This window comes from Achromobacter sp. 77 (assembly GCF_020541125.1).
Classification (GTDB): Bacteria; Pseudomonadota; Gammaproteobacteria; order Burkholderiales; family Burkholderiaceae_B; genus Achromobacter; species Achromobacter mucicolens.
The window spans coordinates 5,093,862-5,209,204 of sequence record NZ_CP059848.1; the positions used below are offsets into that span (position 1 = coordinate 5,093,862).

Genomic DNA, 115,343 nt, shown 5'->3' on the forward strand with positions numbered 1-115,343 from the left:
GTCCATGCGGGCCTGGATCTCGGCCTTGGACTGGCCCTGCACCTCGCACGGCAGATGCAGGTTTTCCTCGACCGTCATGGTCGGGAAGATGACACGGTCCTCGGGCGCGTAGCCCACCTTCATGGCGGCGCGTTTGTGCCCGGGCAGCGACGTCAGGTCGGTGCCGTCGAACGCGATCTTGCCGGAACGAATGCGCGTCAGGCCCATGATGGTGCGCAGGAGCGTGGTCTTGCCCGCGCCGTTGCGGCCCACGATGCCGATGGTGCGGGACGCTTCAAAGTTGGCGCTGACGTCGCGCAGGATGCGATTGCCCGCCAGGTCGACGTTGATGGCCGATAGGTTCAACATGGTTCAGGCCCCCAGCACTTCGCTTCTGATCTGCGGATTGTTCAAGACGTCCTCGGGCGAGCCGTCCGCGGCCACCTTGCCCGCGATCCAGGCCGCCACGCGGGTGGCGTAGCGCGACACGATGTCCACGTCGTGCTCGACGAACCAGCTGGTGACGCGGCGCTCGTCCAGCGCGTGCATGACGGTTTCCATCAGCGCGAACTTGTCTTCCGATGCAACGCCGCTGGTGGGTTCGTCCATGATCAGCAACTTGGGCTGCAACGCCAGCGCCATCGCCACGTCCAGCAGCTTGCGCTTGCCTTCGGGCAGCTCGATGCAGGCTTCGTCGGCATCGGGCAAGAGGCCCACCAAGTCCAGCGTCGCGTCCACCTCGCGGGCGTCGATGGTGCTTTCCAGCGACCGGAACCAGCTCAGTTCCTTGTTGCGCCGGGCGGCCGCGATCTGCACGCACTGACGCACGGTGTGTTCGGTAAAAAGCTGCGGAAGCTGGAACGAGCGCCCCATGCCCAGCCGCACGATCTTGCGCGGGGCCATCGCCGTGACGTCCTTGCCGTCGAAATAGACCTTGCCCTTCGATGGCGTGAGGTAGCCGGTGCAGATGTTGATGAAGGTCGTCTTGCCCGCGCCGTTCTGGCCGATCACGGCCAGCCGTTCGCCTTCGTGCAGTTCGAAGTTGATGTTGTCGGCGGCCACCACGCCGCCGAAGGCCAGATAGAGGTCGGTGGTTTGAATGAGCGGTTTCATCGTCAGTTCCTTGCCGCGGCCTGCAGGGGCGCCTGCGCGCGGCGCTGGGCGCGTTCCCGCGACCGGATGCGCTTGGTGATCTGGCCGACGAAGCCGGTGGGGAACATGAAGATGACCAGGATCAGCGTCAGGCCCAGCAGGAATTGCCACAGGCCGGGGAAGTAGGCGGCGGACACGAGCTTGACGGTTTCGAAGCCCACCGCGCCCAGGAACGCGCCGGCGGCATGGCCCGCGCCGCCCAGGATGGTGATGAAGACGAACTCGCCGGAACGTAGCCACGAGCCGATTTCCGGCGTGACCAGCCCCTGCATCAGCGCCAGGATCGCGCCCGAGAAACCGACCACCACGGCAGACAGCAGGTAGCCCTTCCACATAATGAAGTAGGCGGAAAAGCCCAGGTATTCGATGCGGGTTTCGTTGGTCTTGATGGCCGACAGCGCCTGGCCGCTGCCCGAGCGGAAGTAACGCTGCACCCACCAGGCCAGCACCAGCGACAGGACCAGCGTCAGCACCAGCAACGCGCGTTCGAAGGATTCGCGCTCCATCACGATGCCGGCCAAGGTCGGGCGCACGATGCGCATGCCGTCCGAGCCGCCGGTCAGCGTGTAGAGCTTGCCCAGAAGCGCGAACAGCACCATGCTGAGCGCCAGGTTCAACATGCCGAAGAAGATGCCGCGGTAACGCACGACGAACAGGCCGATGACGACGGCGGCGACAAAGCTGGCGACGACGCCGGCCAGGATCAGGACGAGCGCGTCCAGCCCGGGCATGGCTTTGGCCAGGAACGCCACCGTATACGCCGAGATGCAGGCAAACATGGCGTGGCCGAACGAGATCTGGCCGGCGCGCGCCATCACCGACACGCCCAGCGCCGCGATGGCGTAGGTCAGGCCGATGACGATGGGCGTGATGGTCCAGGAATAGGTGTAGCCAAGAAACAGCGTGAACAGCGCGGCCAGCACGCTCAGGACAGGGACTTTCATCAGATCGTCCTCGCTTGGGCAACGGTGAACAGGCCGTGCGGTCGGATGATCAGCACCAGCACCATGATGATGTAGGGCACGGCGACTTCCAGTTCCGGCGCCGCGTACACGGCGATGGCGCGGATGATGCCGATGAGCAGCGCGGCGATCAGCGCGCCGGTGATCTGGCCGAGGCCCGCGGTAGCGACCACGGCAAAGGACAGCACGGTCATGTCGGTGCCCGCCCCCGGCACCAGCGAGGTGGTGGGCGAGGCCAGCGCGCCGCCCAGCGCGCCCAGGATGGTCGCGATCACGAAGGTGACGTAGCCGATCTTCTTGGCGTTGATGCCGAGCGACGTGGCGACTTCGCGGTTGTGCGTGGTGGCCACCGTCTGCTTGCCCAGCTTGGTGTGACGCAGGAAGAATTCCAGGCACACGTAGGCCAGCAGCGCCGTGACCGGCACGACCACAAGCTGGTAGGTGGTATAGGTGATGTCGCCGATCTCGATGTTGCCCAGGCGGTTGACGACTTCGCTGGCGCTATAGGGCTGCGCGCCCCACAGCATGCGCTGGATGTCTTCCAGCATCAGGAAGGCGCCGAAGGTGAGCAGCAGCTTGAGAATGGGGTCGTAGTTCTGTGCGCGGCGGATCAGGACGAATTCCATGATGCTGCCAAGCAGTAGCCCGATGGCGATGGCGGCCACGAACAAGGCCGCGAACAGGAGGATGGGCGAGTCGGTCTTGGGCGCCAGGAACATGACGAGGCTGGCCGCGGCATAGCCGCCAAAGGCGTAGAACGCGCCGTGCGCGACGTTCAGGATGCCCATCACCCCGAACACCAGGGTTAACCCCATCGATACCAGGAACAGCAGACTGGCGTATGCCACGCCATCCACCAAGGCGAGAGGCAATAGATCCAAGGTCAAGCGTCTTCTCCCAATACGCTGAGCACGGCGGCGGCGATTTCAACATGCCACGCGCGGCGTGCGGGCTTGCGCCCGGGCGCGCCCGGCGCGCCCTTGTCTCGTTATCAACCTTTCCGTGCTGATTGGCGCACAGCGCCAGCCGCCGGGAGGCCCTTTTATTGCAGGCTGGAGGCCCGCCCCGCTACGGCGTGGGCACGTCCGCCTGTGTATGTGTGCGAAGTATAGGTAGGGGTGAATCGGCCTGCTATTTATCTTTGTGCAAGGCGGGTTTAACAAGCGATGGAGTGGGTGTGGATTGCCCCAACGCCGCCAGCGGCGCCCGTGTTTGATAGTCCGGGATAATCCGGATCTGCGCCTCGTCCGGCAGGCGTACATAACGGCCTAGTCCATCCGGCGCAAGCGCGCCGACGTCCAGCTGTGCAAGCCTCGCGCCCGCGGCATCGCGCACATCGATGCGCAACTGCGGCGGTGTAAGCCCATACGTTTCGCCGTCCTCGGGCGTGAGCGTGCGGTCGCTGCGCGCCTGCGAAAACAGCGCCACAAAGCCCGCCGCATCAAAGCCTGCCGCCGTGCCCTCCGGGGATGCGACCCAGCCCTGCGCCTGCCGTGTCAGGCGGACCGAGCCTCCCGGACCGTCCAGGGTGACCAGCGCGGCCTTGTCGGCCTCCCATGCGTAGAGCCTGGCAGGCTTGCCGCTGTCGTCATGCAGATGGGTATGGCCGTGATGATGCGCCGGGGCATGCGCGGCTTCTTGCCATTGCCATGCCGACAGGGCGATGCCGGCCGCGAGCAGCCCGGGCCACAGCAGGCGCCCGGCCTTCAACGGCGCCTCCACCACAGCAGCAGTCCCGTCAGCAGCGCAAGCAGCGGCAGGGCCACCGTGCTGGTCCAGAACACGGCGCGCATCTGGCGGTTGGTCAGTTCCACGCGGCGGTTCTCGTAATGGCGGGGCCGGATCGTCAGCAGCGCGTCGTCACCCGCCAGCAGCGTGACGGCGTTGGTGAACAGGGCGCCATTGCCCAGCGTGGCGAAATGCCGGTTGATGGCGAAGTCGCTGTCGCCCGCCACCAGCAGCGTGGGATGGGCCGCGCCTTCCGCGCTGGCGGCCTGCGCGTTGCGCGTGGCCAGCGCCATCAGCGTGTAGCGCGAGGCAGGCTGCCCCGGGGGATGCGCTGCGGCTGACGTCTGCGCCAGCGGCGTGACCACCACGCCTGGCGGCAAGGCGTCTGCCGCCGGCTCAAGTCCCGCCGCGCCGGGAAAGAAGCTGAGCGGCAGGCCGCGCGTCATCTTGTGGCGCGTGTAGTCGCTGACCGCGGGACTGCCGGGATCGTTGCGGTAGTGGCTGCCCGGATCGGCCAGCGCGCCCGGCGCGAGCGAGATGCCGAAGTCCGCCAGCAGGCCGTCCAACCCGTGCCGCGTGTCGGGTTCCAGCAGCAACAGCGTCTTGCCGCCCGCGCCGGTCCAGCGGCGCAGCGCTTGCGCATCGTCGTCGCCGAACGGCGTGCGCGGACCGGCCGCCACCAGCACGGCGCAGCCCGGCAAGGCTTGCGCCAGGCTGCCCGCGCCCACCGCGCGCGTGGAAAACCCCAGCGTCTGCAGGGCGTTGCGCGCCATCGCCATGCCGTGCTGTTCGTGCACCTCGACGCGCGCCACCAGGTTTTCGTCGCTGCTGTGATCTTCCAGGTCGTCCAGCGACGTCAGGCTGTCGAGCGTCGCCTCGCGGTGGCCCTGCGTGAAGCAGACCGTCTGCGCCCCATTCTGGCTGATGCGGATGAGCGCATTGGTGAAGTCCGTTTCGGTGCCGCCGTTGATCGTGGTGCGCCGCGCGCCCGAGGCCAGCACCGCACTGCCCGCGAACTGGATGCCGGCGGCGCGCGCCTCGGCGGGCCGCAGCGCGGGGTCCACGCCGCGCACGCGGATCAGCGGATTCTGGCGCTCGTACTGCCGCAGGAGTTCCAACGCGTCGACCATGCTCTTGTTGCGCAGGTCGTAAAACCATGTCACCTCGACAGGCTGACGGATCTGCCGCGCGACCTCAAGGCTTTCCGGGGCCAGGCTGTAGACCCGCTGCGCGGTCAGGTCGATGCGTCCCAGATTGCGCGACGCCCACAAGTTCAGCGCCAGCAGCAGCGCGGCCACGGCCAGCACCGGCAGCCACAGCGACAACCGCCGCCCGGCACGGCGCAGGGCGGGGGTCATCGCAGCCTCCAGCGCTTCAGGTTGACCGAGGCCACCATCAGGGCCAGCACGGTGACGCTGGCCAGGGTCACCGTGGCCGGCCCGGGCAGCACGCCCCGGATGAAGTCCACATGCTGGGCCGACAGCGACAACGCTTGAAAGAACGGCGACAGCGCCGGAAACGCGTCCAGCGCGGCGGGATAGTCGATGAACCACAACAGCACCAGGATGCCCCACGTGGCGCTGGCGGCCACGATCTGGTTCGAGCAGGCGCTGGACACGGCAATGCCGATCGCCAGGAACAGCGCGCCGTACAGGAACACGCCGATGTAGCCGCCCACGATGGGGCCGTAATCCGGCTCGCCGTACCAGGCCAGCGGCAACACCGCCGACATGGTGCCCGCCAGCATCAGCGCCAGCATGGTCAGCCCCGCCGCATACTTGGCCGCCACCAGCGTGAAGTCCGACAGCGGCAGCGTCAGCAGCAATTCCAGCGTGCCCTGCCGCGCCTCTTCCGCGAAGGCGCGCATGCTGACCAGCGGCATCACCAGCATCAGCAGGATGGTCATGTTGTGAAACGCCGTCACCATCTGCCCGGTGCTCACAAAGAACAGGTTGAAGCTGAACAGATAGCCCGACAGAGCCCAGAACACCGCCACCACGGCCAGCGCCACGGGCGAACCGAAGTCGGTGCGCAGTTCCTTGCGGTACAAGGCCGCGAAACCCTTCATGCGCGTCTCCGTAATGGGGGATCGTTGGGCGCCAGCGCCGCCAGCAGGCGGGCCTCGACCGCTTCCTGCGCGGGTAGCACGGCGCGCAGTTCCGCGTGCGCCAGCGCGGTGCGCATGACTGCGTCGCAGGCAGCGGCGTTGGTGGTCGCGTTGGAAGTCGCGCTTGCTCCCGGCGGGTCCCACGTAACCCGCCACTTGCTGGCGCCGGCATCCAGCGGCGTGATGTCCACCGCCTTCACGCCCGGGCACGCGCACAACGCTGCGTGCAAGGCGGCATGCCCGGCCGCGGGCAGGGACAGCTGCATTTGCAGCGCCGCCTGCGATTCGCCCAGCGGCTGGTCCTGGACCAGCCGGCCCTGCCGCAGGATCGCGATGCGCGAACACAGCGCCTCGACTTCCTGCATCAAATGGCTGCTGAACACCACCGCGCGGCCTTCGGCGCAGCGCCGGATCATGGCGCGGGCTTCCACGATCTGCACGGGATCCAGGCCGTTGGTGGCTTCGTCCAGCAGCAGCACCGGCGGGTCGTTCAGCACGGCCTGCGCCAGCCCCACGCGCTGGCGCTGCCCCTTGGACAGCCGCCCGATCACCGAGCGCGCCACGCCTTGCAGGTCAAAGCCGTCGATGGCGCGTTCGATGGCCTGGCGGCGCGCGCGGGCGCCGCCCTGCACCTTCACGCCGGCGCCGAACTCCAGATACTGGGTGACCGTCAGCGCGTCATAAAGGGGCGCGCGCTCGGGCAGATAGCCGATGTCGGCGTTGCCGCGTCCCGGCACGGGCTCGCGGCCCCGGATGGCGATGCGCCCGCTGTCGGGCGTGTAAAAACCCGCCATCAGGCGCAGCGTGGTGGTCTTGCCGCTGCCGTTCGGTCCCAGAAGGCCCAGGATTTCCCCGGGCCTGACGGACAGGCTCAGGGATTCCAGGACCTGACGGGACCCGAACGACTTGCTGACCTGATGCAAGGCGACGGCGGGCTCCATGGGGGGCCTTCAGTCGAAGACTTTGGTCTTGGCGTTCTGCGCGTGCTGCGCCGCGTCGTGGCTGTACCAGAGTTGGCCCTGGCGCGCGTCGCGGATCTGCTTGAGCCGGTCGATGGCCTGCATGGACGCGGCCGTGTTCCAGGTGATGCCGGGAATGACGCCGGCCTCGTTTTCACCCGTGTAGATGGCGTCCGCGGCCAGCAGCACCGTGCCGGTCTTGGGCAGCTTGACCTGCAGCGACTGGTGGCCCTGCGTGTGGCCCTTGGTGTCCAGCAATACGATGGTGCCGTCGCCGAACAGGTCGAAGTCGCCCTCCACCTGGATGAAGTCGTAGTCGCGCGTGGTGTCGAAGTCTTTCATGACATAGGCGGCGCGCTGGAATTTTTCTGGCCACCAGGCGGCGCGCAGCTCGGCCTTCTGCACGACGTGCTTGGCCTTGGGGAACATCTTGATGTTGCCGGCGTGGTCCAGATGGAAGTGCGAGTACACGACGTACTTGACGTCGCTGACGTCAAAGCCGGCGGCCTTGAGCTGGCGGTCGATGACCTCGTCGCGGCCCTGGATGGAATTGAAGGCGCCGCACAGCCCCTGCCCCCAGTAATTGGCGCAGTTGCCATCGGCCGTGGCCTGGTTCATGCCGGTGTCGAACAGCACCAGGCCGCGCGGGTGCTGGATCACATAGGCCGGCACCGGAATCTTGATCTTGGTGCCCACGTCCACCATGGCGGTCATGAAGCCCTTGTCCAGCTCGATCTTGCCCACCGACAGCTGCATCAGCTTCACGTCCACCGGCGGCGCGTCGGCGGCGTGTGCCCATCCGCCCGCCATGACCGCCACCGCCCCAACCATTGCCTTCCAGCTCTTGCGCATTGTTGTCTCCTCGGACCAACAGGGGAAGCCGCAGCCTGGACGGCGCGGCCGATCAGCAAGCTCCCGGTGTGTCCCGGGTTGACATCGTCGACAGGTGTTTTCCGTGCGAAGGCGCCTTGCGGCGGGGCCACGAGCAGCGCGTGGCCGGAAACGGCATCTGGCGGCCGTTTTCTCTGTTGCGCACTCTGACGCAGCCCGGATTGGCTGCCAATTAAGGATTTGTGAAGCTGGGCTTCGCGGCGGGCGAAGTGGGGGGGAACCCTAGTACCGCGCCTGCAGCTCGGCAAACGACACCAGCTCGCCGGCCAGCGCGCTGGCCATGACGGTGGGCGGACTGGCCAGCCAGACGCTGCCGGGGCCCGAGCGGCCGGGGAAATTCCGGTTGATGGCGCTGATCGTGACCTGCGAGTCGTCGGTGGATGACCCCGGTCCGCAGTTGGCGCACGCGCCGCAGGACGGCTGCAGGATGCGCGCGCCCACGGCGGCAAAGGTTTTGTCGTAGCCCCGCGCCACGCAGTAGTCGCGCACGGCCGTGGTGCCGTATTGCAGATAAAGCGTCACGCCGTCCGGCAGCCGCACGCCGCGCGCCACCGCCCACGCCAGCACCTGATGGTAGTAATCGAAATCCTCGCGCTTGCCGGCCGTGCAGGAGCCGCCATACGCGATGTCGATGCGCGGGCGCGCCGTCAGGCTGGACAGCGGCACGCCATTGCCCGGATCGCCCGGCGCGGCCACCAGGGGCGACAGCGCCGCGCAGTCCACGCGCAGGGTGGCCGCGTAGACCGCGCCCGGGTCGCTGCGCATCCACGGCGCGATGCCGGCATCCACGCCGCGGCGTTCACGCAGGAAGCGGGCGGTCTCGGCATCGGGCGCGACGATGCCCGTCAGGCCGCCCAGTTCGGCGGTCATGTTGGTCAGCGTGGCGCGTTCGTCGATGGACAGGGCCGCGACGGCCTGGCCGGCAAACTCGAACACCTTGCCCACGCCCGCGCCCGCCCGGATCTCGGGCAGCGCCAAAAGATGCAGCACGATGTCCTTGGCCGTGACGCCGGCCGGCAGCGCGCCGTCCAGCTCGACGCGCAGGGACGCGGGCAGCGTCAGCCGCACCGCGCCGGTGATGAACGCGTTGGCCATGTCGGTGGTTCCCACGCCGAAGGCCACGCAGCCCAGCGCGCCGCTGTGCGGCGTGTGCGAGTCGGTGCCCACGACGACCTGCCCCGGCAGCACGTAGTGTTCGGCCATCATGGCGTGCGAGATGCCCGCCACGTTGACGCCGGTGTCGCGCGCCGCCTCGGCTTCGGTCAGCGTCCGGTGCTGGCGCAGGCCGTAGGCGTCGGCGAAGTCGCGCTGCGCCTGGCACATGGCGCGCACGTTGGGCACGATGCCGGCGCGCACATGATTGGGGCTTTCCTCGACGTAGGACGTGTGGTCCTCGAACACCACGATGCGATCCGGATCCACCAAACGCAGGGGCCGGCCAAACCGCGCATGCAGCATATGGGCCGCCATGCCGGTGTAGTACTCATGGATGAAGCGCCAGTCCGCGCGCAGGAAGACGCCGTCGCCTTGCCGGGGGTCGGCGGCGGTCGCGGGCGTTCGCAGCAGATGGCGCAGGATGATCTTTTCAAACAGGGTGCGCGGCGGCCCGACGTCCGGCGCGGCGGGATCGGCCGCGGGATGCCCGGCAACCGGGCCGGCCGCCTCCGACACATCGCGCAACTGCGCCTGGCCGAATGCCAGCAGACCGCCCGCCTTGACGATGGCCGCAGCCAGCGCGTCGCGACCAGTCACGATCTCGTCGACCGTGATGCATTCGCCCGCCTGCAGGCGCGCCACCAGCCCCATGTCGGTGCTGGTGTAGAGCCCGATGTTGTCGGCGTTCTGGCGGTAGATGCGTTCAAAGCTCTCGGCGATCACCAGCCGCACGCAGGCGGACTTTTCGGCCATCGGGCTGTGCTCGCGCGACGAGCCCTTGCCATACCGCTTGCCCGCGACCACGACGTTGATGCCTGACTGCCGGATCGCGTCGATGCCGATGGGCTGGGAGTCGCCCGCCCGAAATCCCGTGTACGGATACCGGCCCAGTTTCTCGTCGAAGTGCGTCAGGATCGGCACCGGCGTGATTTCGTCGGTGGAAATGTCGTCGCGCAGCGGAGCAGCCTCGGGCAGGGTCAGCGCCGCGCCGCCCAGTTGCGCGGCCACCCGGATGGGGTCCTGCGTCAGAAACAGCAGGCGGGCCGGGGCGTCGAGTACAGATACGGCAGTCATGGCAATCCGGTCATTCGATGGTGACGCCCGCCGCCTTGACGAGCGTCTGGCTCTTGGTGATCTCGGCGGCCAGCGTCTGCGCCGCCTGCTCCGACGTGGTGCCCTGCGCCACAAAGCCCTGAGGTGACAGCGCCTTGAGCACCGCCGGCTGCTGCATGGTCTTGCGCGTGGCGGCTTGCAGCTTCTGCACGACATCGGCGGGCAGCCCCGCCGGCCCGATCAGCGAGATCCAGGCATCGTACGAATAGCCCTTCACGCCGGCCTCGTCCAGCGTGGGCACGTTGGGCAGGACGGCCAGGCGCTCGGGCGTGCTGACGGCGAGCGCGCGCAGCTTGCCCGCCTGCACCTGCGCCAGCACGGACGGGGTGGCCAGGAACGCGACCTGGATCTGTCCCGACATGACGTCGGTGATCAGCGCGTTGCCGCCCTTGTACGGGATGTGCATCATGTCCACGCCCGCCTTGGACTTGAGCAGCTCGCCGGCCAGATGCAGCACGCTGCCCGTGCCGGACGAGCGGTAGTTGATCTTGCCGGGCTGTTCCTTTGCGGCCTTGAGCAGGTCGCCCATCGTCCTATACGGCGAGTTCTCGGCCACCACGACCACCAGCGGCGTCGTGCCGATGACGGAAATCGGCGTGATGTCCTTGACCGTGTCGTAGGGCAGGCTCTTGTACAGGCTGGGATTGATGGCGTGGTTGGACGACACGATGCCCAGGGTGTAGCCGTCGGGCTTGGCCGACACCAGCTGGCGCGTGCCCGGAATGCCGGCCGCGCCGGCCAGGTTCTCCACGATCATGGGCTGGGCCAGTGTTTTGCCCAGGTTCTCGGCCACGACGCGCGCCACCACGTCGGCCGTGGAGCCGGGCGACGTGGGCACGATCAGACGGATGGGATAGTCGGGGTATCCGGCGGCCGACGCGGCAGGCGCCGCGCCAAGGACGCCAAGCGCAAGCGCACAGCTCGCGAGCAATCTGGTGGGGGTCATGATGTCTCCGTATGGGACGCAGCGGGGTCTGGATGCCCCGTACCGGCGATGAACGCGCCTTGACTATACGAAGGCCGCCGGCAACGGCGAAGTGTCATCTCGGCAGCCCCGCCATCGCGAATGGCGAGGGCGGATTCCGACGGCGGGTTCCGACGGCGGGTTCCGACGGTGCGGCCCGTCAGCCCTGCTGCGACAGAAACCGGACCAGCTTCCCGGCGGTGGCCGACAGCTGCGCCTGGTTGGGAAACACGATGCAAAGCTGGCGCCGGGCCCAATCGTCCGACAGGGGACGCACCACCACGTCCAACGCCTGCAGGTAGAGCTCGGCCACCTGCTGGGGCATCACGGCAATGCCCAGGCCCGCGTGCGTCATGCGGCACAGCGCATCCAGGCTGGCCACCCGGATCTTCACCGATAGCGTCTTGCCCAGTTCGGCGGCCCGCGCCGCCAGCAGCTGCGTCAATGCGCTGTTCTCGCGCAGGCCGACAAAGGTCTCGTCGGCGATGTCCTGCAGGCTGAGCTGCCGCGCCGCCGCCTTGGGGTGCCCGGACGGCAGCATCACCGCCAGCCGGTCGCGGCGGTAATCCAGCTGTTCCAGCCCGTCCGCGCCAGCGATCCGGTTGCAGATGCCGAAGTCCGCCGCGCGGTCTCGCACCATGCGCAGCACGTCGGGGCTGTGCTGCTCTTCCAGGTCGATATCCACGTCGGGAAACAGGCGCTGAAACGCCGCCACGTCCTCGGGCAGGAACTGCACGATGGCCGACAGGTTGGCCACCACGCGCACGTGCCCTTTCACGCCTTCATAAAAGCGCGACAGCTCCGCCCCCATCGCCTCGACATCGCCGATGATCTGGCGCGCGTGGCGCAGGACGGTCTGTCCGGCGGGCGTCACCGAGACGCCGCGCGTATGGCGCGCGATGAGCGGCAGGCCGATCAGCGCTTCCATGTCCGCAATGCGGCGGCTGACGGCGGACGGCGCGATGAATTCGCGCTCGGCCGCCCGCGCGATGCTGTTCTCCTGGCACACCGCCACAAAAAGGCGCAGTGAGGTCAGGTCGAGTTTGCGTAGGATGCTTTCCATGGCGGATCGGACGAGAGCGGCGGGGACGGCCCCCGCATCGACCGGGGGATCGTACACCACGCCCCTCGCGGTATGGGACGGGAGGTCCCGCCGCGTAAACGGAGGCCATCCGCGCCGCCGGCGCCCGGCGTCGCGCTCAGGCCGCCAGCCGGTCCGCGCCGCCGCCGCGATACCGCTCCCACAGCCCGGCCTGCCGGACGCGAGCCTGCTCGACGCTCTTTTCCTTCACATGCCCATACCCCCGGATCGCATCCGGCACGTTGGCCAGTTCCAGCGCCACATCGCGATTGCCGGCGTCCAGCGTGCGGGCAAATTCGTCCGCCAGCGCCAGATAGTCAGCCGCGAGCTGGCGTTCCATGCGGCGCTCGGCCGTTCTGCCGAACACGTCCAGCCACGTGCCGCGCACGCGCTTCAAGGGCGCAAGCAGCCGGAATGCCGATTCCATCCAGGCGCCGTACGCGCGCTTCTGCAGCCGCCCGCGCGCATCGCGGCGCGCCAGGATGGGCGGCGCAAGGTAGTAACGCAGCGTGTAGTCGCGGCCCGGCTCGCCCTCGAACTGCGCGCGCAGCCGGTCCTTGAATGCCGGATCGGCATGCAGCCGCGCCACCTCGTATTCGTCCTTGTACGTCATGAGCTTGGCAAGATTGCGCGCCACCGCGCGCGTCACGTCCTGCCGCTTGTCGCCCAGCGCGGCTTCACGCACGCGTACGGACTCTACCGCCGTCAGGAAGCGACGCGCATAGGCCTCGTCCTGATAATCACGCACGTGCGCCGCCAGGCGCTTGACCAGCGCGTCCAGCGATTCCGGCATGGCCACCACCCGCTCGGCCGCCGCGGGGCGCAGCGCGTCCACGCCGCGATGCGCGGCCTGGCGGCCCAGTTCGAAGGCGGCCAGATTCTTGTCCACCGACACGCCGTTGATCTGGATCGCGCGGCGCAAGCTGTCCAGCGACAGCGGCAGTCCGCCCTTTTGCCACGCGTATCCCAACAGCAGCGGATTGGCGTAGATGCTGTCGCCCAGCATGGCCTCGGCCAGCGGGCCGGCCTCCAGGAAGTCGCAATTGCCGCCCGTGCTTTGTGTCAGCGCGGCCTGCGCCTGCGCCCCCGGGAAACGCCACGTGGGCTGCGACAGAAACGCGGCCGTCGGCGCGGCGCTGCTGTTGACCACCGCACGGCCATGATCGGGCCGCAGGCGCGACAGCACCTCGGGCGACGCCGACACCAGGGCATCGCAGCCAATCACAAGGTCGGCCTCGCCCAGCGCGACGCGCGTGGCGTGCAGGTCCTCGGGCCGGTTGGCCAGCTGCACGTGGCTGAGCACCGCCCCGCCCTTTTGCGCCAGCCCGGCCATGTCCAGCACGGTCACGCCCTTGCCTTCGATGTGCGCGGCCGCGCCGATCAGCGCGCCCACCGTCACCACGCCCGTGCCGCCAACGCCGGCCACGACCACGCGATACGCCGCGCCCGGTGCAATCAGAGCCTGGCCGGGCAGCGGGACCTCAGCCAGCGACGGCGCGCCGCCTTGCTTGCCGGGCTTGCGCGGCGTGGCGCCTTCGGCCGTCACGAAGCTGGGACAAAATCCCTCCACGCACGAAAAATCCTTGTTGCACGACGACTGGTTGATGCGCCGCTTCGTGCCCAGTGGCGTATCCAGCGGTTCCACCGACAGGCAGTTCGACTGCACCGAGCAATCGCCGCAGCCTTCGCAGACCGCTTCGTTGATGAAGGCGCGCCGGGGCGGATCGGGATACTCGCCGCGCTTTCTGCGGCGGCGCTTCTCGGTCGCGCAGGTCTGGTCGTAGATCAGCACGGTGGCGCCATCGATTTCGCGCAGCGTGCGTTGCACGTCGTCCAGCGCCTTGCGGTGGTGCACCTCCACCCCCGCGGGCAAGGCCTGCGCGCCCGTGTACTTGTCGGGCTCGTCCGTGACGACCACCGTCTTGACGACGCCTTCGGCCAGCATCTGCGCCGCGATCTGCGGCACGGTCAGGATGCCGTCCACCGGCTGCCCGCCGGTCATGGCGACGGCGTCGTTGTAGAGGATCTTGTAGGTGATGCGCGCGCGCGCCGCGATGGCCGCGCGAATGGCGAGCAGGCCCGAATGAAAATACGTGCCGTCGCCCAAATTGGCAAAGATATGGCGCTCGGACGTGAAGTCCTTCTGGCCCAGCCACGCCACGCCCTCGCCGCCCATCTGGCTGAAGGTGTCGGTATTGCGGTCCATCCACATCGCCATGTAATGGCAGCCGATGCCCGCGACCGCGCGCGATCCTTCCGGCACGCGCGTGGAGGTGTTGTGCGGACAGCCCGAACAGAACCAGGGCTTGCGCTCTTCGACCAGCGTGGGGCGGCTGGCCTCGCGCTCTTTCGCGTCGATGACGGCCAGGCGCGCCGCAATGCGCGCGCGCAACGCGTCGGACAGGTTGGCTTTTTCGAGGCGGGCGGCAATGGCGCGGGCGATCAGCGCGGGCGACAGCTCATACCGCGCCGGCAGCAGCCAGCCGCCGCGCGGCGTGGACCATTCGCCGCCGCCGTTCTCGCGCTCGTCGAACTTGCCAAAGACGCGCGGCCGCACGTCGTCGCGCCAGTTGTACAGCTCTTCCTTGAGCGCGTATTCCAGGATCTGGCGCTTTTCCTCGACGACCAGGATCTCCTTCAGACCCGTGGCGAATTCGCGCGCGTCCTGCGCGTCCAGCGGCCAGATGCAGCCCACCTTCAGCACGCGGATGCCCGCCTGCGCACAGGCCGCGTCGTCCAGCCCCAGGTCGTTCAGCGCCTGGCGCACGTCCAGATACGCCTTGCCGGCCGTCATGATGCCGAAGTGCGCGTTAGGCGAGTCCAGCACCACGCGGTTCAGCTTGTTGGCGCGCACATAGGCCAGCGCCGCATACCATTTGTGGTCCAGCAGCCGCGCCTCCTGCGCCAGCGGCGAGTCCGGCCAGCGAATGTTCAGCCCGCCTGGCGGCAGGCTGTCTTCGGGCAGCACGATCCGCACGCGTGACGGGTCAACGTCCACCGAGGCGCTGGACTCCACCACGTCCGTCACGCATTTCATCGCCACCCACAGACCCGTGTGGCGGCTCATGGCCCAGCCATGCAGGCCGTAATCCAGATACTCCTGCACGTTGGACGGGTACAGCACCGGAATGCCGCTGGCGATCAGCACATGTTCGGACTGGTGCGCCACTGACGAGGACTTGGCGGCGTGGTCGTCGCCCGCCAGCATCAGCACCCCGCCATGCGCGGACGTGCCGGCCGAGTTGGCGTGCTTGAGCACGTCCACCGACCGGTCCACCCCCGGCCCCTTGCCGTACCACATGCCAAACACGCCATCGCGCTGCGCGCCGGGAAACAGATTGAGCTGCTGCGATCCCCAGACGGCGGTCGCGGCCAGATCCTCGTTCAGGCCGGGCTGGAACACGACATCGTTGTCTTTCAAATGACGCTTGGCCTTCCAGAGCGCCTGGTCCAGGCCGCCCAGCGGCGATCCCCGGTAGCCCGACACATAGCCGGCGGTGTTCAGGCCGGCCGCCTGGTCGCGCTGCTTTTGCATCAGGGGCAGGCGCACCAACGCCTGCGTGCCGCTCAGGTAGACGCGGCCGGTGGGCTGCGCGTATTTGTCGTCCAGCGACAGGCCATGGGTGTCGGCCACGCCAGGGGGTAGAGGGGCGTTCATGGGGGTTGTCTCCTGCAATCTGCGGTGCGGGCATTTACGTGTTTTCCGCAGTGTAGGAACGCGAGGAGCCATCGTATATTCATATATTCGACTAGCTGGTATGTGAAAAACACATGGCTAATGACGTCACCCTTCGCCAACTTCGGTACTTTGCCGCCGCCGCCCGCACAGGGCGGTTTTCCATGGCGGCGGCCGACGAACACGTGTCCCAATCGGCGGTCACCAACGCCGTGCTGGCGCTGGAGGCACAACTGGGCGTGCGCCTGTTCGACCGCCATGCGCACGGCGTGACGTTGACGCCCGAGGGCCACAACTTCCACCAGCGCGCCCGCGACGTGCTCGACTCCCTGGACGACGCGCTGCGCGAGCCCGGGTTTCAGCGGTATGCGCTGCGCGGCTCGGTGCGGATCGCGGCGTCCTACACGGTGCTGGGGTACTTTCTGCCCGACCTGCTGGCGCGGTTCCGGCGGCGCTATCCGGACGTCGTGCTGGACCTGGTGGATCTGGACCGCCCGCAGATCGAACAGGCCGTGGCAAGCGGCGACGTGGAGCTGGGCGTGGCGTTGCTGTCCAACGTGGACAAGCGCGAGCGCTTCGGCCACCACGTGCTGGTGCGGTCGCGGCGCCAGCTCTGGACCGCGGCCGGGCATCCGCTGACGCAGGCGGCGGCGCCCGCGCTCGCCGACATCGCGCGCTATCCCTACATCCTGCTGGAAATGGACGAGGGCGAACGATCCACGCTGGGTTATTGGCGCGGTCACGGCCTGCAGCCCGACATCGCCTTTCGCACACGGTCAATGGAGGCGCTGCGCGGCCTGGTCGCGCATGGCTTTGGCGTCACGATGCTGTCGGACATGGTTTACCGGCCCTGGTCGCTGGAGGGACGCAAAATCGAAGCCGTGCCCATCACCGACGCCGTGCCGCCCATGGAGGCCGGCCTGCTGTGGCATCCGCGCGCGGCCATGGCCAAGCCGGCCGAGGCCTTCCGGCAGTTCATGATTTATGCGTGCGGCGGATGACGCCAGCCGGCGCCGCAGGCTGACCGGCCCTACACCAGCACCGCACCCTTGCGCCGCGTGAACTGCGCCAGCGACCGCAGTGCCAGCGCGTGCATGGCGGCGACCGACGGCAGCAACGTCTCGTCCTTGCGCGTCAGCACACCGACGATGCGTTCGACCACGGGTTCGGCCAGCGGCACAAACGCCAGCCCGCTGCCGGCCGCGGGCCGCGCCAGCACCGGCAGCACCGTCACGCCCAGGCCGCCCACCACGCTGGCCAATAGCGAAGCCCGGTTGGATACCACGATCGCCGGGTCGTCGATGCCGCTGCCCAATTGACGGTTCTTCAGCGTTTCAAAGGTGGCGTTGCCGATCAGCCGCTCATCGGCCAGCGCCGCCCAGGACACCGGGCCGCGCCGCCGCGCAAGCGGGTGGCTTTTCTTGCAGACCAGCCCGAAGGCGTCCCGCGCCACGGGTGTGAATGCCACCTCGTCCGTGCGCGGGGCCTGCCCGGCCACGCCCACCTGCACCTCGCCTGCCAGCACCAGCCGGTGCACTTCGGGCGAGGTTTCGTCCAACGCGCGGATCCGCACGTCAGGATGGGTACGCGCAAAGCGCGCGAGCAGCCGCGGCAGCCACTCGTCGGCCAGCGACGGCATGACGGCCATCGCCACCGGCCCCTGGCTGCCCGTGCCGAACTGCCGCGCCGCGTCCAGCACCCGGTCATGCGTGGCCAGCAATTCGCGAAACAGCGGCGCCACCGCCTGGCCCAACGCCGTCAGCTGGGCGCGCTTGCCGGGTTCAAAGAGCGGCGCGCCCAGCTGTTGCTCCAGGTCCTGCATGGCGGCCGACACCGCCGCCTGCGACCGGAACGTGCCCTGCGCGGCGACGCGAAAACTGCCGTGGTCGGCGGCCAGCAGGAACTGGCGCAGGTGCTGAATCTTCAGGGAAGTAGGCATGGGAAAAGCCGCCTTGAATTCGGATTTTCTGAAATTAGCTCACGTTAATTTGGATTGTCAAAATCGCACGCAGCGTCGAACAATGGGTTCGTCATTCATCCCCACGATTTCGGAGCAAGTGCATGTCGCTGCAAGTGCGCAAGGTAGTCAGTTACGTCGAGAAAACCCTCATTGAAGGCGGCCGCGCGGCCGAGCGTCCGCTGGTGATGATCGTGGCTGCCGCCGTGATCCGCAATCCGTGGGCTGGCCTGCCGTTTCAGGAGGACCTGCGGCCCGGCATCCTGGAAGCCGCGCCGCCATTGGGCGAACTGCTGGTCGGCGAGATCCTGCGCCAGGCCGGTTCGGCGGACAACATCGAGGCCTACGGCAAGGCCGCCGTCGTCGGCACCGCGGGCGAAGTCGAACATGCGTCCGCGCTGATCCACACGCTGCGTTTCGGCAACTTCTACCGCAACGCAGTGGGCGGCACCAGCTATCTCAGCTTCACCAACATGCGCGGCGGACCGGGCTGCGTTATCTCCGTGCCGCTGATGCACAAGCTGGACGAAGGCCTGCGCTCGCACTACCTGACGGTGCAGACCACCATCAACGACGCGCCGGCGCCCGACGAGATCGTGATCGCGCTGGGCGCGGCCACCTCGGGCCGTCCGCATCACCGCATCGGCAATCGCTATTCAGACATGAAGGAACTGGAGCAGGAAGCACAGGAGGCGCGCGCAAAATGACCATGCAACGGCGGCGCACCGGCCGCGGCGAACCTCTGGTCCTCTTGCACGGCGTCGGCCTGGACCACACGCTGTGGGACGACCTGGCTCCCTTGCTTGAGCCGGACTTCGACGTGCTGCGATATGACCTGCTGGGCCACGGCGCCGCGCCCGCGCTGCGCGGCCCGGCGGACATCCAGGACTTCATCGCGCAACTGGATGCCGAACTGGACCGCGCGGGCTGGCAACACGCGACCGTGCTGGGCTATTCCATGGGCGGCCTGATCGCGGGCGCCTACGCGGCGGCCCGCCCCGAACGCGTCAGCCGGCTGGTGCTGCTGAACACGGTGTTCCGGCGCACGGACGAAGAAGCCGCCGCCGTGCGCGCCCGGCTGGATGCCGCGGCCACGCAAGACCCCGAAGCTGCCGCCAAGGTGTCGCTGACGCGTTGGTTCACGCCGGCCTTTCAAGCCGCGCACCCCGCGCGCGTGGCGCAGATCGAACAGCGCCTGCTCGGCAACGACCGCCAGAGCTTTCTGTCCGCGTACGCGCTGTTCGCGTTGGGCGACCCGCTGCTGGCGCAGGCCGCGCCAGACATTGCCTGCCCCGTGCTGGTCATGACCGGCGAGCATGACGTCGGCTCCAACCCGCGGATGACGCGAGACCTGGCGCGCGCCCTGCCCCGCGCCTGCGCCCGCGTCGCCCCCGGCCAGCGTCATATGCTGCCGGTGGAGGAACCGGGCACGGTGGCCGCCGCGCTTCGCAGCTTCGTGTCGGCGCCTCCGGTGGTGGCCAATCCCGCGCAGACGTCCTCGACGCAGGCGCATGCCGCAAAGGCCTAGCCGACGCCATCGCCACACTGATTTCCCCCGAACCCTGACATCGTCCGCCGACAGAGACGATGCGCGACAACCCCGCCACGACGCGGGGACGGAGACAAGACACATGGACCGCAGAACCCTCATCAAGACCCTGGCGGCAATGTCGCTGGCCCCGCTGGGCGCCGCCGCCCCGCGGCTGGCCGCCGCGCGCGAAGCGCCCCTGCGCGTGATCGTGCCGTTCCCGCCGGGCGGCGGCACCGACGTGCTAGGCCGCGTCATCGCCGCCTCGCTGGAAGGCGCGATGGATCGTCCCGTGGTCGTGGAAAACAAACCCGGCGCCAGCGGCATGCTGGGCGCGGACTACACGGCCAATGGCGCGAAAGACGGCAGCATGCTGCTGTTTGCCGGCCTGGTGCCGTCGGTGCGCTACTACGCCCGCCCGCCCGAAGACGTGCTCAAGCAGCTGACGCCCGTCTGCCCCATTGCGCGCTCGCCCTACATGGTGGCGGTCAATAGCGACCTGCCCGCCAAGACGCTGGCCGAACTGGTCGCGCAGGCGCGGCGCGAGCCCAAGGCGCTGACCTTTGGCACGCCCGGCAACGCCACGCCCCAGCACCTGGCCACCGAACTGCTGCAAGCCGCCTGCGGCATCGAGATGCTGCACGTGCCATATCGCGGCACCGGCCCGATGATGACCGACCTGCTGGGCGGCCAGATCCAGGTCGTGGTGGCCACGGTGGCCGCGGTCGAACCGTATCTGAAGAGCGGCCGCCTGCGCGTGCTGGCCGTGACCAGTCCGCAGCGCCTGCCGAAATATCCGGATATTCCCACCGTGGCCGAAAGCGGCTTTGCGGGATTTTCGGCGCAGATCCAATTCGGCACGTACTGCGCGGCGGGCACGCCCGAGGCCACCATCGCGGCGCTGAACCAGGGCATCAACCGCGCCCTGAAAACCGAATCCGTCCACACCAAGCTGGCCGAACAGGGGTTTGAGCCCACGGGCGGCACGCCGGCGCAACTGCAAGAAGCGCTGCTGGCGGAAATCCGGGACGTGGCCGGATTGGTGAAGGCGGGCAAGGTGCGGGTCGACCTCTGAGGTGATGGCCGCCTGGGCAGGCGGCCCTGAACCGGCCGGGCCCGCGCCCTGCCCGGCGCCCACTCCCCGGGACCGGGGGGCCGCTTGCACCCGCGCCCTTGCCGGGAGTAAATTGTTGACAATTCAGCGCGTCAATCGCGCTTTCTTCCGAAAATACCCCCTTTAACGGAACGAATTGTCAACACCATGAGCAAAGTGCTCACCTTGGCGGGCGCGCAGGCGGCCGATGGCGCCCCCGCTGGCGAACCCATCGGCGAAACCCTGTCGGACCACATCTTCCGCAAGATCCAGTCGGCCATCGTCAAGGGCGAGATCGCCCCGGGCAGCAAGATCTCCGAGCCCGAGCTGGCGCGCATCCACGGCGTCAGCCGCGGCCCGCTGCGCGAGGCCCTGCACCGGCTGGAGGGCCAGAAGCTGCTGGTGCGCGTGCCGCACGCCGGCGCGCGCGTCGTGTCCCTGTCGATCCAGGAATTGATCGAACTCTACGAAATCCGTGAATCGCTGGAAGGCACCGCCTGCCGCCTGGCCGCCGAACGCATGCCGCCGTCGGAAATCGACGAGCTGCGCGGCGTGCTGGAAGCGCACGAACGCGACGAAGCCTTCCAGGCCGGCCTGGGCTATTACCAGCAGGAAGGGGATTACGATTTCCACTACCGCATCGTCAAGGGCAGCGGCAACCAGATGCTGTTTCGCATGCTGTGCGACGAGCTTTATCAGCTGGCGCGCATGTACCGCATCCAGTATTCGACGACGCCCAATCGCCCGCGGCAGGCCTACGCCGAGCACCACCGCATTCTGGACGCCATCGCCGACGGCGACGGCGAGCTGGCCGAACTCCTGATGCGCCGGCACATCCGCGCATCCCGCATCAACATCGAACAACAGATCGCGCAAAGCACCCAACAGCGCACGGAGGCATGATGAACAAGTCGTACCGCAAGAACCTGCCCGGCACCCGCCTGGACTACTTCGACGCCCGCGCGGCCGTGGAGGCCATTGCGCCCGGCGCGTATGACGGCCTGCCCTACACGTCCCGCGTCCTGGCCGAAAACCTGGTGCGCCGCTGCGATCCCGCGCTCTTGACCGACGCGCTCAAGCAGCTGATCGAACGCCGCCGCGATCTGGACTTTCCGTGGTTTCCGGCGCGCGTGGTCTGTCATGACATCCTGGGCCAGACCGCGCTGGTGGACCTGGCGGGCCTGCGCGACGCCATTGCCGACAAGGGCGGCGACCCGGCCAAGGTCAATCCCGTGGTGCCGGTGCAGCTGATCGTGGACCACTCGCTGGCCGTCGAATACGACGGCAACGACCCGGACGCCTTTGCCAAGAACCGCGCGGTCGAAGACCGCCGCAACGAAGACCGCTTCCATTTCATCGACTGGACCAAGCAGGCCTTCGAAAACATCGAAGTCGTGCCGCCGGGCAACGGCATCATGCACCAGATCAACCTGGAGCGGATGTCGCCCGTCATCTACACGCAGGACGGCGTGGCCTTCCCCGACACGCTGGTCGGCACCGACAGCCACACGCCGCACGTGGACGCACTGGGCGTCATCGCCATCGGCGTGGGCGGCCTGGAAGCTGAAAACGTCATGCTGGGCCGCGCGTCGTGGATGCGCCTGCCCGACATCGTCGGCGTCGAACTGTCCGGCCGCGCGCAGCCCGGCATCACCGCCACCGACATCGTGCTGACGCTGACCGAATTCCTGCGCAAGGAAAAGGTGGTGGGCGCCTATCTTGAGTTCTACGGCGAAGGCGCCTCCAGCCTGACGCTGGGCGACCGCGCCACCATCTCGAACATGGCGCCCGAATACGGCGCCACCGCGGCGATGTTCTCCATCGACCAGCAGACCATCGACTACCTGCGCCTGACCGGCCGCGAGGACGAGCAGATCGCGCTGGTGGAAAACTACGCCAAGACCGCCGGCCTGTGGTCCGACAGCCTGAAGACCGCGCAGTACGAGCGCGTGCTGCGCTTTGACCTGTCTACCGTCGTGCGCACGCTGGCCGGCCCGTCCAACCCGCACCGCCGCCTGCCGGTGTCCGACCTGGCCGAGCGCGGCATCGCCGGCGTGGTCGAGAACCAGCCCGGCCTGATGCCCGACGGCGCCGTCATCATCGCCGCCATCACCAGCTGCACCAACACCAGCAACCCGCGCAACGTGATCGCCGCGGGCCTCTTGGCGCGCAACGCCAACCGCGCGGGCCTGGCGCGCAAACCCTGGGTCAAGAGCTCGCTGGCGCCCGGCTCCAAGGCCGTCCAGCTTTATCTGGAAGAAGCCGGCCTCACGCACGAACTGGAACAACTGGGCTTTGGCGTCGTGGCGTTTGCCTGTACCACGTGCAACGGCATGTCAGGCGCGCTGGACCCGAAGATCCAGCAGGAAATCATCGACCGCGACCTCTATGCCACCGCCGTGCTGTCCGGCAACCGCAACTTCGATGGCCGCATCCACCCGTACGCCAAGCAGGCCTTCCTGGCCTCGCCGCCGCTGGTCGTGGCCTATGCGATTGCCGGCACCATCCGTTTCGACATCGAACGCGACGTGCTGGGCGTGGCCGCCGATGGCCGCGAGATCCGTCTGAAGGACATCTGGCCCAGCGACGAAGAAATCGACGCGATGGTCAAGTCGGCGGTCAAGCCCGAGCAGTTCCGCAAGGTCTACGCTCCCATGTTCGGCATCAAGGACGACCGCCAGACCGCCGTCAGCCCGCTGTACGACTGGCGTCCGCAAAGCACGTATATCCGCCGTCCGCCGTACTGGGAAGGCGCGCTGGCCGGCGAACGCACGCTGCGCGGCATGCTGCCGCTGGCCGTGCTGGGCGACAACATCACCACCGACCACCTGTCGCCGTCCAACGCCATCCTGATGGACAGCGCCGCGGGCGAATACCTGCACAAGATGGGTCTGCCCGAAGAGGACTTCAACTCGTACGCCACGCACCGCGGCGACCACCTGACCGCGCAGCGCGCCACCTTCGCCAACCCGAAGCTCTTCAACGAAATGGTGAAGAACGCCGACGGCACCGTGAAGCAAGGCTCGCTGGCGCGCGTGGAGCCGGAAGGCCAGGTCATGCGCATGTGGGAAGCCATCGAGACCTACATGGACCGCAAGCAGCCGCTCATCATCGTGGCCGGCGCCGATTACGGCCAGGGCTCGTCGCGGGACTGGGCCGCCAAGGGCGTGCGCCTGGCCGGCGTGGAAGCCATCGTGGCCGAAGGCTTCGAGCGCATCCACCGCACCAACCTCATCGGCATGGGCGTGCTGCCGCTGGAATTCAAGCCGGGCGTGAACCGCAAGACGCTGGCGCTGGACGGCACCGAAAGTTACGACGTCATTGGCGAGCGCAAGCCGCGCGCCGACCTGACGCTGGTCATCCACCGCCGCAACGGCAGCACCGAACAGGTGCCCGTGACCTGCCGGCTGGACACCGCCGAAGAAGTGTCCATCTACGAAGCCGGCGGCGTGCTGCAGCGCTTTGCCCAGGATTTCCTGGAAGCCGCTTCCGCGTCGGACGCCGGCAAGCTGGCCTGACCCGCGCCGTAAAGACCGGCGGGCGGTTGCATCGCCCGCCGCCCTACTCCGATACTTCAGGATCGTTTCATGTCACATGCTCCCCAAACCAAGATCGCCGCCACCTACATGCGCGGCGGCACCAGCAAAGGCGTGTTCTTCAAGCTGGACGACCTGCCCGAATCGGCCCGCGTGCCGGGCGCGGCGCGCGACGCGCTGCTGCTGCGCGTGATCGGCAGCCCCGACCCCTACGGCAAGCAGATCGACGGCATGGGCGCGGCCACCTCCAGCACCAGCAAGACCGTCATCGTCGCCAAAAGCACGCGCCCCGGCCATGACGTGGATTACCTGTTCGGCCAGGTCTCCATCGACCAGCCCTTCGTGGACTGGAGCGGCAACTGCGGCAACCTGTCCGCGGCGGTCGGGCCCTTTGCCATCACCAACGGTCTGGTCGACGCCGCCCGCATCCCGCAGGACGGGATTGCCATCGTGCGCATCTGGCAGGCCAACATCCAGAAGACCATCGTCGCGCACGTGCCCATCACCGGCGGCGCGGTGCAGGAAACCGGCGATTTCGAACTGGACGGCGTGACCTTCCCGGCCGCCGAAGTGCGCCTGGAATTCATGGACCCGGCCGAGGAAGGCGATGGCGGCTCCATGTTCCCCACGGGCAACCTGGTGGACAACCTGGAAGTCCCGGGCGTGGGCACGTTCAAGGCAACGATGATCAACTCTGGCATTCCCACCATCTTCCTGGAAGCCGACGCGCTGGGCTACAGCGGCACGGAACTGCAGGACGCCATCAACGGCGATGCCGCCGCGCTGGCGCGCTTCGAGACCATCCGCGCGCACGGCGCCGTTCGCATGGGACTGATCAAGGACATCGCCGAGGCGGCCAGCCGCCAGCACACGCCCAAGGTGGCCTTTGTTGCCTCCCCGAAGGAATACGTGTCCTCCAGCGGCAAGAAGATCGGCACGGGCGACATCGACGTGCTGGTGCGCGCCCTGTCGATGGGCAAGCTGCACCACGCCATGATGGGCACCGCGTCCGTGGCCATCGCCACCGCAGCCGCGGTGCCCGGCACGCTGGTGAACCTGGCGGCGGGCGGCGGCGAGCGCGACAACGTCTGCTTCGGCCACCCGTCGGGCACGCTGCGTGTCGGCGCGCAGGCGCAACTGGTCGATGGCGAATGGAAAGTGACCAAGGCCATCATGAGCCGCAGCGCGCGGGTGCTGATGGAAGGTCGGGTGCACGTGCCGCGCGAGGGGTTCTGACCCCGCTTTCTTCGTGTTTGAAGCGCAAACGGGGCAGATTCTGCCCCGTTTTCTTTTGGTGCTGAAAGCCTCGGGTTCTGGCGCGGTCCCCTAAAGTCGTCCCCTGCATCTGCCGTTAGCGGGTTGCGGCCGGGGGTTTCCTGGCCGACTTGCAACCCGCCGGCCTTCCCCGCCGGCGTATCCAGTACACGAGCATGAAGATAACGTCGCTGCGCAACCGCATTTTGCTTATTACCTGTTTTACGGTGGTGGGAGCCCTCACGCTTTCTGGCCTCATCACCTACCAGATCGTGCGCGACAACATGATGTCCACCATCGCCGCCACGTTGGACGCCGTGGCCTCGGGCAACGCCAGCGCCATCGAGCGCTGGTCGGCTGACAAGGCGCAGGCGGTCGACGCCACCGCGAAAGTGGTCGAAAAGGGCGATCCCCGCGGCCTGACCCAGCTGATGGGCCAGACCAATGGCTTTCCCATCACCACCATCGGCTGGTCGGACAAGACCTTCTTTTCCACCACCAAGACCGCGGCGGATTACGATCCGACCGCCCGGCCCTGGTACAAGAGCGCCGTCGCCGCCGGCAAGCTGACGGTCACCAAGCCTTATGGCGATTCCTCCACCGGCGTGCTGTACGTCGCATTCACCGCGCCGATGATCCGCAACGGCCAGACGGCGGGCGTGCTGAGCGGCGCGGTGCCGCTCGATGGCGTGAAGGACATCATCAAGGCCATCCACCCCACGCCATCCAGCAGCGCCTTCGTGGTGGCGACCGACGGCCAGGTGATTTCGCACCTGAACGACAAGCTGGCGCTCAAGCCGTCGACCGACATTTCCCCGGCATTGACGGCCGATGTCGTGGCATCTCTGGCCCGCGACGGCGCCGCCCCCGCCGACATCATGCTGGATGGCGCGCAAAAGCTGCTGAAGGCGCGCCGCGTTCCCGGCACCGACTGGTATCTGGTCGTAGCGCTGGACAAGGCCGAAGCCACGGTCGGCCTGACGCAGGTGCTGCACGCAACCCTGATCTCGCTGGTCGTCCTGACGCTGATCGCCGTGACCATCGCCAGCGTGATCACGTCGCGGGCGTTCAAGCGCCTGTCCGCCGTGCGCGACGCCATGGACACCATCGGCTCGGGCGACGGCGACATGACGCACCGCCTGGCCGTGGTCGGCCACGACGAGGTCGCGCAGATCTCGGCCTCGTTCAACGCGTTCGTGGAAAAGATCACCCACGTCATGCGCGAAGTGCGCAGCGGCGTGCATTCGATGAGCGCCGCCACGCGGGAGATCGACATGGGCAACCGTGATCTCTCGCAGCGCACGGAAACGTCGGCCGCCTCGCTCGAGGAAACCTCTTCGGCGCTGACCGAACTGGCGTCCAGCGTGCGCCAGACCGAGGAAACCGCCGAGCACGCGACGCGCCTGGCCGACGAAGCCAGCGCTGTCGCCGCCCGCGGCGGCCAGGTGGTCAACGACGCGGTCAGCACGATGGACGAGATCTCGAAGTCGTCGCAGCGCATTACCGAGATCATTCGCGTGATCGACGGCATCGCGTTCCAGACCAACATCCTGGCGCTGAACGCGGCGGTCGAAGCCGCCCGCGCGGGCGAACAAGGCCGCGGCTTCGCGGTGGTGGCCGGCGAAGTGCGCACGCTGGCGCAGCGCAGCGCCGCGTCCGCGCAGGAGATCAAGACGCTGATCGAGGCGTCCGTCCAGAACGTCAAGAGCGGCACGCAGCGCGTGCAGGCCGCGGGTTCGACCATGACCGAGATCGTCGACGGCATCAACCGCGTGCAGCGGATGGTGAGCGAGATCCACGGCGCGATGGCCGAACAGAGCACGGGATTGGGTCAGATCGACCGCTCGGTCGCCGACATGGACCAGGCCACGCAGCAGAATGCCGCGCTGGTCGAGCAGTCCACGGCGGCATCCGGCATGCTGAGCGACCAGGCGCGCGTGCTGGCCGATGCGGTGGCGCGGTTCAAGCTGCGCGAGGAAGAATCGGCGGGTTCGGCCAGGCTGATCGCGCTGCCCGCCTGATCGCGGGCGGGCTTGGCGGGGTCCGGGGCGGGGTTTACTTCGCCGCGGGATCGCCCGCCGCGGGAACGCCCGCCGCGGGAACGCCCGCCGCGGGAACGCCCGCCGCGGGAGCGCCCGCCGCCGCTGTCCCCACCTGCTTGAGCACGGCAACGGCCGTCGCAACGACCTGGCCGTCCGTGCTCAGCTCTCCTTGCATGAACACCAGCGAGGACGTCGCCCGCGCCACGCGGCCGCGCACTTCCAGAAATTGCCCCTCGCGCGCCGCCGCCAGAAAATGCGTGTCCAGCTGCACGGTCACGCAGGCGCGCCGGCCCAGCGCTTCCCACGCGATCGCGCTGATGCCGTGATCCAGCAACGCCGTCAGCAATCCGCCATGCACCACGCCAGCCGGATTCAGATGATCGGCGGTGGCCAGGAGGCCATACGCCCAGCCCTCGTCCTCCTTGCGCACCCACAACGGCCCGATCAGGCCCGCAAAGCCCGCAAGCCCTCTTTTGCGCCACCCTTGCGGCACGGGCGGTTCGACATCCGGTTGCGTGGTCATGCGCTCAGCTCCTGGCGGCCATCAGTTGCGACAACGCGCGCGACTCGTCCTGGAGCGCGCGCGCCAGCGATTCGACGCGCGCCGCGTCAAGCTGTTCGGCCAATCCCGCGGCCACCAGCGCATGCGTCAGGCGCTGGTGGCTGTCGAAGACGGGCACCGCGATCACGACGACGCCGTTGATGTAGTTGTTGCGGTCCACGCTGTAGCCTTGTCGGCGCACCGCGTCCACGTCGGCTTTCCAGGCCGAAAACTCGGGCGCCTGATCCCAGCGCAAGGCCTTGAAGCGCCGCTCCAGTTCCTTTTCCGACAAATCCGCAAAGGCCGCGACGAGCCGGCCGGTTGCGCTGATCAGCGCGGGAAAGCGGCTGCCCACGTCCACGTGCAGCCGGAACGGCGCATTGGACCGCGACAACGCCAGCACGACCATGTGATCGCTGCCTGACACCTCGACGCCGATCGCGGTGACGCTGGCCGCGTTGGCGATCCGGTCCAGCACGGGTTGGGCCAGCGCGGGAAACGGATTGCTCTCGATCACGCTGCGCGCCAGCGTCAGCATGCCCACACCCAGGCTGTAGCGCTTGGCGCCGGGATCGACCTTGACCAGGCCTTCTTCCACCAGGACGCGAAGAATGTGCAGGCAGGTGCTGGTCACCATGCCCAATTCCTGCGAGATGGCCTTGAGCGTCATGGGCTCGCCGCCCCGCCCGAGCAGGCGCAGGATCGCAATCGATCGCGTCACGGCCGGAACGGGCCGCACGCGCGGGCCGGCGGCGGCAGGGTCCGGGGTACTGGTTTCACTCATCGGCTTCTCCGTTTTTTATTGCGGCAAGCATACCGTGCGGCGACCACGTCGCGGGTCCGCCCCAACGCATCATAATTGTATATATACAATTAATGAACTCCATTGACAATTTATTTGGCGGCGCGCATAGTGAGTTCCACAGGTTGCCGACCCACACAGGTACGACGAAATGACCAAGCTGACCGATACCCTTTCCTATGCGGACGCCCAGGCGCTTTGCGCCCCCGACAAGCTCTGGGAGCTTTTCGACGGCAACCGCGAGCACATGAACATCGCGCACGAATGCATCGATCGGCACGCGGACAAGGCCGAGCCGGCGATCATCCTGGTGCGTGCGGCGGGCGGGGACGAAACCTACTCGTTCCGCCAGATCGCCGAGCAATCCTCGCGTTTTGCGCACTACCTGACCGAACAGGGCATCCGCCCCGGCGACCGCGTGGCCGTCATGCTGGAACCGTCGCTGCCGTTCTACGTGGCCATGTTCGGCGCCATGAAGATGGGCGCGATCGCCGTGCCGCTGTTCACGCTGTTCGGCCCCGACGGCATCCGGCTGCGCGTGCAGGACTGCCAGCCGCGCATGCTGGTGACCAACGCGGAAAAAGCGCCGCTGGCCGCGGGCGGCGAGGACATGCGCGTCGTCATCGCCGACGAGGCGTTTCTCGGCACGCTGGCCGCCTATCCGTCGCACTACGAATGCCGCACGCGCGCCGACGATCTGGCCATCTTCCAGTACACGTCCGGCACGACCCGCGAGCTGCCCGACGCCGTCAAGCACACGCACCGCGCCCTGGTGACGCTGATGCTGGCCGCGCTGTACGGCACCGGCATCCGCCCCGGCGACCGCTACATGTGCCCGTCGTCGCCCGCCTGGGGACATGGGCTGTGGCACGGCACGCTGGCGCCGCTGGCCCTGGGCGTAACCATCGGCGCGTATGCCGGCAAGTTCAACGCCGAGCGCCTGCTGCAGGCCTTGCAGGAACACCGCTTCAACAACATATCGGCTGCCGCCACCCATTACCGGATGATGCGCAACAGCGGCGCGGCCGGGCGCTACCGCTATCACCTGGACAAGGTGTCCTTCACCGGCGAACCCATCGACAGCGAGACCGCCGCCTTCGTGGAAGCGACCTTCGGCCGGCCGGTCTGCAGCATGTACGGCACGACCGAGATCGGGGTGTGCCTGGTCAATTACCCCGGCGCGCCGGACTTCACCGTCAAGGCCGGCTCGCTGGGCAAGCCCGTGCCGGGATTGCGCGTCGAGGTCCAGGACGCCAACGGCCAGCCCTGCGCGCCCGGCGAAACCGGCGAGCTCAAGCTCTGGCGCCGCGACGCATGGGTCGCCACCAAGGACCTGGGCCGCGTGGACGAAGACGGCTACTTCTGGCACGGCGGCCGCGCCGACGACGTCATCATCTCGGCCGGCTGGACCATGAGCGCCGTCGAGATCGAAGACGCCATCCTCAAGCACCGCGACGTGGCCGAGGCCGCCGCCATCGGCGTGCCCGACCCGCTGCGCGGCCAGGTCGTCAAGGCCTTCGTGGTGTCGGCGCGCCAGGGCGACGACACCTTCGTGGAAGAAATCCAGGACGCCGTGCGCAGCCGCCTCGCGCAGCACGAGTATCCGCGCCAGGTGGTGTTCGTGGCCGAACTGCCCAAGACGCCCGCCGGAAAGATCCATCGCAAGAAATTGCGGGAGCAAGAGCTTGCGACCGCCCACACCACGCCCGCCGGGGCCGCCCACGCCTAGGGCAGTCCGGCACAGGCCATCTTCAAAACCAGGAGACATCATGCTGACCCAGACCAAGACCGAACGCAGCTTTCCCAAGATCACCGAACGCGGGCTGGACGAGCTGCGCGAACGCATCGGCGTGAAGATCGGCGCCACCGCCGAACCGTGGTGCTACGAGGCCACGCGCGACAACATCCGCCACTACGCCCACGGCATCGGCGATGACAACCCCCTGTGGTCGGACCCGGAATACGCGGCCAAGACCCAGCACGGCGGCATCATCGCGCTGCCCAGCTTTCTCTTTGCCACCAGCCGCATCGTGTCGGGGTACGTGGGCGGGCTGCCCGGCGTGCACGCCATGTGGTCGGGCGCGGACTGGACCTGGCACAAGACCGTCAAGCGCAACGACACCATCTCCACCGAAGCGCACCTGAAGAACCTGATCGAGCACCAGACCCGCTTTGCCGGCCGCGCCGTGCAGCAGATCTATCACGTGGACTTCTTCAACCAGGACGGCGACAAGGTCGCCGAGGCCGACAGCTGGTGCTTTCGCACCGAACGCGACCACGCGCGCGAACAGGGCAGCAAGTACGCGGAAGTCCGCGCACGCGAGCCGCGCCGCTACAGCCCCGAGGAAATCAAGGAAGCCTACAAGCTCTACGCCCAGGAAGAAGTCCGCGGCGCCACGCCGCGCTACTGGGAAGACGTGAAGGAAGGCGACGAACTGCCCGTGATGTTCAAGGGCCCGATGACGGTGACCGGCTTCATCGCCTTCGCGCAAGGCTGGGGCGGCCTGTACATCCGCGCCAACAAGCTGGCGTGGCAGCTCATCGACGCGCATCCGGGCGTGGGGATCACCAACCGCTTCGGCATTCCCGACGTGCCCGAGCGCGTCCACTGGGAAGAAGACTTCGCGCTGGAAGTCGGCGCGCCCGGCGCCTACGACTACGGTCCCGAGCGCAACTCGTGGCTGACCCATCACCTCACCAACTGGATGGGCGACGCGGGGTTCCTGCGCAAGTCCACGTGCAAGATCCGCCGCCACAATCCCGAGGGCGACATGCTGTTCTTCAAGGGCAAGGTCGTGCGCAAGTACGTCGAAGACGGCCGGCACCTGGTGGAAATCGAACAGGAAGCGCGCAACCAGGACGACGAGCTGTCCGTACTGGGCTCCGGTGTGGTCGAATTGCCTACCCGCGCCTGACCGGCGGCAACCCCCAGACGAGGTGGGCGATGTCTGATTCATCGGAACAAGCTGCACCCAGCCCCGCGCCGCGCGCGCGGGGCGCGTTGGACGGCCTGCGCGTCATCGACCTGTCGCGCGTCCTGGCCGGCCCGCTGTGCTCGCAAATGCTGGCGGACCAGGGCGCAGACGTCATCAAGATCGAGCCGCCCGGCGGCGACGAGACCCGCAGCCTGGGGCCGCCAGTCAACGAAGCGGGCGATGCGGCCTACTTCACCGCCGTCAATCGCGGCAAACGGGCCATCGGGCTGGACCTGTCCCGGCCCGCCGGCCGCGACGTGCTGTTTGCGCTGCTGGCCGATGCCGATGTCCTGATCGAAAACTTCATCCCCGGCACGATGGCCAAATGGGGGCTGGACTACGAGGCGGACCTCAAACCCCGCTTTCCCCAGCTGATCTACTGCGCCATCACGGGCTTTGGCGACGACGGCCCGCTGGGCGGCCTGCCCGGCTACGACGCCGTGCTGCAGGCCATGTGCGGCCTGATGAGCATCAACGGCGAACCGGCCAGCGGCCCGACCCGCATCGGCGTACCCATCGTCGACCACCTGACCGGCTACACCGCGCAGTCCGGCATCCTGCTGGCGCTCTACCACCGGGCGCGCACCGGCCTGGGCCAGCGGGTCGAGGTCACGCTGTTCGACACCGCGCTCAGCCTGCTGGTGCCGCACGCCGCCAACTGGATGCACACGCAGCAAACGCCCGGCCTCTTGGGCAGCGCGCATCCCAACATTGCGCCGTACGACCGCTATGCCTGCCGCGATGGCGAGATCTTCCTGGGCGTGGTGAACGACCGCCAATTCCGCCGCTTCTGCGACTACGCCGGCCTGACGGCATTGCCCGACGACCCGCGCTTTGCCACCAACCGGTCGAGGCTGGCGCACCGCGACGCCTTGCGCGACGCCATCGAACACGCGCTGGCGACGCGTTCACGGGACGCGCTATGCGCCGAGCTGATGCAGCTGGGCGTACCGGCGGGCCCGGTCAACAGCGTGCCCGAAGCCTTTGCGCAGGCGCACACCGCGCATCGCGGCATGCGCGTGGATCGCGATGGCTATCACGGCATCGGTCCGGCAGTCCGGCTGTCGCAGGCGCCCGCGCGCGTCAAGCGCCCGCCGCCCGCCTATGCGCAACACACCGTCGAGGTCCTGCGGGAGGCCGGCTTCGACGACTCACAAATCGCGGCGTTGCAGGAACAGGGCATCCTGCCGCGATGGCCGCCTCCCAAGCCCTAGCCGCACCCGCATGCAGCACACCATAAAAAACGAGGAGACCACCATGAAGACCATACGCCTCATCGCCGCGCTCGCGGCGCCGCTGCTGTTCGCGCAACCTGCCTGGGCCGCCGACAGCTATCCCTCCAAACCCGTCAAGATCATCGTCCCCTACCAGGCCGGCCAAGGCACCGACGTCGCCGCCCGCTACCTGGCCGAATACCTGGCCCGTGACCTGGGCCAGCCGTTCATCGTGGAAAACCGCCCGGGCGCTGGCGGCAACATCGGCGCCTCCGAGGTCGCGCGCGCCGCCCCGGACGGCTACACGCTGCTGATGGGCACCAACGGCACGCATGTGCTGAACCAGTACATGTACGCGTCCACTAACTTTGACCCGGAGAAAGACTTCACGCCGGTCATGCTGGTCAGCTCGTTTCCCATGGTGCTGCTGACCACGCCGTCCTCGCCCTACGCCAGCCTGGCCGACCTGCGCAACGCGTCCAAGGCCAAGCCCGACAGCGTCAACGTGGGCATGCCCAGCACCACCGCGCGCCTCGTCTACGAACTGCTCAAGCAGCAGGGCGTCAACAGCATCCGGGGCATTCCCTACAAGGGTTCGGCCACCGCCACCACCGATCTGATGGGCGGTCAGGTGCAGCTCGGCATCGACACCGTCAGCGCCGCGCGCTCGTTCATCACCAGCGGCAAGTTGCGTCCGCTGGCGGTGACCTCGTTGAAGGAGTCGGCCCTGCTGCCCGGCGTGCCTTCCGTGGCGGCGCAGGGGCTGGACGGCTTTCAGGTGATCGCCTGGAACGGCCTGTATGCGCCCAAGGGCACGCCGCCCGCGGCCGTGAAGCGGCTGAACGACGACCTGACCAAGATCCTGGCGCGTCCGGAAGTCCGGCAGAAGCTGCTGGACCTGGGCCACGAACCGGGCGGCGGCACGCCCGACGAACTGGCGGCCTTCGCCCGCAGCGAACGGCTGAAGTGGCAGCCGCTGATCGTGCAGGCGGGCTTGAAGGCGGAATGATGCGCTGACGGCCGGCGGCGGGCGGCCCTGTCCGGACTGCGTTACGGCTGGACGGCGGCAAGCCGCTTGCTGCTTGCCGCGACGGCGGCCATCGCCAGCCCGCACAGCACGGCGGCCAAGACAAACGTCGCGCGCAGCCCGGCCGCCAGCGCGGCGGGCGGCGCATCGGCCAATGACGCGGCCCCGGCGCCCGCGGCGAACACCGCGCCCATTGCCGAGGCGCCCGTGATCAGGCCCAGGTTGCGCGAAAGATTCAGCATGCCCGACACGGCGCCGCGCTCGCTGCCGCCTGCGGCCGCCATCACCGCCGTGTTGTTGGCTGCCTGGAACAGCGCGTACCCCGCCGTCATCGCGGCAAGCGCCGCGACGTAACCCGTCACGCCGAATGCCAGCGCGGCGGCCGGCAGCGCGGCGCAGGCGCCGCCCACCGCGCCCAGCGAAAGCAACGTCATCGGCCGGCTGCCGAAGCGATCCACGCAGCGGCCCGCCGGCACGCCGGCCAGCGCCGCCACCAGCGGACCGCAGGACATCGCCAGCCCGACCTGCACGGCGCTCAACCCCAATGCTCCCGACAGATAGAACGGCCCCACCACCAAGGTCGCCATCATCACCGTGGCGACCAGCGCATTGGCCGCAAAGCCGCCCGCCAGCAATGGGTTGCCGATCATGGCCGGCCGCACCAGCGGCTGCGCCGTTCGCGCCTGCGCCCACATGAACAGGCCTGCGCCGCCCGCCGCCGCAGTCAGCAGAATGACATTGAGCCCCCCAAAACTGCCACGCCCAAGCGTCATGGACAGCGCATAGGCGGCCAGCGTCAGCGCCAGCAGCACGCTGCCCGGCCAGTCGAAGCGAACCGGTTGATGCGCGGCACGCTGCGCATCGCGAGGCAGGTGCCGCCAGGCCAGCCAGAACGCCAGCAGCCCCAGCGGCAGATTCACCAGGAAGATCGCCCGCCAACCCACCCCGGCGATCAGGGCGCCGCCCAGCGTCGGCCCGAGCGCGGTGCCGGCCGCCGACATCGTGCCCAGCAGACCCATGGCGCTGCCGGCCCGCCCCTTCGGCGCCGCCTCGCCCGCAAAGGCCATGGCGAGCGTCATCAACACGGCCGCGCCCATGCCCTGCGCGGCGCGCGCGGCCACCAGCGTCCACAGGCCGGGCGCCACCCCGCACAACACCGACGCGGCGGTAAACCACGCCAGCCCGGCCAGCATCAGTCGCCGCCGGCCGATCAGGTCGCCCAGCCGCCCGGCGCTGACGACCGCAATCGTGATGGCCAGCAGATAAGCCAGCACGACCCACTGCACCGACTGGAAGGGCGCGCCGAATGCCTGCGTGAATACCGGCAGGCCGACATTGGCGATGCTGGTGCCCAGCGAAGACAGCAGCATCGCCAGCGACAGGCAGCCCAGTAGCGCCAGACGGGGCTGGGATGGCGAGGGATCGGAAATCGGCATGATGGCGTCCTGAATGAAAGAGACAGGACACCAGCGTAGGCCGCAATATCACCTGGCGGAAGGCGCAGCATTTGCAGCTAATACCTGCACGCGGCGCCATGCCAAATGTCAGCGCGCCGGCCGCCGGCGTGCTACGTTTGCCGCATGTCCACGCCCGACCTGAACCTTCTCATCACCCTGGACGCGCTGCTCGCGGAAGGCAGCGTGGCCGGCGCCGCCCGCCGGTTGCGCCTGAGTCCCTCCGCCATGAGCCGCGCGCTGGCGCGGCTGCGCGACGTCACGGGCGATCCGCTGCTGGTGCGCGCCGGGCGCGGATTGGTGCCCACGCCCCGTGCGCTGGCGCTGCGCGAGCAGGTCGGCGGGCTCGTCCGGGACGCGCAGGCCGTGCTGCGCCCCACCGAAACGCTGGATCCCGCGGCCCTTGTGCGCACCTTCACCCTGCGCGTCACCGACGGCTTCGTGGAGAACTTCGGCGCGCGCCTATTGGCCCGCATCGACACGCAAGCGCCGGGCGTGCGGCTGCGCTTCCTGCAGAAACTGGACAAGGACAGCGCGCCGCTGCGCGACGGCGCCGTGGACCTGGAGACCGGCGTGGTGGGCCAGTCAGCCAGTCCCGAGTTGCGCACGCGCGCGCTTTTCCAGGATCGTTTTATCGGGGTCATGCGCGCGGGCCATCCGCTGGCCCGCGGCAACGTCACGCTGACGCGCTACGTGAACGCCCGCCACATTCTGGTGTCGCGCCGCGGGCGCGAATCCGGCCCGATCGACGAGGCGCTTTCGCAAGCCGGCCGCGCGCGGCAGGTCGCCACGATTGCCAGCGGTTTTTCCACGGCGCTTGCGCTAGTGCGCGACACCGATCTGATCGCCACGGTGCCGGACAGGCACACTGCCGCGCTACGCGCGGGCATGCGCAGCTTTGCGTTGCCCTTCTCGATGACGCCCTTCACGGTGTCGATGTTGTGGCACCCCAGGATGGACGGGGATGCCGCCCATCGCTGGCTGCGCGGCTGCGTGCTGCAGGCCTGCGGGGGAGACGGGGCCGCCTAGGTGGAGCCGCCTAGGGTGACGGCCCCAGGCGCGTTTCACCCGCCGCTACGGCTTCGGTGCGCTGGCCACCAGCGCGTCGAACTGCTTGTCCAGTTCCGCCAGCGAATCGCGGATGTGCGCGCGGCGCGCCTTGATCCACTTGTCCTGCGAAGCCAACTGCTCGCGCGCCTCCTGGATCATGCGGTCCATCTCCTTGGGCTGCGGGCCGCCGCTGGTGGCGCGGTTCTTCACGATGGCCACGGGATCCAGCGTCGCGCGGAACTCGGCTTCGCTCATCGGCAGGTCCGTGCCGTACTTGGAATCCTTCATGGCGTCCGCATAGATGCGGCGCGCCTGTTCGTACGGAAAATCCAGCGGCTTGATGTTGTTGGCCTTGGCGTACGACACCACCTCGGACGCAAAATGATGGCCCGCGCGGAATGGCAGCTTGTATTTGTGCATCAGCACGTCCGCCAGTTCCTGCGAGGCCGTCCAGTCGCTGTTCAGCTCTTCCAGCGCGCGGTCCGGGCTGATGACCATCGCCTTGAGCACGCGGTCCCAGCGCTTGAGCGCAGAGATCGCGCTGTCGACCATCGCGGAATTCTGCTTCACGTCCTTGGGATCGCTCATGCCCGGCGTGATGTTGTGCGTCTGCAGCACGGGTCCCATCGCCAGCGTCACCGCGGTGGAGGCGTCGCTGCGCGTGTCGTTGAGCAGGCCCGGATTGCGCTTTTGCGGCATGGCGCTGGACACGTAGGTATTGCCGCCGCCTTCCTGCAGCAGGATCCACGGACGCGACTGCGCATACTGCGTCATCACGTCTTCGACGAAATTGCCGGTACGCAGCGCGATGCTGGTGACGATGGACGCGACCTCGACCGGCTGGTCCATGGACGAGATCTGCGAGGCGTCGTAGGCGTTGTCGACCAGCGCCTCGAAGCCCAGGTATTGCGCCATGCGCTTGCGGTCCAGCGGCCAGCTCGTGCCGTTCAGCACGGTTGTGCCCATGGGCGAGCGGTCGATGCGCACGTAGGCCTCGCGGATGCGCTGCGCATCGCGCGCCAGGCCTGCCGCCTGACCCAGCAGGTAGTGTCCGTAACTGTTGGGCTGCGCGGCCACGCCATTGGTGTAGTTGGGAACGATGGTGCCCGCATGCTTGGCGGCCAGCTCGACCAGCGTGGTCGACGTCGCGTTCAACTGGTCGGCCAGTTCCAGCAGCTTGTCGCGCAGGATCGCGCTGCGATAGGTGGCGTGCATGTCCTGGCTGGAACGGCCCGCGTGCAGCAGGGTCACATCCTCGCCCGCGGCCTTGATCAGCAGAGGCTCGAAGGTGATGACCGTGGCGGGCCGCTTCGCACCGGGCTGATTGCCGTCGCTGATGACCCTGGCCACGCCGGCGGCAATCCGCGGCGCCATGGACTTGTCGAGCAGGCCTTCGTCGGTATTGATCACCGCGGTGGCCTTGTTGATTTCTCCCAACCAGAAGAAGGGGTCGCGGGGCGGATTTTGCTGCGCGGCGGCGGCGTTCGCGGCCAGCGATAGCACCAGGGCGGCGCCCAGGGTCGGAAGCATCTGTCTCATGGCGTTCTCGTTATAGGGGTGGCCAGACAGTGTATCGAAGCGCGATGCCGCCGGACACCCGGTATTGCACCGAGGCGCGGGCGCCTGACACCTTGCTGGGCGAAGACGGGCCCCGCACGAAAAAAGGCCGGCCTCCAAGAGGCCGGCCTTCGCATCCGATCAGAATCGAATCGCCTTAGAAGCGCCAGCTCACGTTGACCGTGCCGGTGTTCTGGCGGTTGCCGTCGCCGAACTGGCCCGAGTACGCCAGACCCAGCGTGGCGTTCTTGCTCATCGCCAGATCCACGCCCACTTCCATGACCGCCGCGTCACGCGCCAGCGGGTTGCCCGCGACGGTGAACGGCTGGCTGCCGTCGAACGACATCGTGGCTTCCGGGTTGAGGTCGCCGTAAGCATGGCGCCAGCCCAGCATGCCGCGCAGGCGGCCCGCGTTGTCCTTCACGTCGAACGTCGTCTGTGCGCGCAGGCCCAGCGTGGTGGTGCCCACGTTGTTCGTGCTGCGCTTGCCGCTCAGCGCGGCGTCACCGCCCGATTCCGAGAAGCCGCGGGTGCGCAGGTCGCTGAAGTCCGCGCCAAAGAACGGCTCAAGCGTGACGCGGTCGTTCAGCGGGATGGCGTAGCCCACGTCGGTGAAGACCTGGCCCGTGCTGGCGCTGTAGTCGGCCTTCAGCTCCTGGTACTGGCCCGCCGCGTTGATGTTGCGCTTGCTGTCGATGTCGTGCCACGTGTAGGCCACGCCAGCCGTGAAGTTGATCTTGCCCGAGCCGGCTTCGAACGACTTGCCGCCGTATAGGATCGCGCTGTAGCTGTTCACGTCGGACTTGGCCGAGCGGTCGTCCACCGTGATGCGGCTATCGGTGTAACCGAACGCGCCACCCAGACGCCAGCCGTTGCCCACGCCATGATCGCCACCGACGAAGATGCCGACGTCGCGTTCACGGGACTTGGCGACGTCGCCGTTGCCGTCCATCGTGCGCCAGTTGCCGAAGGCCTGCGCCCACAGCGGCTGCGCGTTCGAGCGCGGCAGCATGGAGGCATCGCCACGGCCGACCTGCGCCGTGGGGGGGCCGGCCACGAAACCGGCATTCATGTTGGCGCGCAGCTGTGCCGTGGGCAGGCTGGCGACGTTGTTGCTGACGTTCTGCATCGCCGACACGCTGCTGCCGAACGATTCGCCGGACAGGTCGGCAAACACGCCGGCCGGGGCGCCGTTGGGCAGGTTCAGGACCCGCGTGTACAGCGAGCTGGTCGTGGGCAGGCTTTGCAACGCGTTCGCGGCCGCACGCTGGTTGCCGGTCACGGCCAGGTCGGCGAATTCGATCGGGCGGGTGCCGCCGTTGCCGATGGGCGTGGGGGCCGGTTGGGTCGGCGTGGGAGCCGGCTCGGTCGGCGTGGGGGCCGGTTCGGTCGGCGTGGGAGTCGGCTCGGTCGGCGTGGGCGCCGGTTCGGTCGGCGTGGGAGTCGGCTCGGTCGGCTTGGGATCCGGGTCGGTCGGCACTTGCTTCTTGTCGAGCGTCAGCACGACCTGGTTGCCTTGATGGCTGAGCGACGGTTGCAGGAAGGCCATGTCGCTGGTCGCGCTGTCGAAGTGGCCGTTCAGGGTGTTGGCCGACAGGATGGTGTAGGCCGTCGATTCGGCGTACGTGCCGCCCGAACCCACGTGCACCACGGAGCCCGCCAGATTGGCCGTGCCGGTGACCTTGACGCGGTCGCTCTTGCCCTCGGCGGTGGCGTCGACGCGATAGGTCGAGCCCGGCTTGAAGGTCAGGTCGCCATTCACCGTGATGGTGCCGATCGGCGACGGCGGGGTGACGACGACCGGCGACATCGACATCATGAAGATGTGGTTCGACTGCGCCGCGGCGTTGGGCGACAGGGTCGAACCCGACTCCAAGGTCGTCGGGCCGACTTCGCCGGAACCCGCCAGCGTGCCCTTCACGTTCACCAGGCCCTTCATGGTGTTGCCGTTCAGCGTCAGCGTCGCGGCCGGCGCGACGTTGATCTGGCCGACGCTGATCTTGGAGGTTGCCCCGAAGTCGCCATTGATGTTCATGATGGCGTCGGGGCCCACGACGCCGCCCGTAATGGTGCCGCCGGTGATGTCCAGGGTGGACGTGCCAAGCATCACGTCGCCGGCGATCGTGCCGCCGTTGACGATCGTCATGGGCGCGGTGGCGCCGGCGACGTCAAGTGCAATGCCATCCATCTTGGCATTGATGACGCCGTTGTTGACGATGCCGCCGGCGACCGTGCCGTCCGAGACAACGATGCCCGCGTCGATGCTTCCGTTGTTGATGATCTTGCCCAGGACCGTGCCCGAGGTGATCACTTCGATACCGACGCCCGAACTGTACTCGCCCGAAATCCGATATTCGTTGATGATGTCGCCCTTGACCATGGCGCCGGCCGAGATGCTGATGCCGGCGCGATTGCTGGTCAGTTGCCGGGCGGCCTGGTTGATGATCGAGCCGTTGACGGTCGATCCCTGCACCTTGATGCCGCCATTGGGGCTGAAGCGCATCGGCCACATCAAGCCATCGTTCACGACGTCGCCGTCCACGATCGTGCCGCCGACCAGGCTGATCGAGGTGTAATCCCCAACGTTGACAACGGTGGGCGCATTACCCGCATGGAGGATGTAGTCGGTGGGCTGTGCAAGCGCCGACGGGGCGGAAAACGGCAGGCTCAGGCTAAGCAAAGCGGCGAGGCGAGTAAGCGGAAAGCGGCGAGACATTTTGTAGTGACCATGTAAATTTCGTGTCTGAAATGTACCGATCATTGCAAAACGGAATCTGAGCGAATCTGAGCAACTTGTAATAGCTGCAGCCGTTTCCCATGGAATAGGCGCAAATAGGCCCAAAAGACGGCGCTTTTCCCCCATTTGAACCGTGGGCGGCGCACGAAGGCTGGCGCGGAATGGATGCATTTACGCAACAATTGCCGCGCACTTCGCAATAGCCGCAGCGGTGCCGCCTTCAGTCGGCTCGCGGGAGAGGCAACGTAATGCAAAAGCGCACGGGCTCGACGCCCCCGGCCGCTTCCAGTGCCACCGACCCACCCAGCCGGGCTGCAATGGAACTGACCAGATAGAGCCCCAGCCCCGCCCCGGGATGCCGGGTGGCATTCTGCCCCCGATAGTATTTCTGGAACAGCCGTTCTTGCTCTCCGGCCGGAATGGCGCTGCCGGGATTGGAAACCGCAATGCGCAGCTGGTCCCCGTCCTCGCGCACCGACACGCTGACCGTCCCGCCCTCGGCGCAATGCCGGTCGGCATTGGCCAGCAGGTTGCGCAGCGCGATCCGCAGCAGGCCCGCGTCGCAGTCGAGCGTCCGGGTCTGCGTTTCGTAGGCGCACTGCACCCTGCCCGGCGGATACTCGCCTGCCAGATCCTGCAGCAGCGCGGGCAGGTCGCACCGGGTCAAGCGCAGTTCGGCGCGCGGCTCGCGCATGCGGTCATCGGTCAGGTATTCGTCCACCAGCGCCAACAGGCGCATGGCCGCATCGCGAATGTTGGCGCAGCGCGCCAGGCTTTTTTCCAGCGGCGCGGCAAGGTTGCGGCCCAATTGCTGGGCCGACGTCGTGATGATCGCCAGCGGGGTGCGGAACTCGTGCGACACCATCGCCACGAATTCGCGCTGCTCGGTGAACATCTGCCGTTCCTTTTCCAGCGAGGTGCGCAGTTCGCCTTCCAGCGCGACCCGGCGTTCGATCTCGCCCTGCATTTCTGCCGTGCGCAGGGCCACTTCGCGCTCCAGCCAATGACTGTGCTGGCGCGCCAGATCGGCCGCCAGATTGGCCTGCTGCAATTCCCGGACGCGGCGCCGGCGCTCGTAGCGTCCCACGATGAACAGGCTGAGCAGCAGCATGTGCAGCATCGTGCCCAGCGTGGACACGTACTCGGTGAAGGCGTTGACCGGGAACACCCCCAGGTTGCGCAGGAAGGCGATCAGCACGCCCACGTAGAACACGCCAAACGCCAACGCGAAAAAGCGCGCCGGCCGCCAGCCCCGCTTGAGCAGGTACGCGCCCAGGACGATGAACGCGATGATCACCAGCAGCCCCAGCGTCTGGATAGGCAGCATGCCGGCGCCATAATGCCCCGTCACGATCAGCGCCGAGCACACGGCGGCAATGCCCCAGAACAGCCAGTACAGGCCGCGCACGGCTCGCGGATATAGCGCTTCCAGATTCAACTGGCGGAACGCGACGCGCAGCGCCACCGGCAGGCTGACGGCAATGCCCACGCCAAGCAGGCGGTCGCTCCAGGCCACGGGCAAGCCCGTCAACTGCTGCACCAACCCCAGCGACAGCACCTCGTTGAAGACGCAATTGCCGATGTAGGCCAGGAACAGGCCGCTCATGGGCGCGCGCGTCACCAGCCAGAACGCGGCGTGCGCGCAGATCAGGAGCAGGTAAAAGCCGAAGTACAGCCCGAACAGCAAGCCTTCTCGCCGCGACTGGTTGTCGAACGCCAGCCGCTGCCAGACTTCGAGCCGCGTCGCCAGCGCGTTCTTGCTTTGAAGCCGCACCAGGATGACGTAGGCGCCGGGTTTCGACGGATTGAACTGGATCACGGGGCTGCGATAGTCCACCGGCCACTTGCGCCGCGCCAGATCCTCGCCGCTGCGCCCCAGCATCGTCCAGCCGCCGGCGTGGCCCACATAGATGCGCACGTCGTCCAGCAGCGAATTGCTCAGGCGCAGCATCCAGCCGCCGTGCATGACCTTGTCCACCTGCACGGGCAGGCGCAGCCAGATCGTCGCGGGCGTGAACCCCGCGCTCAGGCTGCCCGGCAGCGCCGTCCAGCCGTCCGCGGCGGCCGCGTGCGCGACATCAAGCCCGCCATCGGGATCGATCAGCCGCTCAAGATGGCCGCTTGCATCCTGCACGCGCTCCTGGCCATCCAGGCGCAGCGGCTCGGCGCGCGCCGGCCCGGCCGCGGCCACAAGACCCGCGAAGAGGCAGGCCAGCAGCGCCAGCCACAGCGTGGCCCTGGAGTAACATTCCCGTTTCATCAATCGCAATTTACGCAGCATTCCCGTGCAACCCGGCAGATTACACCAGCCCTTCACGCTGCATTCCGCGGGCGCGCCATGCCCGACGTGATCCTGCTCGAAGACGAACCCGTGCTGCGCCAGGAGCTCGGCGAGTTCCTCGAAGAGTTGGGATACGCGCCCTCGTGCGTGTCCAGCCTGCAGGAATTCGACCAGCGCTTCGATCCCGGCCGCCACCATCTTGCCGTCATCGACATCGGCCTGCCGGACGGTTGCGGCCTGGACCTGATCCAGCGGCTGCGCCAGCAAGGCCAGCAGGTCGGCATCGTGGTTTTCAGCGCGCGCCAGACCGGTCGCGACCGGATTTCCGGGCTGGGCATGGGCGCCGATCACTACCTGGGCAAGGGCTGCGACCTGGACGAACTGGCCGCCACCCTCGCCGCGCTGGTGCGCCGCCTGGGACTGCCCCAGCCGGGCCAGGATCAGCCGCTTCCCAGCTGGCTGCTGGAAATCGGCCCGCGTCGCCTGCACATCCCCGGCGCCGAGGCCATGCCGCTGTCGCAGCAGGACCTGACCGTGCTGCATGTCCTCATGAGCCAACCCGGCGAAAACATCAGCCGCCGCCAGATCATCGAGGCGCTGGGCGCCGACTATCTGGAATACGACCAACGCCGGCTGGACACGCAAATGCGCCGGTTGCGCCGCCGCGTCGAAGCCCTGAGCGGGCAGACGCTGCCGGTCAAGACGCTGCGCAGCAGCGGCTACTGCTTTTATCAGTCAGCGCAGGTCAAGGGCTGATGCCTACAGCGGTACGGGTTCGCCCCTGACGCGAATCTGCGCGACGGTGTGGTCGCCACGCTGGTCGAGCGAGAACTCATACCGGCCGGGATACCGCAGCGCTAGCCGCCGGCACAGGTTGCCCAGTCCGCCATTGCTTTCCACGCGGTCGAAGGGCGCTTGCAATTCCCCCGGATTATTGACCTCGATGACGAGCGCATCTGCCTGCAGGCGCGTGCGGATGTAGATCGTGAAGCGGTCATGATCGCCGCGCATGCCGTGCTTGATGGCGTTTTCGGCAAGTCCTTGCAGTGTCATGTGCGGGATGGGGATCTTCAGCGTGGCCGGGTCGATCTGGCAGCGGCATTCCAGCTTTCGTTCGAAGCGCAGCGCCTGGATGCGAATGTAGGCCTGCGCGGCCTCGATGTCTTCTTCCAGCCGGCACAGGCCGCGTCCGCGCCGGTCAAGTGAATAGCGCAGGTACTCGGCCAGCCGCCGCGTCATCTCCTCGGCCACCGCGGGCCGCTCGGCAATTTCCGCGACGATGGTGTTGAGCGAGTTGAAGAGAAAGTGCGGCTCGACCTGCAATTGCAAGTGTTCCAGTTCCAGCTTCAGCGACCGGGTCTCGGCCTTCATCTTCTGCATGCGTTCGGTGCGCGCGGCCAATTCCGCGGACACGCCGAAGTAGATCAGCGTCCAGATGGACAGGATGCCCATGTAGTAGATGAACCCCAGCCAGTACTGGTTGCCGGGAATGTCGCGGATGCCTGCAAGAAACAGATGATTGATGGCATAGGCAATCGACGCCAGCAGGCCGGACGCCGCCAAACACAGCACCACGGCGCACGCCAGCACCAGGACGGGTTGCCGGGGCCGGGCCAGCAAGCGACCGTGCCAAAGCGCCGCCACGCTGGTCAGGCCGAATGCAAGCGGTTCCAAAGCGACCGTCAACCAGAACGCCGCGACCGCATTGCCGAAGACAGCGAGACGAATGAAGTACCCGACGATGGCCAGGAAGATCCACCCCACCACCTGGGCGCGCCAGAAACCCGGCGCGGACTCTCCCTGGCTCAGTTCCCGTCCGATCGTTGTCGTCGTCATGGATGCGCCGCCTGATTTATACCCGCGGATTGGACCGAAAAGAATACACTCCCCCTACCCTGCTGCCCGAGAAAACCATGCTCCGTGTGCTGATCATCGACGATGAAGCCCCGGCGCGGCGCTATCTGCGCCGGCTGCTCGAAGCCGCCCCCGCCGTGCACGTCGCGGGCGAGGCGGACTCGCTCGACCTGGCGCGCAGGTTGATCAGCGAGCACAGCCCCGACGCGCTCTTTCTGGATATCGAACTGGCCAGCGGCACCGGCTTCGATCTTCTGGAAGGCCAGGACAACGCCGCATCCGTGGTGTTCGTGACGGCGCATGACGGCTACGCCGCGCGCGCCTTTGACGTCGAGGCGGTGGACTATCTGCTCAAGCCCGTGTCGCCGGAACGCCTGACGCAGACGCTGGCGCGTCTGCGCCCCCGCGCCAAGGGCCACCTCGCCATGCGGACCCGCACGGGCACGCGGCTCATCAAGGTGCAGGACCTGACGTTGGCGCAGGCGCAGGGCGATTACGTGCGGCTCTGCAGCGGCGTTCACGGCAACGAGCTGATCCACATCACGCTCAAGCGCCTGAAGGAGCAACTGCCCTTTCCGCCGTTCTTCGCGGTGTCCCGCTCCGTCATCATCAATCTCGAACATGTGTCGCATCTTGAGCAGCGGACCGGCGCGCAGACCGAAGTGCACTTGAACAACGGCGTCGAACCCATCGCGCTGGGCCGTGTCGCATCGCTACGCCTGCGCCGGGCGCTGGCCTGACCGCGCCCGCGCCCCGCGGTGGTCAGAACGGCATCGACACCTTCAGCGCCGCACTGTTGCTGCGCACGTGCTGCGAGAACTGGCCGTCGTATTGCAGCCGGAAGTCCACGGCGCCCGCCTTGATGACCTGGATGCCCGCCCCGACCCGCCCCACGACGTCGTCGATGGGCAGCGTGGTGTCGAACGCCCCCATGCCGGCCGGTGCGCCACGCAATCGTGCGCTGGCGGTCCAGTCATCCTGCGACAGGATCGATGCCCCCGCATAGACAAAGGGCCGCAGCGTCGCGCCGTTGTCCAGTTCGGCGCGGCCGCCGACCTCGATCATCGGCGACACGCCCATGATGAACTTGTCGCTGCCGTCCACCGACAGCGCAAGCGCGTTGTCGCCGGATTCGGTATAGCCCGGCATGCGGGTGTAGCTGAAGTCCAGGTCGACGTACGGCTTGACGTACATGCGCTGGGTCGCGAACGTCCGCGCGGCGCGCAGCCGTGCGTGGATTCCGTAGACATCGGGCCGGCTGGACAGGGTGTCCTGGTAACCCGCGATGCCGATGTTGCGATCCATGCGGTAGCCGCCATAGCCGCCGCCCAAGGCCGCCGACAACACCCAGGCCCCGGTTTCTCGCTTGACCACCACGCCCGCATAGCCACTGTCGCCGTTGCCGCTGACGCTGCCATCCCCGGCGCGCACGCGGCTGTTCTCGTAGGCGAAGGATCCGCCGACGAACCAGCCCGGGCTGACCTGGCGTTGGCCGCCGATCTGATAGGTCACCGTGTCGTAATCGAACCCCGACGTGCCGCGGCTGCCGTCCTGATTGGTGGCGCGGCCGCTGACCTGCCCCCAGGCGCAATCCTGTTCACCGGTCAGCGCATCGGCGCCGGTGAACGCGGGGCAGGACATCATCGCGCTCGTGAACTGGCCCAGGTTCGCGGCGGACTGCGCCGCGGGCGCCAGCGTCACGCCGGGTGACAGGCTGGAAACGCTGTCGCGATACGCGTCCGGGCTTTGGCGCGAAGCCAGATCCAGTTGCGCGAAGAGCGGCGCCAGCGCGGCATTGCCCCCGGCGTCCCAGATGCGCCGCAGATTGCCAGCCACCTCGCGCTGGTTCGATTTCAGGCCCATAGCAGCCGCGTCGAAGTCCGCCGACGCGACGCGGATGCGGGTCTGCGGCCCCGCTTGGCGGGTCTCGTAGTCGAACACCGGGCTGTCCACCGCCGATACGGCGCCCTGCGTGTCGCCCTGCACGGTCAGCACGGTCAGCTCCCGGCCGGGCAGCAACGCTTGCGGCAGCACGTCGATGCCGCCGGCCAGATCGGCGTCGCCTTGCACGACCATGTGCGAGGACTTCAACGCGTCAAAGTCGACGTCAGCGCGCAACACGCCGCTAGCCGATTGGGTCAGGCTGCCGCTGACTGTCAGGGTCTGAAACTGGCCCGGCCGTCCGATCACGATGCGCCCGTCGTTGCGCACTTGGGCGTCGTAGGCGGTGGCATCGGTAGCCAGCGCTCCCGTTTGATTGTGAAGCGAGCAGGCCGGCGCCAGGTTCGCGCTCTTGCACTGGATGTTGCCGGACAGCGTGCCGTAATTGTTGATGTCCAGGATGGAACCCGCGGTCGTGTAATCCCGGCCGTCATAACGAACGGCAACTCCCGACAGCGCGCTGATCGAACCGCCCGCGTTCACCGTCAGGTGGTTCAGGATGCCCGAACTGATCCACACGCCACTCCCCGTGCCCGAGCCGCCTTGCACGTCGCCGTTGACCACGACATCGGAGGTCCCCGGATAGACGGCTGCGTCGCTCTGCGCAAATATGCCGGCCGCGCCCGCGCCGGACGCTTGCAGCGTGCCCCACTGCGTGACCGAGACCACGCTGGCGTTGCCGCCCACCAGCGTGGACCCCGCGAAGCCGCCCTGCGCGCCGCCCGCCAATCCGCCGCCCCCGCCAATGGACTGCGCCACGATGCCATGCGCATTGGCGCCGGTGACAAGCAGATTGCCGTTGAACGACACGCCGACCGCATGGCCGTTGCCCGACTCGGCCGTGTTCGGGATCGATGGCCGCGCGAAGCCCGCGGGATTGAACTGGATGGGTTGGGACACGTCGCCCACGATGCCGCCCCCGCCACCGATCGACTGCGCGACGATCCCGTGCGCGCCCGCGCCACGGGTCGTCAGGCTGCCGCTCAGGTCCAGCACCACTTGCTGGCCGTCATCGGCGTAGCCGGCGCCGCGCAGGCTGCCCAGCGCAATCGTGCCGCTGGCGCTCGCCCCCTGCGCGGTGGCGATGCCCCCGCCCGCGCCGATGGACTGCGCCACGACCCCGATCGCCCGGTCGCCATGAGTGTTCAGATCCATGCCGGTGGACACGTAAACCAGACCACCGTCGCCGACGCCCGAGGTGTTGCCCGCGGTCAGGTCAAATTGCTGGCTGCCGGCCCGGGCCGCCGAGCTGGTACTGCCCGCCATCGCGATGCCGCCACCGCCCCCGATCGACTGCGCAACCAGACCGTACGCGCTGTCGCCGCGCGTCTCGATGTTGGCCCAGCTGCCGCGCGTCACCGTCACGGCCCCGCCGCGTCCGTTCGTGCCGCCCAGCGTCATCTGTCCACGCGCGGCGGGCGAGCCGGAGCCCGCCGTGCCGCCGCCACCGCCGATCGACTGAAGCACGATGCCGGCTGCGCCGTAGCCCGCGGTGTTGAAATTATTGCCGCCGTTGTCATTGAGCCAGGCGGTAATGCCGCCGCCATCGCCACCATTGCCGCCGCGCCCGCCGACCGCCAGGGTCACGTTGGACGTGGACACGCTTGAAGACACGGCGGACGCGCCGCCCGCGCCGCCGCCCCCGCCAATGGATTGCAGCACCACGGCATCGGCGTAGTCGCCGTAGGTCTGCGTGGACGCGCCCAGGATGGCTGGCGTCTGCGCGCTTCCGATGGCCCCGCCCGCGCCGCCCGCCCCGCCGCTGCCGCCCACATAGACGTCGAACCGGTACGTCGTGCCCGCATCGTCCACGGGCGCCAGCGTCGATGACGTGCCGCTGTCGCCGCCCACCGCGCCGCCCAGGCCGCCCGAACCGCCGATGCTCTGCGCGAGCAGGCCATCCGCGTCGGCGCCCCGGGTGACGACGATGCCGTCGCTGTTCAGGGTAATCAACCCGCCGTTGCCGCCTGCGCCACCGCCGCGTCCCACCTCGACCGAACCGCCGACATCCGTGCTGCTGTCCTCTTCCGACGCCTGCACCTGCAGGCCGACCTGGCCGCCCTGCGAAGCGCCGCCCCCGCCCCCGATGGACTGCACCAGTGCGCCGCGCGCACCGTCGCCTTGAGAGTTGATCGAACTGGCCGCGTCGACGGAGAGGCTGGCCACGCCCCCGTCGCCACCCGACCCGCCGACACCGCCCAATGCGATCGACAGCGACACGTTGGCATCGGTGTTGGCGCTGCGCCCCGTCGCCGAGCCCACGCCCCCCGCGCCGCCGCCGCCTCCCACGCTCTGGACCAGGATCGCGTTCGCGGAATCGCCTGTCGTCGCGATGCGGCTTGCCTGCATGGAGAGCGATGCCGCGCCACCCGCATTGCCGCCGCCGCCGCTTCCCCCCAGGGCAGACTGCAGCGATCCGCCGACCGATTCGCCGGTGCCGATCACCGTCGACGTGGCCGACGCGCTTCCGCCGACACCGCCGCCCCCGCCGATGGACTGCACGATCACACCCTGTGCGTTCGCGCCCTGCGTGTTGATGACCGCATTGCCCAGCGTCGCTGCGGCCGTCGAGCCGACACCGCCGTTGCCGCCGGCGCCGCCCATCGCAAAACTGACCGCCACGCCAAACGAAGCTTGCGGATTGGGCACGGCGATCGTCATGGCCTGCGCCACCGACGCGCCGCCGGCCCCGCCGCCCCCACCGATGGACTGCACGATCACGCCGTGCGCGTCGCTCGACCCTGTCGCGACTGTGGCGTTGGACACGTTGACCGTGGCCGTCCCGCCCAAACCGCCGCCGCCGCCCGTGCCGCCGACCGCGACCGCCATGGAAAACCCCGGCCCCGTATCGTAGGCCGACGCCGCCCCGCCCGTGCCGCCGCCGCCGCCGATGGACTGGGCCACGATGCCGTAGCCATGGTCGCCGCTGGTCTGGACCGAGAAGCCCTCCAGGCTGGCGATCGCATACCCGCCCGCGCCCCCACCCCCGGCCGTCCCGCCGATGACCGCCACGCCGTTGGCCGCCCCGCCGTCTCCGCCGCCGCCGCCGATGGACTGGGCGAGGATGCCGATGGCAGCCGAGCCGCTGGCGCTGACGATGCCGTTCTGGCTGACGCTGACCGAGCCCCCGTCCACCGCGGAGCCGCCGCCCCCGCCCAACGCGACGAGACCCGCGCTGGGTCCCGCCGTACCGCCGCCCCCGCCGATGGCCTGCGCGACGATGCCGTGTGACGACGTGCCGAATGTCGAGATGGTTGCCAAGCTGTCGATCTGGACAGAACCGCTCGCTCCGCCGTTGCCGGCATCTGCGCCCGCGTTGCCGAACATTTCGAAGTTGCCCGACGTGGCGCCGCCGATGCCCCCCATCGATTGGGCCAGCATGCCGATTGAATAGTCGCCCTGCGTCCGGATCATGCCGCCGGCAACGCTCTCCTGCGCATCACCGGCGTCGATGATGACTCGCCCGCCCGCGCCGCCCACGCCCGCGTTTTCACCCTGGAAATCGACCAGCCCGCTGCTCTGGTGCAGGCCGCCACCCGCCCCGCCACTGCTGCGCACCACGACGCCATGCGACTGCAGCCCCGACGTGGACACACTGGCGCTGCCGTTCAGCGTGACCTGCGCGGTGCCGCCATTGCCGCCATTGCCACCATTGCTGCCGCCGACGCCGACACCGCCGTTGCCGCCCTGGCTGATCACGCTGACGCCCGGCAGGTAATCGCCGCTGGTGGAAAGCGACGAGCCGTCGTTCAGGACGGCGGTGACCAGCCCGGTGCTCGTGCCACCCACGCCCCCGATCTCGTTGCCGGTCTCGAACACGGTGTTCGGGCCGCCGCCGCCATCGCCGCCCAGTCCGACCACCACGACGCCGCCGGACAACGACGACAGCGAGGTCGGCGCCTGCACGGCATTGCTGGTCACGGATACTTGTCCGAAGTTCACCGCGCCCACAATGCCGAAACCGCCGCCCGCGCCGCCCTTGTCGGTGCCGTCGTTGGAGGCGAACCCGGCATTGCCCTGGCTTATGGCGTACAGTCCGCGCACACCGCCGGTCAGCAGATTGCTGGTTGCTCCGCCCGGCGTCTCGACCTGGACCTGCACTTTCCCGAAATTCGCGATCTGCGTGACGCCACCGGGATCGGCCCCGCCCCCCGTGCCGCCCCAGCCGTTGTCGTCGCCTCCCGCGCCGCCGATCGATTCCGCGCCAATGCCCCACGCGTAGCGGCCCGCATTGGCGGAGGACACCGTGACCGAACCGTGGTTGACGATGTTGACGACGTCGCTGTTGCCCCCGTTGCCGCCGACCTGGTCGCTGCCGGCATCGCTCATCTGATTACCACCCGCGCCGCCGATGCTGGCCCCGTAGATGCCCACACCGCCAAAAGGCAGATTCTGCACCGTCACCTGCCCATTGTTGGTGATGCTGACCGCCGATCCGTTGCCGCCGGCGCCGCCGTTGCCCCCGCCCACAACCGTGTCCGGCGGCGTGCCGCCCGTGCCGCCCACGGAGGCGCCGTAGATGCCGAATTGCGCGCTGGCGTCGTTCCAGATGCCGGGCGTGGTGTCTTGCGCGCTCTCCACCGGCGAGCCATTGGCGTCGACCGATGCGTTGTTGGTGAGGGTGATCAGGCCGCCCCACCCGCCGAGCGTGCCCGTGTTGTCGCCATCCGGTGAACCGGTGCCGCCTTTCAGACGGACAAAGAGGGGCGCCTGCTGGGGCGTGGGGCCGAGGTAGCCGTTGTTGACCACGATGTAATTGCCGCCATAGCCGCCGTTGCCGCTGCCGACGCCCGGAGCGGCCGTGTAGTCGATGGTCAGACTACCGCTGTCTGCGGCGCCGACGGTGCAGGTCGTGGGTGTTGTCGACGATGTGGGCTGCGGGCAGCTGACGTCGGCAAACGCGGGCTGGCCCAGCAGCAGCCCCGCCTGGCCCAACAGGATCGCAACACCCGTGCGCGCGGGAGATTTGGTGATCGGCGTGCTCATCTCTCATCCTTGGCAGGCAGCCCGCGGGCCGCATCGAAGACGTGTCGATTTTTATCCGGATGCAGATGAAAGGCCGCCTTTTTTCGACGAAACGTCGTTTTAGGTCGGCAAAGCGGACGACGACCCTTATGACGAGAATAAATGTTTCAGTTGCGTGAGCGAAGCAAGTAACCAGACATCTCGCCTTCACCCTTCGCGCCGCCGCAACGGGACCCAAGCAAGGGACTCCGCTGCGAACGACGCGCGCTCGATTTGACGCCGGCCAGCCCGCGCGCCTCAGAATTCCGTGCTGACGGACAACAGCACCGTCAGCGGCGCGCCGACCGTCAGGCCCTCGCGCGCCGCCGACTGCCAGTAGTTCTTGTTCAGCACGTTCTCGACCATCGCGCGGATGACCACGGGCTTGCCGTTGGCGTTGAAGGCATAACGCGCGCCCACGTCGAAACGCGTCCAGCCCGGGATCTCCTGCGTGTTGGCGACGTCGACGATCTGCGAGCTGGTGCGCAGCATCCGCGCCGTCAGCGTGAGGCCCGGCACGAACGGCGTGTCCCATTCGGCCGACGCGTTGAACTGCAGGCGCGGCACGGCGGGCGCGCGGTTGCCGTCGTTCACGCCGCCTTCCGTGCGCGTCAGGCGCGCATCCGTGTAGGCCACGCCGCCCAGCAGCCGCACGCCGCGGGCCGGCTCGCCCTGCACCAGGAATTCCAGGCCGCGATTGCGCTGCTTGCCGTCGGACACGTAGCGCAGGGAAGCCGGATCCAGGTAGCTGCTGGGGCGCTCGATCTGGAACGCGCTGAGGGTGGTTTCGAACTGGCCGAAGTCGTACTTGGCGCCCACTTCGAACTGCTTGGAGATTTCCGGCGCAAACACTTCGCCGGCGTTGACGGCCCCTTGGGGCGCGGTCCCGCCCTGGCTCAGCCCTTCGATATAGTTGCCGTACAGCGACAGGCGCTCGGTGGGCTTGACGGTCAGCGCAAACGCCGGCGTGACGGCGGACTCGTTGTAGTTCGACGTCTGGCGGCCGCTCATCGCGTCAAAGTTGGTGGACTCCACGCGCTGGTGCCGCACGCCCGCGATGAACTGCACGCGGTCGTCGGCCAGGGAAATCGTATCGGCCAGCGCAATGCTGTACAGCCGCGAATCGCTGACACGAGGCAGATCCGACGGACGCGCGATGTTCGGTTTGGCAAGGTCCACGGGGTTGTAGATGTTGGAGAACACCGTGCTGGACCGGATCCGCGCCGCCGAATAGTCGATGTCCAGCACGCTGGCGCTCAGCGCCGGCTCGTGCTTGAGCGGGCCGGTCTGCACGCGGCCGCGCACGCCGACCTCGCCCGTCTTGCTGATCAGCGACTCGTTCAGGCGGGCCGGCACCGCGCCGATGTCGCCCGCTTCGTTCAGCATGAGCCAGCTGGTCTGCATACTTTCAAAATCATGCTTGCGCGCGCCCACCGCGCCATAGACGGTCCAATCGGGCGAGACGTCGTACTCGGCGCGCAGCGCGCCCGACCATTCCTTGGTTTTCCAGTAGGTCCACGACGGAAAGAAATTGCGGCGCGCGTCCGGCGCCCGGCCGATATCGACGCCCGAAGGCGGCGGGAACAGGAGGCCGCTGCGCGCATCGGTGGTACGGTTCTGGTAGTTGATGTCGCCTTCCAGGCGCAGGCGCTCGCCCTGGTAGTCCAGGCCCAGCGCCACCGCGCCCAGGTCTTCCTTGGACCCGTCCATCGGCAGGTCGCCGCCGCTGCCCGCCACGTTCAGGCGCACGCCCCACTCCTGGCTCTCGCCATAGCGGCGCGACAGGTCGGCGTGCGCGCCGAACTGGCTGTCGCTGATGTAGGACACGGTAAAGCGGTTCAGCGGATCGGCGCCGGCGCGCTTGGGCACGAGGTTGATGGAACCGCCCACCGACCCATACGGCGCCATGCCGTTCAGCAGCGCGTTGGGGCCGCGCAGCACTTCCACCCGCTCCACGCCGATCAGCGAGCTCGAATTGCGCGGCGACACGCCGTACAAGCCGTTGAACGACACGTCGTAGTTGAACAGCGTGAAGCCGCGGATGTTGAACTCGTCGCGTCCCGCGCCGCGCGAATACGTATTGCGAACGGTCGGGTCGTTGACCAGCACGTCGCCGATGTTCTGCGCCTGCTGGTCCTCGATCAGCTTGGCGGTGTACTGCGTTGCGCTGAACGGCGTGCTCATGTCGTCGCGGTCGCCCAAGAGGCCCAGGCGCCCGCCCCGCGCCACCTGGCCGCCGGCGTAGACGGGCGGCAGGCCGCTGTACAGGCTTGAGGCCGTCACGGTCACCGGTTCCAGCGTCGTGGCCTGCGCGGTGGGCAAGAGGCTCAGCCGGTACTGGTTCGGCGCCTCGCGCGTGGCGCGCAGTCCCGTCCCGGCCAGCGCCCGGTCCAGGGCCTCGTGGCTGGTGTAGCGGCCCCGCACGCCGTTGCTCTGGCGGTCGGCCACCAGCGACGGCTGGGCGGCCAACAGAATGCCGGATTCATTCGCCAGCCGCGTCAGCACCTGGTTCAGCGGCGCGGGCGCAATGTCGAAGGTGAAGAGATCGGCCACGCCTGCCGCGGCGGGCGCCGCCTGCGCGTGGGCGGGCGGGCCCCAGACGGCGGCCATGGCCATCGCCAGGGCCAGCGGCAAGCCCCAGGACGGGATTCGCCCGCGGCGGCGGGCCAGGGCGCGCGCGCGGGTCACGGGGAAGGCCGCGGCGGGGCAGGAATGACGGTGGAACATGACGGGACCAGTGCTCTCGTGCGTAGGGTTCGGGAAGTCAGAGCGGCGCGCCGGCCCCGCGGATGGCAGGGCGCGAGCGTCTCTTACTCTCCTTATTCGAACGAGCCGGCAAAACCCGGAACCGTTTCGCGGATCTTTTTTTCAGGCCCGCGCTTCGAGGCTGATCCACCAGGGCATCGTGCGGCGCACCTGGACGGGCAGCACCGAGGCCAGCATGTTCAGCGCGCGATCCGTTTCGCGGATGGGATAGCTGCCAAAGACGTGCAGGCCGGCAACGTCAGGCGCCACGGCCAGGTGGCCGAAGTGATACCGGCGCAATTCGGCCACCACGTCGGCCAGCGGCGTGTCGTCGGCCACCAGCACGCCCCGCGCCCAGGCCTCGCGCGCCGGATCCGCGGTCACGAACGCGTCCAGCGCGTTCGCGGTGAATCTTGCCTGCTGCCCCGCCGCCACGATGCCGCTGGCGCGGCTGGCCGCCGTGTCGATCCGGACGGCCCCTTCATGCACGGCGACCACCACGCCATCGTCCTCGCCGCGCACCGTGAAACGCGTGCCCAGCGCCTGCAGCCGCCCCTGGGCGGTGTCGACCACAAAGGGACGCAGGGGATCCTTGGCGGTATCGATCAACAGTTCGCCGGCGACCAGCTGCAACCGGCGCAGCGTGGCGCCATAGTCGGCATCGAATGCACTGAGCGCCTTCAACCAGACCTGGGTGCCGTCCTCAAGGGCGATCTGCCGGGTTTCGCCCAGTCCCGCCCGATGGTCCGCGCCCCAGGTCGAGGCGACAAGCGGCAGCGGCGTCTGCCGCCACGCCGTCCATCCCAGCCCCGCCATGCCCAGCGCGCCCGCCATTCCCAACAGCAGTTGCCGGCGCGCGCGCGGACGGGCCGCCGCGGCTTGCCCGAAGGCCGTCACCGCGGCATCCCGGTCCGGACTGGATTGCAGGGGCGAAAAGCGGCGGCCGATGCGTTCGACGTAACCCCAGGCTTCACGGTGTTCTGCCGCGCGGTCGATCCATTGCTGCCATTGCTGGCGTTCGGCGGCAGACGCATCGCCCGACCGCAGCAGCGCATACCATTCGGCGGCCTGCTCCATCGCGCGATGGGAGGGCTCGCGCGCTTGCGCGGCGGTCATGGGGCCGCCACCTGCGGCGTGCCCGCCGGCTCGCCCGCCATCCCCGCCGCCAGCCGCGCTTCCAGTTTCATGCAGTTCAGCATGGCCTGCGCGACATACTTGCGGACCATGCGCGAGGACACGCCCAGCACGTCGGCCACTTCCTGGTCGGTCATCTCGCACGCCACCGCCATCACGAAGGCGTGGGCAGTCTTGGGCGGCAGTCCGCGCAACATGGCGTCGATCTCGCCTAGCGCCTGCAGCACCATGGCCTGGTCTTCGGCCGAAGACACCGTGGGTTCCGGCTGCGCCGCCAGTGCGTCCAGCCAGGCTTGCTCCAGGTCGCGGCGGCGCCACAGGTCGATGCACATGCCGTTGGCCATCCGGCGCAGATAGGTCCTGGCATGCCGGGCGTTGTCGAACTTGCACGGGCGCGTCAAAAGGCGCACGAACGCGTCGTGCGCCAGGTCGGCGGCATCGGCCGCATTGCCCAGGCGCCAGTTCACCCAGGCCAGCAGCCAGCCGTGATGATTGCCGTACAGGCTTTCGAAGTCCTGGGATGCCCCTTCCGATCCGCTCACGATCCCGCCCGCGACACCCTTCGCATTGACAATAATGCGAACGGTTATCAGTTAACAAAGCGCAGATTATGGACCGGGGCGGCGGGATTTGGCAACGGGTCCGCGGCCCTGCGCCGCACCGCCTGACGGTTGCGTCAAAGCGCGAACTCCGGGCGGATGCCGCTTTTCAGTGGCAGCCCCATGATTTCGCGCGCCTCGGCGGGCGTGGCGGGCTCCATGTCCATGTCGCGGATGATGCGCACGATGCGCTCGGTCAGCTGCACATTGGTGGCCAGCTCGCCGTGCCGGTAGTACAGGTTGTCTTCCAGCCCGACGCGCGCGTGGCCGCCCAGCAGCAGCGCGCTGATGTTGGCCTCCAGTTGCGACGGCCCGATACCGCTTACGCAGAAGACGCTGTTCTTGGGCAGCAGGTCCACCATCATCTGCAGATGCCGCGGCGAAAACGGCATGGCGTTCTGGAAGTTGCGATGCACATTCATGACCAGGTTGATGAAGTGCGGGCCTTCGTCCAGGTCTTCGTTGATGAGCGTGGTCACGTCCTGCAGGATATGCGTGGGGCTGAACACCTCCCACTCGGGCTTGATGCCGCGCGCCTTCATGCCGGCCGCCAGCTCGCGCCCCTTGCTGAGCGGCGTGTTCATCAGGTATTCGCGGTCCCCGAACGCCAGGTTCAGCGTGGTGGCGTCCAGCGTGCACATCTCGGCGCCCGCATCCATGCCCTTCAACCGCTCCTCCCACAGGATCTCCCACGTGCCGGGCGACGTCTCGGCCACCATGTCGCCGTGCACGCCGCCGCCGGTGGAGTTGTTCAGGACGATGTCGCACCGCTCCCGGATAAGCTGGTTCATCTTCCGGTACACGCCGGCATCGCACGTCGCCAGGTCATCCGCGCGCCGCGCATGCAGCGCCACGACGCTTGCCCCGGCGTTGTAGCAGCGATAGACATCCTCCGCGATCTCCGCGGGCTGCGTCGGCAGGTGCGGATTCTGGCTCTTCAAGGCCATGCCCCCCGTCGGGGCGATGGTCACGATCACTTTGCGTTTGGCCATGCTGTTCTCCTAGGATTTCCACAGCGCGCAGCGGCTTTCTGACTGTTTCGTGAAGGCCTCGTTGCCGTCGATGGCCTGCACCACCGTGAAGTAATCCCAAGGCGCTTTCGACTGGTCCGGGCGCTTGACCTGCAGCAGGTACATGTCGTGCACGACGCGGCCATCGGGACGCACGACCCCGTCCTTGATGTAGATGTCGTTCAGCTTGTTTTCGCGCAGGTAAGCCAGCACCTTGTCCGCGTCGTCCGTGCCGCTTGCCTTGACCGCGCGCAGGTACTGCAACGCCGCCGAATAGTCGGCCGCCTGCAAGGACGACGGCATGGCCTGGCGGCGCTCGAAGAACTTGCGAGCCCAGGCGCGCGTTTCGTCCGACGCGTTCCAGTACCAGCTGTCGGTCAGATACATGCCCTGCGCGGCCGGCAGGCCCATGGCGTGGATATCGTTGATGAACATGATCATGCCCGCCAGCTTCATGGTCTTGGTGATGCCGAACTCGTTCGCGGCCTTGATCGAATTGGTCGCGTCCGCGCCGGCATTGGCCAGCGCCAGAATCTCAGCCTTGCTGCTTTGCGCCTGCAAAAGGAACGACGAAAAATCGCTGGCGGCCAGCGGATGCTTCACACTGCCCACGACCTTGCCGCCGCCCGCCTCGACGACCTTGGTGGTGTCGGCCTGCAGCGCGTGTCCGAAGGCGTAGTCGGCCGTCAGAAAGTACCAGCGCTTGCCGCCCGTCTTGACCACCGCCGCGCCCGTACCGCGCGCCTGCGCGACAGTGTCGTACGCGTAGTTCAGCGTGTAGGGTGTGCACTGCTCGTTCGTCAGCGCGGGCGCGCCGGCGCCCACCACGATGATGGGTTTCTTCTTGTCGGCCGCCACCTTGGACATGGCCAGCGCCGTGCTGGAATTGGTGCCGCCGATCAGCATGTCCAGACCGCGCTGGTCGAACCATTCGCGCGCCTTGGCCGAGGCCACGTCGGCCTTGTTCTGGTGGTCTGCCGTCAACAATTCGATCTTCTTGCCGTCGATCTGGCCGCCCATCTCCTCGATCGCCATCTTGATGGCTTCCGCGCCGCCGGGGCCGTCAGGGCCCGAGTAGACGCCGGACATGTCGGTAATGAATCCGATGCGGATCACGTCGTCCGACATTTGCGCCTGCGCGGCCGTGGCGGGCAGCAGCGTGGCGGACAGGGCGCCGGCGATGGCGGTGGCGGACAGCAGGCGTGGCATTGACAACATACCGGTCTCCTCTTATGGTTTTTGGCCCGTAGGCGTCAAACATTCTGCGGTCCGGCTGCCCTTGCGGACAGTCATCACGTTGACAAAGAATCCTAGGGTTTACCTGGGCCGCATCCCACCTCCAGACAGGGAACGACCATGCGCGAACCGCCTGCCCTGGCGGGCAACGACGTGTCGAACGCAAGCCGCCGGCCGGCGCGCAGCGCGGTCGACAAGATGCTCGACGTGGTGCCCTGGTACAAGGGCCTGCCGGAACTCGAGCGCGACGTGGTGCGCGCCGAACTGCGCACGGTGTCCCTGGCGGCCGGCGAATACCTGTTTCGCGCGGGATCGCGGTCGCCCGGCTGGTATGGCGTGGTCGAAGGGCTGGTGAAGTGGTCGTCACCCGGCACCGACGGCCGCACGCTGTCGCTGGCCGGCTTCAGCACGGGCAGCTGGTTCGGCGAAGCCACCATGATCCGCCGCGAGCGCTTCGAATACGAAGTCGTTGCCCTGCGGCCCAGCCGTATCGTGATCCTGCCGCGCGACACCTGCGAACGCCTCTGGAACAACAACATCGAATTCACCAAGGCGCTGATGACGCACCTGGCGCAGCGGGTCAACTGGCTGATGGGCTGCTACACGGGCAACGTGCTGCTCGACGTCGACACCACCGTCGCGCGCGCCGTCGCCGCGCAGCTGGACGCCGAGGTCCATTCGGGAACGCAGGGCCGGCTGCGGATCTCGCAGGAAGAAATCGCCGGCCTGTGCGGCGTCTCGCGCCAACGCTGCAACGCCGCGCTGACCCGGCTGGCGCGCGAGGGTGTCCTGCAAACGCATTACGGCGGATTGACGGTGCTGGACAAGGAGGCGCTGTACCGGTGCGCAAAGATCAGCCGCGATCCGGCATAATGCCGGTCACGCGCGCCGCCGCCGCAAGAAGACGATGCCGCCGCAAGCCGCAATATTGCTGGCTTCGCAGAACAGTTCTGCAGATCGATGGGGTAATCGCCCGGTCCGATAAAAATTATCATCGGCTATGAGACAACCCCAGGCCGGACACTGATTCCGGCCGACCCAGCCGCCAGCGTCAAAACAGAAGAACCGGCCCGCGGAAGGCACGGTCCCGCATGGCGGCGGGAACCTGGAGAGAGACAGATGCGCAAGCTCACCCGCCGCGGCTTCATCGCGGCCGGCACCCTCATGATGTTCGCCCGTCCGTTGCGGGCCGCGGCCAAGCCCGTGACCCTGATCGTGCCCTATGCAGCGGGCGGCCCCAACGACAATTTCGCGCGCCTGCTGGCCGAAGGCATGGGCGCCGAACTGGGCATCAACTTCATCGTCGAGAACAAGCCCGGCGCCAACGGCATCATCGGCGCCTCGCAGGTTGCGCGCGCGCCCGCCGACGGCAGCATGCTGCTCATGGGCGGTTCCGGCCCCCTATCCCTGAACATCCTGCTGCGCCCAAGTCTGAACTACAGCTTCGACAGCTTCAAATCCGTCGCCATGATGTTCGACGGTCCGCTTACGATCACCGTCCCCGCGAAGATGGGCGTCAATTCCCTGGCGGAACTGGTCGCCTATGCAAAACGCGAGAACCGCGCGCTTACCTACGGCTCGCTGGGCCCGGGCAGCGTCACCGACCTGTACGGCCTGATCATGTCCAAGACCCTGGGCATCCCGCTGACCGCCGTGCCTTACAAAAGCACGCCCACCAGCCTGATCGACCTCATCACAGGGCGCAACGATCTTTCCTACATGACGCCCATCGCCCTGGCCGACCACCAGAAGGCCGGCGCGGTGAAGATCCTGGCGCTGACCACCGACCAGCGCGATCCGGCGCTGCCGGAAGTGCCCTGCGTGACGGAACTGGGTTATCCCCAGCTCAAGGCCAGCTACTGGACCGCGCTGCATGCGCCCAAGGGCACCCCGGACGCGATCGTGCAGGCCTATTCGGCCGCCGCCATCAAGACCGTCCAATCCGAAAGCTTCCGCAAGCTGCTCGTGGCCAACGGCCAGACCGAGAAAGCCGGCGGCCCGCAGGCGCTGGAAGCCCAGCTGGAAGCCGACCGCCAGTACTGGGGCAAGGTCATCAAGGAAAACGGCATCGTCCTCGATTGAACCTGCGGGCGCTGGCGCAGCGCCCGCGCATCTTTTCCGCCATGCAAAAGCCCGCCAGATGGCGGGCTTGTCGTTCACGCAAATGCGGTCATCCGGTCACTGCAGCTGCGCTGGCGCAATGCCGTGCGTGGCGGACTTGAAGTTGATCACCGGACGCGCCTCGCGGCAGGCCGTCCTGCGAATCTTGCCCACGATGAGATCGTGCGTGCCCAGCTTCTCGGTGCAGACGATGTCGCATTCGATGCTGGCCAGCGCATCGGGCAGCACCGGCGCGCCATGTTCGTTCATCACCCATCCACCCTGGGCGAACCGCGCCTTGCCCTGAGGATTCTTCATGAAGGCCTCGATCACCTCGCCGTGGCCTTCTCCCAGGATGTTGGCGACGAAACGGCCGTTGCGCAGCAGCGGCGCGTGCGCCGACGCGGTCTGCTGCACAAAGAACCCGACCATCGGCGGGTCGGCCGAGATCGACGTCAGGCTGGAGACGATCATGCCCGCCATGTCGTCGCCGTCACCCGTGCTGACGGCGCTGATGCCGGCCGGCAGCGACCGCATCGCCGCCTTGAAGTCATCCACCGACACCACCTCGTCGCATTCGTTGACCACCATGTGCGCGCGGATGTCGCCGCGTTCGTCGACCCATCCGTGCCGCGCCGCGTAGTCCACCATCTTCGAGAAGCTGGCTTCCCAGGCCGGATCGCCCGCGTGCTGCGACAGGAAGCGCAGCACTGACGGCGACAGCCGCACGTGCCGCTCGTCCTCGCGCCGGCCGATGCGGGCGATCGCGCGTTCCAGCCGATCCGCGGGCTGCGGGTCCGCCAAAATATCCAGACGGCCGAAATCGGCCGCGTCGCGCAGCGCAATGGCGCCGGCATTGCTCAGGTAGATACGCATGCTGCCCTCCTTCAGGCAAGGACGGTCGTGCTGCCGACTTCCTTGCGGATCGCGGGAATGATCTTGTCGCCCCAGAGTTCGATCTGCTTGAGCATCGTCTTCTGGTCGAAATCGCCAAGCTGCGTTTGCAGCGCAATGTGCTTCGGACGCAGGATGCTGATCTCTTCGAGCATCTTGTCTATGACCTCGTTGACCGAACCCACCGGCAGGTTCTTGCGCAATTGCTCGAACGTCGGGTCCGTTTCCGAAGGCACTTCCTTGACCATGTAGCCGTCGTCGCTCTGCGCGCGGCGGAACTTCAAGCTTTCGGAAATGCGGCGCTGAAAGCGAGCGCAGTCCAGATAAGCGTCGATTTCCGCATTGTTGTCCGACGCATAGCCACAGCGCAGAAAGCCGAACTTCACGTCGCGGTCCAGGTCCTTGCCGTTGTCCTCGGCCACCTTCTCCAGCCGCCCGCGCAGTTCCGCGATGGCGTCGTTGCCCTTGAGCAGCGCCGTCACGAACAGATTGTGGTTCTCGCGCACGCCGCGGCCAAGCGTCACCGGGTTGCCCGACGTGATCCACAGCGGCGGCATCGGATCCTGCACGCAGCGCACCGCGATCGAGCTCGGCGGAATCTTCAGGAACTTGCCGTCATGCTCGAAGATCTTTTGCGTCAGGCCCTTGGGGATGACGTCCAGGAACTCATTGAAGATCGCACCCGACTCCTCGATCTGGACGCCGAAGCGCTCGAATTCGAATTGCTGGTAGCCCGACCCGACGCCCAGGTCCAGCCGCCCGTTGGACACCGTGTCCACGAAGCCGACTTCCGCCAGAAAGCGCGCGGGGTGATACAGCGGCAGGATACACACTGCCGTGCCCAGGCGGATCCGGCGGGTCTTGGCCGCGGCATGGGCCACCGTCATCAGCGGCGACGGCGACAGGGAATAGTTGTTGAAGTGATGCTCGGCGTACCACGCCGTGTTGAATCCGGCTTGCTCGGCCGCCACCGTCTGCTCGATGGAGTTGTTGATGACTTGCGCGGAGGACTGGTGGTAACCTCGTTGCTGCGCCAGAATGAATACGCCGAATTCCATTGTGTCTCCTCATTGATGCTTGAATCCTTGAGGAAATTCTAGAGGCCGGTAGTCATGGGCTGGAATACAAGAAAAGCGGCGTTCTGTGCTGCATAAAGTGGAGGAATGATGGACAGACTGCGCGCCATGGAGCTCTTTCTGTCGATCTCGAAGTCCGAGAGCTTCTCGGAAACCGCGCGCCAGTTCGGCATCTCTGCCACCTCGGTGTCGCGCATGATCACCGACTTCGAAAGCGAGCTCAACGTCAAGCTGCTGCTGCGGTCCACGCGGCAGGTCGTGCTGACCGAAGCGGGCCAGGAATACGCGCGCCAGCTCGAACCCATCCTCTGGAACATCAACGAGGCGCATCGCAACATCACCGAGATCCGCGCCGCGCCCAAAGGCGTGCTGCGCGTGCATTCGCGCATGATGTTCGGTCTGGGCGTACTGCCGCAGCTGGTCGCGGCCTTTCGCGAGGCCTACCCCGAGATCCACATCGAACTCGTGCTGTCGGAAGCCAAGACGGATCTGCGGCGCAACAACTTCGACATCGATTTCCGCATCTCGCCGCCCGTCGAGGCCGGCCTGAAGCGGCGCATCCTGTTCAAGAGCGAACGCTATCTCGTCGCTTCGCCCGCGTATCTGGCCGATCGCAAGCCGCCCGAGACGCCGGCCGACATCGCCCAGAATGCGTGCCTGGCGTACCTGCTTCCTGGCGACCAGTACCTCTGGCGCTTCAAGCAGGGCGAGGTCATCGATGAAGTGCCGATCCAGCCAAGGCACGTCACCAACAATGGCGTGGCGTTGCTGGAGCTGGCCAGGCTGGGGGAAGGAATCGCGCTGCTGGACGACTACACCGTGCACCACGACATCGCGCGCGGCTCGCTGGTGCGGCTGTGTCCGGACTACCGCGTCACCAACACCACCTTCGAAGAAGGCATGTACGCCACCATCCTGGACACGGCCATGATCCCCGTGAAGATCCGGCTGTTCCTGGACTTTGTCGCCTCGCACGTGTCGGGCGCCGAGCTGCGATTCGCCGCGTACGGCAAGCCGGCGGCTGACGCCTGACCCGGCGGTAAGCGTCAGGCGCCGGGCCGGATCGCGCAGCGCGGGCGCGGCGCGCCTGCGTAACCCGCGCCCCGGATGCGCAGCAGCGCGCCGTCCAGGGGGCCATTGGCCGACAGGCGTCCGCTGTCGCTGATGGACGTGACGTAGAGGTCGGTCAGGTCGTCCCCGCCAAAGCACAGCGACGCCGGGTGGGCGACCGGCACGTCGATGCGCCGGTCCAGTTTGCCGTCGCGGTCGAACCGGACGACGGCGCCCGCATGCACCAGCGCCGTCCACAGCCCGCCGTCCCGATCAAAGCAGCAACCGTCCGGCGCCGATCCAAGCGCGTCCGTGTCGGCAAACACCTCGCGGCCCGATAAGCCTGCCTGCGCATCCATGCGATACCGGTAGATGGTGCGCGCCGCGCTGTCGCACACATGAAGGTGCGTGCCGTCCGGATGCAGGGCCGGACCGTTGACCACGCCGATCCCCTGCGCGATCCGGGCAAGCGTGCCGCGCGTGTCCAGGCGATACAGTCCGCCCAGCGGCGCCTCGCCGGCCTCGCGGTAGATGTGCATGGTGCCCGCGACAAAGCTGCCGTCCGGCAGGGGCGTGCCGTCATTGAGCCGCAGGTTGGGGTGGCTGACGCCGATATCGGCCAGCGTTCGCAGGCTGCCGTCCGCCGGCCGGAACAGCGCAAACGATTCCTTCAATGCCACGACCAGCTCGTCCTCGCCGTTGAAGGCAAATGACCCGAGCGGCGCGGGCAGCTGCCAGCTTTGCACGCGGCCCGAGTCCGGCGTCACAGCCAGGATCAGCCCCTTGCGGCAATCGGCCATCCACAGCTGCCCGCCCGCCGCGTCCCACACCGGGCATTCGCCCAATGCCGCACGCAGCGTTCCGATACGTTCGATCTGCATCTGCCTCCCTCTCTCCAACACGCGCGCTGGCGATGATTTTTCCCCATGGTATCGGCTGCGGGGAGCCCGGAATATGCGCCATTCCTGCAGAACACAACCACCGTTTTTGCCGTAGATCGGGCCCAGGCCCCTTCCTAAAATCAAAAAAAGTTCAGTGCCGGCAGGCGTGGACAGCAGACAAGACCGGTCATCAGACCCCGAGGAGACTTACGATGCAGCATGCCCACGGCGCCCGGCGCCCCGCTATGTGTTTCCAATCGAGCGAGGTGCGGGCATGAGCGACACCCCCGTCAAGTTCGAAGTCAATGAAGGCGTGGCGCTGGTCACGCTGAACAACGCGCCGGTCAATGCGCTCAACCGCGCCATGCGCCGCCGCATCGTGGCGATCTTCGACGAGATCTCCGAGCGCGACGACATCCGCTGCGCGGTGCTGACCGGCAGCGGCACGGTCTTTTGCGCCGGCGCCGACCTGAAGGACCGCCCCAACGCCGACATCGCCGGCGACTTTCTTGAACACAACCGCATCACCCGCGAAACCGGCAACGCCATCAAGGAATGCGCCAAGCCGGTCATCGCCGCCGTCAACGGCGCGGCGCTTGGTGCAGGGCTGGGCCTCATGGCCGCCTGCGACATCATGTATGCGTCCGAGAACGCCACCTTCGGCATGCCCGAAATCAACGTCGGCCTGGCCGGCGGCGCGTCCATGCTGCGCACGCTTTTCGGTCGTTCGACATTGCGCCGCATGTTCTTCACCGGCCAGCGCCTGACCGCGCACGACCTGCTTCGCCGCAACGTGCTGGAAGACGTGCTGCCCGCCGACCAGCTTCTGCCCGCCGCCCTGGCGCTGGCGCACGAAATCGCCGGCAAGGCACCGCTGGCCGTGCTGTATGCAAAGCGCGCCGCGAACATGGTCGACCTCATGCCGCAGCGCGACGCCTACCGCTTCGAGCAGGACTTCACCATGGCGCTGGCCAAAACGGAAGACGCGCGCGAAGCCCGCATGGCATTCCTGGAAAAGCGCCAGCCGCAGTTCAAGGGACGTTGAGCATGGATACGCAGCATCAACGCCCCGGCGCGGGGCTGGCGCCCTTTTTCCAGGCCGCGGGCATCGCCGTCATCGGTGCCTCGGACGACATCACCAAGATCGGCGGCCGTCCCGTCCACATGCTGATCAAGCACGGTTACCGCGGCGCGGTGTACCCCATCAATCCCAAGGGCGGAACCATCCAGGGGCTGCCGGCGTACGCCAGCGTGACGCAGACACCCACGGCGCCCGACCTGGCGATTCTGGCCGTGCCCGCCGCCGCCACGCCCGCCGCGCTGCGCGACTGCGCGGCGCGGGGCGTGAAGGCCGCCATCGTGCTGTCGGCCGGCTTCACGGAGGCCGGCCCCGAAGGCGCCGCGCTGCAGGCCGAACTGGTGGCCATCGCCCGCGAACACGGCATGCGGATCCTGGGCCCCAACTGCCTGGGCACGGTCAATGTGGCCGAGCGCCTGATCGGTTCCTTCTCGATCGCGCTGGAAGAGAACATGCCGCCCGTCGGTCACGTGGGCATCGTGTCGCAGTCGGGCAACGTGGGCAGCCACACCATGCAAAGCGTCGCCCGCCGCGGCATGGGCGTCAGCCGCTTCATCGCGACCGGCAACGAGGCAGATGTGGATGCCGCCGACGGCATCGCCGCGCTGGCCGAAGACGCGGACACGCGCATCATCCTGTGCTGCATGGAGACCTGCCGCGACGCCGGCAAGCTCATCGGCGCGCTGCGCCTGGCGCGCGAGCGCGCCAAGCCCGTCATCATCCTCAAGATTGGTTCCACGGAAAAAGGCCAGGCCGCCGCCGCCTCGCACACCGGCGCCCTCACCGGATCGGACGCCGTGATCGACGCGGTCTTTCGCCGCCACGGCGTGCTGCGCGTGCGCTCGGTCGAAGCGCTGATCGACATCGGCCACGCCGCCTCGCTGCTCATGCCCCGCCGCCTGCCGGCCAACGATGCGGTGACGCTCGTGGCGGCGTCCGGCGGCTTCGGCATCATGATGGCCGACGCGATGAGCGACGCAGGCCTGTCCCTGCCCCCGCTCGCGCCCGACACGCAGCGGCGCATCCGGGAAGCCGTGCCCACCGCCAGCACCGGCAATCCGGTGGATGCGTCCGCCCAGATGTCCGCCCGTCCGGACATCCTGCTCAAGATGCTGACCGCCCTGCTGGAGGACCCGTCGGCCAGTTCCGTCGCGCTGTTCATGTCGCTGTCGCTCTACAACGCGCGGCTGCGCGGCATCTACCTGCAAGCGCTGGCCGAGGTGCGCGCCAGCCACCCGGACCGCCTCCTGATGGTCATCAGCCAGGGGCCGGCCGACGCCGTCGAGCAGATCAACGCGCTGGGCATTCCGGTGTTCTCCAGCATCGACGCGGCCGCCACGGGGCTGGCCGGGCTGGTGCAGCTGGGCCGCCTGCGCAATTGCATTCCGGACGGCACGCCGCTGCCCGCTTCGGAACCCGTCGACCCAGCCGTGTTCCGCAACGAATTCCACGCCAAGCAGGCGTTGGGCAAAGCCGGCATCGATGTGCCGCGCGAGATCATCGCCCGCGATGCCGACGAGGCCGTGCGCGCGGCCGGCGCCATCGGCTATCCCGTGGTGCTGAAGATCGCCTCCGAAGACGTCGCGCACAAGACCGAAGCCGGCGGCGTGCTGCTCGACCTGGCCGATGCCGGCGCCGTGCGTCAGGGCTACGCGCAAATCCTGGCCAACGTGGCGCGGCACGCGCCGGCCGCGCGCATCGACGGCGTGCTGGTCGCGCCGATGGTCGCGGGCGACACCGAACTGATCGCCGGGGTATCGCAGGATCCGGTCTTCGGTCCCATCGTGATGGTGGGCATGGGCGGCATCTACGCCGAGGTGTTGAAGGACGTCGCCGTGCAGGCCGCGCCCGTCAGCGAGGCCGAAGCCGCCGAGATGATCCGGTCGCTCAAGATGTTTCCCATTCTGGATGGCGCACGCGGGCGGCCCAAGGCCGACATCGCCGCCGCCGCGCGCAGCGTGGCGCGCCTGTCCGAATTCGCGTACCGCCACCGCGCGGACGTGTCCGAAATAGACATGAACCCCATTCTGGTGCGGCCGCAGGGCCAAGGCGTCGTCGTCCTGGACGCGCTGATGATTCCGCGCGCCGCCCCCGCCCACTGAGGACAGCCATGCAATTCGAACAACACGCCGCAGTCCCCGACCCTGCCGCGGGCCCCGAGGTCTACCGCCAGCACGCGCGCACCTGGCTGCGCGCCAACCTGCCCGGCTTCATGCGCGCCGACAGCCTGGACTGGCGCGCCCCCTCGCTCGCCGAAAGCAGCGCCTGGGAGGCCGCGATGTACCAGGCGGGGCTTGCCGGGATGACGTGGCCCAAGGCCTACGGCGGCCACGGCCTGACGCTGCGCGAGCATCTGGCCGTGAACAAGGAGATTGGCGCACTGCCCATGCCCGAGAGCGTCAGTTCCATCGGCAAGGAACTGGCCGGTCCCATCATCATGGCCGTGGGCACCGAACAGCAGAAGCAGGACTTCCTGCCCGCGATCCTGGCGATGCGCCAGTACTGGTGCCAGGGGTTTTCGGAGCCGGACGCGGGGTCGGACCTGGCCCGCCTGCGCACCAAGGCCGAACAGCAGGGCGACACGTGGCGCATCAATGGCCAGAAAATCTGGACCAGCGGCGCGGCCAAGGCGCACTACTGCCTGCTGCTGACGCGCACCGGCACCGTGGCCGACAAGCATCGCGGCCTGCTGATGTTCGCGGTCCCGATGGACACGCCGGGCATCCGCGTCGTCCCCATCAAATCCATCGACGGCAAGGAATCCTTTGCCGAGGTGTTCTTCGATGACGTGGTGGTGCCGGACAGCGCACGCCTGGGCGCCCCGGACGAAGGCTGGAACGCCGCCATCCGGGTGCTGTCCATCGAGCGCGCCACCAATCGCATGTACCGCCCTTGGCGCTTCGAATGCGAACTGCGCCAGCTCATCGCCGCCTGCAAATCCGATGCGCAACTGGCCCCCGCGCTTGACGACGGCTACGTGCAGCGCCGCGTCGGCGACCTGGTTTGCGAGATCGACGGCTTGAAGGGCCTGGTCGAACTGACCGTGGCGCGCATGCTGCGTGGCGAGACCATCGGCGCGCGCGGTTCGCTCACCAAACTGTATTGGTCGGAATGCCATCAGGCGTTCGCCGGTCTGGCGCTGTCGCTGCTGTCGCAAGTGGGGCCGCATTCAAGCGCCCTGGCGCGCCGCGCCCAGAAGGCCTTCACCACCGCCTACCTGTTCTCGCGCGCCGAGACGATCTACGCCGGCACCACCGAAGTGCAGCTCGACGTCATCGCCCAGCGCGTCATGAATCTGCCCAAGGACCTGACATGAGCCACGAAGAACTGCGTCCCGAGGAGTTCGCGCAGGCCGCCGACGCCGCGATCACCGATGCCCTGACCCGCCAGGATCCCCGCGCCATGGCGCAGGTGCTGGCGCAGGCGGGGCTGTGCGGGGTCATGGCCGCCGAAGACGACGGCGGACTGGGCCTCCCGCTCGAATTTGCGCTGCCGATCGCGCATGCGGCCGGCCGTCTGCGTCTGCCCTTGCCGCTTTCCGAACAGATCCTGCTTGCGGGCGCGCTGGCCGGCACGCCGCAGGCAGCGGCCCTGGCCGCCGGCGAACGCCTGGCCGGCATCGCCTGGCATGGCAGCCTGCAGGCCGGTCACGCGCGACTGGATCAGGGCCCCGCCGACTGGGTGCTGGTGGCCGACGGCGCGGGCGCGGCCCTTGTCGATGCCACGGCATTGCCGCGCGACGACCAGGCAGCGCTGGATCCCGATCATCCGCAAACCTGGATCGCGCTCGCGGACGCGCAGGTGCTTGCGCGGCTGGACGAAGCCGCATGGGCCGCGCTGCGCCGCCAGGCGCACCTGCTGCTGGCCGAGTTCGCCAACGGCGCTGCCGAAGGCGCGCTGCAAGCGGCGGCCGATTACATGGCCACCCGCGTGCAGTTCGGCCGCCCGCTGTCGGCCAAGCAGGCCGTGCGCCACTTGCTGGCCCGCATGCGGCTGCTGCAGGACGTCTCCAGCGCCGCGATACGACGGGCTGCGCACGCCGACGAATACGGCGCGCCGCGCGACACGCAGCCCGCGCTGGCTGGCGCGCTTGCCAACGCGGCCTTCGTCATCGAAAAAGCCATCCACCTGCACGGCGGCATGGGCTTCACGTGGGAACTGCCCCTGCATCGCGCGCTGCGCGCGGTGCGCAAGCTGGACGCCGCGTTTGCAGGGCTGTCGCGCGGCGCCGGCCACGCCTTCATTCAATCGGTATAGGAAGCAACCATGGCACAAGATCTCGCCGGGCGCGTCGCGCTCGTCACTGGCGCGGGCGCCGGCATCGGCAGGGCCACCGCGCGCCTGCTCGCCGCGCGCGGCGCCACGGTCGGCGTCAACGACCTCAAGCAGGAACTGGTGGATGACGCCGTGGCCGGCATCGTGGCCGAAGGCGGCAAGGCCTTTCCCGTGGTGCAGAACGTCGCCACGCGCGAAGGCATCGGCGCAGCCGTGCGGCAGGCCGCCGAGCACGGCGCGCGGCTGGATATCCTGGTCAACAACGCCGCCTGGGTGCGCTACCAGAGCGTGCCCGACATTCAGCCCGACACGCTGGAGCGCATGCTGGACATCGGCTTCAAGGCTGTCATCTGGGGCATTCAGGCGGCGGCCGAGGTCATGGACCCCGAGCGCGGCGGCGCCATCGTCAACGTCGCATCCACCGCCGCGCTCAAGTCCGCACCCAATTCCATCGTGTATTCGGGCATCAAGTCCGGCGTGCTGGGCGTGACGCGCGCGGCGGCCGCCGAACTCGGTGCGCGCCGGATCCGGGTCAACGCCGTCTGCCCGTCGGCGATCCCCACGGAAGGCACGCAGCGCAACCGCAACGCCGAACGCGACGCGCGCCGCGTCGCCAGCACGCCGCTGGGCCGCCTGGGCACGGTGGAGGACATCGCCGAGGCCATCGTGTTTCTTGCCAGCGACGAGGCCCGCTTCATCACGGCGCAGGCGCTGGTGGTGGACGGCGGCATCACGTTCACGACCCTTTGATGGACACCGTCCTGCTCACGGGCGCGGCCAGCGGCATTGGCCGGGCGGCGGCTCGCCGGCTCGCGGCCGCGGGCCATCGCTGCGTCCTGGTCGATCGCAATGCGCCGGCGCTGCAGGCCTTGCGTGCCGAGCTGCCCGCGCCCGCCGATGGAGATCATCTGGCGCGCGTCACCGATCTGACCGACGCGTCGCAGATTACCGCCCTGGCGGACGGCATGCCGCGCCTGGATGCGCTCATCAACAACGCCGGGATGACCGACAGCAGCAATACACCCACCGTCGACCAGGCGGCGGGCGACTGGCAACGGCTGCTCGACCTGAACCTGCGCGCGCCAGCCCGTCTGGTGAGCGCGCTGCGCAGCCGCCTCGTCCCCGGCGCGCGCGTGGTCAACGTGGCCTCCGGCGCGGGGCTGCGCGCCATCCCGTGGCGCGGCGGCTACAGCCCCAGCAAGGCCGGACTGATCGCACAGAGCCGTGCGCTGGCCCAGTCCGATCCGGGCCTCCGCGTCACCGTGCTCTGCCCCGGTTACGTGCAGACGGAACTGGTCGCTGGCCTGATCGCCTCGGGCCGCCTGGACCCCGAACGCGCCGTGGCCAAGATCCCGCTGGGCCGGTTGGCCGACCCTGACGAGATCGCATGCGCCCTCGCCTTCCTTTCCAGCACGCACGCGGCCCCGCTTGCCGGCGGACTTATGTGCGTGGATGGCGGTTCGTCGGTGTACGGCGGAAGCCAGACCTATGCCCCTGCCGCCGGACACGGGCGCGTTCCGGCGGATGCGCCCCTATCCCTTACCGTTCGCGGCGACTGGCCGCCGCTGCCCGGTGAATCCGCTGGCGACGGCTACGCCGCGGTGCTGGACGCAACGGTGCTGGCCAGCGCACCGGGGCAAAGGCTGGAAGCAGCATTGCAGGCCGCGCAGCGCTTCACCGCTGACGGCCCCGCCAGCCTGACGCTTTTGCTGCCCGATGACGACGGCCTGGATTGGGAACACGCCGGCGATCACGCGGCCGCGCGCATGCTGATCGCCTCGCTGGCCTGCGAATGGGGACCGGCGGCGCGCCGCATCAATGCCGTGCAGATCGCGCAAGGCACGTCGCCCGAGGCGCTGGCGCCCCTGCTGCGCTTTGTGGCCGGCGCGCAGGCCCAATATCTGACGGGGCAAGTGCTATGCAGTCGCTGACCGGCCTGGACGAGATCAAGGCCCGCTTCATCGCCGCGCGCGGCTACTGGCGCCCCTGGACGGACGCGATGCTGCACGCCAACCCGGGCTTTCTGGCGCACTACGCCGAGTACGCGGGACACCCGGCCAAGACGGGACCGCTGGCACCCCGCATGGTCGAGCTGATCTACGTAGCGCTCGACGCGTCGGCGACGCACCTGTTCGAAGCGGGCCTGACCACCCATCTGCGCATGGCGCGCGAGGCCGGCGCCAGCGATGCCGACGTGTTCGACGTGCTGCACCTGGTCACGATGCAGGGCCTGAGCGCGGTGCTGCACGCCGCCGACCTGCTGCACGAGGCCGCGCCCCAACCGGCGCTGAATCCGGGCGATGCCCTGCGCGCCCGCATCGCCGCGTTGTGGCCGGAACAGGCGGGCAGCCTGCTGCGGCTGGCGGAGATGGACCCGGGCTATGTCGCTGTCCTGCTCGACTTTCTGGACCAGGGCGCGCCTGCCGGTGGATTGACCCGCGCGGAGCGCTTGCTCGTGCGGGTCGCCCTGCACGCCTGCTTCACGCAGGGCGACATGGACACCACGCGTGCGTTGATCAACGAGGGATTGGCGCAAGGGGTGACGCGCCAGGCCCTGTTGCAGGCCATCCAGTTGGGCGCGCATCTGGCCGTCCACGGCGCGGCGCTGGGCGCCACCGTCCATGCGCGGCTGAAGGATTCAGGCGCTTCGGGTTAGGTCCGCAAGGGACGCCGTCAGAGGCCAAGCCGTTCCGGCACCGACCAGCCCGCCCGCGCCTCGATGACCTCGCCAGCCGCCAGGCACAGGTCTTCGCGGAACCGCCCGGCCACCAACTGCACGCCGACAGGCACACCGTGCGCCAACCCCACCGGCACCGACAGCCCCGGCAGTCCCAGAATCGCCGTCGAGATCAACGGACTCTGCGCCTGCAGGATGTCCGCCATCACGTCGGCGCCCTGCTGATCCCGATCCACCGGGAAAGGCAGCGCGAACGACACCGGCATCAGCAGGACGGGATAGCGTTCAAAGAAGCGGCCCCATTCGCGCAGGATCGTCGTGCGCATCGCCATGGCTTGAACGAAGCCGTCCTTGTCCCGGCGCGGCGTGTGCGCCAGCATGCTTTGGTACGCGTTCTGGATGGCGCGATCGCCCGCGCGTTCGATCTCGCGCTGCATGGACCCGGCGGCTTCGTTCATCAGCACGTCCAGCCACAGCGCGGCCGCGGCGTCGAACTGCGGCGGCTCGGCGACCTCGACGATGTAGCCCGCGTCCTGCAACCAGCCGGCGGCACGTTGCAGCGCGTCGGCCACGGCGGCGTCGGCCTTGTGCTGCGCGGTGCCCGCGAACAGCGCGACGCGACCGTTGCCTGGCAAATCGGGAAACGCCAGCGGCGCAGGCACCCACCAAGGATCGCGCGCGTCGCCACCCGACATCGCCGCCAGTCCCAAGCGCAGATCGGCGACGGTACGCGCCAAAGGCCCTTGCGTGGCCGCCATCTGCGATGCCACCGGGCGCTCCGAGCGCTGCGTGGCGTTGTAGCCCGGCACCCGCCCCTGCGAGGGCCGCAGCCCTGCAACGCCGCAGCAATACGCGGGATAGCGGATAGAGCCGCCCTGATCGCTGCCATGCGCAAGCGGCCCGACGCCCAGCGCCGCCGCCACCGCCGCGCCGCCGCTGGAGCCGCCCGGCGTGCGCGCCACATCAAACGGATTGACGGTGCGGCCGTGCAGATCGTTGTCGCTGAACCAGCGCCACGAAAATGCCGGAACATTCGTGCGTCCGATGGCGATCGCGCCCGCGCGCAGCCAGTTGTCGACCGCCGGATTGTTCTCCTGCGCGATGAGGTCCCGATAGGCCGTCACGCCGTTGGTCGTGGCGGTGCCAGCCAGATCCGCGTTGGCCTTGATCGTGACCGGCACGCCATGCAGCGCGCCCAATGCCTGCTTGCCGCGCACCGCCGCGTCGGCGGCATCCGCGGCGCGCAGCGCCTGTTCCGCATACGTCTCCGTCAGCGGATTGAAGGCGGCGTTGACCGCGTCGGCGCGGTCCAGGCAGCTTTGCACGGCTTCGCGGCTGGATACTTCGCCGTCGCGGATGGCGCGGGCCAGGTCGAGCGCGTTCCAGCGCCAGAGTGCGTTCGTCATGTTGTCTCCCTATTCTGATAACCCTGTTCTGCGCGGACCGCGCCGGCGCACGCGCGCTGCAAGACCCGGTCCGCGCCGCCCGTTCAGTCCGCCGACGCGCCGGACTGCTTGACCATCGCCGCCCAGCGCGGAATCTCCGCAGCGATGAGGCTGGCGAACTGCTCGGGCGTGGACGGCGTGGCATCGACCGACAGGGTCTCGTTCTGCTTCTGCACCGCGGGGTCCTGCAACGCCTTGGCAATGGCGCCGTTCAGCTTGGCGATCACCGGCGCCGGGGTGCCCGCCGGCGTCACGATGCCGCCCCACGACACGACCTCAAATCCCTTCAAGCCCGATTCGTCCAGCGTCGGCACATCCGGCAGCACCGGCACGCGCGTCAGGCTGGTGGCGCCCAGCACCTTGACCTGGCCCGCGCGGATGAAAGGCAGCACGCCCGCCACGTTGTCGATCATCACGTCAAGCTGTCCGCCGGCCAGATCCACCACGGCCTGCTGGCCGCTCTTGTACGGCACGTGCAGCATGGTGGCGCCGGTCTCGCTCTTGAGCATCTCTCCCGCCAGATGCGCGCTGGATCCGACGCCCAGCGATCCCACGCTGACCTTGCCCGGATGCTGCTTCGCGTACGCGGCCAGCTCCTGCACATTGCTGGCCGGCAGGCCGTTTCGCGCGATCAGCACCAGCGCATTGCTGATGGCCAGGCTGACCGGCGCCAGGCTGCGTTGCGGGTCGTAGGGCAGCTTGGCGTACATGCTCTTGTTGATCGCCAGCGTGACGATATTGCCGAAGCCGATGGTGTAGCCATCGGGCGCGGCCGACGCCAGCGCCTGCGTGCCGACAATGCCGCCCGCGCCACCCCGGTTCTCCACGATGACCGGTTGCCCCAGTTCGCGGCCCAGCGCGTCGGCGATCGGGCGCAGCACCACATCCGGGCCCGACCCCGCGGCATACGGGACGATGAGCTTGATCGGCCGCTGCGGCCAGTCGGCGCGGGCGGCGCTGGCGCCGGTGGCGGCCACGAGGACCAGAAACAAGGAAACGGCACGGCGGGCAAAGATCGGCATGGCATTCTCCTGAAGCGCTTTTCGGGCCAGGCCATCGGTCTTTCCGGGCCTGATCGACGATCAGCTTAGGGATGGTCCGCGCTGCGTGTAAGGCTATATTTTTGTTAAGGTGACCACCCCAGGTTGTCAGGGGCAGATCGCCGTGAAAGACCATCAATTGCGCGCGTGGCTGAAAGTGGCCGAACTGCGCAGCATCCGCGCCGCCGCGCGCAGCCTGCACCTGAGCCAGGCCGCCGTGACCAAGGCCATCAAGGAACTCGAAACCGAACTGGACGCGCCGCTCCTGACGCGCAGCCCCAAGGGCATCGCCGTCACGGAATGCGGCGAGTACCTCACGGTTCGGGCTCGCCTGGCGCAGGCGCAACTCGCGCTGGCCCGCCAGGACATTCGCCAACTGCTCAGCGGCGCGCAGGCGCGCGTGGCGGTCGGCGTCACGCCCATGGTGATGATGAGCGTGCTGCCCGACGTGCTGGCCGAGTTCCGCGCAAGCATGCCGGCCGCCAAGGTCAAGGTTTCCGAGGGATTGCTCCCCGCGGTGCTGCCCGCGCTGCGCAACGGCGCGCTGGATTTCGCGCTGGCCTCGCGCATGAACGACGGCGCCGGCGGGCAGGAATTCGACTTCGAGGAACTGCGGCCGCTGGAATTCATGATCGCGTGCCGCAAGGGCCATCCGCTGGCGCGCGCACGGCGGTGGGACGACATCCGCGGCTGCGAATGGCTGCTCAACGTATCGCCCGGCAGCCACACCGAAGCCTTTCTGCGAGGGCTGCGCGCGCACCGTCTGCCCGAACCCCAGCGGGTCATCGAGTGCGACACCTTCGGTGTCATGTGGAACCTGATGACCCGCAGCGACGCGCTCATCCTCTGCCCGTCCGGCATGCTGGACATCAAGCCCTACGGCGACGAGGCCCGGCGCATCCGCGCCGACGTGCCCATGCCCGTGGCCAGCATCGGCATCATGACGCTGCAGGGCACGCCGCTGTCGCTGGCGGCGGCCACCATGGCGGACCTGTTCCGGCGTCACGTGTCGCGCGCGCCGCTGGGCGGATAACGCGGCCAAGCATCTATTTTCAGGGGCCGGATTGTCGGTCGATTTTTTGTATGCAAAAATATACAAAAAACGCATCGAGACAGCCTTGCCCATTCCCAAGAGCAATTCGCAGGCCTTCGCGGCCTACAACGAGATCAAGCGCCGCATCCTGGCCGGCATGTTCACGCCCAGCCACCGGCTACGCGAAGTGGAAGTCGCCGACCAGCTCGACATGGGCCGCACCCCCGTGCGCGAAGCGCTCAAGCGCATTCAGGACGAAGGCCTCATCACGCACGAGCCCGGCCGCGGATTGGTCGTCACCACGATGGACCAGCAGGAAGTCGGCGAGCTCTACTCCATGCGCGAAGTGCTGGAGGGCGCGGCCGCCGCCTTCGCCGCGCGCCATGCCACGGACGCCGAAGTCGCCAACATGCAGGCCATCCTGGACGAAGGCGACGGCGGCGACCCCGTCGCTCAGAACCTGCGCTTTCACCAGGCCATCTACAGCGCCGCGCACAACCGCTACCTGATCCGCTCGCTGCATTCGCTGACCGAGACCACCTACCTGCTGGGACGCAGCACGCTCAGTTCATCGGAGCGGGCCGGCCGCTCCAACCAGGAACACCAGGCCATCGTCGACGCCATCCGCGCCCGCGATGTTCAAGGCGCGCAAGACGCCGCGCAGCACCACATTCACCAGGCCCTGCTGGAACGCCTAAAGATGCTGCGCCAGGGTTAAGCGCGGCCATCGATCGGAGACAAGTCGATGAAGCAGTTCAACGTATCCCCGCAGCGGCTGCTGGCGGGGCTGGCCCTTCTGTTGCCTGCGCTTTGCGCGCCGGTGGCAGCGTCCGCCGATTCCTACCCCAGCCGTCCCATCACGTTGGTGGTGCCGTTTGCGGCGGGCGGCGGCACCGACAGCATTGCGCGCGACATGGCGCGCACGCTGGCCGACAAGCTGGGCCAGTCCGTGGTCGTGGAAAACCGCGGCGGCGGTGGCGGCTCCATCGGCGCCGCGCTGGTCGCCAATGCGCGGCCGGACGGCTACACGCTGCTTTTTGCGACGTCCACGTTCGTCACCAACGCTGCCGCTGGCATCAGCACCACGTATGACGTGCGCAAGTCCTTCGCGCCCATCGCGATGCTGGGCCGCGGCCCGCTCTTCGTGGTGACGGCCAAGGATCTGAAGCTGACCTCCATCGACGACCTGCGCCAGCTCGCGGGCAAGCCGGGCGCCGACCTGAACTTCTGCTCGGCGGGCAACGGCAGCATCAACCATCTGGCCGGCGAACTGTTCAAGCAGAAGACCAACGCCGCCATGACGCACGTGCCCTACAAGGGCAGCGGCCCGGCCACCGTCGATCTGCTGGCCGGACGCGTTCAGGTGTTTTTCGCCACCGTGCCCACCATCCTGTCGCAAGTGCGCGACCAGCGCGTGGACCTGCTGGCCGTCACGGGCAAAACGCGCTCGCCGCTGTTCCCCGACACGCCCACCGTGGCCGAGGCAGGCGTTGCCGACTTCGACATCACGACGTGGTGGGGTGTGCTAGCGCCGGCCGGCACGCCGCCCGAGGTCGTCGGCAAGCTGAACCAGGCCATCAACGACGCGGCCGCCGACAAGCTGGTCGCCGACCGCCTGAAGCACGAAGGCGCCCAGGCCATCAGCGGATCGCCCGGCGACTTCGGCAAGGCCCTGGCCGCCGAACTGGAGATGTGGCAAGGCGTGGTCAAGAAGTCCGGCATGAAGCTGGACTGACCGGCCCGCCGCACGCACAACAAGGAGACACCATGCAGCAGCCCCAACATCCCCTGAACCCCGCGCGCCGCCGCCTGCTGCAAGGCGCGGCGGCCGGCGTGGCGCTGACCCTTGCCGGCGCGGCGCGAGCCGCGGATGCCTATCCCGCCAAGCCCGTGACGATCATCGTGCCCTATGCCCCCGGCGGGCAGGGCGACGTCTTCGCCCGCATCCTCACCGAACGCCTGGGCACGGAATTCAAGCAGACCTTCATCGTCGAGAACCGCCCCGGCGCGTCGGGCGCGGTCGGATCGCGCATCGTGCTGCGCGCGCCCGCCGACGGCTACACCCTGCTGCTGGGCCAGACCGGCGAGATCGCCGTCAACCCGTACGCCATGAAGTCGCTGGGCTATGACCCGCTGCGCGAGTTCGCGCCGGTGATCCTGGTGGGGGATTCGCCCCTGGTTCTGGTCGTGCCGGAAAAGTCGCCGCATGCGGACCTGGCCGCGCTGATCGCGGCCGCCCGCGCCAAGCCGGACGCCATTGCCTACGCATCGTCGGGCACCGCCACGCCGGGCCATCTGGCCGCCGCCGCGCTGGCGCTGGGCACGCAAACACGCATGATCCACGCGCCGTACAAGGGCGCCGGCCAGGCCATGTCGGACCTGCTCGGCGGGCATGTCGACTGCTTCTTCTCCAGCGCCTCGGCCGCCATGCCGCACATCAACAGCGGCCGTCTGCGGGCGCTGGCGGTATCCTCGCGGGAGCGCCTGGGCATCCTGCCCAAGGTGCCCACCATCAGCGAGGCCGCCGTGCCGGACTTCCAATTCAGCTTGTGGGGCGGCGTCTTCGCGCCCGCGCAGACGCCCCCCGCGGTGGTCGAGCAGCTCAATGCGAAGCTCAATGCCATCCTGGCCGAACCCGAGATCAAGTCGCGGCTCGAAGGCGACGGCGCGGCCGTGCGGCCGAACACCTCGCAGGAATTCACGGCCTTCGTGCGCAGCGAAGCCGCCAAGTATCAGAACCTGGTGCAAGCCACCGGGGTCCAGGTCGAATAAGCCCGGCCGAACCATCCACAGGAAAACGCTCCATGAAAATCGTTGTACTCCCCGGCGACGGCATCGGCCCCGAAACCATGGCGGTCGCTGTCGACGTGCTTGAAGCCGCATCGAGCCGCTTCGGCCTGAACCTGCAGTTCGACCACGACATCGCGGGCCACGACAGCCTGAAGCAGCACGGCGCCACCGTCACGCCCGCCCTCCTTGAAAAGGTCAAGGCGGCCGACGGCCTGATGCTGGGCCCCATGGCCACCTATGACTTCAAGGACGAAGCGCGCGGCGAAATCAATCCGTCGATGTACTTTCGCAAGAAGCTGGACCTGCACGCCAACATCCGTCCCGCGCGGACCTATCCCGGCATGCAGGCGCGCCTGGGCGAATTCGATCTGGTGGTGGTGCGCGAGAACACCGAAGGCTTCTACGCCGACCGCAACGTCGAGTCCGGCGGCAGCGAGATGCTGATCACGCCCGACGTCGTCGTGTCCCTGCGCCGCATCACCCGCCAGTGCTGCGAGCGCATCGCGCGCACGGCGTTCGAGCTGGCCATGACGCGCAACAAGCACGTCACGATGGTGCACAAGGCCAACGTGCTCAAGCTGGGCGACGGCATGTTCCTGGAGATGTGCCGCCAGGTCGCGCAGGAATTCCCGGAAGTCCGCGTGGACGACGTGATCGTCGACGCCATGATGGCGCATGTGGTGCGCGCGCCTCAGCGCTACGACGTCATCGTCACCACCAACATGTTCGGCGACATCCTGTCCGACCTGACCGCCGAACTGTCGGGCAGCCTGGGCCTGGGCGGCTCGCTGAACGCCGGCCGCGACTACGCGATGGGACAGGCGGCGCACGGCTCGGCCCCCGACATCGCTGGCCAGAACATCGCCAACCCGATCTCGCTGATCCTGTCGGGCGCGATGCTCCTGAACTGGCACGGCCAAAAGACCGGCAACCAGGCCTTCCTGCAGGCCGCCGCCGCCATCGAGACCACCATCGCGGACACCATCCTTGCGCAGGAATGCACGCGCGACGTGGGCGGCAAGCTGGGCACGCGCGAAGCCGGTGCGGCCTTCGTCGCGCGCCTGCAGGCGGGCTGACCATGACGGCGCCGCAGCTTGCCGCAGGCGCCTGCGATTGCCACGTGCACGTCGTGGCGCCGCAGGCCGATTACCCCATGCTGGCGGACCGGCCCTACACGCCCGGCCCCGCGTCCGCGGATGCGCTGCGCGCGCATCTGCAACGCCTGGGCCTGGCCCATGCCGTGATCGTGCAGCCCAGCATCTACGGCGCCGACAACCGCCTGCTGGTGGACAGCCTGCTGGCGCTGGACGGCGCGGCACGGGGGGTGGCCGTCGTGGATGATGACGTGGCGGACGCTGAACTCTCGCGCCTGCACGACGCCGGCGTGCGCGGCCTGCGCGTCAACCTCGAAAGCACGGGCGCCAGCGACGCCGCCACCGTCAGCCGCGCGCTGTCGGCCTGGGCCGGCCGCCTTGCGGGGCAAGGCTGGCACCTGCAGGTCTACGCTTCGCTCGACGCCATCGCCGCCGCGGCCCCCGCGCTGGCCCGGCTGCCAGTGCCGGTGGTGCTAGACCACTTCGCGATGATTCCGGCAGCGCTGCCGCTGGACGATCCGCGCGTGCGGCAGGTGCTGGCACTCGTCGGTGACGGCGCCGCGTACGTCAAGCTGTCCGCGTCGTACCGCATCAGCGCCAACCCCGATGACCCCGAAGCGGCCACGCGCGTCACTGCGCTGGCCCGCGCCTTCATCGCTTGCAACCCCGAACGCGCCCTGTGGGCCAGCGACTGGCCGCACACCAACCGCGAACCCGGCAAAGGGCCCACCGAAGTCAGCGCCTATCGCGACGTTCCGCCCGAACGCCTGCTGCGCGAAATCGCGGCCTGGCTGCCCGACGCGGCGTTGCGCCGCCAGGTGCTGGCGGCCAATCCCGCGGCGCTGTATGGTTTCTAGTCCTTAGCGCAGCGGAGTCCGCCGCATGAACCTATCGCTACGCCACATGAAGGCCTTCACGGCCCTGGCGGCATTGCGCAGTTTCACGCGCGCGGCCGAGCACTGTTGTCTGACGCAGAGCGCGTTCAGCGCCCTCATTTCCAACCTGGAAAGCGACCTCGGCGTGAAGCTTTTCTCGCGCAGCACACGCAACGTCGAGCTGACCGCCGAGGGCGAGGCCTTTCAGAACATCGTCGCGCACCTGCTGCCTGAAACAGAGCGCGCCCTGGCCGAAATGCGCGACCACGTCGAGCGGCGCAAGGGCCGCGTCGCGCTTGCCGCGCTGCCGTCGATTTCGTCGGGCATCCTGCCCGGGCTGATCGCCCGCTTCGGCGACGACTACCCCGGCATCAGCGTGCAGGTGCAGGACGTGGCCAGCACCGTGTGCATCGACATGGTTCGCAACCGCCAGGTGGATTTCGCGCTGTGCGCGGCTGTCTATCCCAGCACCGACCTCGACATCGAGGTGCTGGCGCGCGACACCTTCCACTTCATCTGTCCCGCCAGCCACCCGCTGGCGGCCCGCCGCCGCCTGTCGGTGCAGGACGTGCTGGACTATCCCATCATCGGCTTCGAGAGCAACAGCAGCATCCGCCAGCACCTGGACGCCGCCATCTATCCCCGGCAGTGGTTGCGTTCGCACCAGGTCAACAGCCTGTCGACGGCGGCCGGGTTCATCGCGGCCGGCCTGGGCGTCACCATTGCGCCAACCCTGGCGCTATTTCAGTTTCGGCTGGCCGGACTGAAGGCCGTGCCGCTGTCCCTGCCGATCAACGAACGCGACATCTGCCTGGCGCGGCGGCGCGACGCCACCGACTCGCTGGCTGCGCAGGCTTTCCTCGCCCTGCTGCGAGAACACCTGCAGCCCTCCGTCCAGGCGCTGGCCCGCACGCTGGACTGACGCTTTCGCCTGCGATGCCAGACGGGCGGGCGCCTTGCCACCGGCGCACCCCGCCCGCATTGACGCGCGCGCTTTTCGCCGCGCTCGCATTTATCGATTTCTTCGATTTTCTTATCAAAATTATCCATTCATCGACTGAGACGCGCTGTCTATCATGGGGTCACAACAGCAGAACAATTCAAGGAGACAACCCCATGAAGCGCCTCGCCCGTGTTCTCGCTGGCGGCTGCCTGTCCGCCGCCTTCGCCTGCGCCGCCCCGCTGGCATTTGCCGATACCTACCCCGCCAAACCCGTGCGCCTGATGGTTGGCATGGCGCCCGGCGGATCCAACGACACGGTCGCCCGCATGGTGGCGGCCGAATTGTCCAAGACGTGGCCGCAGCCCATGATCGTCGAGAACAAGCCGGGCGCGAACAGCACCATCGCCACCGGTGAACTGAAGCGCTCGCCCGCCGACGGCTACACGTTGATGCTGGTGATCTCCTCGCACGTGACCAACACGCTGCTCTACCCCAACCTCACCTACACGCTCACGGATTTCGCGCCGGTCTCGCTGATCGCCGACACCCCGTTCGTGCTGGTCGCCAATCCCAAGTTCGAGCCCAACACCACCAAAGACCTGATCACGCTGGCCAAGAAGAAAGAGCGCGGCATCGACTTCGGCACGCCAGGCCAGGGCTCCACGCAGCACATCTCGCTGGAGCTGCTGGACCAGATGGCCGGCATCCGCATGAACCACATTCCCTACAAGGGCGGCGCGCCCGCGCAGACCGACGTGATCGGCGGGCTGATTCCGCTGATCTTTGCCACGCCCACGCAGAGCCTGCCCTTCATCAAGCAGAACAAGCTCAAGGCGCTGGCCGTGACGTCAAAGGAGCGCCTGCCGCAACTGCCCGACGTGCCGACGCTGGCCGAATCCGGCGTGCCCGGTTACGAGGCCAACGTGTGGTTCGGCATCATCGCGCCCGCCGGCACGCCGCCGCAGGTCGTCGAATTCCTGCACAAGGAGATCTCGCGCGTGGTCAGCCAGCCTGCCATGCAGGCGCGCCTGGACGAAATGGGCCTGAAGCCGCTGGATGAATCGCCCGCGCAGTTCCAGCAATTGATCGACAGCGAAAAAGTGAAGTGGGCTGGCGTCATCAAGCAAAGCAACCTCAAGTTCGACTGATCCCAATCCAAACCGGAGCATCCCTGCATATGCCTACCATCGAATCCGTCTCAGTCTGCATCGCCCGCGTGCCGCTCGCGAATCCGGTGACGTTCTCCACGCGCCAGGTCAAGGCGCGCGAATACTGCCTGGTGCGTATCCGCTCGACCGACGGCCACGAGGGCCTGGGATACTGCTACGCCGTCAACAGCGCGGGACGCCTGCTGTCCGTGGCGGTGACCGACCTGCTGGCGCCGCGGCTGGTGGGCCAGGAGTCCCTGCGGGTCGAAGGTCTGTGGACCGAGCTGTACCAGGAGGCGCTGCTGCTGGGCCGCGCCGGCGGCGTGATGCGCGCGCTGTCCGCCATCGACACGGCGCTGTGGGACCTGAATGCCCGCAGCGCCGGCGTGCCGCTCTTCCAGTACCTGGGCGCCACGGTGAAGGACCGCGTGCCGGCCTACGCCAGCGGCGGGTACTACCAGCCGGGCAAGACACCGGACAAGCTGGCTGCCGAAATGGCGCAACACGTCAAAGAAGGCTTTCGCGCCGTCAAGATGAAGGTCGGCCTGGAAAGCGTGGCCGGCGAGCGCAAGCGCATCGCTGCCGTGCGCGAGGCCATCGGCGACGACGTGCGCCTGATGCTGGACGCCAACAATGCATGGCGCGACCTGCCCACGGCGCTGGAATACATGCGCGCGTTCGAGCCCTATCACCCCTTCTGGATCGAAGAACCCTTCTCGCCCGACGACATCGACAACCACGTGCGGCTGGCGCGCGCCACGCCGGTCACTGTCGCCACCGGCGAGGTCGAAGCTGGCCGCTGGCGCTTCAAGGACCTGATCGCCAGCGGCGCCACCACCATCCTGCAGACCGACGCGACCGTGTGCGGCGGCATCACCGAATGGCGCCGAATCGCGGCCACGGCGGACAGCCACGGCATCACCGTCGCGCCGCACGCGTGGCACGACGTGCACATCCACCTGGCCGCCAGCGCGCCCAACGCGACCTACGTGGAATGGATGCCGGACGATCACATCGTCAACTTCCGCCGCCTCATCGACCGCCAGCTGCAGGCCGAAGACGGCAACCTGCTGGTGCCCACCGAGCCCGGTCTTGCCTTCCGGTTCGACGACGACGCGATCGCCGAATATGGCGTCGTCTATCCCGGCGAACGCGACCGGTGGCAGGTCGTCCGTTGAACACGGCCGCCCCCGCGCTGGGCCTGCTGTTGTCGGCCAAGGTCGATACCGCGCACGGCCCGCGCCTGGACAGCCTGGCCCAAGCGGGCGGCGTGCGCCTGCAGCGCCATCGTGTCGAAGCCGCGGACCCCGGACACATCGACGTGGCCTTCTTTTCGCGGGACCTGTACGAAGGCAGCTCGCTGCGCAAGCCCGGGCCGCAATCCGATGCATTCTTCCGTGTGGCGGACGCCGCGCCCAACCTGCGCTGGCTGCACGTGTGCTCATCCGGCCAGGACTTGCCTCAGTACGCACCCACGTTGGCGCGCGGCATCCCTGTCACCGCGTCAACCGGCGTCACCGCCGCCCCCATTGCCCAGACGGCGGTGGCCGCCATCCTGGCGCAGTCACGCGGCTTCGACCGGTGGCTCGCGTCGCAGGCGCAGCGCGCATGGCAACCCTTGACGGGCGACGCGCGGCCCCGCGACCTCGCGTCGATGCGCGTGGTGGTGCTGGGCGCAGGCGCGATCGGGCAGGAGATCGGGCGTTTGTGCTCGGCGCTTGGCCTGTCCACCACGGCTGTGCGCCGCCGCGCCGAACCAACGCCAGGCTTTGACACCGTCATCGGTCTGGATCAACTGGACGACGTCCTGCCGCATTGCGATTGGCTGGTGCTGGCGCTGCCCCTGAACGCATCGACCGCTGGCATCGTCGGCGGCCGCCAGCTCGCGCGGCTGCCGCGCGGCGCCCGCATCGTGAACGTCGCCCGGGGCGAGCTGGTCGACCAAGCCGCGCTGACGCACGCGCTGGCCACCGGACACCTGGCGGGTGCGTACCTCGACACCTTCACCGAAGAGCCGCTGCCCGCGGCGTCGCCCCTCTGGTCGCTACCCTCGGTGTGGATCAGCCCCCACAACAGCGCGGCGTCGCTCGGCCACGAGGACCGCGTCGTCGACGGCTTTGCGGATCGGTTCCGGCACTGGCTGGCGGCTCACGCGGCGGCGCTGGGCACTGCGCGCCGCTAACCCGTCTTCCGGGTTCCTTCCGCGTCGATCCCGCCCTTCCCCGCCGGCCAATCGACCCGGCGTTCACCTCGCGCCGCCTAATCCCTCTCCGCATTTCCCGGCGTTTGCCGAATGCGCTTAAATATCGTTTTGCGCCGGGGCCTGCTCCCCCAGGCCCGCCGCGGCCGTGCGCGCCACGCCAGCGCCTCATCGAAAGCCCCATCCAGATTCCGGAGTCTCTGCCTTGTTCCGCAGATTTGAAAGCCAGCTCAACCCCTTCCCTTCCGAGAACGTGCCCCCGCCGCCCACGGGATTCTTCGCGTTCCTGTGGTTCTGCACCCACGGCTCGCGCCGCTACATCGCCGCACTGGCGATCCTGAGCGCGGCCGTCTCCATCTACGAAGCATGGCTCTTCGCCTTCCTGGGCCAGGTCGTCGACATGCTGACCGCCTGGAACGCCGGCGAGCCCGCGTCGGCGCACGAACAGCGCGTTCTGTGGGGCATCGCCATCGTGCTGTGCGCCAGCGTCGGCGTCGTCGCGTTGCGCACGCTGGTTCAGCATCAGGTCCTGGCCATCAATCTTCCGCTGCGCCTGCGCTGGGACTTTCACCGCATGATGCTGCGGCAAAGCCTGTCGTTCTTCTCCGATGAATTTGCCGGCCGTGTCACCACCAAGGTGATGCAGACCGCGCTGGCCGTGCGCGAAGTGCTGCTGACTTTCTGCGAAATCGTGCTCGGCATCGCCGTCTACTTCATCACCATCGTCGCACTGGCCGGCGGGTTCGACTGGCGGCTCATGCTGCCCTTCATCGGCTGGATGGCGCTTTACGGGCTGGCCATGATGTATTTCGTGCCGCGCCTGGGCAAGGTCGGCAAGGAACAGGCGCATGCCCGCTCGTCCATGACCGGCCGCGTCACCGACGCCTACACCAACATCACCACCGTCAAGCTCTTCTCGCACACCAACCGCGAGGCCCGCTTCGCGCGCGCCGCCATGGAGGACTTCAAGGAAACCGGTTACCGGCAGATGCGCCTGGTCAGCCAGTTCGAGATCGTCAACCAGGCGCTGGTGTCGGCGCTGATCCTGGGCGCCGGCGGTTACGCGCTGTGGCTCTGGCATGGCAGCGAAATCGGCACCGGCGCCGTCGCCGCCGTCACTGCCATGGCGCTGCGCGTGAACGGCATGTCGCACTGGATCATGTGGCAGATGACCTCGCTTTTCGAGAACATCGGCACCGTGCAGGACGGCATCGCCACCCTGACCCACGCACCCAAAGTCCAGGACGCGCCCAACGCGGCCACCCTGCGCGTCACGCGCGGCCAAGTTCAGTTCGACGACGTCTACTTCAACTACAACAATGAGCGCCAGGTCCTGGACGGCCTCACGCTCACCGTGCGCCCCGGCGAAAAGATCGGCCTGGTGGGCCGTTCGGGCGCGGGCAAATCCACGCTCATCAACCTGCTGCTGCGCTTCTACGATGTCGAACGCGGCCACATCCGTATCGACGGCCAAGACATCTCGCAGGTCACGCAGGACAGCCTGCGCAGCGCCATCGGCATGGTCACTCAGGACACGTCCCTGCTGCACCGGTCCATCTGCGACAACATCGCCTACGGCCGCCCCGACGCCAGCCGCGAAGAGATCCGCGCCGCCGCGGCCCGTGCGCAAGCCGACGAATTCATCGAGCAGCTCAGCGATTCGCATGGCAATTCCGGCTACGACACACTCGTCGGCGAGCGTGGCGTCAAGCTCTCCGGCGGACAACGTCAGCGCATCGCGATCGCCCGCGTCATGCTCAAGAACGCACCCATCCTGCTGCTGGACGAAGCCACCAGCGCGCTCGACTCGGAAGTGGAAGCCGCCATCCAGGAGAGCCTGGACGAAGTCATGCAAGGCAAGACCGTCATCGCGATCGCGCACCGGCTATCGACGATTGCCGCCATGGACCGGCTTATCGTGATGGATCAAGGGCGCATCATCGAACAGGGCAGCCACGCGGAACTGCTGGCGATGAACGGGGTGTACGCGCGCTTGTGGCGTCATCAAAGCGGCGGTTTTCTGGCGGAAGAACCCAGCGAACCCAGCCAGCAGCCGTGACCGGAGAAGTTTCGTTGCACTTTATTAGGGACGCAATAAAGGTCCGCTCGGATAATCCTCGCGCCATTCGATAAGGATCTTTATGTTGAAGTTGAAAGCTGCCCTCCTCATCTCCGCGCTCGGCGCCGCCGCCGTTCTGCCCGCGCACGCGGCCTCACAGCGCTCCGTCGATGCCCGCGAATTCGACGTTGCCGGCGTCAAGACCGGGATGGACTTTGACGAAGCGCTCGCCGCCGCCGCCAAGAATTTTCATGTGGGCAAGAAAGACATCCGGATCGGCTACGCGAGGAACAACCCCGTCACGAACTCCAAGATGCCGATGAATTTCAGCTACGAGAAGGACGGCATCAACTTCATCGTCCACTTCGAACCGCGCGTGCCCGTCGACCAGCAACGCCCGCTCGCGGTGTCGCAGATCCGCTATGAACTGCCCTGGACCCCGGCCAACAAGGAAGCGATGGGCAAGGCGGCGCTGGAGAAGTACGGCCGCCAGTCCAACTATCCCAACGACCTGAATATGGAGTGGTGCGCCAAGCCCAGCTCGAATCCCGGCATGGGCTGCTCGAACGACATGACGCAGGCGGTATTGAAATACAGCGGCGTCAGCATCCAGATGGTTGACCCGGCATGGACGAATGCACGGATCGAGTTTGTGCAGCGTAGCCAGTCGAGAAAGCCCAGCTTCTGATGCGCCGCGGCAAGCGGCAGGACCGCCTGCCGCTACAGCAGCGTCACCGCGGCGGCCGCCCCGGCAATGGCCATCAGCCAGGCCCAGCGCCGTCCCGGAAAAATGGCCTGAAGCAGGCTGCCCCGCGCCAAACGTGCGACGTGATTGTCAATCCCGCGCTGGCACAACGCTTCCATCTCCGCCAGGGCCTGGCGACGCGTCGCGTTGCGGTCGCAAGTACCCTCGGTCACGGCCGACTCGAACATCTCGTCCAGATCCAGTTCGGACAGGATGCCCTCGGCCGCCAGCCAGACCAGGGCGCCGCCCAGCGTCATGAAGGGCGCCTGCGGCAGCGCTTGCAGCCTAAGCAGCGCCGCCGCGTGGTGGTCAGCGCGAATGACGCCGTCGACGCGCAGGCGCTCAAGCAGCGGGAGGGGAGCCTGCGTCATGCCGGCATGCCAAACAAAAGGAACGCACGCTGGCGCAACATGGATTGAGCACTCCCCAGTAACGAAGTCGATGGCGGGTCCCTTGCGGCAAAAAAACCGGCTCGGATTCCCCTCATGACGGCGAAGACAAGGAACGCTTCGCCATCGTTTTTCGACGTCGTTTTACCAGCCGCTGTCGGCCCTTAGTGCCCTTCCTTGGCTGTCCATTGATCGAGGGCAGGACAGACCTCAATTGCGTGAAACGAACCGCATATTCGAAATGGATCGATGGAAAGTTTCCGGCAACTACCCACGCGCCAGGTAATGCAGAATGCCCCGGCAGCCTGGCTCAATCCCCAAGCCGCGCGGGAAGTTGCGCCAAGAGCCAATCAATGAACACGCGCAGCCGGTGGGTGACATGGCGATTGTGCGGATACACCACATGAAAGGGATACGGCTGGGGCCGCCACGGTTTCAGGATCTCGACGAGCGCGCCACGCTTCAACGCGGGGCCCGCCGCATAGGTAAAGGTCTGCACAATGCCCAAGCCCGCCAGCGCCGCCGCCAGATGCGCGTTGCTTTCGTTTACGCCCACGCGGTGTTCGACCTTGATCTCCGTTTTCACGCCGTCGCGTTCAAAGCGGAATGGAAATGCCCGGCCGTTCTGCGGCGACAGGTAGCTGACCAGTTTGTGGCCGTTCTTCAACTCATCCGGATATGCCGGCGTGCCGAATTGCTTTAGGTATCCCGGCGTGGCGCACGTGATCAGGTCCGCCTTGCCGATCTGCCGGGCCACCAGCGATGAGTCGTCAAGCGGACCGCCCCGGATCACGCAATCCACGTTGTCGCTGATCAGATTGACCGCGCGATCCGACACGCCAAGATCGATCCTGATGTCGGGATAACGCGCCAGGAAATCCGGGATCGCGGGGATCAGCACATCGCGCGCCGTGGATCCGCCCACATCGATGCGCAGATGGCCTTTGGGCTTTCCTTGCACCGCCTTGAAGCCGCCGTCGATGTCTTCCAGGTCGCGCGCGATGCGCAGCGTCTTCTCGTAGTACTCGCGGCCTTCCGGTGTGACCGTCACGCGCCGGGTCGTGCGTTGCAACAGGCGCACGCCAAGGTGCGCCTCCAGGTCCTGGACCATCTTGCTTAGCGTGGCGTTCGGCATGTCCAGCGAATCTGCCGCCCGCGTGAAGCTGCCCGCCTCCACCACGCGGGCAAAGCCGCGAATCGCCGTCAATTGGTCCATGCCGCAGTCTCATCAAGCGCGCCGATTATCCATAAATATGAATAGTTCTTTCAATCTTACCGGGTTTATTCATTATCCAGGCGGCCCTACAGTACCTCCATGCCCAGTCATTACCGGCCTCTCAGCGGAATTCGCCGCACCGGCACATGACGGTCAACCTTCACTTTCAAAAACATGGAGCGCATCATGAACAACCAACTGAACGGCAAAATCGCCCTCGTCACCGGCGGCACCACGGGTATCGGCCTGGCAACCGCCCAGGAACTGGCCGCGCAAGGCGCGCGGGTCTTCATCACCGGACGCCGCCAGGCGGAACTTGACGCCGCCGTGGCCAGCATTGGCGGCGCGGCGACGGGCATTCGCGCCGACGCGTCGGTGCTGAGCGAACTGGACACGGTCTACGCCCAGATCGCCGAAAGCGCCGGCCGGCTCGACATTCTGTTCGCCAACGCCGGCGGCGGCGACATGATGCCACTGGGCGCCATCACCGAAGAACACTTCGACCGCATATTCGGCACCAACGTGCGCGGCACCTTGTTCACCGTGCAAAAGGCGCTGCCGCTGCTGGTCGACGGCGCGTCGGTGATCCTCACGGCCTCGACCGTTTCGATCCAGGGAACGGCGAACTTCAGCGTCTACAGCGCCAGCAAGGCCGCCGTGCGCAACTTTGCGCGTTCGTGGGCACTGGATCTCAAGGACCGCGGCATCCGCGTGAACGTCGTCAGCCCCGGCCCTGTCCGCACGCCGGGACTGGGCGGCCTGGTCCCGGACGAGGCGCGCCAAGGCCTGTTCGATCATCTGGCCGCGCAGGTGCCGCTTGGCCGTCTGGGCGAGCCGCAAGAGATCGGCAAGGCGGTTGCGTTTCTGGCTTCCGACGCGGCCAGCTTCGTCAATGGCGTCGAGCTGTTTGTGGATGGCGGCATGGCGCAGGTGTGAGCGACTTCGCGCGCAGCCGCGCGTTCTACCAGAGCGCGCTGGCGGCCTTGGGCTATGTGCCACGCAAGACGTTCGAGACCGACATGGGCTTTGGCGCCGGCGACCCCGCCGATGCCGACAACCCGGGCGGCGAGTTCTGGATCCATGAAGGTACGCCCTGCACCCCGCGGGTGCATGTGGCCTTCCGCGCCCGCAGCCGGGACGACGTCGACGCCTTCCACCGCGCCGCCTTGGCCGCCGGCGGCCGGGACAACGGCCCGCCGGGATTGCGGCCCCACTACCACCCCAACTATTACGGCGCCTTCATCCTGGATCCCGACGGCTACAACGTCGAGGCCGTGTGCCACCGCCCCGCCTGACCGCACAGCGCGTGGGAACCCCTCAGCGCACGCCAACGCGGACATCCGCAAGCGCGGCATTGAATCGATGCAGGGAATGAAATGCCGACGCGGCAGAATCGAAGGATTCGCGTCGCGGGGATGGGAGTTTGCTGGGGATTGATGGAGCGGGTGAAGGGAATCGAACCCTCGTATGAAGCTTGGGAAGCTGCCGTTCTACCATTGAACTACACCCGCTCGGGTGTCGTGCCGCGGCCGTGGGCCGGGCAGAGCCGCGATTATAGCGCGGCTTTTTTTCGGGCGGGGCGGCGGCAAACCGCCCCGTTCCGGTCAATCGCTACGATAAATCGCGACGATCACCCGCAGCGATCAATTCGCCGTGATGTTGGCCGCCTTGACTACCTTGCCCCAGCGGTCCAGTTCGGTCTGCGTGTAGGCGCCCAGTTCCTTCGGACCCATGAACGTCGCCTCGGCGCCCTGCTCGGCCGCCTTCTTGCGGAACTCGTCGGTCTTCATGATCTTCTGGATCTCGCCGGCGATCTTGTCCACGACCGGCGCGGGCGTGTCCTTGGGCGCATACATGGCGAACCACGACGAGACGATCAGGTCGGGGTAGCCGGCTTCGGCGGCCGTGGGCACGTCGGGCAGCGACGGCAGGCGGGCGTTGCCCGTGACCGCCAGCGCGCGCAGCTTGCCCGCGGCGATCTGGCCCAGGAGCGGCGGCGGCGTGGTGATGGTCATGTCTACGGCGCCGCCCAAGAGATCGTTCAGCGCGGGACCCGTGCCCTTGTAGGGAATGTGCGTGATCTGCGTGCCGGCCATCTGGTTGAGCAGCTCCGTGGCGACCTGCTGCAGCGAGCCGTTGCCCGACGACGCATAGTTCAGCTTGCCCGGGTTGGCCTTGGCGTAAGCGACCAGTTCCTTCAGGGACTTGATGGGCAGGTCCGGACGCACGACCACGACCTGCGGCGCCGACAGCACGTTGGCGACGGGCGAGAAATCCTTGATGGGATCCCAGCCGGCGGCGGGCGTCACGTGCGGGGTGATGACCTGAAAGCCCGAGTATTGCAGCAGCAGCGTGTAGCCGTCCGGCTTGGCGCGGGCCACGGCCTGCGCGGCGATGCCGCCCGAAGCGCCGGGCTTGTTCTCGACGACGACGCTCTGGCCCAGTGCCGCGCCCAAGGGCTGGGCGATCAGGCGGGCGGCGATGTCGGTGGTGCCGCCAGGCGCGGCGGACACGATCAGCGTAACGGGGCGATTCGGAAAATCGGCCTGCGCGCTGGCGGCGCCGGCGGCAAAGGTCAGGGCAAAGGCGGCGCTGGCGCGCAGGGCGGTGGGCAGGCGGAAAGAGGCCATGCGTTGTCTCCTGGGTATTGTTATCTGTGGGTGGTGTCAGGTACTGCAGGTACTGCTGAAAAACGGCCGATCAATCAGGCGCCGGCCGGAAACCGTTCCGCCAGCCACGCCGGCGGCGCATGCAGGGCCAGCCTGGGGCCCGCCTGCAACAGCGCGTTGGACAGATCCCGCTGAACCAGGCCCGGCAGATTGCGGACAATGGCCAGCAGCGGTTCCAGCGACACGCCGGTCTGCACGCCCATGCACGCGAACATGTGGACCAATTCTTCGGTATTGACGTTGCCGCTGGCACCCGGCGCATAAGGACATCCGCCCAGGCCGCCCGCCGCCGCGTCAAAGCGGGTGATGCCGGTCTGCCAGGCCGCGATGGCGTTGGCGAGCGCCATGCCGCGCGTGTTGTGCAAGTGAACGGTCAGCGGCGTGGCCGGCAGGCGGGCGGCAGCCTGTTCGCACAGCGCCCCCACTTGCGTCGGAAACGCCATGCCCGTCGTGTCGCACAGCGTGATGCCGGCAGCGCCCGCATCGACCAGCCGCGCGGCCAGGTCCAGCACCACGTCCGCAGGCACGTCGCCATCGAAAGGACAGCCGAAGGCGGTCGACAAGGACACGTTGCAAGGCGCGCCGGCGTTCGCCGCGGCAGCCAGCACCTGCGACAGCTCGGCAAACGACTGGTCACGCGTCATGCGCAGGTTGGCGCGGTTATGCGTCTCGCTGCACGACATGACCAGGTTCATTTCGTCGGTGCCGGCTTCCAGCGCGCGCTCCAGCCCGCGCACGTTGGGCACCAGCGCGGTGTAGATCACGCCGGGACGGCGGCGGATGCGGCGCATGACGTCGACGGCGTCGGCCAGGGCGGGAATGGCCTTGGGCGACGTGAAGCTGGTGACCTCGATGCGTGCGAAGCCGCAATCGGACAGCGCGTCCACGAAGGCGACCTTGTCGTCGGTGGACACCAGGGTCTTTTCGATCTGCAGGCCGTCGCGCGGGCCGACCTCGTTGATCTCGATGCGGTCGGGTCCGTAGTTCATGCAATCACTCCCTTGGCGCGCAGCGCGGCGCGCTGTGCTTCGGTCAGGCCAGCGGACGCCAGCACCGCGTCGGTGTGTTCGCCCAGCGTCGGCGCGCGTTCGCGCACTGCGCCGGGGTTGGACGACAGATACGGGAAGACCGCGGGCATCTCGACCTGCACGCCCGCGGCCGATTCCATCGACGTGATGGCGTTGCGGGCGCGGTAGTGCGGGTCCTTGGCAATATCGGCCACGGAATAGATGCGGCCGGCCGGCACGCCCGCTTCCAGCATCGCGGCCAGCACGTCGTCGATCTGGCGTTGCTGCGTCCACGCACCGATGGCGGCGTCGATCTCGTCCACGCGGCGCGCCCGTCCGTCGTTGTGCGCCAGCGCCGGATCCTGCCCCAGGTCGTCACGGCCGATGCGTGCCATCAAGCGCGTGTAGATGGCGTCGCCATTGCCGGCGATGAGCACATAGCCGTCCTGGCAGGGATAGGCATTGGAGGGCGCGATGCCGGGCAGCGACGCGCCGGCAGGCTCGCGGACCGCGCCGAACACCGAATACTCGGGCAGCAGGCTCTCGCTGAGATTGAAAAGGCTTTCATACAGCGCGGTGTCGATCACCTGCCCCACACCGCCCCGCGCATCGCGCTGGTACAGCGCCAGCATCACGCCCAGCGCGCCGTGCAGGCCGGCGATGGTGTCGCCCAGCGACAATCCGGCGCGCACCGGCGCGCGGCCCGGCTCGCCGTTCAGGTAGCGCAGGCCCGCCATGGCTTCGCCAATCGCGGCAAAGCCCGGTTCGCGCGCCTTCGGGCCGGTCTGGCCGTAGCCCGAGATGCGCAACATGATGAGGCGCGGATTCAGTTCGTGCAGCGCCTCCCACGACAGGCCCCACTTTTCCAGCGTGCCGGGGCGGAAATTCTCGATCAGCACGTCGGCCTCGCGCGCCAGCAGGCGCACGATGTCCTGGCCTTCCTGCTGGCGCAGGTCCACGCAGACCGACTGCTTGTTGCGCGACTGCGCCTCCCACCACACCGACGTGCCCTCGTGCAGAAGGCGCCATTTGCGCAGCGGATCGCCCTGGCCCGGCGGCTCGATCTTGATGACCTGCGCGCCAAAGTCGGCCAGGGTCTTGGCCGCAAAAGGCCCTGCGATGAGTTGTCCCAGTTCCAGCACACGAATGCCGGCAAGAATCTGCCCTGCCATATCGCCTCCCAGGCGCGTCCTACGGTAATGATGGGCGGCAGTGTGCGCGCAAAACGTCAGGATGCGGAATGGACAATCGGGGAAAGGGGCATTCCCGGAACGAGAAACCCCGGGCTAACCCTCAGCGCTCGCCGCGCAGATGGGCCAGCAGCAGCCGCGCGGCCACGGTGAGCGTGTCGGCGTCGCGCACGCCCAGCAGCAGCCAGCGGCGCGCCCATTCGTCGGTCAGCGGAATCAGGCGGATCGGCATGGACCGCGCGTGCGGCTCGGCGGCAATGCGCGGCAGGATGCCCACGCCGCGCGTGGCCGCCACCATGCGGCAGATGGCGTCAAAGCTGCGCACCTGAATGCGCAGCCGCATCGCCCGGCCCATTCGGCCGCTTTCCTCGGACAGGCGCGTGGCCAGCGATGTCGCGGGCGGCAGGCCCACGTAGTCGTAGGCCAGCGTGTCCGCGAAGGCGACCTGCGGTTCGGCCGCGAGCGGGTGGCGTTGCGGCACGATCAGCACCAGTTCGTCCAGGCGGTACGGGAAGGTGGCCAGGCCATCTGCCGGCGTGCGATCGGCAAACACGCCGATGTCCGCGCGGTTCTCCAGCACGGCGGTGACGATGTCGATACTGTTCTGCTCTTCCAGGTCGATCCGCACTGCGGGGTGCTCGTCCATGAAGGCGGCCAGGTCCTCGGGCAGGAACTGCGTCAGCGACGAGGTGTTGGCGGCGATCCGCACCTGCCCGCGCACCCCTTGCGCGAAGTCCGACAGCGCGCCGGCCATCTGTTCCACTTCCTGCAGCACGCGCAGCGCGTGCGCGAGGCACGTCTGGCCGGCGTCGGTCAGTTCCACGCCGGCGGCATTGCGGTACAGCAGGGGCGACCCCAGCGCCGCTTCCAGGTCGGAGATCCGCTTGCTGGCCGCGCCCACCGCCAGATGCGACTGGCGCGCGCCGGCCGAGATGCTTCCCTGGCGAGCCACGGAGACAAACAGGGCGAGCGTGACGAGGTCGATCCGGGCAACGTTCATGAAAAAGGACTACAGCACAGGGAAACCGGGCTGAAACTATAGCCGCAGGTAAGCGGGATAAATGTGTCCCTATTTTAGTCCTTCTGACCGGCTCCGCGCGGGCAAGCCTGCCACTACAATCCCGCCTATGAATACGAATACCCCCACGAACACCCCCGCCAGCCCCCCTGCAGACACCGCCGCAGACGCGTCCGCCAAGCCCGCCGTGAGCCCTGCCGCCGCGCCCGCCGCTGCGCCCGCCGCCGTCTCGGCCGAAACGCAGGCGGCGCTGGCCAGCGCCGCCTATGCGCCCAACAGCCCCGGCGCCACCCACATCCGCAGCTTCGTGCACCGTCGCGGCCACATCACGCAGGGCCAGCTCGCCGCGCTGGAGCGCCTGATGGGCCAATGGTCCATTCCCTACGCCCCCCGCCGCCTGGATCCGGCCGCCGCCTTCGGACGGCAGGCCCCGACGGTGCTGGAGATCGGCTTCGGCATGGGCGAGACCACCGAAAAGATCGCCCTCGCCCGGCCTGACGACAACTTCCTGGGCGTGGAAGTCTTCAACGCCGGCGTCGGTTCGCTGCTGCGCCGCATCGAAGACTCCAGCATCCAGAACCTGCGCATCATCCAGCACGACGCCGTGGAGGTCGTGCGCGACATGATCGCCCCGGATTCCCTGGCCGGCGTGCACATCTACTTCCCGGACCCCTGGCCCAAGAAGCGCCATCACAAGCGCCGCCTGATCCAGCCCGCGTTCATCTCGCTGCTCGCCAGCCGCATCGCTCCCGGCGGCTACATCCACTGCGCCACCGACTGGGAAGATTACGCGGTGCAGATGCTGGAAGTGCTGAGCGGCGAGCCGCTCTTGAAGAACACCGCGGACGGTTACGCGCCGCGCCCCGACTACCGCCCCCTCACCAAATTCGAGACACGCGGCCTGCGCCTGGGCCACGGCGTCTGGGACCTGATCTTCAAGCGAGCCGCCTGATGCTCTATCCGCCGATCGAACCCTACCGTCAAGGCATGCTGGACACCGGAGACGGACACCAGATCTATTGGGAAATGTGCGGCAACCCCAACGGCAAGCCCGCCGTCTTCCTGCATGGCGGGCCCGGCAGCGGCTGCTCGCCGGTGCACCGGCAGTTGTTCGATCCGCAACGCTACAACGTGCTGCTCTTTGATCAGCGCGGTTGCGGCCGTTCGCATCCCCACGCCAGCCTGGACAACAACACCACGTGGCATCTGGTCGCCGACATCGAGCGCCTGCGCGAAGAAGTCATGGGCGCGGACAAGTGGCTGGTGTTTGGCGGCTCGTGGGGGTCGACGCTGGCGCTGGCGTATTCCGAGACGCACCCGGCGCGCACCAGCGAGCTGGTGCTGCGCGGCATCTTCGGGCTGCGGCGCGCCGAGATCCAGTGGTTCTACCAGGAAGGCGCATCGTGGCTGTTTCCCGACCGCTGGGAAGGGTACCTGGCGCCGATCCCCGAAGCCGAGCGCGGCGACCTGGTCGCGGCGTACCACAAGCGCCTGACGGGCAGCGACCCCGCCGAGCAACTGCGTGCCGCCAAGGCCTGGAGCAAATGGGAAGACAGCACCATCACGCTGCTGCCCAGCCCGCGCCACCAGCAAAGCCATGCCGCCGACCGCGCGGCGCTGGCTTTTGCGCGCATCGAGAACCACTATTTCTTCAACGCCGGCTTCATGGAAGAAGGCCAGCTGATCCGCGACGCGCACAAGCTGCGCGGCATCCCGGGCACCATCGTGCAAGGCCGCTACGACGTGTGCACGCCCGCGCGCACCGCGTGGGACCTGCATCGCGCGTGGCCCGAGGCGCACTTTCATCTGGTGCCCGATGCCGGCCATGCCTTCGACGAACCCGGCACGCTGGCGCGCCTGATCGCCGCCACCGACGACTACGCCAAACAGTGAGGACCCCTGTCATGCACATCACCCTGAACGGAGACGCCCGCGAGTTCCCGCTGGACACGACGGTGAACGAACTGCTCGACACGCTGGGCTATGCCGGCAAGCGCGTGGCCGTCGAACGCAACGGCGAAATCGTGCCAAAGAGCCAGCACGCGCAGACGACGTTGTCCGACGGCGACCAGATCGAAATCGTCGTGGCGGTGGGCGGCGGCTGACCGCTATGTTTGCAGCGCTTCGGCGCCGCATCGCACGTCACCTTGAAGGCCGCTGACACACAGCGGCCTTTTTGCATGCCGCCCCGCGCATGAGGCGGCGTACATCCGCGGATACCAACGTCCTGCGAAGGTGCCAGCATTGTTGCGTAGTCTGGCAAGAGGCTAGCAACCTGTTACACCGCGCCCTCTCGTCGTACGGCAAATGTGCGAGTCATAATCGTTTCTGTCGCGCCGCCCTGCCCCCGGCAGGCGCCTTTGGAGCACGCAGGTTTTCTCACCGCAACATCGATAAAAGGAAACACTATGGGTCTGCTCAATTTCATCAAGGACGTTGGAGAAAAGCTCTTCGGCGCCAGCGAGGCCAAGGCCGCGACGGCGGAAGAATTGAAGAAAGAGCTCGATAAGCACGGCCTGAACGCGGATGGCCTGCAAATCACGGTGGACGGCGACAAGGTCACGGTCGCCGGTCAGGCGTTGAGCACGGAAGAGGCCGAGAAGATTTCGCTGGCGCTGGGCAACACCGTGGGCGTGGCCGCGGTGGACAACCAGTTGCAGGTCAAGCAGGCCACGCCGGAAGCCAAGATGTACACCGTGCAAAAGGGCGACAACCTGTGGAAGATCGCCGAAGCGCAATACGGCAAGGGCCAGGGCGCCAAGAACACGCTGATCTTCGAAGCCAACAAGCCCATGCTCACCAGCCCCGACAAGATCTACCCGGGCCAGGTGCTGCGCATCCCGCCGCTGTCGTAAGCGGCCCGCATTCCGACAATCCGGGGGACACCCATGCGTTCCCCGGCTTGTGTCGCGGCGCGGCGCCCCCTGCCCGCCGCGATTGCTTGGCCAGACGCAACGTCTGGCCATTTTTTTACTTCATTCCAAAACGGCCCAAGCCCTTCATGCCGCCCATGGCGCGCATCATCTTGGCCATGCCGCCCTTTTTCATCTGCTTCATCATGCCCTGCATCTGCTCGAACTGAGCCAGCAGGCGGTTGACCTCTTGGACCGGCACGCCGGAGCCGGCCGCGATGCGGCGCTTGCGCGAGGCCTTGATGAGTTCGGGCTTGGCGCGTTCGGCGGCCGTCATGGAATTCAGGATGCCTTCGGTGCGGCGAAGCTGCTTTTCAGCCTGGCCGCCCTGCAACTGGCCCGCAGCCTGCTGGAACTGGGCGGGCAGCTTTTCAAGCAGCGAGCCCATGTCGCCCAGCTTTTTCACCTGGCCGAGCTGGTCGCGGAAGTCGTTCAGGTCGAACTTGTTGCCCGACTTGATCTTGGACGCAAGCTTCTGCGCCTCGGCGATGTCGATGTTCTTCTGCGCCTGTTCAACCAGCGAGACGATGTCGCCCATGCCCAGCACGCGCTGCGCCATGCGGTCCGGATAGAAGGGCTCCAGGCCATCCAGCTTTTCCGACACGCCGACGAACTTGAGCGGCTTGCCCGTCACGTGGCGCACCGACAGGGCCGCACCGCCGCGGGCATCGCCGTCCAGCTTGGTCAGGACGACGCCGGTCAGCGGCAGCGCTTCGGCAAAGGCGCGCGCGGTGTTGACCGCGTCCTGGCCCTGCATCGCGTCCACCACGAACAGCGTTTCCACCGGCTTGACCAGGTCATGCAGCGCGCGGATTTCGCGCATCATGGCCTCGTCGATACCCAGACGGCCGGCCGTATCCAGGATCAGCACGTCGTAATGATGGCGGCGGGCGTGATCCACGGCGCCGCGCGCGATGTCTTCGGGCTTCTGGCTGGGGTCGGAAGGCAGGAAATCCACGCCGACCTGCGCGGCCACGCTCTTCAACTGGTCGATAGCGGCCGGACGATAGACGTCGGCGGACACCACCAGCACTTTTTTCTTGCCGGTCTTGCGGCCGTGCTGGGTATGCTGGCCCTCGGTGAGCCAGCGCGCCAGCTTACCGGTGGTGGTGGTCTTGCCGGCGCCCTGCAAGCCCGCCATCAGGATCACGGCTGGCGGCTGGACGGCGAGCGACAGTTCGTTGGCGTCGGCGCCCAGGTCGCCGCCCATGAGGGCGGTCAGTTCCTTGTGGACGACGCCGACCAGCGCTTGGCCCGGGCTGAGGCTGCCGGCGACTTCTTCGCCCAGCGCCTTTTCCTTCACCCGCGCGACAAAGTCGCGAACGACCGGCAGCGCGACGTCGGCTTCCAGGAGCGCCATGCGCACTTCGCGCAGCATCTCCTGCGTGTTGGCCTCGGTAAGGCGGGCTTCCCCGCGCAGCGTCTTGACGACACGCGACAGGCGTTGAGTTAGGTTATCGAGCATGAGAGGCGTTTCCGCTTAAACTAGTCGATTGAACGGTGGCCGCAGGCGCGGATTCTGCGCTTTCGGGTGACGTGCACCCCAAAGGCCCCATCCAGACAACGGTTTCTATGTCACTAGGCATTGTATTTCACACGGCGGCTGCCTTGGCGTACGCAGTGCTCGGGGGGTCGCTCTGGATCCGCCTGGCCGGCGCCAAGGAAGTGGAACAGACCGGCAAAATTGCCCGTCTGTGCCTGCTGGGCGCCCTGGTTCTCCATGGAATCGGGCTGCAACAATCGATGCTGGGCGCCCAGCATCTGTTCATCGGATGGGCGCTTGCCCTGTCCGCCGCCGTCTGGCTGGGCATGGTGGTGTTCTGGGTGGAAAGCCTGCTCGTGCGCATCGACGGCCTGCAGTTGCTGCTACTGCCCGCCGCCGCCATCGCCAGCGGCCTGGCCGCCATCTTCCCGAAAGGGCAATTCGTGCCGCATGCCAACGACGCCTGGCTGCGCGTGCACCTCCTGATCGCCCTGGCGGCCTACGGGCTCATCACCATCGCGGCCCTGCACGCCATGATGATGGCTCTCCTGGACCGCCACCTGCACCGGCCCCTGGACGCGCCGGCCGAACGCAGCATCATCGGGCGCGTGCTCGATTCCCAACCGCCGCTGCTGGTGCAGGAGCAACTGCTTTTCCGCATCATCTGGATCGGGTTCGTCGTACTGACGCTGGCGGTGGGCTCGGGCTCGATCGCCTCCATGAAGCTGACCGGCAAGATCCTGCCGTTCGACCACAAGACCGTTTTCACACTGCTGTCCTGGCTGACCTTCGGGGTCTTGCTGGCCGGGCGGCACATCTGGGGCTGGCGCGGCCGCGTCGCCCTGCGCTGGACCCTGACGGGTTTCGGGTTTTTGATTCTGGCCTACACCGGCAGCCGGTTCGTGCTGGAAATGATTCTGCATCGAGGCTGACGTGGGCAAGATGCTTTTCTGGATCGTTCTGATCATCCTGGTCCTGTTGGTTGCCCGCGTCGCCGGCCGCATGGCCGCGCAGCGGCAGGCCGGCCCGAAGAAAAAGGCGCAGGCCGACGCAGCACCGCCCACCCTGGAATCCATGGTGCGCTGCGCCCATTGCGGCATCCATCTGCCCCGCTCCGAGGCCTTGCTGCAAAACGGCCAGACCTGGTGCAGCGCCGACCACGCGCGCCTGGGTCCGGCCAAGCGCTGAGCCCCCTTTCGAGCGGGCGGGCCAAGTGGCCGGATAGGGCAATCGGCGGGCCCACGGCATAATGGGCGCCGGAATCCTCACTCGCTCCCTCCCTATGCCTTTGCTCCTGGATCGACATGGCTGGCTGGCGCCGGCTCCGGGCGTTTCCCTCTTGCGCTCGCCCAACTGCGACACGCGCCCCGCGGGCGCGCAGGTCTCGCTGCTGGTCCTGCACAACATCAGCCTGCCGCCGGGCAAGTTCGGCGGCCCCGAAGTCGCGGGCCTGTTCCTGAACTCGCTCGACTACGGCTCGCATCCCTGGCTGGAACGCCTGCGCGGGCTGCGCGTGTCCGCGCACTTTTTCATTCGCCGCGACGGCGGCATCATGCAATTCGTCTCCACGGACCGGCGCGCCTGGCACGCCGGCGTGTCGCGCTTTGCGGGACGCGAGCGCTGCAACGATTTTTCCCTCGGCATCGAACTGGAAGGCACGGACACGCTGCCCTACACTGACGAGCAGTACGCGTCGCTGCGCAAGCTGACCCACACGCTGCGTTCGCGCTATCCCCTGGTGGCCGCCCAGGGACACGAACATATCGCCCCGGGGCGCAAGACCGACCCCGGGCCGGCATTCGACTGGACGCGCTTCGGGCGCGACAGCGGCTTTGCGCGGCGGCACCTGCCGCCGGCCTGACCCTTGAAAGGATTGGCTATGTTGAAGATCTGGGGACGCCTGACATCCGTCAACGTTCAAAAAGTAATGCTGGCCGTACGCGAGCTGGCGCTCCCGCACACCTTTGTCCAGGCAGGCGGCCCCTACGGCGTGGTCGACACCGACGATTACGCGGCAAAGCTCAATCCCAATCGCCTGGTGCCGGTCATCGACGACGGCGGCTTCATCCTTTGGGAATCCAATGCCATCGTGCGCTACCTGGCGGCACGCTACGGCGTGGGCACGCTGTGGCCCGAGGATGTCTGCCTGCGCGCCGACGCGGACCGCTGGATGGACTGGCAGGCGACCGAATGGCAGCCGGCCATGGTGCCGGCATTTCTGGGCCTGATCCGCACGCCCGAAGACAAGCGCGACAAGTCCGCCATCGAGAAATCCGTCCAGCGCTCGAACGCGCGCGCCCTGATCCTGGACCAGGCCCTGCAGGGCCGCGAGTTCATCGTGGGCCGTCATCTCACGATGGGCGACATCGCGCTGGTCGCGGCCGCCCATCGATGGCTCGCCATGCCAATTGAGCGGCCCGATACGCCCGCGCTATCGGCGTGGTACCGGCGGGTCATGATGCGCCCGGCCCCGCAAGGCGTGCTGACCTTGCCGCTGGCGTAATCGCGCAGGCTACTCCACCCAGGGCGTCTGGGCCCAGATCTGCCGCAGGCGCGCATCGTCGCCCTTCAGGCGCTCCTGCCACTGCGGCCCGTCCACGTAGTCCATTTCCGTGAACTGCTGCTTCATCTGGGTCTGGAACGCCGGATTGGCCGCCACCTTGCCCAGCGCCTGCCGCAGTTTTTCCGACACGTCGGCGGGCAGGCCCTTGGGTCCGACGATGCCGCGTTCCGAGGCAAACACCAGGTTCACGCCCAATTCCTTGAACGTGGGCACATCCGGGCCCAGCGGCGACCGCTTTTCGCTGGCCTGCGCCAACACCCGCATATTCTTGCCGTTGTAGGGCATGACCTCGCCCAGATTCAGGCCGCCAATGACGGTATGCCCCCCCAGCACCGAGCTGCGCAACGGTCCCGCGCCGTTGTACGGAACGTGATTGAGCTTGGTGCCCGTCTGCGCCTGGAACAACACCAGCGCCAGATGATCGTCGGTGCCCACGCCCGTCGATCCATAACTCACCGCATCCGGCCGTTCCTTGGCGGCGGCGATCAACGCCTGCAAGGTCTTGTACGGGCTGTCGCTGGCCACGCTGAACGCGCTGGGATCACGGACCAGGTTGGCCAGGTACGTGAAGTCATCGCCGGTGAAGCCCGCCTGACGCTCGATCGGCAGCGACACCAGCCCCGGCATGTTTGTCATCGCCAGCGTGTAGCCGTCCGGCTTGGCGCGCGCCACGTAGGACAGGGCGATCGCGCTGGACGCGCCCGGCTTGTTCTGGACAACGACGGTCGTGCCCAGTTCCTTTTCCAGGAAGACGGCCAAGGCACGGGCCGTCAGGTCGGTGCCGCCACCGGGCGCAAACCCGACCACCAGTTCGATGGGCCGGTCGGGCCAGGCCCATGCCGGCAAAGCGGCGCAAAGGCCGGCAACGGACAGCGCGGCGCGCGCGAGGGTCTTGCTCATCAGCAACATTTTCTTGTCTCCAGTTGTTATGTCATTGGGCCGGAAGGCCGTCATTGAAATGGTGCGCGCCGTCGTGGCGCGCTACGCCAAGACGCGATCTGCCGAGGCAGACAGCACCTTGCCGGGATTCATCAGCCCTTGCGGGTCCAGGGCATGCTTGATGCGCCGCATCAGGTCCAGTTCCACCGAACTCTTGTATCGCTCCAGGTCGAGCACCCTGCGTTGGCCGATTCCCTGCTCGGCGCTGATAGACCCGCCGGCCTCGTGCACGCGGTCGTGGACGAGCCGCTGGATCGCCGATTCCGGCACGCCCTGCGGCGGCAGCAGGTTGTAATGCAGATTGCCGTCGCCCAGATGGCCGAACACGCGCATGCTCACGCCGGGAAACGCCGTGGCCAAGGCATGGTCGGTGGCCCGCACAAAGGCAGGGATGCGTGAGGCGGGCAGCGAGATGTCATGTTTGACACACGCGCTGGCCTTGGCCAGCGCCAGGGTGATGCTCTCGCGCAGGTGCCAGAATGCGGCGCTTTGCGCGCCGGACACCGACACTGCCGCATCCAGCGCCTCGCCGGCCTCCAGCGCGGCCGCCAGCACGGCCTCCAGCCGCGTCTGCGCGTGCGTTTCGTCCTCGCTGTCCGATAGCTCCAGCAGCGCGCACCATGCGTCCGCCGGCAGATCGGCAAATGGCAGGCGCTGCTGCGGGAAAGCCTGGACCACGTCACGCAGGCACGCCGCCGACATCACTTCAAATGCAGTCAGTCCGGCGCCAAAGCCCGCGCGGGCGCGTTGCAGCAATTGCAGGGCCTGCTCAAGGCTGGCGACCGCGATCAACGCGGTTCGCTGCGCGACCGGCAGCGGAAACACCTTGAACACCGCCGCGGTGATGATGCCCAACGTGCCCTCGCTGCCGATGTACAGATCGCGCAAGTCGTAGCCCGTGTTGTCCTTGCGAAGGCCGCGCAGGCCGTGCCAGATCTCGCCCTGCGGGGTGACGACTTCCAGTCCCAGCGCAAGCTCGCGCGCGTTCCCGTAACGCAGCACCTGCGTGCCGCCCGCGTTGGTGGCCAGATTGCCGCCAATGGTGCAGCTTCCTTGCGCCCCCAGCGATAGCGGGAAGAGCCGGCCCGCCTGGCGCGCAGACGCCTGCACCGACTGCAGCACACAACCCGCTTCGACCGTGATGGTGTCGTTGTCCAGATCCAGGGCACGCACCCGGTTCATGCGCGCCAGCGACAGCACCACGGCAGAACCGCTGACGTCCGGCGTGGCGGCTGCCACCTGTCCGGTATTACCGCCTTGCGGGACGATCGGGACCCCGGCTGCCGCGCACAGACGCACGACTTGCGCGACTTCGCCGGTATCGCCCGGCCGCAACACCGCCATGGCCCGGCCCGTCACGGCCTGGCGCCAATCGGTCAAATAGGGCTGGGCATCCGCGCCCGTCAGCACGTTCGCCTCGCCCAGGCAGGCCGTCAACGCCGCCCGCAGCGCAGCCGGGGTCATGCCTGCATCTCCCGGTCGGCGATCGGCGTGAGCAGCGCGCCGCTGCGCAGAAACGCTGCGACATTATCGAAGACCAGATCCGCCATCGCGGCCCGCGTCTCGTGCGTGGCGCTGCCCGCATGCGGCATCAGGGAAACCTGGTCCAGATCGGCAAAATCGGCGGCATCGGTGGGCTCCTGCTCCAGCACATCCAGGCCGGCGCCGCCCAGTTCGCCCGAGCGCAACGCCGCCAGCGCCGCCGCCTGGTCCACGACGCTGCCGCGCGCGATGTTGACCAGAATCCCTCGCGGGCCCAGCGCGCGAATGACGGGCGCATCGACCAGATGCCGCGTGGCGGCCCCGCCCACGCAGGCCACCACCAGAAAGTCGGCCCACGCGGCCAGGCCCACCAGGGATGCTTCGTAGGGGTATGGCGACTGCGGCCTGGGGCTTCGATTGTGATAGCGCACCTGCATGTCGAAGCCCGCGCCCCGGCGGGCGATCGCCTCACCGATGCGGCCAAGTCCCAGGATGCCGAGCCGCTTGCCCGATACGCGGGTCGCAACCGGAAATTGCCCAATGGCGCGCCACTGGCCCGTCTTCACGTAGCGGTCGCCCACGGCGGTACGCCGGGCCGCCGAAAGCATCAGCGCCCACGCCAGATCGGCGACGCAGTCGTCCAGCACGTCGGGGGTGACGCTGATCCCGATGCGCCGGTTGGCGGCGGCGCGCAGGTCCAGGGTGTCGTAACCCACCCCCCAGCTGCACACGGCCTGCAGATTCGGCAACGCGTCGAACATCGGCTGCGTGAATCCATGCCGGACAGACGTCACCGCGACCCGCGGCCTCGCCAATTCGTCGCCAAACGCCGCCAGGCCCAGCGGCTCCCGCCAGGCCTGCAGGACACGGTAATGGGCGGCCAGACGCGCATCGAACGCGGCGCCCAGCGATGCGACCTGCACCACCTCGTAGCGGGCAGTCACGCACGGCCTCCGGCGCTGGCGGGAATGTAGTTGGCCGCGGCGGCGGCCTCAGCAAATGACAGGCCGTCCCGAATGCCGCGCTCCACCCGCTCATCCACCTCCAGCGCGTGCTTTGCCGCCGCCAGCACATCCTGCAACCGCGCGCGCGGCACGACGACGAGCCCGGTGTCGTCGCCAACGACGAGATCGCCCTCGGCGACCTGCACGCCGCCGATGGTGACGGGATCGCCCATGGCCTGCAGGCGCAGGCGTGTCTTGCCGGTCAACGGGGTGACATGGCGGCTTGCCAGCCACAGTCCGGTCGCACGGATTTCATCGACGTCGCGGCAGGCGCCATCGATGACGACAGCGGTTGCCTGGCGCCGCGAGGCGGCCAACGAGGCAATGCCGCCAAAGGTGGAAATGCAGGTCCCCCCGGCGTCCACCATCAGCACGCGCCCGGGACCTGTGGCGGCCACCAGGCGTCCCACCGCGAAATCGGCGCGGTCGAAATCTCCCAGGCCGCCCCAGACGTGGCGCGCGGTGGCGGCAAAGCCAGCGATACGGCCTTACCCGCCCCGGCGCTCAATGCCCTGCACCACGCCGGCAATGCCCAGCGTATCCATCGCATCGGCCCAGGTGCTGGTGCCGATGGCGGCGCAGCGCGCCAGCAGTTCTTGATCGTTGTCGCTCATTCAGTAGGTTCTCCCGTCGGTATCGACCGTGCAGCCGCTCAGTCGATCTGTGCGCCGGAGAGCTTGACGCCCTCGGCCCACCGCTTGGCCTCGTCGTTGATGAAGGCCTGGAATTGCTGGGGCGAGCTGTTGTTCACATCGCCGCCCATCTCCTGCAGTCTCTTGGTCATTTCAGGCGTGGCCACGACGCGGGCGACATCCTGGTAGATCTTCTCGCGCAGGGCGTCCGGCATGCTGGCCGGCGCGAAAAGGCCAAACCAGGTCGCGGCTTCGAAGTTCTTCATGCCCGCCTCGGCCATCGTCGGGACCTGCGCGATGGCCTCGACACGGCGCGGATGCGCCAACGCGATGGCATTGAGCTTGCCCGACTGGATATGGGGCAACGCGGCCGACAACGTGACGAAGGCCATCTGCACCTGTCCGCCTATCAGGTCGGTCAGCATCGGCGCATCGCCGCGGTACGGCACATGGACCAGCTTGATGCCCGTCCTGGCCTTGAACAGTTCGCCCGTCAGGTGCTGCGGCGTGCCGTTGCCGGTGGACGCCAGGCTCAACCCCTGCGGCGCGGCCTTGCCGTACTTGATCAGATCGTCCAGGGTCTTGACCGGCAGCGAGGGCGAGGTCACGAGCACCAGCGGAATCGTGGACGTGAGCGTCAGCGGCGCGAAATCCTTCAAGGGATCGTAGTTGAGCTTCTTGTACAGGCTGGCGCTGATGGTGTGGGCGGCCGTCGTCATGTAGAGCGTGTAGCCGTCGCCGGGCGAACGCGCCACCTGCTCGGCGGCCACCGTGGTGCCCGCGCCTGGCCGGTTGTTGACGATGACCTGCTGCCCCCATGCGGCCGGCAGCTTCTCCGCGATCAGGCGCGCGATGACGTCCGTGGCGCCGCCGGCTGGATACGGCACCACCAGTGTCACGGGCTTGTCGGGATAGCCCGCCGCCTGCGCCGCAGCCCCACCCAACGCCAGCCCCATGCCGATGGCCACGCCGGCAATGCAATGTCGCAACTTCATTGTCCTGTCTCCTGTGGATGTCGTTATCGTGACTACTGAAGTACGTACTGCCCGCCCCGGCGCTCTATGGCGCCGTGAGCGCATTCCTCCTTACGGCGTCTGCACGGCCTCCTGCGCCTCCCGCCAGGCCAGCAGCCGGTTCACGCCCTCCGCCATGCCGACCCGGGGTTGCCAGCCGATATGCTGGCCGGCCAGGTCATGCGGGATGTGGAAGGCGCCGCCCGACGTCAGGCGCACCGTGCCGGGCGGATCCGGCTTGATTTCGGGCTGCAGGTCGCTCTTGCAGTAGTCCAGCACCAGCCGCACCAGTTCGCCGGTGGTGATGGGCGCCGGCCCCGACACATTCACGGCGACATCGGTGGCGGCGCTTTCAAAGGCGGCCACGTTGGCGCGCGCCACGTCCGAGACGTGCACGAAATGCTTGGTGTCCGTGCCGTCGCCCGGCAGCACGGGCCGCTCGCCCTTGCGCACGCGGTCGTAGGTTTCCATGATGTACAGGGAATTGGCGGCGCGGTAATGCTGCCGTTCGCCGTAGACCGTGGAGTAGCGCAGCACCACGTAGTCCAGCCCGGCCTTCTGGTAGTACTGGCGGCATAGCTGCTCGCCCATGATCTTGGACGCGCCATACAGGATGGCCGCGGGAGGCGCGCCCACCGAATGGAAGGGGCCGTTCTCGACCAGCGCGCCAGCAATGCCGGTGCCATAGCCATACACGGCATTGGACGACGCGAAGACGATCTTCTTCACCTTGTTGGCGCGGCAGGCCTCCAGCATGTTCTGCGCGCCCCGGATGTTCACGTCCACGGCCTGCCAGGGCGTCTGGGCAAAACCCAGCGTCATGTAGGCGGCAAGGTGCAGCACGCCGTCCACGCCCTCGGTGGCGGTCAGCAGATCGGGCAGGCGCATCAGGTCGCCGCGCACCACTTTCACGCGGGGGTTGTCCTGCAGATGCGCGATCGCCTCTGGCGTGCCGAACGCGAAGTTATCCAGCAGAATGACCTCCTTGACGCCGGCCGCCAGCAGCGCGTCGGCCGTGTGGGATCCCACCAGGCTGGCCGCGCCGGCAATCAGGATGCGCGCGTCGGCCAGGGACAGCGCCGCGCCTTGTTTCTTTTCAGTCGTCATGTTTGTTCAAAGTCCCATCGGTTTGTCGTGCATGCCCCAGTACAGGCTCTTGACCTGGCTGTAGAGGCGCAGGCCGTGCAGGCCCTTCTCGCGCCCGATGCCGCTGGCCTTGAAGCCGCCGAACGGGGTCGCGATATGCGATTGCTTGTAGGTGTTGATCCAGATGGAGCCGGCCTCGATCTCACGCGCCACGCGCCAGGCGCGGGCGTAGTCGCCGGTCCACATGCCCGCGGCCAGGCCGAAGGCGGTGTCGTTGGCCTGCTGGACCACATCGTCCTCGTCCGCGAACGGCAGCGCCACCAGCACCGGTCCAAAGATTTCTTCCTGGCACACGCGGGCGCCGTTGCCCAGCCCATCGATCACGGTCGGCAGGTAGAACCATCCGTTGGCCAGTTCGGCCTGCGTGGGCGCCGCGCCGCCGACCAGGACTTTCCCACCCTCGGCACGGCCGATGTCCACATAGCCCGCCACCTTGTCCCGATGCGCGCGAGAGACCAGCGGCCCCATCTGCGTGGATGAATCGTCGGGCAGGCCGACGCGGACCTGCCGCGTGCGCTCCACCAGCGCCTGCATGAAACGCCCATATATGGACTTCTGCACGAACAGACGCGACCCCGCCACGCAGCTCTGGCCGGCCGAACCGAAAATGCCCGACACCACGCCTGCCACCGCGCGATCCAGGTCGGCATCGTCAAACACGATATGCGGTGACTTGCCGCCCAGTTCCAGTCCGACCGGAATCAGGCGCTGGCCCGCAATGCCGCCAATGGCGCGGCCGGTTTCGGTACCCCCGGTGAACGACACCATGCGCACGCCGGGATGCTTGACCAGCGCCGCGCCCACATCTTCGCCATGGCCGGGCAGGACGGTCAGCAGACCTTCCGGCAGCCCCGCCTCGGCGCAGATGCGGGCCAGTTCCAGCGCCAATTGCGGCGTTTCCTCGGACGGCTTGATCAGCACCGCGTTGCCCGCGGCCAGCGCGGGCGCGGCCTTCTGCGCTTCGTTCATGATCGGCGAGTTCCAGGGCGTGATGGCCGCGATCACGCCAAAGGGCTCGGCCAAGGCCATGGAGAAGTATTCCCCGCGCGGCGACGTCATCTCGTTCTGCCACGTCTCGCACACGGCGGCGTAATAGCGGAAATGCCCGGCCGCGCTGTCGACCATGTTCAGGCATTCCTTGTAGGGCTTGCCGCTGTCCAGCATCTGCAGGCGCGCCAACGGCTCGCGCTCGGCGGACAGGCGGCGCCCGATTTCGTACAGCGTGGCGGCGCGCTGGTCGGGACGCAGCTTGCGCCAGGGCTTGTTTTGATAAGCGTCCCAGGCGACGGCAACAGCGGTGTCAACGTCCTGCGGCAGCGCGCGCGTGACGATGCCGGCGATGCTACCGTCGGCCGGGTTGATGGAGGTGATGACGGCGTCGCCGTCTTGGCTCTGGCGCCAGTTGGCGCCCAGCCGGAAGGGCTTGTGGCTCGATGCGTCCATAACGTCTATGAATCCGGAGGGCTTCGGTAGACGTCATCATCGTCCGGTCAATTATTAGACACAAATAGATATTTCTTCACTATTATTAGCCGATGGCTATCAATATCAAATACCGGCCGCTCAAGGCCTTTTTGCTCGCGGTGGACACCGGCTCCTTCACCCACGCGGCCAATCACCTCGGCGTGACGCAACCTTCGTTCACCGCCCTGATCCAGGACCTTGAAGAAGTGCTCGGCCTGCGGTTGTTCGAACGCACCACGCGCAGCATCAGCCTGACCTCGGCCGGGCAGGACTTTTATGCTCGCGTGCAGCGGCCCATTGCCGACCTCGAAGAGGCCTACCGCAGCCTGGCGGATCTGGCTGCCGTGCGGCGCGGCAATGTGGCGTTGGGCGCCCTGCCCTCGGCCGCTCTGACACTTCTGCCCGCCGCCACCGGCACGCTGCGCCAGGCGCATCCGGCGCTGAAGGTGCGTGTGGTCGAGGCCCACAACGACGAACTGGTTGCCCTCTTGCGCACCAACCAGATCGAGTTCGCCGTGGCCGCGCAGGCCGAGCCGGCGTCCGACCTGACGTTCACCCCCTTGGGCGAGGACTGCTTTTGCGCCGTCTTTCCCGCAGGCCACCCGCTGGGCGAGGCGCCAGGGATGCTGCACTGGCGCGACGTGCTGCGCTACGACCTGATCCTGCTCTCGCAGGGGTCCCATGCGCGCCAGCAATTCGACCGCGCCGTGCGCGATGAGGTCGGGGCGCCGACCACCGCGCTGCGCTACGACGTCACGCACATGGGCACGGCGGCCGGCATGGTGCGCCAGGGACTCGGCGTCAGTGTGCTGCCGCGGCTGGCGCTGCCAGAGCTGAACCTGTCCGGCCTTCTCTGCACGCCCCTCTGCGACGCGTCGGCGCGCCGCTATATCGGCGTGCTGCATCGCCGCGACCGCACGCTGTCGCCGGCCGCGCAGGCGCTGGTCGAGCAACTGGAGACGGCGATGGCCCACATCCAGCAGCGACTGTTGCCATTGCCCCCGATCACCGCCGACGCCTGAAAGAACTCGACAACTGCGCCACGATCCGTGACGGCTGACCGACAAATTGCAACATTCGCGGGGCGGGATCCATGTAAATATTTAAAGCCGTCGTCAGGCGCACACCGCGGCGACACAGGCCAAACGCCTCCATCCATGCATCGTTCCCGCCAGATGACTGATGCGTTGGGGGCACCAGGAAGGAGACTTGCTTGACTTGCCCGCCGCCAGAATTCGCAAGCCACACTGCGCTGCATGAAGCGCAACGCCAGATCCTGCTTTCATCGGCGTCCGGCACGCCGGCCAAGGCATGCCTGGAGGCGCTTACCGATGCCGTCGGCCGCTTGCTTCCCGACGCACGCGCCTGCGTCATTCTGGCCGGCGCGGGCCGCACCACCGTGGACGACGGATACTCTTCGCAATTGCCTGCCGAGTTCGCCGCGGGCCTGCGCGGACAATCGATCGATCAGGCGCTCTTCGCGCCGGGCCTTGCCGCGCGGTGTGACCAGCCAACGGGATGCCTCGATATCGAGGACGCGGCGATGTGGGCAGCGCCGTGGCAATCCCTTTGCGCGCAACATGGTATCCGGGCCTGCCACGCCCAGCCCGCACAGGCTGCCGATGGTGCGCCCGTCGGCTGGTTTCTATTGTTTCTGCCTCAGGCTGCTGCGTTGAGCACCTGGGAGCAGCGTGTCGCGGAGTTCGGCGCGTTGGCCGCCAGCATCGTGGTCGAACGGGACCGCGCGGCCGCGCATCTTCGGCATGAAGTCCACGCCCTGGCCAGACTGCAGGCGCTGAGCGCCGAACTCGTTGGCCCCGGGGAATTCGAACCGCTTCTGAAAAAAATCCTCGCCGCCGCTGCCGACATTTCCGGCACCGAGAAAGGCAACATCCAGATCTACGACCCCGCCAAGAACACGCTGCGCATTGCCGTGCACCAGGGCCTGAGTGCACGCCTGGTCGAGCATTTCGCGGAAGACGGCTGGGTCGCAAGCTGCGCCGAGGCTGCCCAGAACCTGGAACGGCTGGTTGTGCCCGACGTGGAACTGCTGACAGACCTGCAAGGCACCGAGGGGCTCGAGATCGTCATGGAGGACAACATCCGGTCGATCCAATGCACACCGCTGCTCAGCCGCAGCGGCCAGCTGCTCGGCATGCTCAACAACCATTACACGTGGCCCGGCGGCCCCATCCCGGAGGCCCTGCGCTACATCGATCTGCTCGCGCGGCAGGCCGCCGAACTGCTCGAACGTCATATCGCGGAATCGGAACTGGCGCGTGAACGGCGGCACAAGGACGAATTCCTGGCGGTGCTGGCGCATGAGTTGCGCAATCCGCTTGCCGCCCTGCGCAACATGCTCGAAGTGCTCAAGCGCGCCGAGCGCGATCCCGCCATGACGGCACGCGCCCGCGAAGTCATGGACCGCCAGTTGCGCCAACTGGTCAGGCTGGTCGACGACCTGCTCGACGTCAACCGCATCAACCGCGGCAAGCTCGAGCTTCGCCTCACCGCCCTCACGCTGGACTCGGTCCTGCAGCACGCCATCGAGGCTTGCCGCCCCGCCTTGGAACAACACGGGCACCGGCTGAGGCTGGTGCAGCCCGACGCGCAGATCACGCTGCAGGGCGACGCCGAGCGCCTGACGCAAGTCTTCGGCAACCTGCTCTCGAACGCGGCCAAATACACGCCACCCGGCGGCGACATCGAGCTCTTCGTCGACCCGGGCCAGGACAGCGTCGACGTCACGGTCCGCGACAACGGCTCGGGCATTCCACCCGACCAGCTCGACCGGATCTTCGAGATGTTCACGCAGGTCGACCGGACACTCGAACGCGCGCAGGGCGGCCTGGGCATTGGCCTCATGCTCGTCAAGCGCCTGGTGCAAATGCATGGCGGCACGGTGCATGCCCATAGCGAAGGCCAAGGCAAAGGCAGCACATTCGTCGTCCGGCTGCCTGTCACCGGCATCCAGGCAGCCGCACCCGAGCAATCCGCCAGCGCGCTGTCGCCCATCGCGCGCAAGGTGCTGGTGGTCGACGACAACCGCGACGCGGTCGAATCCATGGTCGCCGTGCTTGCCCTGGAAGGCCACGACGTCACTGCCGCTTACGACGGCGAAGAAGCCATTGCCCTTGGCAACCAGGTCCGTCCGCAGGTGATCCTCATGGACATCGGCATGCCCGGCATGACAGGCCACGAGGCCTGCCGCCACATGCGAACCCTCGACTGGGGCGAGCACGCAACGATTCTTGCGCTAAGCGGTTGGGGCCAGGAAGAGGACCGCCGGGAGTCGATGGAAGCCGGCTTCGATGCGCATCTGGTCAAGCCGGTGGATATGGACGTGCTGCTGGAGATGCTGTCTACGATCGAGCGGCGGGGTGGTCGGGGATAGGGGCAAGCGTAGCAATCCGCGCTTCAGCGGTGAGCAGACTGCAATATTCCTCCTTGACGGTTTTCAAGGCGTTCACCGGCCGACGCCCGGCGCACGCGCGCCTGCAAATTTCGAATATTTCCTAAGTCGAAAAATCTGCCTTCGTCAGATACTTGCCGCCAATGCCTGGCAGCCGGCGGACCACGCACATACAAGCCTCGGTCGATCGCGCAGCCAAGGATTCACTCGCGGTGTCTGCGGCCCACACTGCGCCGCACGCTCCTCGACGACACGTATATGGTGTCGATGCTGCACACCTTTTGCTTCGTGTTTGTGGCAGCTGGTGTCATCTCGAATGTGAGAGCTTGGCCTCTGGTCTTCCCGTACCTCTTGTTCAGTTCGTTTTTCTTTTTGTCGATGGCCGCTTTGACTCGCCCGGGCGGCCGCATCCGGTTTAATCGCCAAGCGCAATTGGTGCAGACGGTAGATGGGGGCGGCAATGTGGTGTCCGTACCTTGGCGCGCTGTGCAACCTTTTTTCTGGCTAAGAATGCACGCCCGTGTCGGCCTCCGATTGGGATTCCCCCCACCTCCAGACAACAAGGCCAATATCTACGAGCAAGACGGCGTCTTGTGGCTTGACGGGCGCTTTGATGCCCTCGATGACATGCGTGTTCCATCCGCAGCGCTTCGCTTTGAATTCATCCGCCGGTACATGGAAGAAGGTCTCGATGCGATTCAGCCGACCGCGGATCTGCCTGCGTACAAGAAGCCCTCGGGCATGCCGCGAGATCCCTTCTTTTATTGGGTGGGATTCGGCCCGTTGATCGACCGGTGGGCAGCTCACCACGCCGCGAAATTCCAATGGCCCGACGAAGTGGAGCGGCTCTGCGCCGAAGGGGCAGACCTGTCTGCCTACGACACCACACCTGTCGCCTCAAACAAGTACATCTTCTATCGCTATGACCGTCGCGCCGGCGGGCTTTACTTGTGCGATCGCGATGGTGTCCGGCTGTCGTCGTTGTCCGGCGCAGACACGCCTGATTCCGATCAGCGCACACTCACAAATTCCCAGTAGCGCCTAAGCCGAGAAGCTCAACCTCACCAGCCACATTCCGCTGGCGCTTGGCACGACATACCGACTGGATCTATCGGCAATGCGCCTTCGGCGAGCCGGACATCCTCTACATGGTTATGAACTGATGGGCCGTAAAAGCAATTCTTCGCTCAGTTTTGAGGAAGGCATCAATCTATGGAAGAAGCGTGGCGACACCGCGGAGATGGAGCCCGTAAATTTGGCGATGTGGCCAGGCGATGCCCAATTCGGAAACGATATTAGTGATAGCTTTTTATTCAACGAGCGATTCATAGAAAGCCAGCTTCGTCAGGACGAGCTCCTCGATGACACGTATATGGTGTCGATGTGGCACACCTTTTGTTTCGTGTCGGTGGCAGCTTATATCATCACCAATGCCTCGCTATGGTATCTGGTCTTCCCGTACCTGTTGTTCAGTTCGTTTTTCTTTTTGTCGATGGCCGCATTGACTCGCCCGGGCGGCCGAATCCGGTTTAATCGTCAAGCGCAATTGGTGCAGACGGTCGATGGGAGCGGCAATGTGGTCTCCGTACCTTGGCGCGATGTGCAACCCTTTTTATGGCTAAGAATGCACGCCCGTGTCGGCCTCCGATTGGGATTCCCCCCGCCCCCCGACAACGAGGCCAAGATCTACGAGCAAGACGGCGTCTTGTGGCTTGACGGACGCTTTGATGCCCTTGATGACATGCGTGTTCCATCCGCAGCGCTTCGCTTCGAATTCATCCGCCGATACATGGAAGAAGGGCTCGAGGCGATTCAGCCGACCGCGGATCTGCCTGCGTACAAGAAGCCCTCGGGCATGCCGCGAGATCCCTTCTTTTATTGGGTGGGATTCGGCCCGTTGATCGACCGTTGGGCAGCTCACCACGCAGCCAGATTTCGATGGCCCGACGAGGTGGAACGACTTTGCGCCGAAGGGGCAGACCTCTCTGCCTACGACACTACACCCGTCGCGTCCAACAAGCACATCTTCTACCGCTATGATCGGCTCGCCGGCGGTTTTTACC

At 67.5% G+C, this 115,343-nt stretch carries 98 protein-coding genes and 1 tRNA gene (2 of these 99 cut by a window edge); 51 read left to right on the forward strand and 48 right to left on the reverse strand.

Annotated features, from left to right (window positions below; all coding sequences use genetic code 11):
• The 13 genes from H4P35_RS23500 to H4P35_RS23560 form a co-directional block, all read right to left on the reverse strand.
• Positions 1–348 carry the 5' portion of an ABC transporter ATP-binding protein gene (locus H4P35_RS23500; protein WP_063956832.1) on the reverse strand. It extends 309 nt beyond the left edge of the window, so only the first 348 of its 657 coding nucleotides appear in the window; the start codon lies at positions 346–348; the stop codon falls past the left edge of the window.
• A 3-nt stretch (positions 349–351) separates the two neighbouring features.
• Positions 352–1,092, reverse strand: coding sequence for an ABC transporter ATP-binding protein (locus H4P35_RS23505; protein ID WP_056325083.1), 741 nt, complete (start codon positions 1,090–1,092; stop codon positions 352–354).
• Between the two features lie 2 nt (positions 1,093–1,094).
• Positions 1,095–2,075 (reverse strand): branched-chain amino acid ABC transporter permease, encoded by a 981-nt coding sequence (locus H4P35_RS23510; protein WP_226847179.1) that lies wholly within the window; start codon positions 2,073–2,075, stop codon positions 1,095–1,097.
• Positions 2,075–2,980, reverse strand: a complete 906-nt coding sequence (locus H4P35_RS23515; protein WP_175234695.1) for a branched-chain amino acid ABC transporter permease — start codon at positions 2,978–2,980, stop codon at positions 2,075–2,077. The genes H4P35_RS23510 and H4P35_RS23515 overlap by 1 nt, the downstream gene beginning before the upstream one ends.
• Before the next feature lie 244 nt (positions 2,981–3,224).
• The gene (locus tag H4P35_RS23520) at positions 3,225–3,803 is read right to left on the reverse strand and encodes a DUF4340 domain-containing protein (RefSeq protein ID WP_226847181.1); all 579 of its coding nucleotides are present in this window, start codon (positions 3,801–3,803) and stop codon (positions 3,225–3,227) included.
• Complete coding sequence (locus H4P35_RS23525; RefSeq protein ID WP_226847183.1) at positions 3,800–5,179, reverse strand: GldG family protein; 1,380 nt, start codon at positions 5,177–5,179, stop codon at positions 3,800–3,802. The genes H4P35_RS23520 and H4P35_RS23525 overlap by 4 nt, the downstream gene beginning before the upstream one ends.
• The gene (locus H4P35_RS23530; protein ID WP_056325070.1) at positions 5,176–5,889 is read right to left on the reverse strand and encodes an ABC transporter permease; all 714 of its coding nucleotides are present in this window, start codon (positions 5,887–5,889) and stop codon (positions 5,176–5,178) included. The genes H4P35_RS23525 and H4P35_RS23530 overlap by 4 nt, the downstream gene beginning before the upstream one ends.
• Positions 5,886–6,869, reverse strand: coding sequence for an ABC transporter ATP-binding protein (locus H4P35_RS23535; protein ID WP_226847184.1), 984 nt, complete (start codon positions 6,867–6,869; stop codon positions 5,886–5,888). The genes H4P35_RS23530 and H4P35_RS23535 overlap by 4 nt, the downstream gene beginning before the upstream one ends.
• Positions 6,870–6,878: 9 nt before the next feature.
• Positions 6,879–7,739 carry an N-acyl homoserine lactonase family protein gene (locus tag H4P35_RS23540; RefSeq protein WP_226847186.1) on the reverse strand — a complete coding sequence of 287 codons (861 nt, stop codon included), beginning with the start codon at positions 7,737–7,739 and terminating at the stop codon, positions 6,879–6,881.
• 261 nt (positions 7,740–8,000) lie between these two features.
• Complete coding sequence (locus H4P35_RS23545) at positions 8,001–10,007, reverse strand: aconitase family protein (protein ID WP_226847188.1); 2,007 nt, start codon at positions 10,005–10,007, stop codon at positions 8,001–8,003.
• 10 nt (positions 10,008–10,017) lie between these two features.
• On the reverse strand, positions 10,018–10,992 hold the full coding sequence (locus H4P35_RS23550) for a tripartite tricarboxylate transporter substrate binding protein (protein WP_226847189.1): 975 nt from the start codon (positions 10,990–10,992) through the stop codon (positions 10,018–10,020).
• Positions 10,993–11,170: 178 nt separating this feature from the next.
• Positions 11,171–12,073: a LysR substrate-binding domain-containing protein gene (locus tag H4P35_RS23555; protein WP_226847191.1), complete on the reverse strand. Its 903-nt coding sequence runs from the start codon at positions 12,071–12,073 to the stop codon at positions 11,171–11,173.
• Between the two features lie 136 nt (positions 12,074–12,209).
• Positions 12,210–15,749 (reverse strand): indolepyruvate ferredoxin oxidoreductase family protein, encoded by a 3,540-nt coding sequence (locus H4P35_RS23560; RefSeq protein ID WP_226847192.1) that lies wholly within the window; start codon positions 15,747–15,749, stop codon positions 12,210–12,212.
• A 113-nt stretch (positions 15,750–15,862) separates the two neighbouring features.
• On the opposite strand from H4P35_RS23560, the gene H4P35_RS23565 reads away from it, so the two are divergent.
• Positions 15,863–16,768: a LysR family transcriptional regulator gene (locus tag H4P35_RS23565; RefSeq protein ID WP_226847193.1), complete on the forward strand. Its 906-nt coding sequence runs from the start codon at positions 15,863–15,865 to the stop codon at positions 16,766–16,768.
• Between the two features lie 29 nt (positions 16,769–16,797).
• On the opposite strand, the gene H4P35_RS23570 is transcribed toward H4P35_RS23565, so the two are convergent.
• Positions 16,798–17,706 (reverse strand): LysR family transcriptional regulator, encoded by a 909-nt coding sequence (locus H4P35_RS23570; protein ID WP_223573124.1) that lies wholly within the window; start codon positions 17,704–17,706, stop codon positions 16,798–16,800.
• A 122-nt stretch (positions 17,707–17,828) separates the two neighbouring features.
• Between H4P35_RS23570 and H4P35_RS23575 the strand changes: the two genes are divergently transcribed.
• From H4P35_RS23575 to H4P35_RS23605, 7 genes are all read left to right on the forward strand, one after another.
• Positions 17,829–18,431, forward strand: a complete 603-nt coding sequence (locus H4P35_RS23575) for an amino acid synthesis family protein (protein WP_056325045.1) — start codon at positions 17,829–17,831, stop codon at positions 18,429–18,431.
• The gene (locus H4P35_RS23580) at positions 18,428–19,252 is read left to right on the forward strand and encodes an alpha/beta fold hydrolase (protein WP_226847194.1); all 825 of its coding nucleotides are present in this window, start codon (positions 18,428–18,430) and stop codon (positions 19,250–19,252) included. Before H4P35_RS23575 ends, H4P35_RS23580 begins: the two co-directional genes overlap by 4 nt.
• Positions 19,253–19,355: 103 nt before the next feature.
• Positions 19,356–20,327, forward strand: a complete 972-nt coding sequence (locus H4P35_RS23585; protein ID WP_226847195.1) for a tripartite tricarboxylate transporter substrate binding protein — start codon at positions 19,356–19,358, stop codon at positions 20,325–20,327.
• A 186-nt stretch (positions 20,328–20,513) separates the two neighbouring features.
• Positions 20,514–21,248 (forward strand): GntR family transcriptional regulator, encoded by a 735-nt coding sequence (locus tag H4P35_RS23590; RefSeq protein WP_226847196.1) that lies wholly within the window; start codon positions 20,514–20,516, stop codon positions 21,246–21,248.
• The gene (gene acnD, locus H4P35_RS23595) at positions 21,248–23,863 is read left to right on the forward strand and encodes a Fe/S-dependent 2-methylisocitrate dehydratase AcnD (protein ID WP_226847197.1); all 2,616 of its coding nucleotides are present in this window, start codon (positions 21,248–21,250) and stop codon (positions 23,861–23,863) included. The genes H4P35_RS23590 and acnD overlap by 1 nt, the downstream gene beginning before the upstream one ends.
• Positions 23,864–23,932: 69 nt before the next feature.
• Positions 23,933–25,117, forward strand: a complete 1,185-nt coding sequence (gene prpF / locus H4P35_RS23600) for a 2-methylaconitate cis-trans isomerase PrpF (protein ID WP_128829017.1) — start codon at positions 23,933–23,935, stop codon at positions 25,115–25,117.
• Between the two features lie 194 nt (positions 25,118–25,311).
• Positions 25,312–27,156 carry a methyl-accepting chemotaxis protein gene (locus H4P35_RS23605; RefSeq protein ID WP_180097703.1) on the forward strand — a complete coding sequence of 615 codons (1,845 nt, stop codon included), beginning with the start codon at positions 25,312–25,314 and terminating at the stop codon, positions 27,154–27,156.
• A gap of 34 nt (positions 27,157–27,190) precedes the next feature.
• Here the strand turns inward: H4P35_RS23605 and H4P35_RS23610 are convergent, their stop codons facing one another.
• Together H4P35_RS23610 and H4P35_RS23615 are read right to left on the reverse strand one after the other, a co-directional pair.
• Complete coding sequence (locus H4P35_RS23610) at positions 27,191–27,700, reverse strand: PaaI family thioesterase (protein ID WP_226847198.1); 510 nt, start codon at positions 27,698–27,700, stop codon at positions 27,191–27,193.
• Between the two features lie 4 nt (positions 27,701–27,704).
• On the reverse strand, positions 27,705–28,502 hold the full coding sequence (locus H4P35_RS23615; RefSeq protein ID WP_081259812.1) for an IclR family transcriptional regulator: 798 nt from the start codon (positions 28,500–28,502) through the stop codon (positions 27,705–27,707).
• Between the two features lie 169 nt (positions 28,503–28,671).
• On the opposite strand from H4P35_RS23615, the gene H4P35_RS23620 reads away from it, so the two are divergent.
• Genes H4P35_RS23620 through H4P35_RS23635 form a run of 4 tightly spaced genes read left to right on the forward strand, consistent with a single transcriptional unit; the run spans position 28,672 to position 33,718 of the window.
• Entirely contained in the window at positions 28,672–30,249 is a 1,578-nt protein-coding gene (locus tag H4P35_RS23620; RefSeq protein ID WP_226847199.1) for an acyl-CoA synthetase, read from the forward strand.
• Between the two features lie 40 nt (positions 30,250–30,289).
• Positions 30,290–31,435: a MaoC family dehydratase N-terminal domain-containing protein gene (locus H4P35_RS23625; RefSeq protein ID WP_226847200.1), complete on the forward strand. Its 1,146-nt coding sequence runs from the start codon at positions 30,290–30,292 to the stop codon at positions 31,433–31,435.
• A gap of 29 nt (positions 31,436–31,464) precedes the next feature.
• Positions 31,465–32,709 (forward strand): CaiB/BaiF CoA-transferase family protein, encoded by a 1,245-nt coding sequence (locus tag H4P35_RS23630; protein WP_226847201.1) that lies wholly within the window; start codon positions 31,465–31,467, stop codon positions 32,707–32,709.
• Between the two features lie 43 nt (positions 32,710–32,752).
• Complete coding sequence (locus H4P35_RS23635; RefSeq protein ID WP_152382672.1) at positions 32,753–33,718, forward strand: tripartite tricarboxylate transporter substrate binding protein; 966 nt, start codon at positions 32,753–32,755, stop codon at positions 33,716–33,718.
• Positions 33,719–33,759: 41 nt separating this feature from the next.
• Here H4P35_RS23635 and H4P35_RS23640 read toward each other — a convergent pair whose 3' ends face one another.
• On the reverse strand, positions 33,760–35,172 hold the full coding sequence (locus tag H4P35_RS23640; RefSeq protein ID WP_226847202.1) for an MFS transporter: 1,413 nt from the start codon (positions 35,170–35,172) through the stop codon (positions 33,760–33,762).
• A 144-nt stretch (positions 35,173–35,316) separates the two neighbouring features.
• Here H4P35_RS23640 and H4P35_RS23645 point away from each other — a divergent pair, with 144 nt between their 5' ends.
• Positions 35,317–36,219, forward strand: coding sequence for a LysR family transcriptional regulator (locus tag H4P35_RS23645; protein WP_226847203.1), 903 nt, complete (start codon positions 35,317–35,319; stop codon positions 36,217–36,219).
• A 45-nt stretch (positions 36,220–36,264) separates the two neighbouring features.
• Here H4P35_RS23645 and H4P35_RS23650 read toward each other — a convergent pair whose 3' ends face one another.
• The 3 genes from H4P35_RS23650 to H4P35_RS23660 all read right to left on the reverse strand — a co-directional run bounded on the left by H4P35_RS23650 (position 36,265) and on the right by H4P35_RS23660 (position 42,794).
• A complete protein-coding gene (locus H4P35_RS23650) occupies positions 36,265–37,779 on the reverse strand; it encodes an argininosuccinate lyase (protein ID WP_226847204.1) in 1,515 nt (504 codons plus the stop codon).
• A 175-nt stretch (positions 37,780–37,954) separates the two neighbouring features.
• Positions 37,955–40,513, reverse strand: coding sequence for an autotransporter outer membrane beta-barrel domain-containing protein (locus H4P35_RS23655; protein ID WP_226847205.1), 2,559 nt, complete (start codon positions 40,511–40,513; stop codon positions 37,955–37,957).
• A 241-nt stretch (positions 40,514–40,754) separates the two neighbouring features.
• Entirely contained in the window at positions 40,755–42,794 is a 2,040-nt protein-coding gene (locus tag H4P35_RS23660) for a sensor histidine kinase (protein WP_226847206.1), read from the reverse strand.
• 78 nt (positions 42,795–42,872) lie between these two features.
• Between H4P35_RS23660 and H4P35_RS23665 the strand changes: the two genes are divergently transcribed.
• The gene (locus H4P35_RS23665; RefSeq protein WP_226847207.1) at positions 42,873–43,571 is read left to right on the forward strand and encodes a response regulator transcription factor; all 699 of its coding nucleotides are present in this window, start codon (positions 42,873–42,875) and stop codon (positions 43,569–43,571) included.
• A gap of 3 nt (positions 43,572–43,574) precedes the next feature.
• Here H4P35_RS23665 and H4P35_RS23670 read toward each other — a convergent pair whose 3' ends face one another.
• Positions 43,575–44,651, reverse strand: coding sequence for a sensor histidine kinase (locus H4P35_RS23670; protein ID WP_180097682.1), 1,077 nt, complete (start codon positions 44,649–44,651; stop codon positions 43,575–43,577).
• A gap of 77 nt (positions 44,652–44,728) precedes the next feature.
• Between H4P35_RS23670 and H4P35_RS23675 the strand changes: the two genes are divergently transcribed.
• Positions 44,729–45,409, forward strand: a complete 681-nt coding sequence (locus H4P35_RS23675) for a LytTR family DNA-binding domain-containing protein (RefSeq protein ID WP_180097680.1) — start codon at positions 44,729–44,731, stop codon at positions 45,407–45,409.
• A 22-nt stretch (positions 45,410–45,431) separates the two neighbouring features.
• On the opposite strand, the gene H4P35_RS27200 is transcribed toward H4P35_RS23675, so the two are convergent.
• The 6 genes from H4P35_RS27200 to H4P35_RS23705 form a co-directional block, all read right to left on the reverse strand.
• Positions 45,432–51,596 (reverse strand): autotransporter outer membrane beta-barrel domain-containing protein, encoded by a 6,165-nt coding sequence (locus tag H4P35_RS27200; RefSeq protein ID WP_255616215.1) that lies wholly within the window; start codon positions 51,594–51,596, stop codon positions 45,432–45,434.
• A gap of 276 nt (positions 51,597–51,872) precedes the next feature.
• Entirely contained in the window at positions 51,873–54,341 is a 2,469-nt protein-coding gene (locus H4P35_RS23685; RefSeq protein WP_226847208.1) for a TonB-dependent receptor, read from the reverse strand.
• Positions 54,342–54,482: 141 nt separating this feature from the next.
• Entirely contained in the window at positions 54,483–55,475 is a 993-nt protein-coding gene (locus H4P35_RS23690; RefSeq protein WP_226847209.1) for a FecR domain-containing protein, read from the reverse strand.
• Positions 55,472–56,035 (reverse strand): sigma-70 family RNA polymerase sigma factor, encoded by a 564-nt coding sequence (locus H4P35_RS23695; protein WP_226847210.1) that lies wholly within the window; start codon positions 56,033–56,035, stop codon positions 55,472–55,474. Before H4P35_RS23695 ends, H4P35_RS23690 begins: the two co-directional genes overlap by 4 nt.
• Positions 56,036–56,169: 134 nt before the next feature.
• On the reverse strand, positions 56,170–57,084 hold the full coding sequence (locus H4P35_RS23700; RefSeq protein ID WP_180097672.1) for a 3-keto-5-aminohexanoate cleavage protein: 915 nt from the start codon (positions 57,082–57,084) through the stop codon (positions 56,170–56,172).
• A gap of 9 nt (positions 57,085–57,093) precedes the next feature.
• Entirely contained in the window at positions 57,094–58,311 is a 1,218-nt protein-coding gene (locus H4P35_RS23705) for an ABC transporter substrate-binding protein (protein ID WP_226849532.1), read from the reverse strand.
• Between the two features lie 147 nt (positions 58,312–58,458).
• On the opposite strand from H4P35_RS23705, the gene H4P35_RS23710 reads away from it, so the two are divergent.
• Positions 58,459–59,211, forward strand: a complete 753-nt coding sequence (locus tag H4P35_RS23710; protein ID WP_223573155.1) for a Crp/Fnr family transcriptional regulator — start codon at positions 58,459–58,461, stop codon at positions 59,209–59,211.
• A 246-nt stretch (positions 59,212–59,457) separates the two neighbouring features.
• A complete protein-coding gene (locus H4P35_RS23715; protein ID WP_128829029.1) occupies positions 59,458–60,420 on the forward strand; it encodes a tripartite tricarboxylate transporter substrate binding protein in 963 nt (320 codons plus the stop codon).
• A 96-nt stretch (positions 60,421–60,516) separates the two neighbouring features.
• On the opposite strand, the gene H4P35_RS23720 is transcribed toward H4P35_RS23715, so the two are convergent.
• Positions 60,517–61,314 carry a flavin reductase family protein gene (locus H4P35_RS23720; RefSeq protein WP_226847211.1) on the reverse strand — a complete coding sequence of 266 codons (798 nt, stop codon included), beginning with the start codon at positions 61,312–61,314 and terminating at the stop codon, positions 60,517–60,519.
• An 11-nt stretch (positions 61,315–61,325) separates the two neighbouring features.
• Entirely contained in the window at positions 61,326–62,390 is a 1,065-nt protein-coding gene (locus H4P35_RS23725; RefSeq protein WP_180097668.1) for an LLM class flavin-dependent oxidoreductase, read from the reverse strand.
• A gap of 108 nt (positions 62,391–62,498) precedes the next feature.
• Between H4P35_RS23725 and H4P35_RS23730 the strand changes: the two genes are divergently transcribed.
• Positions 62,499–63,440 carry a LysR substrate-binding domain-containing protein gene (locus H4P35_RS23730; protein WP_370638988.1) on the forward strand — a complete coding sequence of 314 codons (942 nt, stop codon included), beginning with the start codon at positions 62,499–62,501 and terminating at the stop codon, positions 63,438–63,440.
• Between the two features lie 14 nt (positions 63,441–63,454).
• On the opposite strand, the gene H4P35_RS23735 is transcribed toward H4P35_RS23730, so the two are convergent.
• Positions 63,455–64,339, reverse strand: a complete 885-nt coding sequence (locus H4P35_RS23735) for an SMP-30/gluconolactonase/LRE family protein (RefSeq protein WP_226847213.1) — start codon at positions 64,337–64,339, stop codon at positions 63,455–63,457.
• A 274-nt stretch (positions 64,340–64,613) separates the two neighbouring features.
• On the opposite strand from H4P35_RS23735, the gene H4P35_RS23740 reads away from it, so the two are divergent.
• From H4P35_RS23740 to H4P35_RS23770, 7 genes are read left to right on the forward strand one after another with little or no spacing between them, the layout of a single operon-like run.
• Positions 64,614–65,384, forward strand: a complete 771-nt coding sequence (locus tag H4P35_RS23740) for an enoyl-CoA hydratase/isomerase family protein (protein WP_056324996.1) — start codon at positions 64,614–64,616, stop codon at positions 65,382–65,384.
• A 2-nt stretch (positions 65,385–65,386) separates the two neighbouring features.
• Positions 65,387–67,519: an acetate--CoA ligase family protein gene (locus H4P35_RS23745; protein ID WP_226847214.1), complete on the forward strand. Its 2,133-nt coding sequence runs from the start codon at positions 65,387–65,389 to the stop codon at positions 67,517–67,519.
• An 8-nt stretch (positions 67,520–67,527) separates the two neighbouring features.
• Positions 67,528–68,733, forward strand: a complete 1,206-nt coding sequence (locus H4P35_RS23750; protein WP_180097663.1) for an acyl-CoA dehydrogenase family protein — start codon at positions 67,528–67,530, stop codon at positions 68,731–68,733.
• Positions 68,730–69,674, forward strand: coding sequence for an acyl-CoA dehydrogenase family protein (locus H4P35_RS23755; RefSeq protein WP_226847215.1), 945 nt, complete (start codon positions 68,730–68,732; stop codon positions 69,672–69,674). Before H4P35_RS23750 ends, H4P35_RS23755 begins: the two co-directional genes overlap by 4 nt.
• Before the next feature lie 9 nt (positions 69,675–69,683).
• Complete coding sequence (locus tag H4P35_RS23760) at positions 69,684–70,442, forward strand: SDR family NAD(P)-dependent oxidoreductase (protein ID WP_226847216.1); 759 nt, start codon at positions 69,684–69,686, stop codon at positions 70,440–70,442.
• The gene (locus tag H4P35_RS23765) at positions 70,442–71,623 is read left to right on the forward strand and encodes an SDR family NAD(P)-dependent oxidoreductase (RefSeq protein ID WP_226847217.1); all 1,182 of its coding nucleotides are present in this window, start codon (positions 70,442–70,444) and stop codon (positions 71,621–71,623) included. Before H4P35_RS23760 ends, H4P35_RS23765 begins: the two co-directional genes overlap by 1 nt.
• The gene (locus tag H4P35_RS23770) at positions 71,611–72,348 is read left to right on the forward strand and encodes a carboxymuconolactone decarboxylase family protein (protein WP_226847218.1); all 738 of its coding nucleotides are present in this window, start codon (positions 71,611–71,613) and stop codon (positions 72,346–72,348) included. The genes H4P35_RS23765 and H4P35_RS23770 overlap by 13 nt, the downstream gene beginning before the upstream one ends.
• A gap of 17 nt (positions 72,349–72,365) precedes the next feature.
• Here H4P35_RS23770 and H4P35_RS23775 read toward each other — a convergent pair whose 3' ends face one another.
• Both H4P35_RS23775 and H4P35_RS23780 read right to left on the reverse strand, forming a co-directional pair.
• A complete protein-coding gene (locus H4P35_RS23775; protein ID WP_226847219.1) occupies positions 72,366–73,775 on the reverse strand; it encodes an amidase family protein in 1,410 nt (469 codons plus the stop codon).
• An 83-nt stretch (positions 73,776–73,858) separates the two neighbouring features.
• On the reverse strand, positions 73,859–74,836 hold the full coding sequence (locus tag H4P35_RS23780) for a tripartite tricarboxylate transporter substrate binding protein (protein ID WP_226847220.1): 978 nt from the start codon (positions 74,834–74,836) through the stop codon (positions 73,859–73,861).
• Between the two features lie 142 nt (positions 74,837–74,978).
• On the opposite strand from H4P35_RS23780, the gene H4P35_RS23785 reads away from it, so the two are divergent.
• The 12 genes from H4P35_RS23785 (at position 74,979) to H4P35_RS23840 (ending at position 87,684) form a co-directional block, all read left to right on the forward strand.
• Entirely contained in the window at positions 74,979–75,887 is a 909-nt protein-coding gene (locus H4P35_RS23785; RefSeq protein ID WP_226847221.1) for a LysR substrate-binding domain-containing protein, read from the forward strand.
• A gap of 85 nt (positions 75,888–75,972) precedes the next feature.
• The gene (locus tag H4P35_RS23790; protein WP_174245413.1) at positions 75,973–76,605 is read left to right on the forward strand and encodes a GntR family transcriptional regulator; all 633 of its coding nucleotides are present in this window, start codon (positions 75,973–75,975) and stop codon (positions 76,603–76,605) included.
• Between the two features lie 27 nt (positions 76,606–76,632).
• The gene (locus H4P35_RS23795; protein WP_226847222.1) at positions 76,633–77,622 is read left to right on the forward strand and encodes a tripartite tricarboxylate transporter substrate binding protein; all 990 of its coding nucleotides are present in this window, start codon (positions 76,633–76,635) and stop codon (positions 77,620–77,622) included.
• A 32-nt stretch (positions 77,623–77,654) separates the two neighbouring features.
• Complete coding sequence (locus H4P35_RS23800; RefSeq protein ID WP_226847223.1) at positions 77,655–78,659, forward strand: tripartite tricarboxylate transporter substrate binding protein; 1,005 nt, start codon at positions 77,655–77,657, stop codon at positions 78,657–78,659.
• 32 nt (positions 78,660–78,691) lie between these two features.
• Positions 78,692–79,753, forward strand: coding sequence for an isocitrate/isopropylmalate dehydrogenase family protein (locus H4P35_RS23805; protein WP_226847224.1), 1,062 nt, complete (start codon positions 78,692–78,694; stop codon positions 79,751–79,753).
• Positions 79,754–79,755: 2 nt separating this feature from the next.
• On the forward strand, positions 79,756–80,628 hold the full coding sequence (locus H4P35_RS23810; RefSeq protein WP_226847225.1) for an amidohydrolase: 873 nt from the start codon (positions 79,756–79,758) through the stop codon (positions 80,626–80,628).
• A gap of 25 nt (positions 80,629–80,653) precedes the next feature.
• A complete protein-coding gene (locus H4P35_RS23815; RefSeq protein ID WP_180097640.1) occupies positions 80,654–81,568 on the forward strand; it encodes a LysR family transcriptional regulator in 915 nt (304 codons plus the stop codon).
• 194 nt (positions 81,569–81,762) lie between these two features.
• Entirely contained in the window at positions 81,763–82,737 is a 975-nt protein-coding gene (locus tag H4P35_RS23820; RefSeq protein WP_160144406.1) for a tripartite tricarboxylate transporter substrate binding protein, read from the forward strand.
• 29 nt (positions 82,738–82,766) lie between these two features.
• On the forward strand, positions 82,767–83,915 hold the full coding sequence (locus H4P35_RS23825; protein ID WP_175234723.1) for a mandelate racemase/muconate lactonizing enzyme family protein: 1,149 nt from the start codon (positions 82,767–82,769) through the stop codon (positions 83,913–83,915).
• Positions 83,912–84,919 carry a D-2-hydroxyacid dehydrogenase gene (locus H4P35_RS23830; RefSeq protein WP_226847226.1) on the forward strand — a complete coding sequence of 336 codons (1,008 nt, stop codon included), beginning with the start codon at positions 83,912–83,914 and terminating at the stop codon, positions 84,917–84,919. The genes H4P35_RS23825 and H4P35_RS23830 overlap by 4 nt, the downstream gene beginning before the upstream one ends.
• Before the next feature lie 223 nt (positions 84,920–85,142).
• Positions 85,143–86,996 carry an ABC transporter ATP-binding protein gene (locus H4P35_RS23835; RefSeq protein ID WP_226847227.1) on the forward strand — a complete coding sequence of 618 codons (1,854 nt, stop codon included), beginning with the start codon at positions 85,143–85,145 and terminating at the stop codon, positions 86,994–86,996.
• Positions 86,997–87,078: 82 nt separating this feature from the next.
• On the forward strand, positions 87,079–87,684 hold the full coding sequence (locus tag H4P35_RS23840; protein WP_223573190.1) for a hypothetical protein: 606 nt from the start codon (positions 87,079–87,081) through the stop codon (positions 87,682–87,684).
• A gap of 32 nt (positions 87,685–87,716) precedes the next feature.
• Here H4P35_RS23840 and H4P35_RS23845 read toward each other — a convergent pair whose 3' ends face one another.
• Positions 87,717–88,112, reverse strand: coding sequence for a hypothetical protein (locus tag H4P35_RS23845; RefSeq protein WP_226847228.1), 396 nt, complete (start codon positions 88,110–88,112; stop codon positions 87,717–87,719).
• A 328-nt stretch (positions 88,113–88,440) separates the two neighbouring features.
• The gene (locus H4P35_RS23850) at positions 88,441–89,346 is read right to left on the reverse strand and encodes a LysR family transcriptional regulator (protein WP_226847229.1); all 906 of its coding nucleotides are present in this window, start codon (positions 89,344–89,346) and stop codon (positions 88,441–88,443) included.
• 186 nt (positions 89,347–89,532) lie between these two features.
• Here H4P35_RS23850 and H4P35_RS23855 point away from each other — a divergent pair, with 186 nt between their 5' ends.
• Together H4P35_RS23855 and H4P35_RS23860 are read left to right on the forward strand one after the other, a co-directional pair.
• Positions 89,533–90,282, forward strand: coding sequence for an SDR family oxidoreductase (locus H4P35_RS23855; RefSeq protein WP_180097630.1), 750 nt, complete (start codon positions 89,533–89,535; stop codon positions 90,280–90,282).
• On the forward strand, positions 90,279–90,641 hold the full coding sequence (locus H4P35_RS23860; RefSeq protein WP_226847230.1) for a VOC family protein: 363 nt from the start codon (positions 90,279–90,281) through the stop codon (positions 90,639–90,641). Before H4P35_RS23855 ends, H4P35_RS23860 begins: the two co-directional genes overlap by 4 nt.
• A 142-nt stretch (positions 90,642–90,783) precedes the next feature.
• On the opposite strand, the gene H4P35_RS23865 is transcribed toward H4P35_RS23860, so the two are convergent.
• The 5 genes from H4P35_RS23865 to H4P35_RS23885 all read right to left on the reverse strand — a co-directional run bounded on the left by H4P35_RS23865 (position 90,784) and on the right by H4P35_RS23885 (position 95,212).
• Positions 90,784–90,857: transfer RNA gene (locus H4P35_RS23865), tRNA-Gly, on the reverse strand.
• A gap of 132 nt (positions 90,858–90,989) precedes the next feature.
• Positions 90,990–91,976 carry a tripartite tricarboxylate transporter substrate binding protein gene (locus H4P35_RS23870; protein WP_056324932.1) on the reverse strand — a complete coding sequence of 329 codons (987 nt, stop codon included), beginning with the start codon at positions 91,974–91,976 and terminating at the stop codon, positions 90,990–90,992.
• Positions 91,977–92,050: 74 nt separating this feature from the next.
• The gene (locus H4P35_RS23875; protein WP_226847231.1) at positions 92,051–93,004 is read right to left on the reverse strand and encodes a hydroxymethylglutaryl-CoA lyase; all 954 of its coding nucleotides are present in this window, start codon (positions 93,002–93,004) and stop codon (positions 92,051–92,053) included.
• On the reverse strand, positions 93,001–94,194 hold the full coding sequence (locus H4P35_RS23880; RefSeq protein WP_056324927.1) for a CaiB/BaiF CoA-transferase family protein: 1,194 nt from the start codon (positions 94,192–94,194) through the stop codon (positions 93,001–93,003). Before H4P35_RS23880 ends, H4P35_RS23875 begins: the two co-directional genes overlap by 4 nt.
• Before the next feature lie 121 nt (positions 94,195–94,315).
• Positions 94,316–95,212 (reverse strand): LysR substrate-binding domain-containing protein, encoded by an 897-nt coding sequence (locus H4P35_RS23885; protein ID WP_180097625.1) that lies wholly within the window; start codon positions 95,210–95,212, stop codon positions 94,316–94,318.
• 127 nt (positions 95,213–95,339) lie between these two features.
• Between H4P35_RS23885 and trmB the strand changes: the two genes are divergently transcribed.
• The 4 genes from trmB to lysM all read left to right on the forward strand — a co-directional run bounded on the left by trmB (position 95,340) and on the right by lysM (position 98,085).
• Complete coding sequence (trmB, locus tag H4P35_RS23890; RefSeq protein ID WP_226847232.1) at positions 95,340–96,182, forward strand: tRNA (guanosine(46)-N7)-methyltransferase TrmB; 843 nt, start codon at positions 95,340–95,342, stop codon at positions 96,180–96,182.
• The gene (pip, locus tag H4P35_RS23895; RefSeq protein WP_062839872.1) at positions 96,182–97,123 is read left to right on the forward strand and encodes a prolyl aminopeptidase; all 942 of its coding nucleotides are present in this window, start codon (positions 96,182–96,184) and stop codon (positions 97,121–97,123) included. Before trmB ends, pip begins: the two co-directional genes overlap by 1 nt.
• A gap of 11 nt (positions 97,124–97,134) precedes the next feature.
• A complete protein-coding gene (thiS, locus tag H4P35_RS23900) occupies positions 97,135–97,335 on the forward strand; it encodes a sulfur carrier protein ThiS (RefSeq protein WP_063954630.1) in 201 nt (66 codons plus the stop codon).
• A gap of 303 nt (positions 97,336–97,638) precedes the next feature.
• Entirely contained in the window at positions 97,639–98,085 is a 447-nt protein-coding gene (gene lysM, locus H4P35_RS23905; RefSeq protein ID WP_056324913.1) for a peptidoglycan-binding protein LysM, read from the forward strand.
• 115 nt (positions 98,086–98,200) lie between these two features.
• Here lysM and ffh read toward each other — a convergent pair whose 3' ends face one another.
• Positions 98,201–99,607 (reverse strand): signal recognition particle protein, encoded by a 1,407-nt coding sequence (gene ffh / locus H4P35_RS23910; protein WP_056324911.1) that lies wholly within the window; start codon positions 99,605–99,607, stop codon positions 98,201–98,203.
• 107 nt (positions 99,608–99,714) lie between these two features.
• Between ffh and H4P35_RS23915 the strand changes: the two genes are divergently transcribed.
• The 4 genes from H4P35_RS23915 to H4P35_RS23930 all read left to right on the forward strand — a co-directional run bounded on the left by H4P35_RS23915 (position 99,715) and on the right by H4P35_RS23930 (position 102,128).
• On the forward strand, positions 99,715–100,557 hold the full coding sequence (locus H4P35_RS23915; RefSeq protein WP_226847233.1) for an inner membrane protein YpjD: 843 nt from the start codon (positions 99,715–99,717) through the stop codon (positions 100,555–100,557).
• A 1-nt stretch (position 100,558) separates the two neighbouring features.
• Positions 100,559–100,813, forward strand: coding sequence for a PP0621 family protein (locus tag H4P35_RS23920; protein ID WP_226847234.1), 255 nt, complete (start codon positions 100,559–100,561; stop codon positions 100,811–100,813).
• A gap of 94 nt (positions 100,814–100,907) precedes the next feature.
• On the forward strand, positions 100,908–101,486 hold the full coding sequence (gene ampD, locus H4P35_RS23925) for a 1,6-anhydro-N-acetylmuramyl-L-alanine amidase AmpD (RefSeq protein WP_226847235.1): 579 nt from the start codon (positions 100,908–100,910) through the stop codon (positions 101,484–101,486).
• Between the two features lie 18 nt (positions 101,487–101,504).
• Positions 101,505–102,128 carry a glutathione S-transferase family protein gene (locus tag H4P35_RS23930; protein ID WP_226847236.1) on the forward strand — a complete coding sequence of 208 codons (624 nt, stop codon included), beginning with the start codon at positions 101,505–101,507 and terminating at the stop codon, positions 102,126–102,128.
• 9 nt (positions 102,129–102,137) lie between these two features.
• Here the strand turns inward: H4P35_RS23930 and H4P35_RS23935 are convergent, their stop codons facing one another.
• From H4P35_RS23935 to H4P35_RS23965, 8 genes are all read right to left on the reverse strand, one after another.
• The gene (locus H4P35_RS23935; RefSeq protein ID WP_223573203.1) at positions 102,138–103,088 is read right to left on the reverse strand and encodes a tripartite tricarboxylate transporter substrate binding protein; all 951 of its coding nucleotides are present in this window, start codon (positions 103,086–103,088) and stop codon (positions 102,138–102,140) included.
• An 81-nt stretch (positions 103,089–103,169) separates the two neighbouring features.
• A complete protein-coding gene (locus H4P35_RS23940; RefSeq protein WP_226847237.1) occupies positions 103,170–104,591 on the reverse strand; it encodes an FAD-binding oxidoreductase in 1,422 nt (473 codons plus the stop codon).
• On the reverse strand, positions 104,588–105,553 hold the full coding sequence (locus H4P35_RS23945; RefSeq protein ID WP_226847238.1) for a 2-hydroxyacid dehydrogenase: 966 nt from the start codon (positions 105,551–105,553) through the stop codon (positions 104,588–104,590). Before H4P35_RS23945 ends, H4P35_RS23940 begins: the two co-directional genes overlap by 4 nt.
• Complete coding sequence (locus H4P35_RS23950; RefSeq protein WP_226849533.1) at positions 105,550–106,095, reverse strand: RraA family protein; 546 nt, start codon at positions 106,093–106,095, stop codon at positions 105,550–105,552. The genes H4P35_RS23945 and H4P35_RS23950 overlap by 4 nt, the downstream gene beginning before the upstream one ends.
• Before the next feature lie 6 nt (positions 106,096–106,101).
• Positions 106,102–106,227, reverse strand: coding sequence for a hypothetical protein (locus H4P35_RS27205; RefSeq protein WP_255616228.1), 126 nt, complete (start codon positions 106,225–106,227; stop codon positions 106,102–106,104).
• A 38-nt stretch (positions 106,228–106,265) separates the two neighbouring features.
• A complete protein-coding gene (locus H4P35_RS23955) occupies positions 106,266–107,240 on the reverse strand; it encodes a tripartite tricarboxylate transporter substrate binding protein (protein ID WP_152382705.1) in 975 nt (324 codons plus the stop codon).
• 90 nt (positions 107,241–107,330) lie between these two features.
• Positions 107,331–108,365 carry an NAD(P)-dependent oxidoreductase gene (locus tag H4P35_RS23960; protein ID WP_128829331.1) on the reverse strand — a complete coding sequence of 345 codons (1,035 nt, stop codon included), beginning with the start codon at positions 108,363–108,365 and terminating at the stop codon, positions 107,331–107,333.
• A 6-nt stretch (positions 108,366–108,371) separates the two neighbouring features.
• Positions 108,372–109,847, reverse strand: coding sequence for an aldehyde dehydrogenase (locus H4P35_RS23965; RefSeq protein WP_226847239.1), 1,476 nt, complete (start codon positions 109,845–109,847; stop codon positions 108,372–108,374).
• A gap of 92 nt (positions 109,848–109,939) precedes the next feature.
• On the opposite strand from H4P35_RS23965, the gene H4P35_RS23970 reads away from it, so the two are divergent.
• The 4 genes from H4P35_RS23970 to H4P35_RS23985 all read left to right on the forward strand — a co-directional run.
• Positions 109,940–110,890, forward strand: a complete 951-nt coding sequence (locus tag H4P35_RS23970) for a LysR family transcriptional regulator (protein ID WP_056324879.1) — start codon at positions 109,940–109,942, stop codon at positions 110,888–110,890.
• 191 nt (positions 110,891–111,081) lie between these two features.
• The gene (locus H4P35_RS23975) at positions 111,082–113,262 is read left to right on the forward strand and encodes an ATP-binding protein (RefSeq protein WP_226847240.1); all 2,181 of its coding nucleotides are present in this window, start codon (positions 111,082–111,084) and stop codon (positions 113,260–113,262) included.
• 276 nt (positions 113,263–113,538) lie between these two features.
• Positions 113,539–114,318, forward strand: coding sequence for a hypothetical protein (locus tag H4P35_RS23980; protein WP_226847241.1), 780 nt, complete (start codon positions 113,539–113,541; stop codon positions 114,316–114,318).
• Between the two features lie 124 nt (positions 114,319–114,442).
• A protein-coding gene (locus H4P35_RS23985) for a hypothetical protein (protein ID WP_226847242.1) crosses the window boundary here: on the forward strand, positions 114,443–115,343 show its 5' portion. It continues 38 nt past the right edge of the window; the window shows 901 of its 939 coding nt (coding positions 1–901); its start codon is at positions 114,443–114,445; its stop codon lies off the right edge, out of view.

Bases quoted from the DNA above. Each gene is read 5' to 3' on its own strand.
- H4P35_RS23505 (WP_056325083.1), bottom strand. From the start codon at position 1,092: ATGAAACCGCTCATTCAAACCACCGACCTCTATCTGGCCTTCGGCGGC.
- H4P35_RS23510 (WP_226847179.1), bottom strand. From the start codon at position 2,075: ATGAAAGTCCCTGTCCTGAGCGTGCTGGCCGCGCTGTTCACGCTGTTT.
- H4P35_RS23525 (WP_226847183.1), bottom strand. From the start codon at position 5,179: ATGACCCCCGCCCTGCGCCGTGCCGGGCGGCGGTTGTCGCTGTGGCTG.
- H4P35_RS23530 (WP_056325070.1), bottom strand. From the start codon at position 5,889: ATGAAGGGTTTCGCGGCCTTGTACCGCAAGGAACTGCGCACCGACTTC.
- H4P35_RS23535 (WP_226847184.1), bottom strand. From the start codon at position 6,869: ATGGAGCCCGCCGTCGCCTTGCATCAGGTCAGCAAGTCGTTCGGGTCC.
- H4P35_RS23540 (WP_226847186.1), bottom strand. From the start codon at position 7,739: ATGCGCAAGAGCTGGAAGGCAATGGTTGGGGCGGTGGCGGTCATGGCG.
- H4P35_RS23545 (WP_226847188.1), bottom strand. From the start codon at position 10,007: ATGACTGCCGTATCTGTACTCGACGCCCCGGCCCGCCTGCTGTTTCTG.
- H4P35_RS23550 (WP_226847189.1), bottom strand. From the start codon at position 10,992: ATGACCCCCACCAGATTGCTCGCGAGCTGTGCGCTTGCGCTTGGCGTC.
- H4P35_RS23555 (WP_226847191.1), bottom strand. From the start codon at position 12,073: ATGGAAAGCATCCTACGCAAACTCGACCTGACCTCACTGCGCCTTTTT.
- H4P35_RS23560 (WP_226847192.1), bottom strand. From the start codon at position 15,749: ATGAACGCCCCTCTACCCCCTGGCGTGGCCGACACCCATGGCCTGTCG.
- H4P35_RS23565 (WP_226847193.1), top strand. From the start codon at position 15,863: ATGGCTAATGACGTCACCCTTCGCCAACTTCGGTACTTTGCCGCCGCC.
- H4P35_RS23570 (WP_223573124.1), bottom strand. From the start codon at position 17,706: ATGCCTACTTCCCTGAAGATTCAGCACCTGCGCCAGTTCCTGCTGGCC.
- H4P35_RS23575 (WP_056325045.1), top strand. From the start codon at position 17,829: ATGTCGCTGCAAGTGCGCAAGGTAGTCAGTTACGTCGAGAAAACCCTC.
- H4P35_RS23580 (WP_226847194.1), top strand. From the start codon at position 18,428: ATGACCATGCAACGGCGGCGCACCGGCCGCGGCGAACCTCTGGTCCTC.
- H4P35_RS23585 (WP_226847195.1), top strand. From the start codon at position 19,356: ATGGACCGCAGAACCCTCATCAAGACCCTGGCGGCAATGTCGCTGGCC.
- H4P35_RS23590 (WP_226847196.1), top strand. From the start codon at position 20,514: ATGAGCAAAGTGCTCACCTTGGCGGGCGCGCAGGCGGCCGATGGCGCC.
- acnD (WP_226847197.1), top strand. From the start codon at position 21,248: ATGAACAAGTCGTACCGCAAGAACCTGCCCGGCACCCGCCTGGACTAC.
- prpF (WP_128829017.1), top strand. From the start codon at position 23,933: ATGTCACATGCTCCCCAAACCAAGATCGCCGCCACCTACATGCGCGGC.
- H4P35_RS23605 (WP_180097703.1), top strand. From the start codon at position 25,312: ATGAAGATAACGTCGCTGCGCAACCGCATTTTGCTTATTACCTGTTTT.
- H4P35_RS23610 (WP_226847198.1), bottom strand. From the start codon at position 27,700: ATGACCACGCAACCGGATGTCGAACCGCCCGTGCCGCAAGGGTGGCGC.
- H4P35_RS23615 (WP_081259812.1), bottom strand. From the start codon at position 28,502: ATGAGTGAAACCAGTACCCCGGACCCTGCCGCCGCCGGCCCGCGCGTG.
- H4P35_RS23620 (WP_226847199.1), top strand. From the start codon at position 28,672: ATGACCAAGCTGACCGATACCCTTTCCTATGCGGACGCCCAGGCGCTT.
- H4P35_RS23625 (WP_226847200.1), top strand. From the start codon at position 30,290: ATGCTGACCCAGACCAAGACCGAACGCAGCTTTCCCAAGATCACCGAA.
- H4P35_RS23630 (WP_226847201.1), top strand. From the start codon at position 31,465: ATGTCTGATTCATCGGAACAAGCTGCACCCAGCCCCGCGCCGCGCGCG.
- H4P35_RS23635 (WP_152382672.1), top strand. From the start codon at position 32,753: ATGAAGACCATACGCCTCATCGCCGCGCTCGCGGCGCCGCTGCTGTTC.
- H4P35_RS23640 (WP_226847202.1), bottom strand. From the start codon at position 35,172: ATGCCGATTTCCGATCCCTCGCCATCCCAGCCCCGTCTGGCGCTACTG.
- H4P35_RS23645 (WP_226847203.1), top strand. From the start codon at position 35,317: ATGTCCACGCCCGACCTGAACCTTCTCATCACCCTGGACGCGCTGCTC.
- H4P35_RS23650 (WP_226847204.1), bottom strand. From the start codon at position 37,779: ATGAGACAGATGCTTCCGACCCTGGGCGCCGCCCTGGTGCTATCGCTG.
- H4P35_RS23655 (WP_226847205.1), bottom strand. From the start codon at position 40,513: ATGTCTCGCCGCTTTCCGCTTACTCGCCTCGCCGCTTTGCTTAGCCTG.
- H4P35_RS23660 (WP_226847206.1), bottom strand. From the start codon at position 42,794: ATGAAACGGGAATGTTACTCCAGGGCCACGCTGTGGCTGGCGCTGCTG.
- H4P35_RS23665 (WP_226847207.1), top strand. From the start codon at position 42,873: ATGCCCGACGTGATCCTGCTCGAAGACGAACCCGTGCTGCGCCAGGAG.
- H4P35_RS23670 (WP_180097682.1), bottom strand. From the start codon at position 44,651: ATGACGACGACAACGATCGGACGGGAACTGAGCCAGGGAGAGTCCGCG.
- H4P35_RS23675 (WP_180097680.1), top strand. From the start codon at position 44,729: ATGCTCCGTGTGCTGATCATCGACGATGAAGCCCCGGCGCGGCGCTAT.
- H4P35_RS27200 (WP_255616215.1), bottom strand. From the start codon at position 51,596: ATGAGCACGCCGATCACCAAATCTCCCGCGCGCACGGGTGTTGCGATC.
- H4P35_RS23685 (WP_226847208.1), bottom strand. From the start codon at position 54,341: ATGTTCCACCGTCATTCCTGCCCCGCCGCGGCCTTCCCCGTGACCCGC.
- H4P35_RS23690 (WP_226847209.1), bottom strand. From the start codon at position 55,475: ATGACCGCCGCGCAAGCGCGCGAGCCCTCCCATCGCGCGATGGAGCAG.
- H4P35_RS23700 (WP_180097672.1), bottom strand. From the start codon at position 57,084: ATGGCCAAACGCAAAGTGATCGTGACCATCGCCCCGACGGGGGGCATG.
- H4P35_RS23705 (WP_226849532.1), bottom strand. From the start codon at position 58,311: ATGCCACGCCTGCTGTCCGCCACCGCCATCGCCGGCGCCCTGTCCGCC.
- H4P35_RS23710 (WP_223573155.1), top strand. From the start codon at position 58,459: ATGCGCGAACCGCCTGCCCTGGCGGGCAACGACGTGTCGAACGCAAGC.
- H4P35_RS23715 (WP_128829029.1), top strand. From the start codon at position 59,458: ATGCGCAAGCTCACCCGCCGCGGCTTCATCGCGGCCGGCACCCTCATG.
- H4P35_RS23720 (WP_226847211.1), bottom strand. From the start codon at position 61,314: ATGCGTATCTACCTGAGCAATGCCGGCGCCATTGCGCTGCGCGACGCG.
- H4P35_RS23725 (WP_180097668.1), bottom strand. From the start codon at position 62,390: ATGGAATTCGGCGTATTCATTCTGGCGCAGCAACGAGGTTACCACCAG.
- H4P35_RS23730 (WP_370638988.1), top strand. From the start codon at position 62,499: ATGGACAGACTGCGCGCCATGGAGCTCTTTCTGTCGATCTCGAAGTCC.
- H4P35_RS23735 (WP_226847213.1), bottom strand. From the start codon at position 64,339: ATGCAGATCGAACGTATCGGAACGCTGCGTGCGGCATTGGGCGAATGC.
- H4P35_RS23740 (WP_056324996.1), top strand. From the start codon at position 64,614: ATGAGCGACACCCCCGTCAAGTTCGAAGTCAATGAAGGCGTGGCGCTG.
- H4P35_RS23745 (WP_226847214.1), top strand. From the start codon at position 65,387: ATGGATACGCAGCATCAACGCCCCGGCGCGGGGCTGGCGCCCTTTTTC.
- H4P35_RS23750 (WP_180097663.1), top strand. From the start codon at position 67,528: ATGCAATTCGAACAACACGCCGCAGTCCCCGACCCTGCCGCGGGCCCC.
- H4P35_RS23755 (WP_226847215.1), top strand. From the start codon at position 68,730: ATGAGCCACGAAGAACTGCGTCCCGAGGAGTTCGCGCAGGCCGCCGAC.
- H4P35_RS23760 (WP_226847216.1), top strand. From the start codon at position 69,684: ATGGCACAAGATCTCGCCGGGCGCGTCGCGCTCGTCACTGGCGCGGGC.
- H4P35_RS23765 (WP_226847217.1), top strand. From the start codon at position 70,442: ATGGACACCGTCCTGCTCACGGGCGCGGCCAGCGGCATTGGCCGGGCG.
- H4P35_RS23770 (WP_226847218.1), top strand. From the start codon at position 71,611: ATGCAGTCGCTGACCGGCCTGGACGAGATCAAGGCCCGCTTCATCGCC.
- H4P35_RS23775 (WP_226847219.1), bottom strand. From the start codon at position 73,775: ATGACGAACGCACTCTGGCGCTGGAACGCGCTCGACCTGGCCCGCGCC.
- H4P35_RS23780 (WP_226847220.1), bottom strand. From the start codon at position 74,836: ATGCCGATCTTTGCCCGCCGTGCCGTTTCCTTGTTTCTGGTCCTCGTG.
- H4P35_RS23795 (WP_226847222.1), top strand. From the start codon at position 76,633: ATGAAGCAGTTCAACGTATCCCCGCAGCGGCTGCTGGCGGGGCTGGCC.
- H4P35_RS23800 (WP_226847223.1), top strand. From the start codon at position 77,655: ATGCAGCAGCCCCAACATCCCCTGAACCCCGCGCGCCGCCGCCTGCTG.
- H4P35_RS23805 (WP_226847224.1), top strand. From the start codon at position 78,692: ATGAAAATCGTTGTACTCCCCGGCGACGGCATCGGCCCCGAAACCATG.
- H4P35_RS23810 (WP_226847225.1), top strand. From the start codon at position 79,756: ATGACGGCGCCGCAGCTTGCCGCAGGCGCCTGCGATTGCCACGTGCAC.
- H4P35_RS23815 (WP_180097640.1), top strand. From the start codon at position 80,654: ATGAACCTATCGCTACGCCACATGAAGGCCTTCACGGCCCTGGCGGCA.
- H4P35_RS23820 (WP_160144406.1), top strand. From the start codon at position 81,763: ATGAAGCGCCTCGCCCGTGTTCTCGCTGGCGGCTGCCTGTCCGCCGCC.
- H4P35_RS23825 (WP_175234723.1), top strand. From the start codon at position 82,767: ATGCCTACCATCGAATCCGTCTCAGTCTGCATCGCCCGCGTGCCGCTC.
- H4P35_RS23840 (WP_223573190.1), top strand. From the start codon at position 87,079: ATGTTGAAGTTGAAAGCTGCCCTCCTCATCTCCGCGCTCGGCGCCGCC.
- H4P35_RS23845 (WP_226847228.1), bottom strand. From the start codon at position 88,112: ATGACGCAGGCTCCCCTCCCGCTGCTTGAGCGCCTGCGCGTCGACGGC.
- H4P35_RS23850 (WP_226847229.1), bottom strand. From the start codon at position 89,346: ATGGACCAATTGACGGCGATTCGCGGCTTTGCCCGCGTGGTGGAGGCG.
- H4P35_RS23855 (WP_180097630.1), top strand. From the start codon at position 89,533: ATGAACAACCAACTGAACGGCAAAATCGCCCTCGTCACCGGCGGCACC.
- H4P35_RS23870 (WP_056324932.1), bottom strand. From the start codon at position 91,976: ATGGCCTCTTTCCGCCTGCCCACCGCCCTGCGCGCCAGCGCCGCCTTT.
- H4P35_RS23875 (WP_226847231.1), bottom strand. From the start codon at position 93,004: ATGAACTACGGACCCGACCGCATCGAGATCAACGAGGTCGGCCCGCGC.
- H4P35_RS23880 (WP_056324927.1), bottom strand. From the start codon at position 94,194: ATGGCAGGGCAGATTCTTGCCGGCATTCGTGTGCTGGAACTGGGACAA.
- H4P35_RS23885 (WP_180097625.1), bottom strand. From the start codon at position 95,212: ATGAACGTTGCCCGGATCGACCTCGTCACGCTCGCCCTGTTTGTCTCC.
- trmB (WP_226847232.1), top strand. From the start codon at position 95,340: ATGAATACGAATACCCCCACGAACACCCCCGCCAGCCCCCCTGCAGAC.
- pip (WP_062839872.1), top strand. From the start codon at position 96,182: ATGCTCTATCCGCCGATCGAACCCTACCGTCAAGGCATGCTGGACACC.
- thiS (WP_063954630.1), top strand. From the start codon at position 97,135: ATGCACATCACCCTGAACGGAGACGCCCGCGAGTTCCCGCTGGACACG.
- lysM (WP_056324913.1), top strand. From the start codon at position 97,639: ATGGGTCTGCTCAATTTCATCAAGGACGTTGGAGAAAAGCTCTTCGGC.
- ffh (WP_056324911.1), bottom strand. From the start codon at position 99,607: ATGCTCGATAACCTAACTCAACGCCTGTCGCGTGTCGTCAAGACGCTG.
- H4P35_RS23915 (WP_226847233.1), top strand. From the start codon at position 99,715: ATGTCACTAGGCATTGTATTTCACACGGCGGCTGCCTTGGCGTACGCA.
- ampD (WP_226847235.1), top strand. From the start codon at position 100,908: ATGCCTTTGCTCCTGGATCGACATGGCTGGCTGGCGCCGGCTCCGGGC.
- H4P35_RS23930 (WP_226847236.1), top strand. From the start codon at position 101,505: ATGTTGAAGATCTGGGGACGCCTGACATCCGTCAACGTTCAAAAAGTA.
- H4P35_RS23935 (WP_223573203.1), bottom strand. From the start codon at position 103,088: ATGAGCAAGACCCTCGCGCGCGCCGCGCTGTCCGTTGCCGGCCTTTGC.
- H4P35_RS23940 (WP_226847237.1), bottom strand. From the start codon at position 104,591: ATGACCCCGGCTGCGCTGCGGGCGGCGTTGACGGCCTGCCTGGGCGAG.
- H4P35_RS27205 (WP_255616228.1), bottom strand. From the start codon at position 106,227: ATGAGCGACAACGATCAAGAACTGCTGGCGCGCTGCGCCGCCATCGGC.
- H4P35_RS23955 (WP_152382705.1), bottom strand. From the start codon at position 107,240: ATGAAGTTGCGACATTGCATTGCCGGCGTGGCCATCGGCATGGGGCTG.
- H4P35_RS23960 (WP_128829331.1), bottom strand. From the start codon at position 108,365: ATGACGACTGAAAAGAAACAAGGCGCGGCGCTGTCCCTGGCCGACGCG.
- H4P35_RS23965 (WP_226847239.1), bottom strand. From the start codon at position 109,847: ATGGACGCATCGAGCCACAAGCCCTTCCGGCTGGGCGCCAACTGGCGC.
- H4P35_RS23970 (WP_056324879.1), top strand. From the start codon at position 109,940: ATGGCTATCAATATCAAATACCGGCCGCTCAAGGCCTTTTTGCTCGCG.
- H4P35_RS23980 (WP_226847241.1), top strand. From the start codon at position 113,539: ATGGTGTCGATGCTGCACACCTTTTGCTTCGTGTTTGTGGCAGCTGGT.